The organism is Stenotrophomonas sp. 80084_Sma, assembly GCF_056481995.1.
The window spans coordinates 3158073-3271947 of the sequence record NZ_CM151177.1; the positions used below are offsets into that span (position 1 = coordinate 3158073).

General features: G+C 66.7%; 107 protein-coding genes and 2 tRNA genes (2 of these 109 only partly in view). 53 read left to right on the top strand and 56 right to left on the bottom strand.

All coding sequences use genetic code 11. The annotated features are described in order from the left end of the window. Window positions 1-680, top strand: partial view of a dihydrolipoyl dehydrogenase gene (gene lpdA / locus ACZK3W_RS14655; protein WP_008264626.1) — the end only. Its footprint begins 757 nt before the window's first position; 680 of the gene's 1437 nt are visible here — the last part of the coding sequence; its start codon lies beyond the left edge, outside the window; it ends in the stop codon at window positions 678-680. Window positions 681-829: 149 nt separating this feature from the next. On the opposite strand, the gene ACZK3W_RS14660 is transcribed toward lpdA, so the two are convergent. From ACZK3W_RS14660 to ACZK3W_RS14710, 11 genes are all read right to left on the bottom strand, one after another. Then, window positions 830-1078, bottom strand: coding sequence for a hypothetical protein (locus tag ACZK3W_RS14660; protein WP_125892138.1), 249 nt, complete (start codon window positions 1076-1078; stop codon window positions 830-832). Further along, window positions 1075-1287, bottom strand: coding sequence for a hypothetical protein (locus tag ACZK3W_RS14665; RefSeq protein ID WP_010486834.1), 213 nt, complete (start codon window positions 1285-1287; stop codon window positions 1075-1077). The genes ACZK3W_RS14660 and ACZK3W_RS14665 overlap by 4 nt, the downstream gene beginning before the upstream one ends. Window positions 1288-1454: 167 nt before the next feature. Continuing rightward, complete coding sequence (locus ACZK3W_RS14670; RefSeq protein ID WP_478450082.1) at window positions 1455-3044, bottom strand: alkaline phosphatase D family protein; 1590 nt, start codon at window positions 3042-3044, stop codon at window positions 1455-1457. Beyond that, window positions 3044-5287 carry a TonB-dependent receptor family protein gene (locus tag ACZK3W_RS14675; protein ID WP_478450084.1) on the bottom strand — a complete coding sequence of 748 codons (2244 nt, stop codon included), beginning with the start codon at window positions 5285-5287 and terminating at the stop codon, window positions 3044-3046. The genes ACZK3W_RS14670 and ACZK3W_RS14675 overlap by 1 nt, the downstream gene beginning before the upstream one ends. Window positions 5288-5460: 173 nt before the next feature. Further along, entirely contained in the window at window positions 5461-6891 is a 1431-nt protein-coding gene (locus ACZK3W_RS14680; protein ID WP_010486827.1) for a replicative DNA helicase, read from the bottom strand. Between the two features lie 212 nt (window positions 6892-7103). Next, the gene (locus ACZK3W_RS14685; protein WP_197617120.1) at window positions 7104-7664 is read right to left on the bottom strand and encodes an NADPH-dependent FMN reductase; all 561 of its coding nucleotides are present in this window, start codon (window positions 7662-7664) and stop codon (window positions 7104-7106) included. A 66-nt stretch (window positions 7665-7730) separates the two neighbouring features. Then, the gene (asnB, locus tag ACZK3W_RS14690; protein ID WP_032129635.1) at window positions 7731-9674 is read right to left on the bottom strand and encodes an asparagine synthase (glutamine-hydrolyzing); all 1944 of its coding nucleotides are present in this window, start codon (window positions 9672-9674) and stop codon (window positions 7731-7733) included. Window positions 9675-9677: 3 nt separating this feature from the next. Then, entirely contained in the window at window positions 9678-11957 is a 2280-nt protein-coding gene (locus ACZK3W_RS14695; protein ID WP_197617122.1) for a thiamine pyrophosphate-dependent enzyme, read from the bottom strand. A gap of 78 nt (window positions 11958-12035) precedes the next feature. Then, entirely contained in the window at window positions 12036-12692 is a 657-nt protein-coding gene (locus ACZK3W_RS14700) for a glutathione S-transferase family protein (RefSeq protein WP_197617124.1), read from the bottom strand. A 175-nt stretch (window positions 12693-12867) separates the two neighbouring features. Beyond that, window positions 12868-13410 carry a GNAT family N-acetyltransferase gene (locus ACZK3W_RS14705; protein WP_049398752.1) on the bottom strand — a complete coding sequence of 181 codons (543 nt, stop codon included), beginning with the start codon at window positions 13408-13410 and terminating at the stop codon, window positions 12868-12870. A gap of 126 nt (window positions 13411-13536) precedes the next feature. After that, the gene (locus tag ACZK3W_RS14710; protein WP_049398785.1) at window positions 13537-14382 is read right to left on the bottom strand and encodes a glycine zipper 2TM domain-containing protein; all 846 of its coding nucleotides are present in this window, start codon (window positions 14380-14382) and stop codon (window positions 13537-13539) included. Window positions 14383-14545: 163 nt separating this feature from the next. Between ACZK3W_RS14710 and ACZK3W_RS14715 the strand changes: the two genes are divergently transcribed. Both ACZK3W_RS14715 and ACZK3W_RS14720 read left to right on the top strand, forming a co-directional pair. Then, window positions 14546-14761 carry a DUF6116 family protein gene (locus ACZK3W_RS14715; RefSeq protein ID WP_049398753.1) on the top strand — a complete coding sequence of 72 codons (216 nt, stop codon included), beginning with the start codon at window positions 14546-14548 and terminating at the stop codon, window positions 14759-14761. Further along, window positions 14758-15537, top strand: coding sequence for a TatD family hydrolase (locus tag ACZK3W_RS14720; protein ID WP_049420901.1), 780 nt, complete (start codon window positions 14758-14760; stop codon window positions 15535-15537). Before ACZK3W_RS14715 ends, ACZK3W_RS14720 begins: the two co-directional genes overlap by 4 nt. A 72-nt stretch (window positions 15538-15609) precedes the next feature. On the opposite strand, the gene ACZK3W_RS14725 is transcribed toward ACZK3W_RS14720, so the two are convergent. Further along, complete coding sequence (locus ACZK3W_RS14725; protein ID WP_134952129.1) at window positions 15610-16437, bottom strand: tRNA threonylcarbamoyladenosine dehydratase; 828 nt, start codon at window positions 16435-16437, stop codon at window positions 15610-15612. Between the two features lie 80 nt (window positions 16438-16517). Here ACZK3W_RS14725 and ACZK3W_RS14730 point away from each other — a divergent pair, with 80 nt between their 5' ends. After that, complete coding sequence (locus tag ACZK3W_RS14730) at window positions 16518-16952, top strand: cytochrome c (protein ID WP_049398757.1); 435 nt, start codon at window positions 16518-16520, stop codon at window positions 16950-16952. A 136-nt stretch (window positions 16953-17088) separates the two neighbouring features. Then, window positions 17089-17583 (top strand): glycine zipper 2TM domain-containing protein, encoded by a 495-nt coding sequence (locus ACZK3W_RS14735; RefSeq protein ID WP_010486804.1) that lies wholly within the window; start codon window positions 17089-17091, stop codon window positions 17581-17583. Between the two features lie 71 nt (window positions 17584-17654). Here the strand turns inward: ACZK3W_RS14735 and ACZK3W_RS14740 are convergent, their stop codons facing one another. Beyond that, window positions 17655-17864 carry a cold-shock protein gene (locus ACZK3W_RS14740; RefSeq protein WP_005410290.1) on the bottom strand — a complete coding sequence of 70 codons (210 nt, stop codon included), beginning with the start codon at window positions 17862-17864 and terminating at the stop codon, window positions 17655-17657. 236 nt (window positions 17865-18100) lie between these two features. Here ACZK3W_RS14740 and ACZK3W_RS14745 point away from each other — a divergent pair, with 236 nt between their 5' ends. The 3 genes from ACZK3W_RS14745 to arsC all read left to right on the top strand — a co-directional run bounded on the left by ACZK3W_RS14745 (window position 18101) and on the right by arsC (window position 20201). Then, window positions 18101-18586, top strand: a complete 486-nt coding sequence (locus ACZK3W_RS14745; RefSeq protein WP_049398758.1) for a DUF456 domain-containing protein — start codon at window positions 18101-18103, stop codon at window positions 18584-18586. 119 nt (window positions 18587-18705) lie between these two features. After that, window positions 18706-19860, top strand: a complete 1155-nt coding sequence (locus ACZK3W_RS14750) for a phospholipase A (RefSeq protein WP_049434855.1) — start codon at window positions 18706-18708, stop codon at window positions 19858-19860. Continuing rightward, on the top strand, window positions 19860-20201 hold the full coding sequence (arsC, locus tag ACZK3W_RS14755) for an arsenate reductase (glutaredoxin) (protein ID WP_197615970.1): 342 nt from the start codon (window positions 19860-19862) through the stop codon (window positions 20199-20201). Before ACZK3W_RS14750 ends, arsC begins: the two co-directional genes overlap by 1 nt. Before the next feature lie 71 nt (window positions 20202-20272). Here the strand turns inward: arsC and ACZK3W_RS14760 are convergent, their stop codons facing one another. From ACZK3W_RS14760 to ACZK3W_RS14775, 4 genes are all read right to left on the bottom strand, one after another. Continuing rightward, entirely contained in the window at window positions 20273-20908 is a 636-nt protein-coding gene (locus ACZK3W_RS14760) for a glutathione S-transferase N-terminal domain-containing protein (RefSeq protein WP_197615971.1), read from the bottom strand. A gap of 58 nt (window positions 20909-20966) precedes the next feature. Continuing rightward, the gene (locus tag ACZK3W_RS14765) at window positions 20967-21302 is read right to left on the bottom strand and encodes a hypothetical protein (RefSeq protein ID WP_197615972.1); all 336 of its coding nucleotides are present in this window, start codon (window positions 21300-21302) and stop codon (window positions 20967-20969) included. A gap of 76 nt (window positions 21303-21378) precedes the next feature. Beyond that, window positions 21379-21774 carry a hypothetical protein gene (locus tag ACZK3W_RS14770; RefSeq protein ID WP_197615973.1) on the bottom strand — a complete coding sequence of 132 codons (396 nt, stop codon included), beginning with the start codon at window positions 21772-21774 and terminating at the stop codon, window positions 21379-21381. Window positions 21775-21893: 119 nt separating this feature from the next. Continuing rightward, window positions 21894-23411, bottom strand: a complete 1518-nt coding sequence (locus ACZK3W_RS14775; protein WP_006377486.1) for a fumarate hydratase — start codon at window positions 23409-23411, stop codon at window positions 21894-21896. Between the two features lie 147 nt (window positions 23412-23558). Between ACZK3W_RS14775 and ACZK3W_RS14780 the strand changes: the two genes are divergently transcribed. From ACZK3W_RS14780 to ACZK3W_RS14800, 5 genes are all read left to right on the top strand, one after another. After that, window positions 23559-24455 carry an RNA polymerase sigma-70 factor gene (locus tag ACZK3W_RS14780; protein WP_197615974.1) on the top strand — a complete coding sequence of 299 codons (897 nt, stop codon included), beginning with the start codon at window positions 23559-23561 and terminating at the stop codon, window positions 24453-24455. A 36-nt stretch (window positions 24456-24491) separates the two neighbouring features. Then, window positions 24492-24941, top strand: a complete 450-nt coding sequence (locus ACZK3W_RS14785; protein ID WP_012511595.1) for a carboxymuconolactone decarboxylase family protein — start codon at window positions 24492-24494, stop codon at window positions 24939-24941. Window positions 24942-25007: 66 nt separating this feature from the next. After that, window positions 25008-25829, top strand: coding sequence for a hypothetical protein (locus tag ACZK3W_RS14790; protein ID WP_197615975.1), 822 nt, complete (start codon window positions 25008-25010; stop codon window positions 25827-25829). A gap of 96 nt (window positions 25830-25925) precedes the next feature. Beyond that, window positions 25926-27797 (top strand): ABC transporter ATP-binding protein, encoded by a 1872-nt coding sequence (locus ACZK3W_RS14795; RefSeq protein ID WP_197615976.1) that lies wholly within the window; start codon window positions 25926-25928, stop codon window positions 27795-27797. A gap of 79 nt (window positions 27798-27876) precedes the next feature. Then, a complete protein-coding gene (locus ACZK3W_RS14800; protein ID WP_046984352.1) occupies window positions 27877-28656 on the top strand; it encodes a ferredoxin--NADP reductase in 780 nt (259 codons plus the stop codon). Window positions 28657-28734: 78 nt separating this feature from the next. Here ACZK3W_RS14800 and ACZK3W_RS14805 read toward each other — a convergent pair whose 3' ends face one another. Next, complete coding sequence (locus ACZK3W_RS14805; RefSeq protein WP_121505091.1) at window positions 28735-29214, bottom strand: glutathione peroxidase; 480 nt, start codon at window positions 29212-29214, stop codon at window positions 28735-28737. 130 nt (window positions 29215-29344) lie between these two features. Here ACZK3W_RS14805 and ACZK3W_RS14810 point away from each other — a divergent pair, with 130 nt between their 5' ends. Then, the gene (locus tag ACZK3W_RS14810; protein ID WP_180846706.1) at window positions 29345-31513 is read left to right on the top strand and encodes a M3 family metallopeptidase; all 2169 of its coding nucleotides are present in this window, start codon (window positions 29345-29347) and stop codon (window positions 31511-31513) included. A 91-nt stretch (window positions 31514-31604) separates the two neighbouring features. Here ACZK3W_RS14810 and cfa read toward each other — a convergent pair whose 3' ends face one another. From cfa to ACZK3W_RS14825, 3 genes are read right to left on the bottom strand one after another with little or no spacing between them, the layout of a single operon-like run. Beyond that, window positions 31605-32720, bottom strand: a complete 1116-nt coding sequence (gene cfa, locus ACZK3W_RS14815; protein WP_197615977.1) for a cyclopropane fatty acyl phospholipid synthase — start codon at window positions 32718-32720, stop codon at window positions 31605-31607. Between the two features lie 19 nt (window positions 32721-32739). Further along, window positions 32740-33621: a DUF3298 and DUF4163 domain-containing protein gene (locus ACZK3W_RS14820; RefSeq protein ID WP_049421528.1), complete on the bottom strand. Its 882-nt coding sequence runs from the start codon at window positions 33619-33621 to the stop codon at window positions 32740-32742. Window positions 33622-33658: 37 nt separating this feature from the next. Continuing rightward, entirely contained in the window at window positions 33659-33961 is a 303-nt protein-coding gene (locus ACZK3W_RS14825) for an N-acetyltransferase (protein ID WP_197615978.1), read from the bottom strand. 185 nt (window positions 33962-34146) lie between these two features. On the opposite strand from ACZK3W_RS14825, the gene ACZK3W_RS14830 reads away from it, so the two are divergent. After that, the gene (locus ACZK3W_RS14830) at window positions 34147-34332 is read left to right on the top strand and encodes a hypothetical protein (protein WP_049421514.1); all 186 of its coding nucleotides are present in this window, start codon (window positions 34147-34149) and stop codon (window positions 34330-34332) included. Between the two features lie 43 nt (window positions 34333-34375). Here ACZK3W_RS14830 and ACZK3W_RS14835 read toward each other — a convergent pair whose 3' ends face one another. Beyond that, on the bottom strand, window positions 34376-35002 hold the full coding sequence (locus ACZK3W_RS14835) for a rhomboid family intramembrane serine protease (protein WP_010486760.1): 627 nt from the start codon (window positions 35000-35002) through the stop codon (window positions 34376-34378). 7 nt (window positions 35003-35009) lie between these two features. Then, a complete protein-coding gene (locus ACZK3W_RS14840) occupies window positions 35010-36575 on the bottom strand; it encodes a POT-type proton-dependent oligopeptide transporter (protein WP_032129657.1) in 1566 nt (521 codons plus the stop codon). A 163-nt stretch (window positions 36576-36738) separates the two neighbouring features. On the opposite strand from ACZK3W_RS14840, the gene ACZK3W_RS14845 reads away from it, so the two are divergent. Next, a complete protein-coding gene (locus tag ACZK3W_RS14845) occupies window positions 36739-37587 on the top strand; it encodes an endonuclease/exonuclease/phosphatase family protein (protein WP_197615979.1) in 849 nt (282 codons plus the stop codon). 132 nt (window positions 37588-37719) lie between these two features. Here ACZK3W_RS14845 and ACZK3W_RS14850 read toward each other — a convergent pair whose 3' ends face one another. Then, window positions 37720-38331 carry a Fe-Mn family superoxide dismutase gene (locus ACZK3W_RS14850; protein ID WP_197615980.1) on the bottom strand — a complete coding sequence of 204 codons (612 nt, stop codon included), beginning with the start codon at window positions 38329-38331 and terminating at the stop codon, window positions 37720-37722. A gap of 219 nt (window positions 38332-38550) precedes the next feature. Between ACZK3W_RS14850 and ACZK3W_RS14855 the strand changes: the two genes are divergently transcribed. Next, the gene (locus tag ACZK3W_RS14855; protein ID WP_197615981.1) at window positions 38551-39003 is read left to right on the top strand and encodes a ribonuclease domain-containing protein; all 453 of its coding nucleotides are present in this window, start codon (window positions 38551-38553) and stop codon (window positions 39001-39003) included. Further along, complete coding sequence (locus ACZK3W_RS14860) at window positions 39003-39416, top strand: barstar family protein (protein WP_032129660.1); 414 nt, start codon at window positions 39003-39005, stop codon at window positions 39414-39416. Before ACZK3W_RS14855 ends, ACZK3W_RS14860 begins: the two co-directional genes overlap by 1 nt. A gap of 524 nt (window positions 39417-39940) precedes the next feature. On the opposite strand, the gene ACZK3W_RS14865 is transcribed toward ACZK3W_RS14860, so the two are convergent. Further along, window positions 39941-41713 (bottom strand): hypothetical protein, encoded by a 1773-nt coding sequence (locus tag ACZK3W_RS14865; protein ID WP_197615982.1) that lies wholly within the window; start codon window positions 41711-41713, stop codon window positions 39941-39943. A 10-nt stretch (window positions 41714-41723) separates the two neighbouring features. Next, the gene (locus ACZK3W_RS14870; protein ID WP_032129662.1) at window positions 41724-42323 is read right to left on the bottom strand and encodes an NfuA family Fe-S biogenesis protein; all 600 of its coding nucleotides are present in this window, start codon (window positions 42321-42323) and stop codon (window positions 41724-41726) included. 90 nt (window positions 42324-42413) lie between these two features. Here ACZK3W_RS14870 and ACZK3W_RS14875 point away from each other — a divergent pair, with 90 nt between their 5' ends. From ACZK3W_RS14875 to zupT, 3 genes are all read left to right on the top strand, one after another. Continuing rightward, window positions 42414-42764, top strand: a complete 351-nt coding sequence (locus ACZK3W_RS14875) for a 4a-hydroxytetrahydrobiopterin dehydratase (protein ID WP_006456031.1) — start codon at window positions 42414-42416, stop codon at window positions 42762-42764. After that, entirely contained in the window at window positions 42761-43177 is a 417-nt protein-coding gene (locus ACZK3W_RS14880; protein ID WP_032129663.1) for an energy transducer TonB, read from the top strand. Before ACZK3W_RS14875 ends, ACZK3W_RS14880 begins: the two co-directional genes overlap by 4 nt. A 98-nt stretch (window positions 43178-43275) precedes the next feature. Then, window positions 43276-44085 carry a zinc transporter ZupT gene (gene zupT, locus ACZK3W_RS14885; RefSeq protein ID WP_006456115.1) on the top strand — a complete coding sequence of 270 codons (810 nt, stop codon included), beginning with the start codon at window positions 43276-43278 and terminating at the stop codon, window positions 44083-44085. A 126-nt stretch (window positions 44086-44211) separates the two neighbouring features. Here zupT and ACZK3W_RS14890 read toward each other — a convergent pair whose 3' ends face one another. Continuing rightward, window positions 44212-45186: an RluA family pseudouridine synthase gene (locus tag ACZK3W_RS14890; protein ID WP_049401092.1), complete on the bottom strand. Its 975-nt coding sequence runs from the start codon at window positions 45184-45186 to the stop codon at window positions 44212-44214. 407 nt (window positions 45187-45593) lie between these two features. Here ACZK3W_RS14890 and rne point away from each other — a divergent pair, with 407 nt between their 5' ends. Next, a complete protein-coding gene (gene rne / locus ACZK3W_RS14895; protein ID WP_197631847.1) occupies window positions 45594-48839 on the top strand; it encodes a ribonuclease E in 3246 nt (1081 codons plus the stop codon). 285 nt (window positions 48840-49124) lie between these two features. Here rne and ACZK3W_RS14900 read toward each other — a convergent pair whose 3' ends face one another. From ACZK3W_RS14900 to ACZK3W_RS14945, 10 genes are all read right to left on the bottom strand, one after another. Next, window positions 49125-50012, bottom strand: coding sequence for an endonuclease/exonuclease/phosphatase family protein (locus tag ACZK3W_RS14900; RefSeq protein WP_197615984.1), 888 nt, complete (start codon window positions 50010-50012; stop codon window positions 49125-49127). 2 nt (window positions 50013-50014) lie between these two features. Beyond that, window positions 50015-53182 carry a discoidin domain-containing protein gene (locus ACZK3W_RS14905; protein ID WP_197615985.1) on the bottom strand — a complete coding sequence of 1056 codons (3168 nt, stop codon included), beginning with the start codon at window positions 53180-53182 and terminating at the stop codon, window positions 50015-50017. Continuing rightward, entirely contained in the window at window positions 53179-54015 is an 837-nt protein-coding gene (locus ACZK3W_RS14910) for a carbohydrate ABC transporter permease (protein WP_006378064.1), read from the bottom strand. The genes ACZK3W_RS14905 and ACZK3W_RS14910 overlap by 4 nt, the downstream gene beginning before the upstream one ends. Continuing rightward, complete coding sequence (locus tag ACZK3W_RS14915; RefSeq protein ID WP_032129770.1) at window positions 54012-54893, bottom strand: carbohydrate ABC transporter permease; 882 nt, start codon at window positions 54891-54893, stop codon at window positions 54012-54014. The genes ACZK3W_RS14910 and ACZK3W_RS14915 overlap by 4 nt, the downstream gene beginning before the upstream one ends. Further along, window positions 54890-56230, bottom strand: a complete 1341-nt coding sequence (locus ACZK3W_RS14920; RefSeq protein ID WP_032129771.1) for a sugar ABC transporter substrate-binding protein — start codon at window positions 56228-56230, stop codon at window positions 54890-54892. The genes ACZK3W_RS14915 and ACZK3W_RS14920 overlap by 4 nt, the downstream gene beginning before the upstream one ends. Window positions 56231-56234: 4 nt before the next feature. Then, window positions 56235-57839 carry a glucoamylase family protein gene (locus ACZK3W_RS14925; RefSeq protein WP_032129772.1) on the bottom strand — a complete coding sequence of 535 codons (1605 nt, stop codon included), beginning with the start codon at window positions 57837-57839 and terminating at the stop codon, window positions 56235-56237. Between the two features lie 249 nt (window positions 57840-58088). Next, the gene (locus ACZK3W_RS14930; RefSeq protein WP_197615986.1) at window positions 58089-61169 is read right to left on the bottom strand and encodes a TonB-dependent receptor domain-containing protein; all 3081 of its coding nucleotides are present in this window, start codon (window positions 61167-61169) and stop codon (window positions 58089-58091) included. A 76-nt stretch (window positions 61170-61245) separates the two neighbouring features. Then, on the bottom strand, window positions 61246-62283 hold the full coding sequence (locus ACZK3W_RS14935; protein ID WP_032129774.1) for a LacI family DNA-binding transcriptional regulator: 1038 nt from the start codon (window positions 62281-62283) through the stop codon (window positions 61246-61248). A gap of 149 nt (window positions 62284-62432) precedes the next feature. After that, window positions 62433-62708, bottom strand: coding sequence for a BolA family protein (locus tag ACZK3W_RS14940; protein ID WP_434060509.1), 276 nt, complete (start codon window positions 62706-62708; stop codon window positions 62433-62435). Further along, window positions 62705-63004, bottom strand: coding sequence for a YciI family protein (locus ACZK3W_RS14945; protein WP_032129789.1), 300 nt, complete (start codon window positions 63002-63004; stop codon window positions 62705-62707). Before ACZK3W_RS14945 ends, ACZK3W_RS14940 begins: the two co-directional genes overlap by 4 nt. Window positions 63005-63379: 375 nt before the next feature. On the opposite strand from ACZK3W_RS14945, the gene ACZK3W_RS14950 reads away from it, so the two are divergent. The 3 genes from ACZK3W_RS14950 to ACZK3W_RS14960 are packed head-to-tail and all read left to right on the top strand — an operon-like array spanning window position 63380 to window position 66801. Beyond that, the gene (locus ACZK3W_RS14950; RefSeq protein ID WP_006456456.1) at window positions 63380-64285 is read left to right on the top strand and encodes a segregation and condensation protein A; all 906 of its coding nucleotides are present in this window, start codon (window positions 63380-63382) and stop codon (window positions 64283-64285) included. A gap of 13 nt (window positions 64286-64298) precedes the next feature. Further along, window positions 64299-65174 (top strand): SMC-Scp complex subunit ScpB, encoded by an 876-nt coding sequence (gene scpB, locus ACZK3W_RS14955; protein WP_134951545.1) that lies wholly within the window; start codon window positions 64299-64301, stop codon window positions 65172-65174. Further along, window positions 65167-66801: a pseudouridine synthase gene (locus ACZK3W_RS14960; protein WP_197615987.1), complete on the top strand. Its 1635-nt coding sequence runs from the start codon at window positions 65167-65169 to the stop codon at window positions 66799-66801. Before scpB ends, ACZK3W_RS14960 begins: the two co-directional genes overlap by 8 nt. Before the next feature lie 116 nt (window positions 66802-66917). On the opposite strand, the gene ACZK3W_RS14965 is transcribed toward ACZK3W_RS14960, so the two are convergent. Next, entirely contained in the window at window positions 66918-67706 is a 789-nt protein-coding gene (locus ACZK3W_RS14965; protein WP_197615988.1) for a helix-turn-helix domain-containing protein, read from the bottom strand. A gap of 90 nt (window positions 67707-67796) precedes the next feature. Here ACZK3W_RS14965 and ACZK3W_RS14970 point away from each other — a divergent pair, with 90 nt between their 5' ends. After that, window positions 67797-68945: an MFS transporter gene (locus tag ACZK3W_RS14970; RefSeq protein WP_197615989.1), complete on the top strand. Its 1149-nt coding sequence runs from the start codon at window positions 67797-67799 to the stop codon at window positions 68943-68945. A gap of 84 nt (window positions 68946-69029) precedes the next feature. On the opposite strand, the gene ACZK3W_RS14975 is transcribed toward ACZK3W_RS14970, so the two are convergent. Next, window positions 69030-69437, bottom strand: a complete 408-nt coding sequence (locus ACZK3W_RS14975) for a hypothetical protein (RefSeq protein ID WP_049401113.1) — start codon at window positions 69435-69437, stop codon at window positions 69030-69032. Between the two features lie 352 nt (window positions 69438-69789). Here ACZK3W_RS14975 and ACZK3W_RS14980 point away from each other — a divergent pair, with 352 nt between their 5' ends. Beyond that, window positions 69790-70083, top strand: coding sequence for a hypothetical protein (locus ACZK3W_RS14980; protein WP_121505078.1), 294 nt, complete (start codon window positions 69790-69792; stop codon window positions 70081-70083). Here ACZK3W_RS14980 and ACZK3W_RS14985 read toward each other — a convergent pair. The 3 genes from ACZK3W_RS14985 to ACZK3W_RS14995 form a co-directional block, all read right to left on the bottom strand. Then, window positions 70070-70504 carry a hypothetical protein gene (locus ACZK3W_RS14985; RefSeq protein WP_071229733.1) on the bottom strand — a complete coding sequence of 145 codons (435 nt, stop codon included), beginning with the start codon at window positions 70502-70504 and terminating at the stop codon, window positions 70070-70072. The two genes, ACZK3W_RS14980 and ACZK3W_RS14985, sit on opposite strands and share 14 nt — an antisense overlap. 103 nt (window positions 70505-70607) lie before the next feature. After that, a complete protein-coding gene (locus ACZK3W_RS14990) occupies window positions 70608-71414 on the bottom strand; it encodes an amidohydrolase (protein ID WP_125894435.1) in 807 nt (268 codons plus the stop codon). A gap of 14 nt (window positions 71415-71428) precedes the next feature. Continuing rightward, window positions 71429-72577, bottom strand: a complete 1149-nt coding sequence (locus ACZK3W_RS14995; protein ID WP_197615990.1) for a pyridoxal phosphate-dependent aminotransferase — start codon at window positions 72575-72577, stop codon at window positions 71429-71431. 187 nt (window positions 72578-72764) lie between these two features. Between ACZK3W_RS14995 and ccmA the strand changes: the two genes are divergently transcribed. The 11 genes from ccmA (at window position 72765) to ACZK3W_RS15050 (ending at window position 81122) form a co-directional block, all read left to right on the top strand. Continuing rightward, window positions 72765-73394: a heme ABC exporter ATP-binding protein CcmA gene (ccmA, locus tag ACZK3W_RS15000; protein WP_032129784.1), complete on the top strand. Its 630-nt coding sequence runs from the start codon at window positions 72765-72767 to the stop codon at window positions 73392-73394. Then, window positions 73391-74086 carry a heme exporter protein CcmB gene (ccmB, locus tag ACZK3W_RS15005; RefSeq protein ID WP_006456616.1) on the top strand — a complete coding sequence of 232 codons (696 nt, stop codon included), beginning with the start codon at window positions 73391-73393 and terminating at the stop codon, window positions 74084-74086. Before ccmA ends, ccmB begins: the two co-directional genes overlap by 4 nt. 43 nt (window positions 74087-74129) lie before the next feature. Then, window positions 74130-74900 (top strand): heme ABC transporter permease CcmC, encoded by a 771-nt coding sequence (ccmC, locus tag ACZK3W_RS15010; RefSeq protein ID WP_049460760.1) that lies wholly within the window; start codon window positions 74130-74132, stop codon window positions 74898-74900. After that, window positions 74897-75085, top strand: a complete 189-nt coding sequence (locus ACZK3W_RS15015) for a heme exporter protein CcmD (protein WP_032129786.1) — start codon at window positions 74897-74899, stop codon at window positions 75083-75085. Before ccmC ends, ACZK3W_RS15015 begins: the two co-directional genes overlap by 4 nt. After that, a complete protein-coding gene (gene ccmE / locus ACZK3W_RS15020) occupies window positions 75082-75543 on the top strand; it encodes a cytochrome c maturation protein CcmE (RefSeq protein ID WP_100440627.1) in 462 nt (153 codons plus the stop codon). Before ACZK3W_RS15015 ends, ccmE begins: the two co-directional genes overlap by 4 nt. After that, on the top strand, window positions 75544-77463 hold the full coding sequence (locus ACZK3W_RS15025; protein ID WP_121505074.1) for a heme lyase CcmF/NrfE family subunit: 1920 nt from the start codon (window positions 75544-75546) through the stop codon (window positions 77461-77463). An 8-nt stretch (window positions 77464-77471) separates the two neighbouring features. Then, complete coding sequence (locus ACZK3W_RS15030; protein WP_197615991.1) at window positions 77472-78089, top strand: DsbE family thiol:disulfide interchange protein; 618 nt, start codon at window positions 77472-77474, stop codon at window positions 78087-78089. Between the two features lie 4 nt (window positions 78090-78093). After that, window positions 78094-78543, top strand: a complete 450-nt coding sequence (locus ACZK3W_RS15035) for a cytochrome c-type biogenesis protein (protein WP_121505072.1) — start codon at window positions 78094-78096, stop codon at window positions 78541-78543. Then, entirely contained in the window at window positions 78537-79526 is a 990-nt protein-coding gene (locus ACZK3W_RS15040) for a c-type cytochrome biogenesis protein CcmI/CycH (protein ID WP_197615992.1), read from the top strand. Before ACZK3W_RS15035 ends, ACZK3W_RS15040 begins: the two co-directional genes overlap by 7 nt. Window positions 79527-79664: 138 nt before the next feature. Continuing rightward, window positions 79665-80777 (top strand): homoserine O-acetyltransferase MetX, encoded by a 1113-nt coding sequence (metX, locus tag ACZK3W_RS15045; RefSeq protein WP_197615993.1) that lies wholly within the window; start codon window positions 79665-79667, stop codon window positions 80775-80777. Beyond that, window positions 80778-81122, top strand: a complete 345-nt coding sequence (locus ACZK3W_RS15050; protein ID WP_197615994.1) for a DUF1294 domain-containing protein — start codon at window positions 80778-80780, stop codon at window positions 81120-81122. A 91-nt stretch (window positions 81123-81213) separates the two neighbouring features. On the opposite strand, the gene cydC is transcribed toward ACZK3W_RS15050, so the two are convergent. Both cydC and cydD read right to left on the bottom strand, forming a co-directional pair. Next, entirely contained in the window at window positions 81214-82887 is a 1674-nt protein-coding gene (gene cydC, locus ACZK3W_RS15055; protein WP_132810503.1) for a thiol reductant ABC exporter subunit CydC, read from the bottom strand. Further along, on the bottom strand, window positions 82884-84629 hold the full coding sequence (gene cydD, locus ACZK3W_RS15060; RefSeq protein WP_125894450.1) for a thiol reductant ABC exporter subunit CydD: 1746 nt from the start codon (window positions 84627-84629) through the stop codon (window positions 82884-82886). The genes cydC and cydD overlap by 4 nt, the downstream gene beginning before the upstream one ends. A 228-nt stretch (window positions 84630-84857) precedes the next feature. Between cydD and ACZK3W_RS15065 the strand changes: the two genes are divergently transcribed. The 10 genes from ACZK3W_RS15065 to pgaD all read left to right on the top strand — a co-directional run bounded on the left by ACZK3W_RS15065 (window position 84858) and on the right by pgaD (window position 95541). Then, window positions 84858-86441 (top strand): cytochrome ubiquinol oxidase subunit I, encoded by a 1584-nt coding sequence (locus ACZK3W_RS15065; protein WP_032129413.1) that lies wholly within the window; start codon window positions 84858-84860, stop codon window positions 86439-86441. 15 nt (window positions 86442-86456) lie between these two features. Then, entirely contained in the window at window positions 86457-87611 is a 1155-nt protein-coding gene (gene cydB / locus ACZK3W_RS15070; protein ID WP_049401140.1) for a cytochrome d ubiquinol oxidase subunit II, read from the top strand. Between the two features lie 54 nt (window positions 87612-87665). Next, entirely contained in the window at window positions 87666-87779 is a 114-nt protein-coding gene (cydX, locus tag ACZK3W_RS15075; protein ID WP_032129411.1) for a cytochrome bd-I oxidase subunit CydX, read from the top strand. A 56-nt stretch (window positions 87780-87835) separates the two neighbouring features. Further along, a tRNA-Pro gene (locus tag ACZK3W_RS15080) sits at window positions 87836-87912 on the top strand. 140 nt (window positions 87913-88052) lie between these two features. Next, a tRNA-Pro gene (locus tag ACZK3W_RS15085) sits at window positions 88053-88129 on the top strand. Window positions 88130-88351: 222 nt separating this feature from the next. Next, complete coding sequence (locus ACZK3W_RS15090) at window positions 88352-89557, top strand: CynX/NimT family MFS transporter (RefSeq protein ID WP_032129410.1); 1206 nt, start codon at window positions 88352-88354, stop codon at window positions 89555-89557. 343 nt (window positions 89558-89900) lie between these two features. Beyond that, on the top strand, window positions 89901-91928 hold the full coding sequence (pgaA, locus tag ACZK3W_RS15095; protein WP_197616052.1) for a poly-beta-1,6 N-acetyl-D-glucosamine export porin PgaA: 2028 nt from the start codon (window positions 89901-89903) through the stop codon (window positions 91926-91928). A 1-nt stretch (window position 91929) separates the two neighbouring features. Continuing rightward, window positions 91930-93816 (top strand): poly-beta-1,6-N-acetyl-D-glucosamine N-deacetylase PgaB, encoded by a 1887-nt coding sequence (gene pgaB / locus ACZK3W_RS15100; protein ID WP_032129408.1) that lies wholly within the window; start codon window positions 91930-91932, stop codon window positions 93814-93816. Window position 93817: 1 nt separating this feature from the next. Then, window positions 93818-95074, top strand: coding sequence for a poly-beta-1,6-N-acetyl-D-glucosamine synthase (pgaC, locus tag ACZK3W_RS15105; protein ID WP_197616053.1), 1257 nt, complete (start codon window positions 93818-93820; stop codon window positions 95072-95074). Continuing rightward, complete coding sequence (gene pgaD, locus ACZK3W_RS15110) at window positions 95071-95541, top strand: poly-beta-1,6-N-acetyl-D-glucosamine biosynthesis protein PgaD (protein ID WP_197616054.1); 471 nt, start codon at window positions 95071-95073, stop codon at window positions 95539-95541. Before pgaC ends, pgaD begins: the two co-directional genes overlap by 4 nt. Before the next feature lie 136 nt (window positions 95542-95677). On the opposite strand, the gene ACZK3W_RS15115 is transcribed toward pgaD, so the two are convergent. The 11 genes from ACZK3W_RS15115 to ACZK3W_RS15165 form a co-directional block, all read right to left on the bottom strand. Continuing rightward, window positions 95678-96949, bottom strand: a complete 1272-nt coding sequence (locus tag ACZK3W_RS15115) for a glutamate-5-semialdehyde dehydrogenase (protein ID WP_049423951.1) — start codon at window positions 96947-96949, stop codon at window positions 95678-95680. Next, window positions 96946-98103, bottom strand: coding sequence for a glutamate 5-kinase (proB, locus tag ACZK3W_RS15120; protein WP_049401148.1), 1158 nt, complete (start codon window positions 98101-98103; stop codon window positions 96946-96948). The genes ACZK3W_RS15115 and proB overlap by 4 nt, the downstream gene beginning before the upstream one ends. Before the next feature lie 11 nt (window positions 98104-98114). Next, the gene (locus tag ACZK3W_RS15125) at window positions 98115-98378 is read right to left on the bottom strand and encodes a YciI family protein (RefSeq protein WP_032129404.1); all 264 of its coding nucleotides are present in this window, start codon (window positions 98376-98378) and stop codon (window positions 98115-98117) included. After that, on the bottom strand, window positions 98378-99673 hold the full coding sequence (gene argH / locus ACZK3W_RS15130) for an argininosuccinate lyase (protein WP_197616055.1): 1296 nt from the start codon (window positions 99671-99673) through the stop codon (window positions 98378-98380). The genes ACZK3W_RS15125 and argH overlap by 1 nt, the downstream gene beginning before the upstream one ends. Window positions 99674-99693: 20 nt before the next feature. After that, window positions 99694-100647, bottom strand: coding sequence for an N-acetyl-gamma-glutamyl-phosphate reductase (argC, locus tag ACZK3W_RS15135; protein WP_032129402.1), 954 nt, complete (start codon window positions 100645-100647; stop codon window positions 99694-99696). Beyond that, on the bottom strand, window positions 100644-101246 hold the full coding sequence (locus tag ACZK3W_RS15140) for a GNAT family N-acetyltransferase (protein ID WP_197616056.1): 603 nt from the start codon (window positions 101244-101246) through the stop codon (window positions 100644-100646). The genes argC and ACZK3W_RS15140 overlap by 4 nt, the downstream gene beginning before the upstream one ends. A gap of 3 nt (window positions 101247-101249) precedes the next feature. After that, window positions 101250-102578, bottom strand: coding sequence for an acetylglutamate kinase (locus tag ACZK3W_RS15145; RefSeq protein ID WP_049423943.1), 1329 nt, complete (start codon window positions 102576-102578; stop codon window positions 101250-101252). 75 nt (window positions 102579-102653) lie between these two features. Next, window positions 102654-103742, bottom strand: coding sequence for an acetylornithine deacetylase (locus ACZK3W_RS15150; RefSeq protein WP_197616057.1), 1089 nt, complete (start codon window positions 103740-103742; stop codon window positions 102654-102656). Between the two features lie 152 nt (window positions 103743-103894). After that, window positions 103895-105091, bottom strand: coding sequence for an argininosuccinate synthase (locus tag ACZK3W_RS15155; RefSeq protein ID WP_049401153.1), 1197 nt, complete (start codon window positions 105089-105091; stop codon window positions 103895-103897). Between the two features lie 119 nt (window positions 105092-105210). Continuing rightward, window positions 105211-106221, bottom strand: coding sequence for an N-acetylornithine carbamoyltransferase (locus tag ACZK3W_RS15160; protein ID WP_032129398.1), 1011 nt, complete (start codon window positions 106219-106221; stop codon window positions 105211-105213). A 318-nt stretch (window positions 106222-106539) separates the two neighbouring features. After that, window positions 106540-107109: a glycine zipper 2TM domain-containing protein gene (locus tag ACZK3W_RS15165; protein WP_032129397.1), complete on the bottom strand. Its 570-nt coding sequence runs from the start codon at window positions 107107-107109 to the stop codon at window positions 106540-106542. A 188-nt stretch (window positions 107110-107297) separates the two neighbouring features. On the opposite strand from ACZK3W_RS15165, the gene cysS reads away from it, so the two are divergent. Genes cysS through ACZK3W_RS15180 form a run of 3 tightly spaced genes read left to right on the top strand, consistent with a single transcriptional unit; the run spans window position 107298 to window position 110424 of the window. Beyond that, the gene (gene cysS / locus ACZK3W_RS15170) at window positions 107298-108674 is read left to right on the top strand and encodes a cysteine--tRNA ligase (protein WP_032129396.1); all 1377 of its coding nucleotides are present in this window, start codon (window positions 107298-107300) and stop codon (window positions 108672-108674) included. Between the two features lie 53 nt (window positions 108675-108727). Next, a complete protein-coding gene (locus ACZK3W_RS15175) occupies window positions 108728-109180 on the top strand; it encodes a SufE family protein (protein WP_049423936.1) in 453 nt (150 codons plus the stop codon). Further along, window positions 109177-110424 carry an MFS transporter gene (locus tag ACZK3W_RS15180; protein ID WP_032129395.1) on the top strand — a complete coding sequence of 416 codons (1248 nt, stop codon included), beginning with the start codon at window positions 109177-109179 and terminating at the stop codon, window positions 110422-110424. Before ACZK3W_RS15175 ends, ACZK3W_RS15180 begins: the two co-directional genes overlap by 4 nt. Window positions 110425-110952: 528 nt before the next feature. Here the strand turns inward: ACZK3W_RS15180 and dksA are convergent. Further along, a complete protein-coding gene (gene dksA, locus ACZK3W_RS15185) occupies window positions 110953-112182 on the bottom strand; it encodes an RNA polymerase-binding protein DksA (protein ID WP_071229711.1) in 1230 nt (409 codons plus the stop codon). 272 nt (window positions 112183-112454) lie between these two features. Here dksA and yidD point away from each other — a divergent pair, with 272 nt between their 5' ends. Both yidD and ACZK3W_RS15195 read left to right on the top strand, forming a co-directional pair. Next, on the top strand, window positions 112455-112709 hold the full coding sequence (gene yidD / locus ACZK3W_RS15190; RefSeq protein ID WP_014037867.1) for a membrane protein insertion efficiency factor YidD: 255 nt from the start codon (window positions 112455-112457) through the stop codon (window positions 112707-112709). A 1-nt stretch (window position 112710) separates the two neighbouring features. After that, window positions 112711-113875, top strand: partial view of a dihydroorotase gene (locus ACZK3W_RS15195; RefSeq protein ID WP_010486624.1) — the 5' portion only. 182 nt of this gene lie beyond the right edge of the window; 1165 of the gene's 1347 nt are visible here — the first part of the coding sequence; its start codon is at window positions 112711-112713; its stop codon lies off the right edge, out of view.

Here is a 113875-nt window from a genome sequence, read left to right on the forward strand (position 1 = left end):
AGGGCAAGAAGAAGGAAGTCGTTGTCACCTACACCGACAGCGAAGGCGAAAAGACCCTGACCGTGGACAAGCTGCTGGTGGCCGTTGGCCGTCGCGCCGCCACCAAGGGCCTGCTGGCCGAAGGCACCGGCGTCAAGATCAACGAGCGCGGCCAGATCGAAGTCGACGCGCACTGCCACACCGGCGTCAACGGCGTGTGGGCGGTCGGCGACTGCGTGCGTGGCCCGATGCTGGCGCACAAGGGCTTCGAGGAAGGCATCGCGGTGGCTGAGCTGATCGCCGGCCTGCCGGGCCACGTCAACTTCGACACCATCCCGTGGGTCATCTACACCGAGCCGGAACTGGCCTGGGTCGGCAAGACCGAAGCCCAGCTGAAGGCCGAAGGCATTCCGTACAAGGCCGGCAGCTTCCCGTTCGCCGCCAACGGCCGTGCCGTGGCGATGATCGAGCCGGCCGGCTTCGTGAAGATCCTGGCCCATGCTGAAACCGATCGCATCCTCGGCATGCACCTGGTCGGCGCCAACGTCTCCGAGCTGGTGCACGAAGGTGTGCTGACCATGGAGTTCAGCGGCTCGGCCGATGACCTGGCCCGCATCTGCCACGCTCACCCGTCGCTGTCGGAAGTGATCCACGACGCCGCGATGGCGGTCAGCAAGCGCGCCATCCACAAGGCGAACTGATCTGCATCCGGGTAGGTGCCGACCGTTGGTCGGCACGCGCCTGCAGACAAAAAACCCCGCCTCGGCGGGGTTTTTTGTTGGCGTTGATGATGTAGAACCGAGCCCACGCTCGGCTATCCCGGGAAAAGCAGCCGAGTATCGGCTCGGCACTACACCTTTCCAGCCGGCTTCTTCGGCGGATCGTCACAGATGCGGTGCTGGACCACGGTTTCACCGACCTTCCATTCCTTCGCGACCCTGCAGCGCTCCTTGGCTTTCTGCACAGAGACCGCGGCAGCATTCGCCTCGTCAGCCGCAGCAGTCTGCTGGCGTTCCAGCCACACCGACGGTGGCGCTGGAGGTGTGGCCAGTGCCGGCCCCGCGAGCAATGCCAGCGCCACCAGCAGCACCGTCCTCATGCAGCCACCGCTCGGCCACCGAGCAGGCGCGCCGGCAGCATGAACAGCGCGCGCAGGAACGCGAACAGGGCCGAGAACGTGATGCCGACCAGGCGGAACGGCAGGCTCAGCAGCCACACGAACGGCCAGGCGATCAGGGCGAGGATCGCCAGCGGCCAGCACAGCACGAACAGCAGGCACCACACACCGAGCGCGAACAGGGTCTTCATCACGGTCTCCTTGGGGCGGCACCCTGCCGCCTGCGGACACCTTGGCGCCCCGCCCCACCGCCGGCAAACGGTTTGCGACAAAACCGGGCTGGGGGCGATGAAACCGGTGGTGGGGAAACCGGAGATTGATCAGGTTGCCGGCCAGCGGCCGGCACTACCGCAGGGATTTACACCGGGACCGCGCCCGGACGGCCGTGGGTCACCTGGAAACGCGCCGCGGTGCGCACCGCAGCGTCCGCACGCAGCACACTGTCGGCGAAGCGCAGTTCCGCATCCACGGTCTGCCGGTTCAGCTGCAGCTTCCACCAGCCACGGCGGTCACCGTCGAAATAGCGGATATGCGGGTTCTGCGGAATCGACGGCCCGTAGTACGGGCCATAGGGCGTGTCGTCGCCGCCACTGCTGATCGCCGGAGCGATGAATTCGGTGGCTACGACCGGCGCACTGGCCGCGTCGAAATCCAGCTTCAGGTCGTTGACGAAGGTGGAATGCCAGTCGCCGCCCAGCACGATGGCATTGCCCTGCCCGCCTGCCTGCATCGCCTGCAGCAGCCGGTTACGTGCGGCGGGATAGCCATCCCAGGCGTCATTCCAGAAGCGCTCGCGTGGCGTGCCACCGTCCAGCCGCAGCTGCGCCATCAGCAACTGCTGCACCACCACGTTCCGGCGCGTGCCCTGCGCGGCCGCCATCGACTGCGCGAACCACGCCTCCTGGCCCGTGCCGAGCATGCTCATGCGCGGGTCCAGTGCAGCATCACAGCGTGGCGACTCGCCCACACCACAGGGATTGGCCGGGCGGAACTGGCGGCAATCAAGCAGGGTCAGCTGTGCCAGATCGCCGTAGCGCAGGCGCCGATGCACGCGCAGGCCGCCGTTGCCCGCAGGTGTGCTGCGCATCGGCAGATGCTCGTAGAACGCGCGGTAGGCGGCGGCGCGGCGGATGATGAAGTCCTCCGTTGATACGCCGGGTTTCTCCGGGTGGATGCCGGAGTAATCATTCTGTACTTCATGGTCATCCCAGATCACCGCGAACGCGTGTGCAGCATGCGCGGCCTGCAGATCCGGATCGAGCTTGTACAGCGCGTACTGGTCACGGTAGCGCTCCAGGCTGACGGTCTCGCCACTGAAGCGTTGCGCATCCAGCGCACGACCACGCGCGTTCTGCAGTGGGCTGTATTCGTACAGGTAGTCCCCGGCATGCAGCACCAGGTCGACATCGCTCTGCGCGATATCGCGCAGGACCGGGTAGTAGCCGCTGTTCCAGGCCTGGCAGGTGCACAGGGCCAACCGAAGCTGCTGCAGTTGCGTGTCCAACGGCGGCGCGGTGCGGAAGTGGCCGACCGCGCTTTCCTCATCGCCGTCGCAGGCGAAACGGTAGTAGTAGTCGCGGCCTGGGCGCAGGCCGTTGACCTCCACGTGCACCGAATGCGCCAGCTCGGGCACCGCGGCCGCAGTCCCCCGCTGCACCAGCCGGCGCATGCCCGGGTCCTCGGCCACGAACCAGCGCACCGGCACCGCCCGCGACGGCATGCCGCCGCCATTGAGCGGGTCCGGTGCCAGCCGCGTCCACAATACGGCCCCCTGTGGATCCGGATCACCGGCGCCGACACCGAGGGTGAACGGATCGCGCCCCAGCCGCGGCCGTGGGCCGGCCGTGGCCAGCCCCGGCATCGCCGCCAGCGCGATCGCCGCCCCCGTGCCCTGCCACGCCATGCGCAGCAGGCGACGACGGCTTTCCGGATCGACAGGCCCGCGCATCAGAAGCGCACGGTAGCGGTGGCCATCACCTGGCGCGGCGCGCCGACCTGCATGGTCGCCAGGCTGCGGGTCGGGTCAGCGGCGTAGGTACCGTTGGTGTTGATCGAGGACAGGTAGCGCTTGTCGGTCAGGTTGGTCAGGTTCAGCGCTACGGTCAGGTTCTGCGCCGGGCCGAGCTTGCCGAAGTCATAGGCCGCCGAGGCGTTGACCAGCCAGTAGCTCGGCACCGACACATCGTTGGTATAGGTCACGTAGCGCTTGCCGACATGGTTGGCGGCCAGGCGCAGGTCCCACGGGCCCGGGGTCCACGCCAGGGTGCTGGCGAACATCCATTCCGGGGTGTCGACGGTCGTCTTGCCGCGGGTCGGCACCACGCCGTTGTTCACGTAGTCGTTGTCGTAGGTGCTGTCATTCCAGGACAGCGCATTGGACCACGTCAGGTCCTGCATCGGCTTCAGCTGCAGGGTCGCCTCGGCGCCGCGGCTGGTCACCGAACCGACGTTGGAGAACAGTGCCGGGCAACCGAGGATGCCCACGCACTGCGCGATGGCCAGCAGGCGGTTGTCGAACTTGACGTCGTACACCGCCACCGAGGCTTCATAGCCGCGGCCGTAGCCACGCCAACCCAGCTCGATGGTGCGCGACTGTTCCGGCTTCAGGTTCTTCGCGCTGGCATCGAAGGCGGCCTGCGGCACATTGAACGGGCTACCCACGCCCAGCGCATAGGCGGCGACGTTTTTGGCGAACGAACCGAAGATCTCGTTGCCTTCGTTGAGCTTGAAGTTGAAGCCGGCCTGCGGCAGCAGGCCCTTCTTCGAGGTCAGGCTGCTGTTGTTGGCATAGCTGCCCAGCGGCGTGCGCACGCTGGTACGGGTGTGCGGCGACTTCGCGCCGATGTCGATGGTCAGGCGATCATCGAACAGGCGGAAGCGGTCCTGCACGTAGAACTGGCGGGTGATGGTGGTGTAGCGCTGGTGCCACACGCGCTGGTCCGGGTTGCGCAGGAAGAAGTCGTCGGTGATCGGGCCGTCGATGTAGTAGAAGTTGCGCTGCACGCTGTGGCCGTTGTCCTCGTACCAGAGGCCGGCTTCCAGTTCGTGGCCACCGACGTTCCAGGTGAACGCCGAGGTCACGCCGGTACGGTCGATCGCGTACTCGGTGGTGCGGATCGAGATCGGAATCTCGCGGCTGGTGCCCGGGTTCGACGGATTGGACGGGCTGAACCAGTGGCCCTGGCCACGGTTGCTGTGGTTGTAGACGTTGACCTTCAAGCGCATCGACTCGTTCAGGCCGAAATCGCCGGCAATGCTGGACAGGTCATCGTTGCGCAGGCCGTGGCCGGAGTAGTACGCATCCCACGGGCTGTTGACGCCGCCGCTGAACTTGCCGCGTGCGGCGGCGACGGCGCGATCCCAGTCCGGCGCGTAGTTGTCCCAGTCCCAGCCGAGGCGATCGATCATTTCCAGCGACAGATCCTGGTAATCGGCCTCGACGCGGCGCGAGGCGTTGAACAGCGCGGTGATCTTGCTGTCCGTTCCGAAGTTGTAGGTGGCCTTGCCGTTGAACTGCTTCAGCTCCTGCGAGCCCTTGCCCTTCCACTTGTCACCTTCCGAATATACGCCGGACAGGTAGGCGGCAAAGCCCTGGTGCTCGCCGGTATCGAGGCGTGCATAGCTGCGGCGTGCGCTGTCACTACCAAAGCTCTGTGCCAGCACGACTCCATACTCGGTGGACGGATCGATCGAGTAGAACTGGAACACGCCGCCGAGGTTGCTGGTGGACGGCGTACCCAGTGCGCCGATGCCGGTGGAGACCTCCGCACCGCCCAGGTTCTCGCTGATCACCGCGCGGCTGATATGCAGGCCGTTGCTGTTGCCATAGGCCATGTTGCCCAGCGGGATGCCATCGAGGGCGTAGCCCAGGCGGTTCTGGTTGAAGCCACGCAGGCTGATGGTGGTGGACCATTCGTAGGCGCCGGTGGCATCGGCCGATTCGAAATGCACGCCGGGCTTGGTCGCAAGCAGCTTCAGCGGATTGGCACCCGGCGGCAGCACCTTCATGTCCTCGGCGGTCACGCGCTGCACCTGGCGCGCTTCACCGCGGCCGATCACCGAGACCGAATCGAGGGTGGTGGCCGACTGTGCGTCGGTGGCGGGGGCGGTTTCAGCGGCAGCCAGCGACGGCAGCGAAGCACAGACCAGCAGGGCCAGCAGATTGCGGCGAAGCGGAGCGTGGGACGGCATGGGGGCGGATTCCTTGGGCACGCTGGACGCCGAAGGGCGGCGTCGAAGGGCAGCAGCGGCGGAATCGTAGAAGCGTCGCGTTACATGTCATTTACACGCCACATACGGACGTTCGGCGTTTCGAATGGTTTGCCGGCCGTGGGGTGGTTGCCGGCCAGCGGCCGGCACTACGGCTATTCGAATGAACCGACCGAGTCGTGGGCCAGGTTGTCGAAGCGGGTGTACTCGCCGAAGAACTTCAGCTTGCACGACCCGGTCGGGCCGCCACGGTGCTTGCCGATGATGATCTCGGCCAGGCCCTTGTCCGGCGAATTTTCCTTGTTGTAGTAATCGTCGCGGTAGATGAAGACGATCATGTCCGCATCCTGCTCGATTGCGCCCGATTCGCGAAGATCGGCCATCACCGGGCGCTTGTCGGTACGCGTTTCCAGCGAGCGGTTGAGCTGCGACAGCGCGATCACCGGCACGTGCAGTTCCTTGGCCAGGCCCTTCAGCGAACGCGAGATCTCCGAGATTTCGGTCGCGCGGTTTTCGCTGTTGCCCGGCACGCTCATCAGCTGCAGGTAGTCGATCACCACCAGGCCCAGATCATGCTCGCGCTTGAGGCGGCGGCACTTGGAACGCAGCACTTCCGGCGACACGCCAGGCGTGTCGTCGATGAAGATCTTGGTTTCCTTCAGCATCTTGATCGCGCTGGTGACACGGCTCCAGTCCTCGTCTTCCAGCTGGCCGGTACGCAGGCGCTGTGCGTTGATGCGGCCGTTGGAGGAAATCAGGCGCATCGCCAGCTGCGATGCCGACATTTCCATCGAGAACACCGCCACGCCCTTCTTCGACTTGATCGCCGCGTACTCGGCGATGTTCAGTGCGAAGGTGGTCTTGCCCATGGCCGGGCGCGCGGCAAGGATGATCAGGTCGGTCGGCTGCAGGCCGGAGGTCATCGCATCGAAATCGTTGTAGCCGGTCGGCAGGCCGGTGATGTTGCCGCCGTTCTCGAAGCGGCTGCGCAGCTCTTCGAAGGCATCCTTCAATGCACCGGGCATCGCCACGAAATCGGTACGGCCGCGTGCGCCCTGTTCGGCGATGGCGAACACGCTCTTTTCCGCCGAGGCCAGCAGCTCGCTGCTCTCGCGTCCCTCGGGCTGGAAACCGTCGTTGACGATGTCGGTACCCACCTGGATCAGCTGCCGCAGCACCGCCTTGTCACGCACGATCTCGGCGTAGGCCACGATGTTGGCCGCCGACGGCGTGGTACTGGCCAGTTCGATCAGGTAGGCACCATCGCCCACCAGTTCCATCTTGCCCTGCGATTCGAACCACTCACCCAGGGTCACCGCATCGAACGGCCGCTCGCGCTCGGACAGCTCACGGATCGCGCGATAGATCATCTGGTGGTCGCGGCGGTAGAAATCGCCTTCGGTCAGCTGGTCATTGACCCGGTCATAGGCCTCAGGGGCCAGCATCAGGCCACCCAGCACCGCCTGCTCGGCTTCCACCGAATGGGGCGGTACCCGCAACTGGTCGATGCGCGACTCGTCGCGATCGCGATCGAAGCCATCACCGCGCTCTCTGCGGTTGGAACGGAAGCCGGGGCGAGCGGACATGCTGCGGTGTTTCCTGCGAAAGTGGGCCGGACGAGTGTAGGCATGCGCCGACCCCGGCGGCCATGGACAATCCTGTGGATAAGCCGTGGAGAAACGGGGGATATCCGCCGGTGCCTGGCCAGACTGGCGTGGGGGCGTCGCACTGCCTGCGACGGGCGCCATTGCGGCACCCGAGCGGACATTATCGCAGATGGGGCTGGCAACCGCTGGCGTCAATCGCCCTTGACGTGAACCGCGATCAGCGCCAGGAACCGGTCCACGTAGCCCTGCAGGAATTTCTGCGTGCCTTCATTGTGGACCGTGCCATCGGCATCGATCAGGCCGTCCTTGAAATGAATGAACGCCTCGGGCTGGCCGAGCACGTGCATGTCCAGGAAGGCCAGGCTGTTGCGCAGGTGCTGCTGGGCCACGGCGGTGCCGATCTGGCCGATGGAGGCGCCGATCACCGCCGCCGGTTTGCCGGCAAACGCGCTGTCACCGTAGGGGCGCGAGCCGATATCGATGGCGTTCTTCAGCACGCCCGGCACCGACCGGTTGTATTCCGGGGTCACGAACAGCACCGCATCGGCGGCACGGACCTGGTCCTTCAGCCGGGTACCCTGCGCCGGATAGTGGCCATCGAAGTCCTGGTCGTACAGCGGCAGATCACCGATCTGCACGTACTGGAAGCGCGCACGGTCGCCGGCAATCTTCTCCAGCGCATGGGCCAGTTTGCGGTTGCAGGAATCCTTGCGCAGGCTGCCGATGAACACGGCGATGGTGGGGACGGACATCGGGACATACTCCTCACGGTGCGGGAGGCCCAGCCTAGTCGCCGGGCCCTTGCATGCCGGTGAAGATCAGCCGCCGGTCACGCCCGCGCGCACCTGCCGCCAATGCGCCTGCCAGGCCTGGAACATCAGCACGTTCCACAGATGGGTATGCCACTTGCGTTGGCCGCCGAGGAACTGCTGCCACAGCGGCTGTACCGCGGCCGCCGACAGCACGCCCTCCTGCTCCAGCCGCGCGGGCTGCAGCAGGTCTTCGGCCCACGGCCGCAGGTCGCCCTTCAGCCAGTCACTGACCGGCGCGCCGAAGCCACGCTTGGGCCGGTGCACCATCGACTGCGGCACATAACGGCCCAGCACGCGCTTGAGCAGCACCTTGCTGGTGGTTTCACTGCGCTTGAAGCCCAGCGGCAGCGACCAGGCGAACTCGGCCACGCGAGAATCCAACAACGGTGCGCGGGCTTCCAGGCTGACCGCCATCGAGGTGCGGTCGACCTTGCACAGCAGGTCATCCGGCAGGTAGGTCACGTAATCGGCCAGCATCATCGCATCGGCCGGTGTGCCGGCACCGTGCAACGGGTCGGCCAGGTCGTAGAAGCTGCCCGCGGCCTGCGCCCCGGGCACTGCCGCCGCCGGGTCGCGCCAGCGCGAGATGCGGTTGCGGTACACGTCACCGATGCCACGCGCACCGGACTCGGCCAGCAGCGCGGCCAGGCCGCCGGTACGCGAGGCCTCGCCCTGCTGCTGGGAGCGCGCGCCCATCCAGCGCCGCAGCGGCCCCGGCACACGGCCCAGCATCTGCCAGTTGCGCAGCGCGCGTACATAGCGGGTATAGCCGAAGAACAGCTCGTCGCCACCATCGCCGGACAGCGCCACGGTCACGCCCTGCCGCGCCAGGCGGGCGACCAGCGCGGTCGGCACCTGCGAGGCATCGGCGAAGGGTTCGTCGAACATCGCCGGCAACTGCGGCACCACCGCCAACGCATCGGCACCGCTGACGTAGAGTTCAGTGTGGTCGCAGCCCAGATGCGCGGCCAGTTCCTTGGCCAGCGGCGCCTCGTCGTGGCCCGAACCGGTGAACCCGATACTGAAGCTGTGCACCGGCTGGCCACTTTGTGCCTGCATCAGCGCGGCCACCAGCGACGAATCGGTGCCGCCGGACAGGAACACGCCCACCGGCACGTCGGCCACCATGCGTAGCGCCACCGCGTCACGCAGCAGCCCGTCCAGCTGCTCCTCGGCTTCCTCGATGCGGCCCTGGAACGGCGCAGCCAGCGCCGCCTGCATGCGCGCACGCGCATCCCAGTACGGGCGCTGCGCCTGTTCCGGCCGGTGCGCTGCCGCACCCGCCGCCACGGCTTCCGCATCCAGGCGCAGCACGCGGCCCGGCATCAATTTGTAGCAGCGCTGGTGGATGCTGTGCGGCGCCGGAATGTAATCCAGCCGCAGCAGCAGCGTCAGGGCGTCACGGTCGATGTCGTTGTCGAAGGCCGGGTGTTGCCACAGCGCCTTCAGTTCCGAACCGAACACCAGCGTGTCGCCGGCCCAGCCGTAGTACAGCGGCTTCTTGCCGACACGGTCGCGGGCCAGCCACAGGCACTGCTCCTGGCGGTCCCACAGCGCAATGGCGAACATGCCGTTGCAGCGCTGCAGGGTGTCTTCCATGCCCCATTGCAGAATCGCTGCCAGCAGCACCTCGGTGTCGGAGTGGCCACGGAAAACATGCCCCAGCGGCTCCAGTTCGGCACGAAGGGCGGCGAAGTTGTAGACCTCGCCGTTGTAAGCCATCACGTAGCGACCATCGGACGAGGCCATCGGCTGGTGGCCCAGCGGCGACAGGTCGAGAATGCTCAGCCGACGGTGCGCCAGCGCGATGCCGGCCCCGGCATCGACCCAGCTGCCGCCATCATCCGGCCCGCGGTGGTGCAGCGCCTCGCCCATGGCCAGGACCTGCGCCTGCAGCACCTCGGCCGACGCCACCGGCGCCGGCAACAACATTCCCGCCAATCCACACATGCATCAAGGTTCCTGCGCCAGTTCAAGGGCGGCGCCAATCACCGCATTGTCGCTTGGAAGCCCGAACATTGCTGCCCCCGCCAGCGGCGTATAGGTATCGGCACCGCAGACCCGGCGCAATGGCAGGTGGCCGAAACCGGCCTCGACCAGGGCGGTGACCACGCCCTCGCCCACCCCGCCACTGTGGCGGCCCTCATCCAGAACCAGCACGCGCCGGGCGCTGGCGGCTTGCGCGGCGATGAAACCGGCATCCAGCGGCACCAGCCAGCGCAGGTCGACCACCCGCACCTGCCAGCCCAACTGCTGCTCGATCGCCCGCGCCGCGCGCAGCGCCATCGGCACGCCGTTGCCATAGGTGTAGACCACCAGGTCGCCTGCCTCCGGCGCATAGACCCGGCCCTCGCCCGGTACCAGCGCCTGGCCCTGGGCGGGGTAGTCGAACAGCCACTGGCCATCGCCCGGCGCATGCAGGTCCTTGCTCATGTACAGCGCGATCGGCTCCAGGAACACCGCCACCCGCCCGTCCACCCGCGCCAGCGCGACCAACGTGCGCAGCATCATCACCGCATCATCGCCGCGCGACGGGCAACCGACCACCAGGCCGGGAATGTCGCGCAGCGCGGTGATCGAATTGTCGTTGTGGAAGTGGCCACCGAAGCCTTTCTGGTAGCCCAGCCCGGCCACCCGAACCAGCATCGGGTTGCGGTATTGGTCATTGGAGAAGAACTGCAGCGAGCACGCTTCGCCGCGCACCTGGTCGATGGCGTTGTGCAGATAGGCCAGGTACTGGATCTCCGGAATCGGCAGCATGCCCATGTTGGCCAGGCCCTGCGCCATGCCCAGGATCATGGTCTCGTCCAGCAGGGTGTTGAACACCCGGCGTGGGCCGAAGCGGCGCAGCAGATCCTTGGTGACGGTATAGACACCGCCCTTCTGCGCAACGTCCTCGCCGAACAGCAGGCTCTGCGGATACTTCGCCAGCAGTTCCTGCAGCCCATGGTTGATCTGGATGGCGAGGTGCCGAGGTGCCTGCCGCTCGGGCAGGGCCTCCGCACCGCCATACAGCGCTTCGCGCGCATCGGCGGGCACCTCGCGCCGCGCCTCGGCCTGCACCGCCGCCGGCGTGTACGGTGCCAGCGGCGCCATCACCTCCTGTAGCGACTGCAGCGTCGGGCGGCCTTCGGCATCCGCCGCCGCGGCCATGCAGCGCGCGCGCATCGTTTCGTAGGCGACCTCGATGGTGGCCGCATCCATCCAGCCCGACTCCATCGCGATCTGCGCCGAGCGCAGCAGCGGATCCTGCGCCTCGGCCGCGCACAGCTCCGGCAGCGCGCGCCATTCCACCTCGAAATCGGTGCCGGCGTGGCCCATCAGGCGGGTGGTGCGCAGATGCAGGAAGGTGGGCCGCCGCGTGCGCCGGCAGTGCTCCACCGCCGCCTGCACCTGGGCGTGCCCGGTGGCCAGATCGAGACCATCAGCGAAGAAATAGTCGAGCCCCGGCTGGCGGCTGAAGCGCTCGGCAATCCAGCCTTCCGGCGTCTTCACTGAAATGCCCAGCCCGTTGTCCTCGCAGACGAACAGGATCGGCGCCGGCAGCTTCTGGTAGGCCGACCACATCGCGGTGTTGAACGCGGTCTGCGCGGTGGCATGGTTGGCCGAGGCGTCGCCGAACGAGCACAGCACGATGCTGTCGGCCGGGATCGGCAACGGCTGCCCCAGGCGCTTGCCGCTCTCGATGGCCAGCGCGGTGCCCAACGCTTTCGGCAGGTGCGACGCGATGGTCGAGGTCTGCGGCAGCACCCACAACGGTTTGCTGCCCCACACCTTGTGGCGGCCCCCGCTGGCCGGGTCATCGGCGCTGGCGGCGAAAGACAGTGCGGCATCGCGCAGCGGATCGATGCCCGGCACCTGGCGCGAACGCTCGGCCATGAAGGCACCAGAGCGATAGTGCAGGAAGGCTGGATCGGTATGCCGGCAGGCCCGCGCCAACAGCGCGTTGCCTTCGTGGCCGGAGGAACCGATGGTGTAGAAGACCTTGTTCTGAACGCGCAGCACGCGTGCCATCAGGTCCAGCTGGCGGCTGGCCAGCTGCGAATCGAACAGTTCGCCAAACGCTGCGGCAGTGAGCGTGCTGCCCGGCAGGATCGGCGCATCCGGCGCCGGGCGCGGACGCGGGGTTCCACGCCAACCACGCACCGCATCGAGAAAGTTGACGTCGCACACTTCGGCGCGGTTGAGCACGCGCATGCGTGCGGGAATCGGATCTGGAACCACAGCGAACATCGAACACCCTCCGTGTCGTTGTTGCATTCCGCCCGGCGTTGGCCAGGCGCTACCCTGTGGGGGTCACCCTGGTGAGACTCACGCAGCCTCGAATCGCGAGCGCACTTCGGCAGTCACGGCCGGCATCGGCAGGAAGCGCGGTTGTTCACGCACGCGCTGCAGCCAGCCACGCACTTCCGGGAATGGCTGCAGGCTGATACCGCCCTCTCCCGCCACGTCGGTATAGGCGAACAACGCGATATCGGCGACGCCATATCCGTTGCCGGTGAACCACTGCGCTTCGCGCAGATGTTGCTCCATTACTGCCAGCGCGGTGGCGGCGCGCTCGTGCAGGCGCGGCAGTTCGGCTCGGCGCGGTGAATCAGCGGGGGTCCAGCCACGGATGAAGCGCGCCACCGCCACGCACGGCTCGTGCGTGTACTGCTCGAAGAACATCCAGCTCAACGCCTGCGCGCGCTCCCAGCCATCGGTGGGCAGATACGGCGTGCCCTCGGCCAGCCAGAACAGGATCGCGTTGGATTCGGTCAGCACGCGGCCATCGTCGCGGACGATCAGCGGCACCTTGGCATTCGGATTCAACGCCAGGAATTCGGGGGTGTGGGTCTGGCCATGGGCGCTGTCCACCTCCACCCAGCGGTAGCGGCTGCCGAGCTGCTCCAGCAGCAGGCGCACCTTGTGGCAATTGCCCGAGACCGACATGCCATGCACCGTCAACGGGACGCGCTCTTCCACCATCGCCTGCTCCATCGGATCCGGCCGGCGGCCAGCTGCGTGCAGTCTGGCAAGCGCGCCGATGAATGCCAAGCGCGGGTGCAGCATGGCAACCCGGTAGTGCCGGCCGCTGGCCGGCAATCGCGTTGCGGCAGATTCATGCGATTGCCGGCCAGCGGCCGGCACTACCGGGCAAGGCTCAGCGCGCGCGCTGCCGCCACTGCTCGCGCGACTGGCCCCAGATCTGCATCGGCTTGTCGTTGTACGGCGGCGGCAGTTCCCCCATCCGCAGCAGCGTGCTGCCGAGCTTGCGCGCGACCGCCCGCGAGTTGTCGTTGTTCTCGGCGATGGTGTGGATCACTTCGTCCCAGCCCAGCATGTCGAACGCCCAATCGATTGCTGCGACCGCCGCTTCCGGCGCATAGCCCCGGCCCCAGCTGGCATGACGGATGCCCCAGCCGACCTCGGTACCGGGCCAGTCCTGCGGTTGCCAGGGCCCCATCCGCCCGATCCAGTCACCGCTGGATTTCTCGATCACGCTGAACATCGAGAAGCCAAACAGCTGCCAGGCGCCAGCCAGGCTGCAGAAGCCACGCCAGGCCACCGACGGCGGCTGCACGCCACCGAGGGTGCGCATGGTTTCCTCATCAGCGCAGAATGCCAGATACGGTTCGTAGTCCTCGCGCAGCAGCGGGCGCAGGATCAGCCGTTCGGTTTCGATGCGCAGGTCGAAGATGCTCATGCCGGCTCCATGTCGAAGGAAGCGTCCATGATGGTGGATTCGCGCCCCGCGCGGATGAATTTCGCCGGCTGCAACGAAACGGGCCGGCATAAGCCGGCCCGTCAGGCACTGCATGCTGCGTCTGGATTACTGGCGCGTGCTGGCCGCCGTGGCACCGGCAGCAGCGGTCTGCGTGACCAGCTGGCCGTCGACCACCGGCAGGCGATCGCTGGCCGGCTTGTTGTCCATGCGCACGGTCTTCTCGGCGCCGTCGTAGCGGTAGGTCACGTTGTAGCCCTTCACCACGTCGTTGGTACCCATGGCAATGCGGTTGCCCGGCTTGCTGGCCATGCGCATGGTGCCGGTGGTGCCATCCTCGTTGCGGTAGGTCACGTTGTAGCCGGTGACGCGGCTCGACTCGGAGGTCGCGGTCTCGGTGTGGCACTGGCGCTCGGTGCGGTTGACCACGCGGCCACCCACATGGCGCTTGTCGATCTGGTTGCCGATGAAGCCACCGGCCACCGCGCCGGCCGCAGTGGCGGCCTTCTTGCCATTGCCGCCGCCGACCTGGTTGCCCAGCAGGCCACCCACCACAGCACCGACCACGGTGCCGCCGACGTTGCCGTCACGTTCCGGCAGGCGCTCCTGCACCGTCACGTCCTGGCAGACTTCATGCGGGGTCTGGGTGGTGGAGGTCTCACGCACCGCGTCGGTGCCGATCACGGTGGCATACGCCTTCTGCTTCTCGGTGATCGGGTCGACCTTCAGCACATCGGCATATTCCAGCCCACGCGGTGCGGTCGGGTCGAGAGTGTCACCACGCGCGCCATCGTCGGTGGCGTTGCCATCGACCAGGCGCGATTCACCATTGGGGGTTCCGGCGCTGATGGAATCGGGCGATCTGTCGCCACTCTTCATGAAGGCGGCAGTGGCGATGCCACCGACCAGCAGCGCGCCCGCTGCGACCAGGACAGTTGTAGTTGTGCTTTTCATGACCTGCTCCTTGCGGACCATCCGCAACGTTCTCGAATCAGATTGCAGCATGCGCTGCCTGAACGGAATCTCCACATTTCCTGCTCATTCCCGTAACCCATTCAGCATCGGGAAATGCTGGGCCCGTGGTAGCGTTTGCATATTCCTCAAGAGGACCCCCGCCATGGCCAACCCGATGCTGCTGCCGGTACTGCAATGGGCGCGCCGGCTGCGCTACCCCACCCTGTTCAAGCTCACCGCGGGCCTGTTCGCGCTGACCCTGTTCATCCCGGACCCGATTCCGTTCGTCGATGAGCTGGTGCTCGGCTTCGGCACCCTGCTGCTGGCCAACTGGAAGCGCCGCAACACCACCACGCCTCCGCCGCTGGAGCAGCATTGAGCCTGCTGGTCGACAGCCACTGCCATCTGGACGCCAGCGAGTTCGACCGCGACCGCGCCGCGGTGGTCGAGCGTGCGCAGGCCGCTGGCGTGCACCAGCAGGTGGTGCCGGCGGTGACCGCAGCCAGCTGGCCGAAGCTGCGCGAGGTCTGCCAGCAGGCGCCGGGGCTGTACCCGGCCTACGGCCTGCATCCGATGTTCCTGGCCGAGCACCAGCCTGGGCACCTGCCGCTGCTGCGCGAGTGGATCGAACGCGAACGCCCCTGCGCGATCGGCGAATGTGGTCTGGACTTTTTCGTTGAAGGCCTGGATGCCGAGGCGCAACAGGCATATTTCATCGGTCAGCTGGAACTGGCCCGTGAGTTCGAGCTGCCGGTGATCGTGCATGCACGGCGCGCGGTGGATGCGGTGATCGCCGCGATCCGTCGCGTCGGCGGCCTGCGCGGCGTGGTGCACAGCTTTTCCGGCAGTCCAGAACAGGCAGCGCAACTGCACAGGCAGGGCTTCCTGCTCGGGCTCGGCGGCCCGTTGACCTACGAACGCGCGCAACGCCTGCAGCGGCTGGTGCGCGAGATGCCGCTGGAACAGCTGCTGCTGGAGACCGACGCTCCGGACCAGCCTGACGCCGGCATCCGCGGCCAGCGCAACGAACCGGCACGGCTGGCGATCATCGCCCGCCACGTGGCGGCGCTACGCGGGATGGAGCTGGACGCGGTGGCCCAGGCCACGACGGAGAACGCGCGGCGGCTGTTCGCGCTGCCCGCAATGCAACGGTAGGTGCCGGCCGCTGGCCGGCATCTGCGCTGATTCAATCATTCCGGAGTTGCCGGCCAGCGGCCGGCACTACCATCACGCGTCAGCGTGATCCTCGACCACTTCGGCCTTCACCTTCTTCGGCTCCAGCAGCATTTCAAGCGCCTTGCCGACCGCCGCGAACGCGAACGCACCGGTGATGTGGGTCGCCGCACCCAGGCCCGCGCCGCAGTCCAGCTTCAATGCCGCATCAGCGCCCAGGTTCGGGCGGATGCCACAGACGCTGCCATCGGCCTGCGGGTACTTCACATTCTCCAGCGAATACACCGCCGGCACGCCGAAGTAGCGCTTGGCATTCTTCGGAAAGTTGAACTCGCTGCGCAGCTTCTTGCGGATCAACGCCAGCATGGCGTCGTGCTCGGTGCGCGAGACATCGCGGATGCGCACCAGGGTGGGATCGGTGCGGCCACCGGCGGCCCCCACGGTCAGCAGCGGCAGCTTGCGGCGGCGGCACCAGGCAATCGTCTCGACCTTGACCCGGAAGCTGTCGCAGGCATCGATCACCAGATCAAAGCCACGGTCCAGCAGTTCGGCCATGTTCGACACCGTCAGGAACGCCTGTACGGCATCGACCGCGATGTCCGGGTTGATCGCGCGGCAGCGTTCGGCCATCGCCTCGGCTTTGTTGCGGCCGTAGTTGCCTTCCATCGCCGGCAGTTGCCGGTTGGTGTTGGACACGCAGATGTCATCGGCATCGATCAGGGTCAGGTGACCGACCGCCGAACGGGCCAATGCCTCCACCACCCACGAGCCAACGCCACCCATGCCCACCACCGCCACGCGGCTGCCCTGCAGGCGCTCGAGTGCGCCCACGCCATACAGCCGTTCGATGCCGGCGAAGCGTTGTTTGACCTGTTCGTTCATCCGGCTATTTTAACGTGCAGGCGCCAGCGCCTGCAGCGCGCCGGCATCGAACCCACCGTTGCACGTCCGGAGAGCCCGCCATGAACGCCAGCCCGCCCCGCCGCCCGTCCACCGCCTACCGCTATCTGTTCGTGCTCGGCCTGGGCCTGTTGATCGGCCTGATCGCCACGGTGATGGTCGGCCGCGCCCTGCAGGCCCGCCGCGATCCGTTCCCGGACAGCCTGATGCAGGTGATGCAACGGCAATCACAGCTGCTGCAGCAGGCCCAGCAGCAGAACCGCTGCAGCCTGGCCGACAGCGTGCCGCGGTTGCAGGCGATGCGCCTGCTGTCCAACGACCTGGACCTGGCCTTTCCCGGGCTGAAGGACAGCGCGCAGTTCCAGCAACATGCCAGCCAGCTGCGCGGCAACCTCAACGCCGCTCTGGCTGCGCCGCCCAGCGACTGCACGGCCCTGGCCCGGGTGGTGGAAACGGTGCAGGCCGACTGCCGCGCCTGCCACCAGGACTTCCGCTGAGCCGCATTCATCCTGCAGCCGGACAAGGCCTGCGCGGTTGGCGCCTTGTTCACGTTCAAAAGGGGACGATTCGTCCACCCTGCTGCATGATGCAGTACCACCCCAGACACCCGCCTTCACGGCCAGGAGACGCCCCATGAAGATCCAGCTCATCGCCGCCAGCGCCATCGCTACCCTTGCCCTGGCTGGCTGTGCCACCTCGCCCGGCTACGGCGGTGGTGGTTACAACAACGGCTACAACAATGGCGGCTACGGCAACAATGGTGGCTACAACCAGGGCCGCTGCGCCGACTGCGGCATCGTGACCCGCATCAACACCGTGCAGTCCGGCCGTACCGCGCCCAGCGCGACCGGCGCGATCCTGGGCGGCATCGTCGGCGCCGTGGCCGGCCACGAGATCTCCGACCACACCGGCGGCAGCCGTGGCAACAAGAACATCGCCGCCGCTGCGGGCGCGGTCGGTGGCGCACTGGCCGGCAACCAGATCCAGAAGAACGTGACCAGCGACACCTACGACATCAGCGTGCGCATGGACGATGGCCGCACCATCGTGGTCAACCAGCGCGACCTCGGCGGCATCCGCGAGAACACCTACGTGCGCGTGGTCAACGGCAAGGTCATCCTGCGCTGACCTGCATCGGGCCGATGGCAAAGAAAAGGCCCGCTTGCGCGGGCCTTTTCATTTGACGGTATGCAGCGCGATCAGGTCGGCTGAACGGCGTCGGCCTGCAGGCCCTTCTGGCCCTGCACGACGGTGAAGGTGACCTTCTGGCCTTCCTTCAGGCTCTTGAAGCCCTGGGTCTGGATGGCACGGAAGTGCACGAACACGTCTTCGCCGTTTTCACGGCTGATGAAGCCGAAGCCCTTTGCATCGTTGAACCACTTGACGGTACCGGTCTCGCGATCAGACATCTCACTAACTCCCTGGTGACTCTCTCTTGTTGTAGGAAACGCCTGGTGGGCGGCTGACAAGCAAGGGGGAAGCGAGGTGCATCGATGCAGCGGATCGGGAAGATCTTGCTTCATCAGGCCACGATCCACGGTGACCTTGCCAAGCTCAGCGACTGCAACTTAACCCGCCCAAAACGAAAAAGCAACTGGCAAAATCTTTCACTGTCAACCCCAAAACGACCACCATACGGGACAGCATGGGACTCTCATTCATCTTATATCTGCTAGCGGTCATTTTTGTCCTCGTCGGCATCGCCGGAATCATCCTTCCGGCCCTCCCCGGCATCCCGCTGGTGTTCATCGGACTGCTGCTGGCGGCGTGGGCCGACGGCTTCGCCCACGTCGGCTGGCCGACCCTGGTCGCGCTGGGCGTACTGACCCTGCTCTCGCTGCTGGTGGACGTACTGGCCACAGTGGTGGGTGCGCAGCGGGTCGGTGCCAGCCGCAAGGCGCTGTGGGGCACGTTCGTCGGCAGCATCGTCGGGCTGTTCTTCATGCCGATCGGCCTCTTTGCCGGGCCCCTGATCGGCGCCCTGGCCGGCGAGTACTGGCACACCCGTGAACTGGGCCGCTCGACCAAGGTGGGTCTGGCCACCTGGCTCGGCATCCTGCTCGGCCTGGCGTTGAAGCTGGCGGTGGTGATCGCGATGCTGGGCCTGTTCGCCTTCGCCTGGTTCCTGTAACCCGCACCGTCTTCACGCCGCGCGCACGCGGTGGCCGTGCATAAACCGTGGGGGCTGGCCGCGATGCGGTACAGCCGCCACACTGTGCGATTCCCGTATTCACCGAAGGGCCTGCTGGAATGACCCTCCCCCCGCTGCTTCCCCGCCTTGCGCCGCTGGCGCTGGCCCTGGCCAGTGCCCCATTGGCCGCGCAGGAATTCGTGCCCAGCACCGATACCTCGCCCGCGGCGTGTGCCGCCATCACCACTGACGCGGCGCGCCTGGCCTGCTATGACCGCCTGTTCGCGCATACGCCGCAGGCCACGGCCGCCGCCGATGCCGCTGCCGAGGCGGCCGCGCAGGCCCGTCGCGAAGAACGCCAGACCGCACGCGTGAGCCAAGGCGAAGAGAAACTGCGCGAGCGGGTCAGCGACCTGTTCCGCCCCGCTGCGCCGGACAGCGCGCTGGCCAATGCCGGCCGCGGTTCGCTGTTGGACAGCCGCTGGGAACTGGCCGAGGACTCCAAGCTCGGCCCATTCCAGCTGCGTGCCTACAAGCCGGTGTACCTGCTGCCGGCGTTCTGGACCAGCGACCGCAACACCACGCCGCATTCGCCGAATCCGGCCAACACGGTCACCACGCCGCAGGTGCTGGACAGCGCCGAACTGAAGTTCCAGATCAGCTTCAAGACCAAGATCGCCGAGAACCTGTTCGGCGACAACGGCGACATCTGGGCCGGCTATACCCAGAGCTCGCGCTGGCAGGCCTACAACGGCGAGGATTCGCGCCCGTTCCGCGAAACCAATTACGAGCCGGAAGTGATGATGGTGTTCCGCAACGGCTACTCGATCGGTGGCTGGCGTGGACGCATGACCGGCATCGCGCTGAACCACCAGTCCAACGGCCGTGCCGACCCACTGTCGCGCAGCTGGAACCGGGTGATGCTCAACATCGGCCTGGACCGCGAGAACTGGGCGCTGGTGCTGCGGCCGTGGTACCGCATTCCCGAGACCCGCAGCGACGACAACAATCCGGACATCGAGGACTACATGGGCCGCGGTGATGCGACCCTGACCTGGAACCGCAACGGCCACGAAGTCTCACTGATGGCGCGCCACTCGCTGCGCACCGGCAGCCGTTCGCACGGCGCCCTGCAGCTGGATTACGGCTTCCCGATCAGCAACCTGCTGCGCGGCCATGTGCAGGTCTTCGACGGCTATGGCGAGAGCCTGATCGACTACAACCACAAGGCCACCTACGTGGGCGTGGGCGTGTCCCTGCTGGAGTGGTTCTGATGGACGTGACGATCTGGCACAACCCGGCCTGCAGCAACTCGCGTGGCGCATTGAAGCTGATCCGCGATGCGGGCTTCGATCCGGAGGTGATTGAGTACCTGGGCAACCCACCCGACGTGGCTACGCTGCGCCAGGTACTGGCCGAATCCGGGCTGGACGCGCAGGCGCTGGTGCGCAGCAAGGAAGCACAGTTCACCGAACTGGGACTGGAAGAGGCCGACGATGCCACGCTGCTGGCCGCGATGGCCGCACACCCGCGCCTGATCAACCGCCCCGTGGTGCGCACGCCCAAGGGCACCCGGCTGTGCCGTCCACCGGAAACGGTGCTGGAGATCCTGTAACGGAAAAGGGGACGGAGGGGATCAAGTCGTTTGTGCACAAGCGACTTGATCCCTTCCGTCCCCTTTTCTGGTTACCGCCAGTCGGTGATGCCCTCGCGGCGGTAGACCTCGGCGAATGCAGGGCGCCCCTTCATCGTTGACGCGTGCGCCTTGAGCGCCGGCCAGGTGTCGCTGGGCTTCGGCATGTTGCGCGACCAGCGCATCAGCATCACCAGCATGTAGTCGACCACGCAGGGCGTGGCACCCAGCAGATACGGTCCGTGCGCCTGCAGGTGCGTGGCCACATGCTGCCAGGCCGCCTCAAGGCGCTGACGGGCCATCTCGCGGCTCGCTTCGATGTTTGCCTCGCCCCCCATTTCATGCGGATAGAACCAGGCACGATAGGCCGGCTGCAGCGTATTGGCACACCAGAACATCCAGCGGTAGGCATCGGCGCGCTGCGGCGTACCCAGTGCCGGCAGCAGGTTGGCGTCTGGATGGCGGTCAGCCAGATACAGTGCGATCGCCGCCGCTTCGGTCAGTACCAAGCCATCGATCAGCAGTGTCGGCACCACACCGGCCGGATTCAGCGCCAGGTACTCCGCCGACTTGTGCTCGCGCGCGTCGAAATCCAGCAGCACCAGTTCGTGCTCGATGCCCAGCTCGATCAGCAGCCAGTGCACCACCAGCGCGGCGGTACTGGTTGAACCATACAGCGTGGTGCTCATGCGGAAGATCCTGTGCAGGTGGATCAGCCGATTATGCGCCCACGCGCGCAATCGTTGCTCAGCCGCAGCGGCTCATGCAGGTATCGCGGCCTTCGCTACAGGACATGATCGGCGTGCGTATCGCGCAGTCGTGCGTCTTCAGTTCACAGGAACGGCGCAGCTCGGGGTTGGCAATGTCCTTGCAGCGATTGTCCGGCGCCGGCACCATCTGTTGTTCGCAGCTGAAGTCGTTGCTGCCGATACTGCCCCGCGCCATGCAGCTGCGATAGTCGGCCTGGCACTGCATGCGGCACTGCGAGGAGGCGGAGAAATCCGCACCTTCGTAGGATGAGGTTGTGCTGCAGCCGGCCAGGACCAGCAGGAACACAGCCGCGACGGATCGATGCAGGCGCATGGGCACATCCAGTGCAGGGGTGTGCCGACCCTAGCAGACTACGGTTACTCGTGCAGGCAGCGACGCGCGCCCCCGATCAGTACACGGGAATGCCGGTGTCGGTGCGGGCTTCATTCACGGTGCCGCCGCAGGAGAGCAGGCACTGGGCGTACGGAGCACTGCATGAAGGAAGCGCCGGGGAACCGCAGTAGGTGCCGGCGCCGTTGCCCCCTTCACAGTTGTGCCGCTGCTTGTCGTCGGCGATACCACTGCAACGGCTGATGATCCGGCTCTTCTCGCTTTCGCAGCTGCGCTGATCCGATTCCGCGCGGGCGCGGTTGTGGAAGTCGCACGTCGCCTTCTGGCTCTCGCAGACCGACGCGCAGATCTTCCCCGCTTCGTGGGTTGGCGGTTCGACGAAATAACGTGGCCCGCAGGCACTGCACGCCAGCGCAACGACCAGCAATACGAAAACACGCGACCACTGCAGCACGAAGGACTCCCTTCCAATACGTCAGACAGCGCACGTTAGCAGAGCACACCATCCACGGGCAGGCTGCATGCAACAACGGCGCCACACGGGCGCCGTTGTCTGGACCGGAACGGGAGGAATTACTCCACCACCACCGGAATCTTGCCGATGCGGGCCTGCCATTCGCGCGGGCCGGTCTTGTGCACCGATTCGCCAGTGGAGTCGACCGCCACGGTCACCGGCATGTCCTGCACGGTGAACTCGTAGATCGCTTCCATGCCGAGGTCGGCGAAACCGACCACCTTCGCCGCCTTGATCGCCTTGGACACCAGGTAGGCCGAACCACCGACGGCCATCAGGTAGGCCGACTTGTTGTCACGGATCGCCTCGATGGCCGCCGGGCCGCGCTCGGCCTTGCCGACCATGCCCAGCAGGCCGGTCTGTTCAAGCACCTGACGGGTGAACTTGTCCATGCGGGTCGCCGTGGTCGGACCAGCCGGGCCCACCACTTCGTCGCGCACCGGATCGACCGGGCCGACGTAGTAGATGAAGCGGCCCTTCAGATCGACCGGCAGTTCCTCGCCCTTGTTGAGCATGTCGACCATGCGCTTGTGCGCGGCGTCGCGGCCAGTCAGCAGCTTGCCGTTCAGCAGCAGGGTCTGGCCCGGCTTCCAGCTGGCCACATCTTCCGGCGTGATCGTGTCCAGGTCCACGCGGGTGCCCTTGGACGAATCGTAGGTCAGCTTCGGCCAGTCCTCCAGCGACGGCGGGTCCAGCATCACCGGGCCGCTGCCATCCAGGGTGAAGTGCGCATGGCGGGTGGCCGCGCAGTTCGGGATCATCGCCACCGGCAGGTTGGCCGCATGAGTCGGGTAATCGTTGATCTTGATGTCGAGCACGGTGGTCAGGCCACCCAGGCCCTGCGCGCCAATACCCAGCGCGTTGACCTTCTCGTACAGCTCCAGGCGCAGCTCTTCAATGCGGTTGGACGCACCACGGGCCTGCAGCTCGGTGATGTCGATCGGCTCCATCAGCGCTTCCTTGGCCAGCAGCATCGCCTTCTCGGCGGTGCCGCCGATGCCGATGCCGAGCATGCCCGGCGGGCACCAGCCGGCGCCCATGGTCGGCACGGTCTTCAGCACCCAGTCGACGATGGAATCGGACGGGTTGAGCATGGCGAACTTGGTCTTGGCTTCCGAACCACCACCCTTGGCGGCGACGATGACGTCGACGGTGTTGCCCGGCACCACCTTGACGTTGACCACGCCCGGGGTGTTGTCCTTGGTGTTGATGCGCTTGCCGGCCGGATCAGCCAGCACCGAAGCGCGCAGCTTGTTGTCCGGGTGCATGTAGGCACGGCGCACGCCTTCATTGGCCATGTCTTCCACGCCCATGGTGGCGTCGTCCCAACGCACGTCCATGCCGATTTCCAGGAACACGGTGACGATGCCGGTGTCCTGGCAGATCGGACGGTGGCCTTCGGCGCACATGCGCGAATTGATCAGGATCTGCGCCATCGCTTCCTTCGCGGCCGGCGACTCCTCGCGCTCGTAGGCGGCGGCAAGGTTCTTGATGTAGTCGACCGGGTGGTAGTACGAGATGTACTGCAGCGCGTCGGCGATGGACTGGATGAGGTCTTCCTGCTTGATCGATGTCACGACTTGCTCGCTTGCTGGAGGCTGGCGGGGGTAATCCCCCCATTTTACCCCCTCCCCCGGCCGCAGGGTGGTAGTGCCGGCCGCTGGCCTGCACTATCCACGCACACCTTCTGTCACGCCACGCGCCACTGCGGCGTCCTTGCCCACATGAACGCTGAAACCGCTTTCCAGACCCACCGTCCGCGCCTGATGGCGCTGGCCTACCGCCTGCTCGGCAGTCGCGCGGACGCCGAAGACGTGGTCCAGGATGCCTGGTTGCGCTGGTCCGGCGCCGACCCGGCGGCCGTCCGCGACCCCGAAGCCTGGCTGGTCACCACCACCACCCGGCTCGGCCTGGACCGGCTGCGCGCAGCCAAGCGCGAGCGCGTGCATTACGTCGGCCCGTGGCTGGCCGAGCCACTGGCGGTCACCCTGGAGCCCGACCCAGCGCCCGGCCCCGCCCAGCTGCATGCGTTTGCCGACGATGTCTCGGTGGCTTTCCTGACCCTGCTTGAACAGCTCGGCCCCGAGGAACGCGCCGCCTTCCTGCTGAAGGAAGCCTTCGACCACGATTACCGTGAGATCGCCGACCTGATCGGCCACAGCGAGGCCAACTGCCGGCAGCTGGTGCATCGTGCCCGGCAGCGCCTGCAGGCCGGGCGGCCGCGCTTCAACGCCGACGCCAGCCAGCACCGGCAGCTGCTGGCGCGCTTCATGGACGCTTCCCAGCGTGGCGACAGCGAAGCGATCCAGGCCCTGCTGCACGCCAACGCGCTGCTGGTCTCCGACGGTGGCGGCGTGGTCACCGCAGCGGTGCGCCCGCTGCTGGGCGCCGAACGCATCGGCCGCCTGTTCTGGGCCATCGCGCGCCGCGGCGCGGTGCACCCGGCGCAGTTGGGCTATGTCAACGGCGAGCCGGCGATCCTGCGCTTCCAAGGCGATCGCCTGCACTCGGTCACCACCATCGAGGTGGTCGATGGCCGCATCGCCAACGTGTACAGCGTGTTGAATCCGGAAAAGTTGCCGGACGTTGTCACGCGCGGTGACGGCACGGCGTCCTTGTAATGAAAGGCGGCCATCGTGGCCGCCGTGGAGCCGAAAATGTCCGACCACGCCTCTCCCCGCGTCCCTTATACCCGCCTGGCCGCCGAAGCCTTCAAGGGCCTGCTGGCCACCAGCCAGGCGGTGCATGACAGCTCGATTGATCCGACCCTGATGGAACTGGTGTTCCTGCGCGTGTCGCAGCTCAACGGCTGCGGCTATTGCATGGACATGCATGCCACCACGCTGCGCAAGGGCGGCATCGAGCCGCGCAAGCTCGATACCCTGCCGGCCTGGCACGAAAGCCGTTTCTTCGATGCACGCGAGCGTGCGGCGCTGGGCTGGGCCGAGGCACTGACCCGGCTGACCGACGGTGCACCGTCACAGGCGGCGTTCGATGCACTGGCACCGCACTTCGATGAGAAGGGCATCAGTGACCTGAGCATGGGCATTGCGGTGATCAATGCCTGGAACCGGCTGGGCGCCGGGCTGCTGCCGCCGCTGCCCTGAGCGCTTCGTTGACAGTGCCTGGACCGCCGGGCACTGTACCTGCCCCGCAGGAAGCATCCGAACGTCATGGCCGACGAAGCCCCCGACACGCCCAGCAAGGAGGCGCTGAAGGCGCTGACCCAGTACCGGGAGCGGGACACCGCGCCGCCCGAACTCCTGTCGACGCTTGAACGGCATGGACTGTTGTGGCCCGTCGAACATCCGGGCCATGAGGCCCTCCAGGTGCGGATGTTCGCCGCCTATGCCCGCGCCGACCGCCAGCATGTGGCAGACAACTTCATCCTCGGCGTGCAGGAGAACCGCAGCGACCTGCGCGCCGGGCTGTCGGCGTATGCGTTCATGGTGCACTTCCCCAGGCATCAGGAGCAGCCACACCCCAGCCTCGCCTGTGCGGTCTGCGGCCAGGTCCGCGAAGGCAGATTCGACCCGACCACCTGGGCGCGCGTCCGCCACAACATCGGGGTCGTGCTCGGCGGAAGCGTAAACGCCATCACCTTCCTGTTGGAACAACACAATCTGACGCCCAGACGGGCGCCCGGCGACATGAGCACACTGGTGGCACTGCTGCGGCTGCTGCACCACGAGAGCGACGCCAAGGACACCCCGTCGATCATCGTCAAACGCGTGCGCGCGCTGCCGGGCCTGAAACTGTCCGTCGAGCAGGCGCGTCACCTGCTGGATGCCCTGGGCCATGCCGGGCTGCTGCAGACCCCCGAGCATCCCGGCCTGGCGCAACGCTTCACCCGGGTCGGCCTGGCACCGCGCACGTCGCGCTCTTCGGACTGGAGCTATCCCGTCGATTTCTGGAAAGGCGCCTACGGCATCGACAGCGGGGCCCTGCGCTTCTGGTTCGCTCACCATCCTGCGCTGCTGGCTGCGCTGGACTGAGCGCGCAGGCGGCGCCGACGCGCTGCCCTGCCGGCGCATGGCAGGCATGCGCCCCGTTCATGCCTCCGCCACGCGCAGGGCGCGCACAATACGCACATGCCTGCTACCCCCACCGCTGGCGCTGCCGCCGCGAAGAAACCCAGCCTGCGCCAGCGCTTCAGGGCGATGCGCAACCTGCCACCGTTCCTGCGCATGGTCTGGAAGACCAGCCCCGCGCTCACCCTGGCCAGCCTTGGCCTGCGCCTGATCCGTGCGCTGCTGCCGGTGGCGATGCTCTACGTCGGCAAGCTGATCATCGACAGCGCCCTGAACCTGAGCCAGCACGACGCTGGCTTCCCGCCGCTGGGCGAAGCACTGTCCAGCGGCATACTGAATCCGCTGCTGGGCCTGCTGGCGCTGGAATTCGGCCTGGCCATCGCCTCGGATCTGCTCGGCCGGCTGGTCAGCTACGCCGATGCCCTGCTCTCGGAACTGTTCGCCAACGTCACCAGCATCCGGTTGATGGAACACGCGGCAACGCTGGATCTGGAGGACTTCGAGGACCCGGACCTGCAGGACAAGCTGGACCGTGCGCGACGCCAGACCATGGGCCGGATGAACCTGATGAGCCAGTTGTTCGGCCAGGTGCAGGACGCGATCACCGTGGCCAGCCTCGCCGTCGGCCTGCTGGTCTACGCGCCGTGGTTGATCCTGCTGCTGGCGCTGGCCCTGGTGCCGGCCTTCATCGGCGAATCGCACTTCAACGCGGCCGGCTACAGCCTCAACTTCCAGTGGACGCCGGAGCGCCGCCAGCTCGACTACCTGCGCCAGCTCGGTGCCAGCGTGGAAACGGCCAAGGAAGTGAAGATCTACAACCTGCACCGCTTCCTGGTGGAGCGCTACCGGCGCCTGTCGGTGGCGCTGTTCCAGGCCAACCGCGCCCTGGCCCGGCGCCGCGCGTTCTGGGGCACGCTGCTGGCCGCACTGGGAACGCTGGGCTACTACACCGCCTACGCCTACATCGCCTGGCGCACGGTGCGCGGCGACTTCTCGATCGGCGACCTGACCTTCCTCGCCGGCAGCTTCCTGCGCCTGCGCCAGCTGCTGGAGGGCCTGTTGATCGGGTTCTCGCAGGTGGCCAGCCAGGCGCTGTACCTGGATGACCTGTTCTCGTTCTTCCAGATCCAGCCGGAAATCCACTCGCGCGAAGGTGCAGTGCGCGTGCCGCAGCCGATCCGGCAGGGCTTCGAGTTCGAGAACGTCGGCTTCCGCTACCCGGATGCCGAGCAATGGGCGGTGCGCCACCTTGATTTCCAGCTGCAGGCCGGCGAAGTACTGGCGCTGGTCGGTGAGAACGGCGCCGGCAAGACCACGCTGGTGAAGCTGCTGGCGCGGCTGTACGAACCGGACGAGGGCCGCATCCTGCTCGATGGGCGCGACCTGCGCGACTACGACCTGGACGACCTGCGCGCCAACCTCGGGGTGATCTTCCAGGACTTCGTGCGCTACAACCTCAGCGCCGGCGAGAACATCGGCGTCGGCCAGGTCGAGGCGATGGACGACCAGGCGCGCATCGCCGACGCCGCACGGCGTGGCATGGCCGAGGAAGTGATCGACGACCTGCCCGGCGGCTACGACCAGCTGATCGGCCGCCGCTTCAAACAGGGCGTGGACCTGTCCGGCGGCCAATGGCAGAAGATCGCCATCGCCCGCGCATGGATGCGCAATGCGCAGGTGATGATCCTGGATGAGCCAACGGCGGCGCTGGATGCGCGAAGTGAGTTCGAGGTGTTCCAGCGGTTCAGGGAACTGGCGGATAATCGCACCGCAGTGCTGATTTCCCACCGTTTCTCCTCGGTACGCATGGCCGATCGCATCCTGGTGCTGGCCGATGGCCGGATCGAGGCCAGCGGCACCCATGAAGAGCTGATGGCCCAGGGCGGCCGCTACGCCGAGCTGTTCGAGCTGCAGGCGGCCGGCTACCGCTGAGAACGCCTCTCGTTCCGCCTAATGAGAACCTGTCTCATTTGAGATAGAATCACCCCGACGACTTCCGATAGATACGCCCATGTCCTCCGCTTTTGGCGCCGAAACGGTGCTTGAGGTCCGTCATTGGACCGATGCCTACTTCAGCTTCACCCTCACCCGCGACAGCGGCTTCCGCTTCGAGAACGGCCAGTTCGTGATGATCGGCCTGGAAACAGAGGCGCGGCCGCTGCTGCGTGCGTATTCCATCGCCAGCGCCAACTGGGAAGAGCACCTGGAGTTCTTCAGCATCAAGGTGCAGGACGGCCCGCTGACCTCGCGCCTGCAGCACATCAAGCCGGGTGACAAGGTGCTGGTCGGCAAGAAGCCCACCGGCACCCTGCTGATCAGCGATCTGCACCCCGGCAAGAACCTGTACCTGCTGGGCACCGGCACCGGCATGGCGCCGTGGCTGTCGGTCATCAAGGACCCGGAAACCTACGAGCGCTTCGAGAAGGTGATCCTCTGCCACGGCGTGCGCTACGAGAAGGACCTGGCCTACCGCGATTACTTCGAGAAGGAACTGCGTGAGCATGAATTCCTCGGCGAGATGATCGGCGACAAGCTGCTGTACTACCCGGCCGTCACCCGCGAGCCGTTCGCCAACCAGGGCCGCCTGACCCAGCTGATGGAAAGCGGCGAGATGCAGCGCACCCTCGGCCTGCCGGAGCTGAGCCCGGAGAACGACCGCGCGATGATCTGCGGCAGCCCGCAGATGCTGGCCGACCTGCGCAGCGTGCTCGATGCCCGTGGCTTCCAGGTCTCGCCGCGTATCGGCCAGCCGGGCCACTACGTGTTCGAGCGCGCGTTCGTCGAGAAATAAGCAAAAAGGGGACGGAGGGGGATTAAGTCGTTTGTGCACAAACGACTTAATCCCCTCCGTCCCCTTTTCGGGTTCATCTCACAGCAGCGCTTCGATCTCGCCGCGCAGCTGCTCCGGCCTGGTGGTGGGCGCATGGCGCGACACCACCTGCCCCTGGCGGTCGACCAGGAACTTGCTGAAATTCCACTTGATGCGGGCGCTACCCAGCAGGCCGCGCTTCTCGCGTGACAGCCATGCCCACAACGGATCAGCCCCCTCGCCGTTGACCTCGATCTTCTCCGACAGCGGGAAGCTGACCGGGTAGTCCAGCGAACAGAACTGGCGGATCTGCGCGGCGTCGCCCGGTTCCTGTGCACCGAACTGATTGCATGGGAACCCGATCACCACCAGGCCACGGTCGCGATACTGCTGCCACAGCTGTTCCAGCCCGGTGTACTGCGGGGTGAAGCCACAGCGGCTGGCGACATTGACCAGCAGCAACGGGTGCCCCTGGTACCGGGCCAGGGCCTGCGGCTGGCCGTCGAGGTCACGGAAGCTGAAATCGTAGGCAGTGGTCATGGCAGCGGGCCGTGGGCGGTGAATGCATGGTACCCGCGCCCAGCCCCGGCAACATGCCTTTTGACACAAGTGCGGGCGCCGCCGGCCGGGTTACCCTCGGGCCCTTGTTTGCCTTACCGGAGTTCCTACCTTGACCACTCGCCTTGCCCTTGCCGTGGCCATGTCCCTCGGCCTTGCCCTGCCCGCCTTCTCGGCCGGCGCCGCCACCCCGGCTGCCAGCACCCATGCCCAGCAGGCCAATCCGTTCTTCGCCGAAAGCCCGCTGCCGCTGCATTTCCCGCAGTTCGACAAGATCAAGGACAGCGACTTCGCCCCGGCCTTCGACGCCGGCATGGCGCAGCAGCTGAAGGAAGTGGAGGCGATCGCCAACAACAAGGCCAAGCCGACCTTCGACAACACCATCATCGCCCTGGAAAAGAGCGGTGACATCCTCGACCGTGCGACCACCGTGTTCTTCAGCCTGGTCGGCGCCGATACCAACGACACCCGCAAGAAGCTGCAGGCCGACTACTCGGCGAAGTTCGCCGCGCACAGCGATGCGATCGCGCTGAACGGCAAGCTGTTCGCCCGCATCCAGGCGCTGTATGACACCCGCAGCCAGCTGGGCCTGGACGCCGAAGGCGTGCGTCTGGTCGAGAAGTACTACGACAACTACGTGCGTGCAGGCGCCAAGCTGTCCGACGCCGACAAGGCCAAGCTGAAGGAGATGAACGCCGAGCTGGCCAACCTGGGCACCAAGTTCAGCCAGAACGTGCAGTCGGAAGTGAACGCTTCGGCGATCACCGTTGACGACGTCAAGGAGCTGGACGGCCTGTCCAAGGAGCAGATCGCCGCCGCCGCCGAAGCCGCCAAGGCCCGTGGCCTGGAAGGCAAGTACGTGATCACCCTGCTCAACACCACCGGCCAGCCGCCGCTGACCAACCTGGCCAACCGCGCCCTGCGCCAGAAGATCTACGAAGCCTCGACCACCCGCGGCAGCCGCGGCGGTGAGTTCGACAACACCGCGCTGGTCTCGCGCATCATGCAGCTGCGTGCCGACAAGGCCAAGCTGATGGGCTTCCCGAACTTCGCCGCCTACAACCTGACCAACCAGACCGCCAAGACCCCGGAAGCGGTCAACGCAATGCTCGGCAAGCTGGCTCCGGCCGCCGTGGCCAACGCCAAGCGCGAAGCCGCCGATCTGCAGGCGATGATCGACAAGGAACAGAAGGCCGCGCGCAAGCCGACCTTCCAGCTGGAACCGTGGGACTGGGCCTTCTACAGCGAGAAGGTGCGCCAGGCCAAGTACAACTTCGACGAGTCGCAGCTGAAGCCGTACTTCGAGATGAAGAACGTGCTGGAGAACGGCGTGTTCTACGCCGCCGGCCAGGAATTCGGCCTGACCTTCAAGCAGCGCACCGACCTGCCGGTCTACCACGATGACGTCACCGTCTACGACGTGTTCGACGCTGACGGCAGCCAGCTGGCGATCTTCATCTTCGACCCGTATGCACGCGCCTCCAAGCGCGGCGGTGCGTGGATGAACTCCTACGTCTCGCAGTCCAAGCTGACCGGCTTCAAGCCGGTGGTCGCCAACCATCTGAACATCCCGAAGCCGCCGGCCGGCCAGCCGACCCTGCTGACCTGGGACGAGGTGAACACCACCTTCCACGAGTTCGGCCACGCCCTGCACGGCATGTTCTCCAACGTGAAGTACCCGTACTTCTCGGGCACCTCGGTGCCGCGTGACTTCGTCGAGTTCCCCTCGCAGGTCAACGAAATGTGGTCGGACAACCCGGTCATCCTGAAGAACTACGCCAAGCACTACCAGAATGGTTCGGCGATGCCGCAGGCACTGCTGGACAAGGTGCTGGCAGCGGCCAAGTTCAACCAGGGCTTCGCCACCACCGAGTACCTGGGCGCGGCCATGCTTGATCAGCGCTGGCACCAGATCGGCGCCGACCAGGTGCCGGCCGCCAAGGACGTGATGGCCTTCGAGCGCGCCGCGCTGGAGAAGGACGGCATCTACTACGCGCCGGTTCCGCCGCGCTACAAGACCCCGTACTTCAGCCACATCATGGGCGGCTACTCGGCCGGCTACTACGCCTACATCTGGTCGGAAGTGCTCGACGCCAACACCCAGAAGTGGTTCAAGGACAACGGCGGCCTGAGCCGCAAGAACGGCGACCACTTCCGCGCCACCCTGCTGTCCAAGGGCGGCAGCGTGGACGCGATGCAACTGTTCCGCGATTTCGCCGGCCACGAGCCGCAGATCGAACCGCTGCTGGAAAAGCGTGGCCTGACCGGCGCCGGCAACTGATCGCCCGCGCGGTAGCCTGAAACGAAAACCGCCCGGGAGACCGGGCGGTTTTTTGTTGAAGCATCCACGCATGGCGTGGATCTACTGGCTGTCAGCGTGGCGCCACGTACCCACCCGGCACGCCTTCCGGCGACAGCACCAGCTGCCACAGCTGCGCGTGCCGGCAACGGAAGGTGGCCATCGACCCAGCCAGGTAAAAGCGCCACATGCGCCGGAAGTGCTCGTCGTAGCGCGCATCCAGCCGCGGCCACGCCGCTTCCACGTTGCGCCGCCAGGCCTGCAGGGTCAGGTCGTAATCGGTGCCGAAGTTGTGCCAGTCCTCCAGCACGAAGCGGCCCTCGAACGCCTTGGTGATCTGCACCGCCGATGGCAGCATCGAGTTGGGAAAGATGTAGCGCGCGATCCACGGGTCGGTACGATGCCGCGAGATGTTGGTGCCGATGCTGTGCAGCAGCAGCAGGCCGCGCGGTGACAGGCAACGCCTGGCCACCTCGAAGAAGCTGGCGTAGTTCTTGTCGCCGACGTGCTCGAACATGCCGATCGAGAAGATCGCATCGAACGGCTCGTGCAGTTCGCGGTAGTCCTGCAGGCGGATCTCGATCGGCAGGCCGGCGCACAGTTCGCGGGCGAACTCGGCCTGCTCCTGCGAAATGGTCACGCCGACGCCACTGACACCGTAGCGCTCGGCGGCGAACTTCAGGGCTTCGCCCCAGCCACAGCCGATGTCCAGCACACGCTGCCCCGGGCGCAGGCCCAGCTTGCGGCAGACCAGGTCAAGCTTGGCTTCCTGCGCGGCGTCGAGATCGCCGGCATTGCGCCAGTAGCCACAGCTATAGACCAGGCGCTGGCCCAGCATGGCCTGGTAGAGATCATTGCCGAGGTCGTAGTGGCGGCGGCCCACCTCGTAGCTGCCCTGTCCCGCCTGCAGGTTGAACAGGCGCGCCTTCAGTGCATCGGCCACTTCGCGCCAACCGTGCACCCGTTCGTCCAGGTGCGCCTGCATCAGGTGGACAAGGAATTCATCCAGGACGTTGGCATCCCACCAACCGTCCATGTAGCTCTCGCCGAGGCCAAGCGAGCCGTGCGCCATGACCCGCGCGAAGAAGCGCGGGTCATGAACCTGGATATCCTGTGGCTGGGTACCGCCGATGCGGACCCCGGCTTCCTGCAGCAGGCCGGCGACCCGCTCCTGCAACCCTGTATCCACGCCACCTCCTCGACTGCGGTCAACCGCGTGCGAACAGCTCCACGTAGTCCTTGGCCACGTGCGGCAACAGCACCGCCGCCGGTACATCGGCGGTCTGGGTGCCGTCCGAGTATGGACCCACCTGGTACGGCGGGAAAACAAAGCGCAGCGCGGTGATCTGCCCCTTGTCGTCGGTCAGCGGCTGGAACTGGCTGAAATTGTCGGCCTGCGGGCCGGTGCCGTCGGCAATCATGCGCGATGCGTTGCGCAGCGATTCCTGCAGCTGGGCCGGATCCATGTCCTCACCGCTGAGGCGGGTGGCCACGCGTTCACGCAGCTGGTCGGCGACGAAATCGCTGATCGCCTTCCAGCCCTTGGCATCGGCCACCAGCTTTTCGGCGCTGAGCATCTGCTGATGCTGCGGCAGCCACACGAATCGGGCCACCAGCGGTTCGCCATGGGCGCCACCGGTGTAGCGGCTGCCATCAGCACTGACCACCACCAGCTGCGGGGTTTCCAGCAGCTTCTCGAAGCTCAGCGACAGCTCGTACGGCATGGTCGGCTTGTCATTGCCCAGCCCGTCCAGCGCCTGTTGCAGGTCACTGCGCGCACTCGTCGCATAGCTCTGCAGCGCGCGGGCCAGGCCCGGGTAGCGGTCGATGCCGGCCGGGTAGCTGATACCCACCACTTCGCGTTCGTTGTTCTCGATCACGTCGCGCAGGTCCAGCGGCGCTTCCGTGACCGGCGTTTCGCCTGCGGCGGTGGCTTCGGCGGCGGGCGCCGCGTCGGTCGCCGGTGCCGGCTCGCTTTCACGCTGGCAACCGGCCAGCAACAGCACGCCCACCACGCCGGCCAGCACGCTGCCGTGCAATGGCCGGTTGTTTCCAATCTTCATCGGGATCCCCTGTTCATGTTTGTACATCATCGCCTGCCATGGCTGAAGCTTGGCCCGCTGGCATTCAGCCAACGAGCAGGTCGTGGTATTCCTCATGCCGCTGCAGGAAGGCCTCGGCGTAGGAACACGCCGGCACCACCTTGTACTTCTGCTCACGGGCAAAACGCAGCGCCACACGGGTCAGCTCACCGGCGATGCCTCGGCCGGCAATCGGCTCGGGCACCTCGGTATGCGTGATGACCATGCGCCTGCGTTTGATATGGTAGTCCAGCACCGCCAGCTGTCCGCGCACACGGGCGGTGAAGCGATGGTTGGCCAGGTCGTGTTCGACCTCGTAGGCCAGACCGGGGGGCGTGACCGAAGCCATGGAACTGTCTCCTGCGGCGACTGCGTGGATGGTGCGCAGCCGGGCGCCATGATCGCGTGAAGCCTGAACAGGGGCAAGTCCGTTCCATTCACGTCAGTTTGCGACCCTCAAGCTGGAGCACTGGCGGCCGCTATCGCCTGTGGAGGGGTACGGCCAGGCTGGCACGGCCCTTGCGACAGTTGATCATGCGCACCACCGCGGAGGCTCCGATGCACCCCAGCGATTCCCATTCAGATACCGACCGCGCCCTGCTGGAGGGCCTGCTGCAACTGGCCGTGGAGGGGCAGACCCAGGACCAGGATTTCCAGCGCATCGGCGAAGAAGTGTTCGCCCGCCTGCTGGATACCTACGGTCAGCAGCCCACGCTCTGAAACAGCGGGGGCGGATCGCTGCCGATCCGCCCCGCTCCCGTCATCAACCGCCGCCGAGGCGGAAGGTCGGGTTGGAGAGTTCGCGCAGGAAGTGAGTGAAGATGCTCGGCTGCATGGCCAGCATGAAGATCACGCCGAACGCCGCGCCTGCCAGGTGCGCGCTGTGGTTGATGCGGTCACCGCCGCGCTTGTCCATCCAGATGCTGTAGCCGACGTAGAACGCGGCGTAGACGATGGCCGGCGCCGGGATGAAGAACACCAGGATGATCGACCACGGCTTGATCAAGATGAAGGCGAACAGCACCGCCGACACCGCACCGGACGCACCCAGGCTGAGATAGTTCGGGTTCTTCTGGTTCTTCAGGTAGCTGGGCAGGATCGAGACCAGCAGCGCACCGATGTAGAACGCCGGGTAGGTCAGGTAGCTGCCGGTCAGCTGCACCATCACGCTCTCGATGAATCCCCCGAAGAAGAACAGGGTGATCATGTTGAAGATCAGGTGCGACCAGTCGGCGTGGATGAAGCCATAGGTCACCAGCCGGTCGTACTGGCGGTGACGGTCGATGGCCGGCGGCCACAGGATCAGGCGGTCGGCCAGCTTGCGGTTGTTGAACGCCATCCACGACAGGATGGCGGTGATGGCGATCAACAGCAGATTGACGGGGGTCATGTCAGGCTCAGGCGCTACGGTAGTTGTCGACCATACGATAGCGTTTCGCGTACCAACCGAAGGCCAACGCCGCGACGAAGGCGAAACCGGCGAAGAAGAACATCAGGAACGCCGCCTCGCTCAGGCCCGTACTGGCGATCTTGTGGGTCACCGCATCGTTGCGCACCGCCGCGTTGGACAGCAGCACCCACAGGTTGCCGATGGTTGTGGTCAGGTTCCAGAAGCTCATCACCACGCCCTTCATCGCCTGCGGCGCCTGGCTGTAGGCGAACTCCAGGCCGGTGGCCGAGACCAGCACCTCACCGAAGGTCAGCAGCGCGTACGGTAGCATCTGCCAGAAGATCGACATGGCGTTGCCCCCGTCCATCACCACCTGGATGCCGCCGACCACGATCCAGGCCAGGCCGCTGAAGGCGATGCCGGCGGTCATGCGGCGCAGCGCGGTCGGCTCGAAGCCGAAGCGGCGCAGGGCCGGGTACAGCACCAGGTTGTTGAACGGAATCAGGATCATCACCAGCAGCGGGTTCAGTGCCTGCATCTGCGAGGCGGTGAACCAGCTCGGCATCTGCATCTGCTGGCCCTGCAGGACCCAGGTCGAGGCCTTCTGGTCGAACAGCGAGAAGAACGGCGTGGTCAACGCGAAGATCACCAGCACCCGCAGCACCGAGCGCACGCCTTCGACGGCTTCGGCCGGATGCTGGCCACGGGCGCGATCGAGCTGCAGCCAGGTGCCACCGCCGATACCGGCCAGGATCGATACCAGCGCCAGGCACAGGCAGATGACAATGCCCAACGAGCCAACCAGGCCGAACGAGGCCACTGCCAGCACCAGGCCGAGCACGGCGATCACCAGGCCCGGACGGCCCTGGCCGGCCACGCGCGTGGTCAGTGCGGTACGCACCACGTTGGCGAACGAATGCGGATCCTTCGGCGGCAGCGGCACCAGCACGTAGCGCTTGCGGCCCAGCCAGAACACGAAGGTGGCGATGAACATCAGGATGCCCGGGATGCCGAACGCCCACTGCGGGCCCCAGTTCTTCAGCACCAGCGGGATCAGCAGCGAGGCGAACAGCGAGCCGAAGTTGATGATCCAGTAGAAGGCGTCGAAGACGATCTTGGCCAGGTGCTTGTTGCTCTGGTCGAACTGGTCGCCCATGAACGAGGCCACCAGCGGCTTGATTCCACCGGCACCGAGCGCGATCAGGCCCAGGCCGAGGAAGAAGCCCTCGCGGCTGTTCTCGAACAGCGCCAGGCACAGGTGGCCGGCACAGTAGACCAGGCTGAACCAGAGAATGGTGTGGTACTTGCCGAAGAACCTGTCGGCCAGCCAGCCTCCGAGCAGCGGGAAGAAATACACGCCGATCATGAAGCTGTGCATGATGTCCTTGGCTTCACCGGCACGGCCTTCCGCAGTGATTTCCTGCAGCAGCAGCGAGGTGATCAGGAACTGCACCAGGATGTTGCGCATCCCGTAGAAACTGAACCGCTCGCAGGCCTCATTGCCGATGATGTACGGGATCTGGCGCGGCATCTTTCCCTGGCCGGCGATGGGGGCAACTGCGTCGTGGCTCATCCTGTAAGGCAATCCTGCAAAGCGAAAGGCGCAAGATTACCGGAAGCAGGGCTTGCGAAGCACGCTGCAGGGCTGCATGACAACGGTGCCAATCCATGGCAGGCAGCGACACTCCGTGCCGGAAGTCACGGCACCTGCACGACAAAAGCGTAAACTTATCGTTATGCGCCCCCTCGCCCCCGCCCGTCTCCTGCTCAGTTGCCTGGTGCTGCTGATGGCGTTGCAGGCACAGGCGCGGCCGCAGGCAACGGCCACCGCCGCCAGCGAGAGCGAGCCCCGGCAACTCACCGTGGCCGCACTGGAACTGCCCAGCCGCGATGACGCGCAATGGAAGTTGCGCCGTGAGCAGGTCGCACAGTTGCTGACCGACCTGCAGCCGGACGTGATCTCGGTGCAGCAGGTGCTGCAGCAGCAGGGCCGCAATCCGGCCTGCTGGCTGGCCAGCCGGCTGCGCTACAGCTGCGACTTCGTTACCGCCGATCCGCCCAGCCAGCCGTTGCGGCATGGCAACGCGATGCTGACCCGGCTGCCGGTCAGCGAGGATGGCGTGACCCTGCTGCACCCACCCGGCACCTTCAGCGCCGCCGGCATGATGCGGCTGAAGTTGGGCGAGGCACTGGTCAACATCTATGTGGCACGGCTGCGCCCGGACCCGGACGAGGCCACCGCCCGCCAGCATCAGACCAGCGACCTGATGACCTGGATCGGCGCCACCGCCGAGGGCATGCCCAGCCTGATCGCCGGCGATTTCTCCGCCAACACTGTGGAACTGGTGCGCAGCACGCCCGGCTTCCAGCCGGCCCGGCGCAATCCCGGCGGCCGCGCCGAGGCGCCTGCGGCCAGTGGCGGTGGCAGCAGTGGCCATGGCCTGGATGTGCTGTTCCAGGTCAAGCACTTCGGCGGCATCCGCCAGCAGCCGATCCTGTTGCCAGCCGACGGCGACCTGCCCGGCCTGCGCCTGGGCGTGATGGCTACGCTGCGGCTGCAGGGTGATACGGCCACGGCCGAATAGGTAGTGCCGGCCGCTGGCCGGCTCCTCGGGTACCACACGATTGCCGGCCAGCGGCCGGCACTACCGAATGACTCCTGCAACAGAAAAGGCCGGGGTCTCCCCCGGCCTTTTCAGTTCATCCCGTTACCGCGATCAGGCGATCGCTTCCTGGTAACGGCGCTCGACTTCGTTCCAGTCGATGACGTTGAAGAACGCGCCGATGTATTCCGGACGACGGTTCTGGTACTTCAGGTAGTACGCGTGTTCCCACACGTCCAGGCCGAGGATGGGGGTGTTGCCTTCCATCAGCGGGCTGTCCTGGTTGCCGGTGCTCTCGACCACGACCTTCTTGTCCGGGGTCACGCTCAGCCACGCCCAGCCGCTGCCGAAACGGGTCAGCGCCGCCTTGGTGAAGGCGTCCTTGAACTTGTCGAAGCCGCCCAGGTCCTTGTCGATGGCCTTGGCCACGTCGCCCACCGGGTTGCCGCCAGCATTCGGAGCCATCACGGTCCAGAACAGCGAGTGGTTGGCATGGCCGCCACCGTTGTTGCGCACCGGACCCTGCAGGTTCTCCGGCAGCGACTTGAGCTTCTTCACCAGTTCTTCGACCGGCAGGTCAGCGTACTCGGTGCCTTCCAGCGCCGCGTTGACGTTGTTGATGTAGGTCTGGTGATGCTTGGTGTGATGGATTTCCATCGTCGCCGCATCGATATGCGGTTCCAGCGCGTCGTAGTCGTAGGACAGCTTGGGCAGGGTATAGGCCATGATGCATCTCCTGATTGCGAGGGCACCCGACGGTGTCGGGCGTTGCGCGGTGAATGATGGGGACAGACCGCCAGATTACCAAGGGGGATGTAAAGGAAATTGCGTCCTGCCAGTGAGCACGACGGCAATTGTTACGCGGCAGTGACGCGACGCCGTCCTCATGCACCGTGCAGCGCACAGGCGCTACAGTGCCCGCACCACCCTCGCCCGTCCCTGCCCATGCGCAACCCCCGGCTGCTGATCACCGCCATCGCCCTGCTGCTGCTCGGCCTGGTCGCCAACCATTTCATGCAGCGCCCGCCGGCGCCGCAGTTCGCGCCGGACCTGCAGGGTGCGCCTGCCGCGCGCGCGCCGGCCACGGCCGCAAGCGGTAACGACAACGGCCTGCCCGCGTTCCTGCCCGCCGAAGCCCGGCAGACCATCGCCCTGATCCAGCGTGGCGGCCCGTTCCCGCACCGCCAGGACGGCAGCACATTCGGCAACCGCGAACAGCAGCTGCCGCAGCGCCCGCGCGGCTACTACCGCGAATACACCGTCGACACCCCCGGTGCGCGCACCCGTGGCGCTCGCCGCATCGTCACCGGCGGCGATCCACCGGAGGCGTGGTACTACACCGACGACCACTACGAATCGTTCCGCAGCTTCACCGTACCGGCCCAGGGAGCGCAGTGATGAGCCACGATGATTTCGGCCTCGGCCTGCATGACATCAACAATGCAGGCGTTTACGCCATCGACAGCGACGACATCGGCGCACTGGCCGCGGCGATGCGCGATGCCGGGCTGAAGGTGATCCGCATCGACCTGGAAGGCGTGGCCGACAAGCGCACCCTGCTGGCCCGGCTGGCCGCGCAACTGGATTTCCCTGCCGGCTTCGGCGGCAACTGGGATGCGCTGTCGGACAACCTGCGCGACCTGCAGTGGCTGCCGGCCAACGGCTACGCGCTGTTCCTGGCCGACGTGGACACGTTGCGCGCCTCCACGCAGAAGGATTTCGACACGTTGCTGGACGTAATGGACGAAGCCAGCCGCGACTGGGTTGGCCGAGACGTGCCGTTCTGGGTGTTTCTGTCGCAGAGCGCGTGAGGTCATCGCCCAGGTAGAGGCCGGCCCTGGTCGGCACACGTGCTCCGGTAGATGCCGACCTTGGTCGGCGCTTCTGTGCCAACCAAGGTTGGCACCTACCAAAGTGCGAGCCGGCCAGCAGGTTGGCGGAGACGTGCCGTTCTGGGTGTTTCTGTCGCAGAGCGCGTGAGGTCACCACCCAGGTAGAGGCCGCCCCTGGTCGGCGCACGTGCATCCGGTAGATGCCGACCTTGGTCGGCGCTTCTGTGCCAACCAAGGTTGGCACCTACCAAAGCGCGGGCCGGCCAGTGGGTTGGCGGAGACCTGCCGTTCTGGATGTTTCTGTCGCAGAGCGCGTGAGGTCACCGCCCAGGTAGAGGCCGACCCTGGTCGGCGCTTCTGTGCCAACCAAGGTTGGCACCTACCAAAGCGCGCCAGCATGGCCGTCACATCCCGCGATGGGTCCATCGAAAAGCCCCCTTGTTGTTCAAGGGGGCGCGCCAACGGCGCGGGGATAAGGAAACATGCGTGGACAACGGGAGCCGTTAGCGGCTCCCGTTGTCTTCCTGCAGCTCTTTCTTGAACGGGATGTCCGGCGGCGGTCGTGCCACCGCTGGCTGGTCCTGCATGTTCGGATTGGTCAGTCCGCAGCCACCGCCGGCCTGCAGAATCGAGATCACGCAGGAGATCTTCGTACTGGTACCTGGCAACGGAATCTCCATAGCCTTGACGCCCTTGCGCACCCATTCGGCCAGCAGCGATTCCTGCGGCACCCAGTACTTGTCGAACGAAGTGGGCGTGTAGTCGTACGGCGGTCGCTTCAGCCAGGTGCCCGATTGCGCGATGCGTTCCTTGCTCCAGCCGTCGTTGGCGCCACCTGGCGCACCGCGCTCGGCACGCCCCTCGCCTTCCTGGCCCGGCACGCGGACGCTGCCATCGGCATTGAACAGGCCACTGCCCTTGCCGCTGGTACTGGCCTGGCGGGCGCCCTTGTCGGCGCCGTCCTGGTTGCGGCTCGATGCACCCCAGTCATCGCCCCTGGCGGGCGTGGCCCAGTTGCCCGGATTGGGGGCCGGGCGCGCTCCAGCCTGGGCCGGGGTCGTGCTGGATGCAGCAGGCCGCGCAGTGTTGCTGCTCGCTTGCGTCGCGCTTCCATTGGCCGCCGGCGCGGGCGTTGCCGCGGGTGCATTGCCACTGGAAGACGAAGGGGCTGCCACCGGTGCCGAGGCTACTTCGCGCTCGCGCACCTGTACGTCACGACCCGCCGGCGCATGCACTGCCGGTTCGCGACCGGCGACGGTCGCCATCCGCACCTGCGGATCAACCACCGCCTGCACTTCTCGCTCGCGCACCTGTACGTCGCGCTGCGGCACGCGCACCTGCACATCGGCCGTGCGCAGTGGCTGCGACACCGCCGGTGCATCGACCGTACTGACTTCGCGCTCCTGCACCGGGATGTCACGCAGCTGCGGCGTCCGCACCGCGATCTGCGGCGCACGCATCGCGGTTGGGGTTGGCGGCGCCTGCACCGGCTGCACGCTGCGCTCGCGCACCGTGGGTGTGGTGTCACGCGGCACGATGCTGACCTCGGTGCGCGGCACGCTGACCGGCGGCACCACGAAATCCGTGCTGGCCTGCGCCACTTCGGTGGCCTGCACCGGCGACGGTGGCGGGGCCGCAAGCGGGGCCGGCTCGGCTTCGGCCGGCGGCGACGGCGCGCTGGCTGTCGGTGCTGGAGCCGGTGCAGGTGCAGGCGCAGGCGCCGACGCGGCCGCAGGACGCGGCTCAGGTGCAGTCGCGGCCCCTGCTGCCTGGCCGGCGGCAACCTGGCCGGCCGGTGCAGCCGCAGCCGCCTCGGCACCCGGCTGATCGCCTCCGCCCTCCTGGGAGGCGCGGCCGACGAATTCCACCTGCACACGCTCGCCTTCGGCGCCCTCTGCTTCCGGTGCCGTGGTGCGGATCACCGCAACCCACAGCAGCAGCATGAAGAACAGCAGGTGCAGCAGCGCGCTGGCCAACGCCGAGGTCCAGCGCATCCAGCGCTGATCGCGCGGCGCAGCGTCCCAGTCCTGCCAGAACAACCGGCGCAGCGCCTGCCACGGCGACAGCCGGGGTGATTGGCCCGGCGGCCCAGGCAGCGGGCGCGGCAGCAATACCGCAATCACTTCGCGGGCGTGGAACGGCCGCGGCAGCGGGCCCAGCGAGCGCAGCCACAGCGCCCAGCCATAGGGCAGGCGCGTGGACTTCTCGAGGACGGCGCGTGGCTGCTGGCGGGCCAGCAGCAGTTCGATGAGTTGCTCGGCCCGGGTCAGAGGCACGCGTCAGCGGTCAGGCGACGTTGCCGCGCGGGATATACGGCGCGTGGCCGCTGTCATGGTCGGTCGCGTCGCGCACGGCGGTCACGCCCGGCACGCGGCCCATCAGGGTCTTCTCGATGCCCTGCTTGAGCGTCACGTCGGCCATGCCACAGCCCTGGCAGCCACCACCGAAGCGAAGCAGCACCACGCCGTCGGACGAGACTTCCTGCACGGCCACCTTGCCGCCATGCGAGGCCAGCTGCGGATTGACTTCGTTTTCCACCACCCAGTGCACGCGCTCGACCAGCGAAGCGGCATCGCCGGGGGCCTCGCCCTTGATGCGCGGCGCCTTGATGGTCAACTGCTGGGTACCGGCGGTGCCGGCGACGATGTCGATCTCGGCGCCATCGAGCCAGCCGACGCTGCTCGCATCGACGTAGAGGGTGAAGCCATCGCAGTCCACCGCCCACTCGTCACCGAGCAGGTCGGTCGGTTCGGCGAACTCCAGCCGGGCATCGGCGCGCGGGGTGCCGGGCTCGACCGCACTCAAGCGCACGCCCATGCCGGGCACGCCCTCGCGTTCGATCAGCTTGCGGAAATGGGTCTGGGCAGTGTCGGAGATCTGGATCATCAGGCTATTCTAGCCAAGTAAGCGTCAACCGCTCATTCGGTTTATACACCGTCCGGCGCATTGTTCAGTCAACACGAGGTGGAGATTCCCATGGCCGACCTGATTCCACTGGCCCAGGCCCGTTGCGTGCCGCGCAAAGGCAGCGATCACAAGCTTGGCGAAGCCCGCCTGGCCGAACTGCTGCCGCAGATTCCCGGCTGGGAGCTGAGCGAGGGCGGCCAGGCCCTGTCGCGCACCTTCCGCTTCAAGGATTACTACGCCACCATGGCCTTCGTGAACGCGCTGGCCTGGATCGCCCATCGCGAGGACCACCATCCGGACCTGGGCGTGCACTACGATCGCGCGGTCGTGCGCTTCTCCACCCACGATGTGGGCGGCCTGAGCGAGAACGACTTCATCTGTGCGGCGAAGACTTCGGCCCTGACGGAGCAACTGCCATGAACGTACGTTTGCTGAGCCTGTCCCTGATCGCTGCGACCGGCCTGGCCGGCTGTGGCGCGTCCGAACCAGCGGCACCGCCACCGCCGCCGCCCACCGAAGTGGCTGCGGTGAAGACACCGCCGCCGCAGTACCCGCTTGAGCTGGCCTGCATGGGTGTGGGCGGCACCAGCACCTTCAAGGTGACCATCGGCACCGACGGCAAGCCGAGCGAAGTGGCTCTGCTGACCGGCGCCGGCAACCCCCAGCTGGACGAGCTGGCCAGGACCGCCGTACAGGGCTGGCAGTTCAATGCCGCCACCCGCAACGGCCAGCCCGTGCCGGCCACGATCCAGGTGCCGGTGAGCTTCAACCCGCCGCAGCCGAAGCCGGACCAGTGCTTCGCCATCGAAGAACGCCTGCGCCGCGGCGGCTGATCGCGCGCGCCCCGACGAGGCCAGCCGACGCCCGCCTCGCCCTCCCCGCCCCGGGTTCATCCGGGGCGGTTGTCTGTTGACCAGGACCGCGTCGGTACATGCTGCAGATTCCCCCCGAAAATGTCTGGATCGCACTGGCGGTCACCCTCGCGGCCGGCCTGGCCACCGCCATCGGCAGCCTGCTGGTGCTGTTCTCGCGCCGCCCCAACCCGCGCCTGCTGGCCTTCGGCCTGGCCTTCGCCGGCGGTGCGATGGTCTATGTGTCGCTGTCGGAGATCCTCAACAAGTCCATTGCCTCGTTCGCACTGGCCTATGGCGAGCGCACCGGCTTCACCTACGGCACTCTGGCCTTCCTGCTGGGCGTGATCGTGATCGTGCTGATCGACCACTTCATCCCCAACCCGCATGACAGCCTGGACAAGCAGGACCCGGCGTTCCGCGAGAACAGCCGCGAGTACCTGAAGCGGGTTGCCCTGCTGACCTCGATCGCGATCACCGCGCACAACTTCCCGGAAGGGTTGGCAACCTTCTTTGCCACGCTGGAGAGTCCGTCGGTCGGCATGCCGCTGGCCTTCGCCATCGCCATCCACAACATCCCCGAGGGCATTGCGATTGCGGTGCCGGTGTACTTCGCCACCCAGAACAAGTTCTACGCGTTCAGCGCCAGCCTGCTGTCGGGCCTGGCCGAACCGGTAGGCGCGGCGCTGGGCTACTGGCTACTGTCCGGATCACTGTCGCACGCCACCTTCGGCTGGGTGTTCGGGCTGATCGCCGGCGTGATGGTGTTCCTGGCGCTGGATGAACTGCTGCCGGCGGCCAAGCGCTATGCCAAGGGCCACGAAACGGTGTACGGGCTGGTGGCAGGCATGGGCACGCTGGCGATCAGCCTGGTGCTGTTCAAGTGGTGAGGGGTTTGCGACCCGCCCCGTAGAGTCGAGCCATGCTCGACTGCTCTTCGGCCGGGGCGCGCGAAAAGCCAGTCGAGCATGGCTCGACTCTACAACGGGAGCGCCGGGCACGGCCCGGCGCCAGCTTCAGCGCAACCGGTCCAGCGCCTCGACCAGCTCATCGGCCAGCGGTGCGTTCAGCACGTACGGGCTCTTGCCGTCGTCCAGCGCGAACTCCAGCGAGGCCGCGTGCAGGAACAGACGCTTCAGCCCGATCTGCTCACGAAGCCGCTTGTTGACCGCAGGATCGCCGTATTTGTCGTCACCGGCCACCGGATGCCCCAGATGCTGGGCATGCACGCGGATCTGGTGGGTACGGCCGGTCTCGATGCGGACTTCGCAGTAGGAATGACCACCGCGACGCTCCAGCACACGGAAGTGGCTGATCGATTCCTTGCCGATCGCATTGACCTGCACATGGCGCTCGCCGCCCTGGCGCAGGCCCACGTGCAGCGGCGCATCGACCGTCATCACGCCGTCGGGCATGCGCCCGGCCAGCAGGGTCAGGTAGCGCTTGCGGATGCCGGCGCCGTGATCTTCACGCAGCAGCGCCTGCAGTTCGCTCAGCGCCGAGCGCTTCTTGGCCACGATCAGCAGGCCCGAGGTGTCGCGATCCAACCGGTGGACCAGCTCCAGGGTCTGGCCTGGGCGCAGGGCGCGCAGGGTCTCGATGGCACCGAAACTGATGCCGCTGCCGCCATGGCTGGCCACGCCGGTCGGCTTGTTCAGGGCCAGCAGGCGGGCATCCTCGAAGACGATGGCCTGCTCCAGGCGGCGCATGAACGCCTCCGGCGGACCGGCCTTGTCTCCCTCTTCGGTGAGACGGACCGGCGGCACACGCACCTCATCACCCGCCTCGAGCTTGCGTTCGGCCTTGGCGCGGCCACCATTCACCCGTACCTGGCCGCTGCGCACCAGCTTGTAGACCAGGCTGCGCGGGGCACCCTTCAGCTGGCCGAGCAGGAAGTTGTCCAGGCGCTGGCCGGCACGGTCGGCGGGAACGGTGATCATGCGCACGGAAGGCTTGTCGCCAGCGGGTTTGGTGGGGTCTTGGGCAGTCATCAGGCTGTTTATTCTGTTACACTCGGGGGGCGAGATAAGGGATTGATTTCGTTGGAAGTTACTCAGGGCCAGAAGCCCAGCTTCCGACGAATCCGGCACAGTGCGCGACCACCGCCCGCGGGGCGGCCATGTTAGCGGCTCACCGGCCTTCCCGGCCATCGCCGGATGCCTGACACGCAACCGTGCTGAACATGTCCCGCGTGGCGCTCCAGCCTGGCTGACAGCTGCCTGCGGCCTGTAACACCCCAAAACCCATAAGAGTGAAGCGCTCCCGCGGCCTGCCGTGGTGTCGTAGCGCTGGAAACCCAAGCCGCCCTCCCCGCGCTTGCGCGAATGGGCGGCGAACCGTGTCCAGAGGCGAAACCCCATGGCGTTCCGCGCGGTAGCCGCTTGCGAGGAACGCAACAATGAAGCGAATGCTGATCAACGCTACGCAGGCTGAAGAGCTGCGTGTTGCCATCGTGGATGGCCAGTCGTTGTATGACATCGACATCGAGCAGCCGTCGAAGGAACAGAAGAAGTCCAACATCTACAAGGGCCGGATCTTCCGCATCGAGCCCTCGCTGGAAGCGGCCTTCGTTGAATACGGTGGCGGCCGCCATGGCTTCCTGCCGCTGAAGGAAATCTCCCGCGATTACTTCCAGGCCGGTGTCGACCACAACAAGGCCGGCATCCGCGAACTGCTGAAGGAAGGCCAGGAGATCGTTGTCCAGGTCGACAAGGAAGAGCGTGGCAACAAGGGCGCCGCCCTGACCACGTTCATCTCGCTGGCCGGCCGCTACATGGTGCTGATGCCGAACTCGCCCAGCGCCGGCGGTGTCTCCCGTCGCATCGAGGGCGAAGACCGGGCCGCCCTGAAGGACGCCCTGGACAAGCTGAACATCCCCGACGACATGGGCGTGATCATCCGCACCGCCGGCGTCGGCCGCGATGCCGAAGAGCTGCAGTGGGATCTGGATTACCTGCTGAACGTCTGGCGCGCCATCGCCGAAGCCGCGCTGAGCAAGCCGGCCCCGTTCCTGATCTACCAGGAATCGCGCCTGATCGTGCGCGCCCTGCGTGACTACCTGCGCGCCGACATCGGCGAGATCCTGGTGGACACCGAGGAGATGTACGAGCACGCCCGCGAGTTCATGCAGCAGGTGATGCCGCAGACCCTGCGCAAGCTCAAGCATTACAAGGACGACATCCCGCTGTTCAACCGCTTCCAGATCGAATCGCAGATCGAAGGCGCCTACGAGCGCAACGTGCGCCTGCCGTCAGGCGGCTCGATCGTGGTCGACCAGACCGAAGCGCTGACCGCCGTCGACGTGAACTCCTCGCGCGCCACCAAGGGCAGCGACATCGAGGACACCGCCTTCCAGACCAACCTGGAAGCGGCCGAGGAAGTGGCCCGCCAGCTGCGCCTGCGTGACCTGGGCGGCCTGGTGGTGATCGACTTCATCGACATGGCCTCCAACAAGCACCAGCGCGAAGTCGAGAACCGCCTCGCCAACGCGCTGAAGTACGACCGTGCGCGCGTGCAGGTCGGCCGCATCTCGCGCTTCGGCCTGTTGGAAATGAGCCGCCAGCGCCTGCGCCCGAGCCTGGGCGAGTCCAGCCAGATCGTCTGCCCGCGTTGCGACGGCCACGGCCGCATGCGCAGCGTTGAGTCGCTGTCGCTGTCGATCATCCGCGTCGCCGAAGAGCATGCGATGAAGGAGAACACCGGGCAGGTGCTGGTGCAGGCCCCGGTGGAGATCGCCAACTACCTGTTGAACGAAAAGCGCAGCGCCCTGCGTGAGATCGAGCAGCGCCACGAGGCGCCGATCGTGATCGTCGCCGACGAGCAGCTGCACACCCCGCACTACACCGTCACCCGCCTGCGTGAGAACGAGCTGGGTGAAGAGAGCAACAAGCCCAGCTACCAGCGCGGCACCCCGCGCAAGCTGCCGGTGCACGCGCTGACCAAGGGTCAGCTGAACATCCCGCCGCCGGCGGTGACCCAGGTCAAGCACACCTCCCCCGCTCCGGTGCGCGAGGAAGTGGAGCCGGCCGCAGCGGCACCGGCCCCGGTCGTGGCAGCGCCGGTTGCAGCGGCCCCGAGCGGCGGCGTGATCGGTTGGCTCAAGCGCGTGTTCGGTGGCGAACCGGCGCCGGCACCGGCACCGGCGGCTCCGGTCGCCCGCCAGCAGCAGGACGGCGGCCGCAAGGACCGCAACAAGGATCGCAACAAGGACCGCAAGGACCGTCGCGACGACAACCGTGGCAACGGCGGCAACGGCAACGCGCAGCAGCAGAAGGACGGCGGCAACCGCAAGGAGCGCGGTGAGCAGCGCAGCAAGGACGGCCGCAACGGTAACAACGGCAATGCCCAGCAGCAGCCGCAGCAGGGCAAGCAGAAGGAGCCGCAGCAGAAGGATGGCCAGCAGCAGCCGCAGCAGCAGAACAAGCCGCGCAACGAGCAGCAGGGCCAGAACCCGCAGCAGCCGAAGCTGAAGCAGCCGAAGCAGCCGCGCCCGCAGCAGGACGGTGACAAGCCGGCCGAGAAGCCGCAGCGCAACGCCACCGAAGCACCGGCCGAAGCCGTGACCGCGGCTGCAGCCGTGGCCGCCACGGCGGTCGTCGCCAATGCGGTGACCGCGCAGGAAGCAACCGCGCCGGTTGCTCCGGTGGCCGCCGCTCCAGCGGAAGCCGCAGCACCGGTCGACACGACTGCCAACACCGCCAGCGAGGCCGAGGTGGTTGCGGTTGCCGGTGAAGAGGCTGCAACCGACGCCAATGGCGAGCAGACCGGCGAAGGCGCGACCCGCCGTCGTCGCGGCCGTCGCGGTGGCCGTCGCCGTCGTCGCGGTGGCGCCGAAAATGCCGCCGGCAGCGACGCCCTGGGCGATGACCAGGATGATGGTGACGACGGTGATGACGCCGACGGCGCCGAGCCGAGCGTCGACAGCACTGCCGGCACTGCGCCGGTCGCTGCTGCGCAGCCGGCCCGTTCGCAGCCGGAGTTCGACTTCGATGACGAAGCCGAACCGGCCGCTGCCGACGCCGCAAAGCCGGTCCGTGCTGCCGCCGCTGTTGCCGCCGCACCGGTTGCCGTGGTGAGCAGCGCTGTGGTCGAAGCCGCCGCCCCGGTCGTGGCTGAAGTGCAGGCCCCGGTCGAAGCTGCTGCGAAGGCTGAAGCGGTGTCCTCGCCGGTGCAGACCAGCATGCTCGATGCCATCGACGCCGCGACCCCGGCCCAGCCGGTAGCCGCTGCCGCGCCGGTGACCGAAGCAAAGCCGGTCGCAGTTGAAGCCGCCCCGGTGGTTGAAGCCGCTCCGGTGATCGAAGCGAAGCCGGCGGCGGTCGAGGCTGCGCCGGTCGCTGAAGCCAAGCCAGAGATCGTTGAAGCCGCTGCGGCAGTTGAAGCCAAGCCGGTGACCGTTGAGGCCGCGCCGGTGATTGAAGCCACGCCGGTCGTCGAGCCCGTCGTGGCCGCCGAACAGCCGGTCGCTCCGGTGGCGGTGGAAGCCGCGCCGATCGAGGCCGCTGCCCCGGTCGCCGAAGCGGTGGTGACGCCGTCGATCGACCCGGTCGCCGATGGCCATGCCGACGCTGCGGCCCAGGCCGCAGAAGCCAAGACCGATGAAGAAGACGAAGAGGCCGCCAAGCGCACGCCGCCGGCGAACTGATCGCTCCTTGATCGCGTGAAAACCAAACGGCGGGGATCAATGATCCCCGCCGTTTTTGTGTGTGCGTTTGGCGCTGGCTTCGCTTTGGTAGAAGCCAACCTTGGTTGGCGCCGTTGATTGAGCGAACGCGGACACGTCCGTGCCAACCAAGGTTGGCACCCACCAGGGCACACCCCGCGCACGGTCACTGCTTTGGTAGAGGCCAACCTTGGTTGGCGCCGTTGATTCAGTGCACGCGGACACGTTCGTGCCAACCAAGGTTGGCACCTGCCGGAGCCTGCTCCGTCAGGGCTTCGGTGCGAACTGCAACCGGGTCCACACGCCGTAGTGGTCCGAGGCCCAGCGTCCGCTGTCATCGGGCTGGTCGAACAGCAGCTTCGCCTCGCGCGCGACCATCTCGTCCTGCTGGAAGAAGATGTGGTCGATCCGCGACGGCGCCTGGTAATAGTGGCGGTTGAGCGTACTGACCCCGGACAGGTCGGTATTGACGTGCACGCTGCCGTAGCTGTCGCCGTAGTGGCTGCGCAGCTCGCTCAGGTCGCCGGCATCCACCAGCGCATTGAAGTCGCCCGCGATCACCACCGGCGCACCGGCCGACGTCGTGGTGATGAAGCGCAGCAGGTCCTCGACCTGGGTGCGACGGGTGCGCTGCCCACTCTCATCGCTGCGCTCGTTCAGATGCGTGGCGTAGACGTTCACCGGCGTACCGTCGACGTCGATGCGCAGGTGAGCCACGGTGCGGTAGTCGTCCAGCGGCAACAGCAGGTGATCGTTCCGGGCCAGCACCGGGCGCCGGGTCAGCAGCGCATTGCCATAGCGCTTCGGTGCCCCGACCGGATCGGTGGAAACGAACAGATACGTGTAGCCGAGCTGGCTGGCCAGCCACTGCGCCTGGTTGCGCAGGGTACGGCGCTGGATCACCTCCTGCAGGGCAATCGCATCGGGCTGCAGGCGCTTGAGTTCGGCAACGATGCTGCGCCGGCGGCTCGGCCAGTCCTCGCGATCATGATGCAGGTTGAAGGTGACCATGCTCATGCCCGCTGCGCTGGCAACGTCGGGCGCCGCGTTCGCGGCAGCCGGCTCGGCCGCCATCATCACGCCCGGCACTGCCAATGCAATTGCCAGCCCCAGGGCACGCACCGACGTGCGCACCCCTGCCCCCTGTTGCTTCATCGTTACTGCCCCTTGCGTTCGGCTCGGCGAACTGCGCTCGGTACGTCGATCTCAACCCGCGCCGGCAGCTGGTGCACGTGCAGTTCCTTGTTGACCCACTCGGCTGCTTCGCCGTTGATACTCGCCTCGCCCGGATCACCGGCGTATGGCCACGGCAACACCACGCCTCCCACCGGTGGCACCAGGCCCGGCTGCACCTCCAGCACCAGCTGCTTGTCGCTGCGCTGCAGGCGGTAGTTGAGCTGGCCCTGCGGCGTACGCAGGCCTTGCACGGCGATGCCCTCGCCCTGCAGCCACGCGGTCGGTACGCCGGCGGCCAGCACCAGTGACTCGTCCATGTCGCGGTTGTAGGCGAACATGTCCAAGGCCGAGCGCACGAAGTCCGAGGCCACCCAGGCATGCGGCAGGTCACCGACGAAGAACGGCCTGCGCGGCGTGCGCGAAACTACTTCGGCCCACTGGTTCCAGGCCTGCGGTGCGCGGTCCTTGAAGAAGAACTCGGTGGCCTGCCAGGCGCGATCGCGCCAGCCCAGGCGCACGAACGCGGCCACGTTGCGCCACTCGTACGGGGTGTAGTCCTTCCACTCGCGCTTGCCGTCGCGACGGGCAACGAACTCGTTCCAGTAGCGTTCGAAGGTCGCCTCCAGCGCCTGCTGCGGCAACCTGCCCTGTTCGCCGCCCGGGGCCAGTGCGATGGTCGTCGACGTCGCGTCGAAGTCACCCAGCTCGGCCGAGCCCGGCAGGTAGTCGATGTTGTGCTGCTGCATCGCGGACAGCAGCGAGGCCTGCAGATCATCCCGGAACTGGTCGCGCGACTCGGCGATCTGCATCGCCTCGACCTTGCCCAGCTGGGTCGCCAGCAGGGCCGCGTCCTTGTAGCCGCGCAGCGCCCAGAAGTTGTCCCAGTACGAGTGCATCGGCTTGGCCGAATAGCCTTCGTGGCTGATCGAGGCCGGCATCATGCCGTAGAAGGCCGGGTTGCGTGCGCGGTTCTCCTCGGTGCGCTCGCTGGCGCGCAGCTGCTCCATGTAGCCGTAGGCGCCCTGCACATGCGGCCACATCAGCTCGGTGAAAGTGCTGTCGCCGGTGTAGCGCCCGTACTCGGCGATGCTGTAGATCAACTCGCCATGGCTGTCGTTCTCCGGCACCGGGTCGCTGCCGCGGGCATCGACGCAGCACGGCACCTTGCCGTTCTCGAACTGATACGGCGCATACCAGTTGATGTAGTCGCGCACCGCATCACTGCGGCCCATGCGCAGCAGGCCCTCGGAAATCATCGCGCCATCGCGGATCCAGCTGCGCGCATACGAACGCGTGCCCGGCTGCAGGCGTGGGCCGACGCGCGAGATCAGCATGTGCGCGACCGCGGTGCGCAGGGTATCCACCAGCGCCTGGCCCGCAGCCGGCACCTGCAGCGAGACCACGCCCAGCTTCTTGCGCCACTGCACGGCCACCTGCGCCTGCGCCTTGGCCACGTCCAGCGCCTGCGGTGCCCAGCCACCGGTCTGTGGCAGCACCACCGCCACTTCACGGCTCTGGCCGGGCTCCAGCTTGATCGTGTACATCAGCGCACCCGACGCCATGCCGGTGCTGTCCTTCACCGCTGTGGTCGCCGGGTACGTGCCGCTTTCCAGATGCATCGCATCAAGCTTGCCGTCGAACGTACTGGCAAAGCGCGCGTCCGGCACCTGCAGCGGGTAGATGCGCGGCTCACCGTTGACCCGCACCAGCTGCTCACCCACGTCCAGTGCATCGATGCGGCTGAAACCACCGACGGTGTTGAGGAACTGGGTGGGCGGGTTGACCTGCCACGGGCGGATCGCCAGCGCCAGGGTGTACTCGTGCGCGACCTTGTCCGGATTGCTCAGGCGGTAGCGGCCGATCAGCTGCGCGCGCTCCGGCGTTCCCTGCACGAAGCTGGTCACTGCCAGGCCGACCTTCTCATGCACCCAGTCGACGTTGGCGATCGGCAGGTAGTGATCCTGCAGCGACTGGGTGATGGCCACCTTCGACCAGTCCAGCAGCTTGCCATCGAGGCGGATGAACGGCTCGATGCTGAAGCTGCCCTTGGCCGGCTCCAGTGCGCCATCCTCACTGATCAATGCCTGTTCCTGGCCACCATCGAGGCCGAGCAGGGTCCAGTACGGCTGCTCGCCCACATAGGCACGAGGCAGCGAGCCGCGTGGCAGGTCGGCAGCGACCGAGGACAGGAATGCGTTCGGGGTGGAAGCAAAGGCCAGCGGCTTGAGCGCGATGTCGCGGATGCCGTAGCGCCAGTTCGGGCCGTCCTGCAGATCGAAGCGCACGTAGCGCGCATCGGTGTCCGGCAGCGCAAGCCAGTCGCGGCCACCGGCACCACTGGTGACTTCGCGCACGGTGCGCCAGTCGCGGCCATCCTCTGAGGTGCGCACGGTGTAGCGGCGGGCTTCCAGGTTCGGCAGCCAGTCGATCACCGCACCACCGATCTCGCGGCTCTTGTGCAGGTCCAGGCTGATGGTCTGCTGCTTGACGCCACCGCTGATCCAGAACGTATCGCTCTTGCCGTCGATCATGCGGTCCTGCAGCGCGGTGGCGGTATCGGCGATCACCGACGACACCAGCGCCGAGTCATCCTGGGCTGGCAGGCCCCGCAGGGTCAGCTTGTCGAAGCACACCGTGCCGCGGCCGCCGACCTTGCTGTAGATCGTGAACTCGACCGCAGCGCTGCGTGCCATCTCCTTCTCGGGAGACGGCCCCCACGCCTTGTCGATCTGGCGACGGCGATACTCGACCGGCGTCCACGCCTTGGGGAAACTGTAGCCGGGACGATTGACCCACCAGACGTTGTCGCCGCTGGCATCGATCAGCTTGAACTGCAGGTCGTTGCCCGGTGAATCACCGCGCAGCTGGAAACCGAAACGGTAATTGACCGGGTAGTCGATGTTCAGCGCGCGGCGGATGCCGACGTAACCGGAGACATCGTGGAAGTCATAGTCCAGGCACAGCGCGCGGCCACCACCGGCGCCGCTGACCGGCCGCAGCGAACCGCTGACCTGGTCGGACAGCACCAGCTTCCAGGCTGCGATGTCGTCGAAGTCGTCCAGCACCTTCGGTGCCGGCAGCGCCGGTGGTGCGGCGATCGCCAGGGAGGTCCACAACAGGCCCAGTCCAACGGCGATCGCTCGCTTCATCCTTTGACGCTCCCTAGCAACAGACCTTGGATGTAGTACCGCTGCAGCACCAGGAACAGCGCCAGCACCGGAACCACGGTGACCACCGCGCCGGCCATCATCATTTCCACGTCCATGATGTGCTCGCGCGAGAGGGTGGCCAGCGCCACCGGCAAAGTGTAGTGCTCCTGGTCGGTCAACACGATCAACGGCCACATGAAATCGTTCCATGCACCCATGAAGGTGAAGATCGCCAGGGTCACCAGCACCGGCTTGAGCATCGGCAGCACGATCTGGAAGAAGATCCGAAGCTCCCCTGCCCCGTCGATGCGGGCCGCTTCCAGCAGTTCGTCCGGAATGGAACGCGCGTACTGGCGCACCAGGAAGATGCCGAACACGCTGGCCAGCGCCGGCACGATCACGCCGCCGAAGCTGTTGACCAGACCGAGCTGCTTCATCAGCAGGAACAGCGGCAGCATCGCCACCTGGGCCGGAATCACCAGCGCCGCCATCAGCACCTGGAACAGGCGCTCGCGGCCGACGAAGTTCAGCTTGGCGAAGGCATAGCCGGCCATGGTGTTGAGCAGCAGCGAACCCAGGGTGATGCCGACCGACACCAGCAGGCTGTTGGCGAAGTTGCCGCCCATGCCGGTGCGCGCGAACAACTCATGGTAGTTGCGCGTGGTGATGCTGGACGGCAGCAGCGGCGGCGGGAAATGGGTCGCCTCGCCCTGTGGCATGAACGAAACCGAGAGCATCCACAGCAGCGGTGCCAGGCTGACCAGGGCCAGCACCAGCAACGCACCATTGATCAACCACGGGTACCAGCGCGACTGGCCGATTTCACGACTCATACCAACTGCCTCTTGCGGCCGAAACGCAGCATCACGGTGGTCACCGCCAGGATGATCAGGAACAGCAGGAACGCCACCGCGGAGGCGCGTCCCAGGTTCCACCACTTGAAGCCTTCCTCGAACATGAAATACAGCACGCTGACGGTGCTCTGCAGTGGGTCGCCGCGGGTCATCACATACGGTTCGGCGAACAGCTGGAAGTAGCCGGACACGGTGATCACGCCGACCACCAGCAGCACCGGGCCGAGCATCGGCAGGGTGATGTGCAGGAACTGCTTCCAGCGCGAGGCACCGTCGATGCGGGCGGCCTCGTACAGGTCATGCGGGATGGCCTGCAGGCCGGCCAGGAAGATCACCATGTTGTAGCCGAAGTTCTTCCACACTGCGAACAGCATGATGGTCGGCATCGCCCAGTTGGGATCACCCAGCCAGTCGATCGGGCTGATGCCCAGGTGGCCCAGGCCGTAGTTCACCAGACCGTAGCTGGTATGGAACAGGTAGCGCCAGATCACCGCCACTGCCACCAGTGTGGTCACCACCGGCGCGAACAGCGCGGTGCGGAACAGCGCCTTGAAACGCGCGGCAGGTGCATTCAGCAGCATCGCTGCGCCCAGCGACACGCCGATCGACAACGGCACGCCGATCAACACGAAGTAGGTGGTGTTCCACAGCGACTTCCAGAACATCGGCGTCTGCAGCAGATCGATGTAGTTGCCGAGGCCGACGAAGCGCAGGTTGCTGCTGTCGGCCAAGGCATACAGGTCGAAATCGGTCACGCTCAGCGCCAGCGCCGAGGCGACCGGCAGGCCGAAGAACATGCCCAGCACGATCAGCGAGGGACCGGCGAAAACCCAGCCGGCAAGCGAGGTACGTTTCATTGCGCGCTCCCGGCGGCCACGGCACTGCTCGATTGCGGCGACGGCACGCGCTGCTGCAGGCGTTGTTGTTCATGCATCCAGCGACGCTTGGCCAGCACCTTGTCCACGCGCTGGTCCAGCTCTTCCACGGCCTTGTCCTGCGCCAGGCCACCACGCACCACCTTCTCGGTGACGATGCGCATTTCCTGCACGATGCGCTCCCACTCAAGCACCTTCGGCGTCGGCTTGACCCGCTCCAGCTGGTCACGGAACGCAGCGGCCAGCGGATCGTTGGCCAGCGACGGCGCGTTCCAGGTACTGCGGCGCGGCGGCAGGTCGCCGATGATCGAATGGAAGCGCGCCTGGATTTCGGGTCGCGACAGGAACTCGATCAGCTTCCACGACGCCTCCTTCTGCTGCGATTTGCGGAAGATCACCAGGCTGGTACCACCGGCAATACCGGCGCCCGGGCCGTCCGGACCCGGCAGCGCGGCCGTACCCCACTGCCCTTCCAGTTCCTTCGGCTGCAGCTTCTTGAACTCGCGGATGTTCCACGGGCCGGAAATGTAGAACACGTTGAAGCCACGGAAGAACTCATCCCAGACGTTGGAGATCTGCGTCTCGGACATCTTCGGCGCCCAGCCCTGCTCGAACATGTTGGCGTAGAAGGCCAGCGTGCGACGGAAGCCCGGGCTGGCGAAATTGCCGCGGGTGTCGTCGTCGCGCAGCAACGGATCAGGCTGCTGCAGTGCCAGCGAAAGCTGCTGCTCGAACTCGTTGATCGGCATCAGCACCGCATAGCGGTTCGGGCCCTGCATGCGCTTGATCGCCGCCATCTGCTCGTCCCACTCCTGCCAGGTGCGCGGCGGGTGGTCGTAGCCGGCCTTGGCCAGCAGGTCCTTGCGGTAGTAAATCAGGCGGGTATCGACATACCACGGCACGCCTACCAGTTCGCCGTGGATCACATTGGTATCCCAGATGCCCTGGAAATAGTCCTTCGGGTCGACCACGGACGAACGCTGCACGAACGGCTGCAGCGGCGTCAGCGCGTCCAGTTCGGCGAACTCCGGCACCCAGGTGTTGCCCAGCTGGCACACGTCCGGCAGGCCGTCCGCGGCGAACGCAGTCAGCAGCTTCTCGTGCGCGGCGGTCCACGGAATGTTCTGCACATCCACCTTGATGCCCGGATTCTCGGCCTCGAATTCATGGATCAGCTCGCTGACCACCTCGGCTTCGCGGCCCATCGCCCAGAAGCGCACGGTGGTGGTGCCCGGTTCGGTACGGGCGCAGCCGGCCACGGCCAACACGGCCAGGGCAGGCAGCGCCCAGCGGCGCAGGCGGTCGATCCAGTTCGGCATCGGGTTACTTGCCCTGGCCTGTATTGCGGTTGGCATTGTTCTTCTGTTCCTGCGCGGCAGCCGCGCGTGATTCGGCGATACCCACCGCGCGTGCCGCCGCGGCCTTTTCGTCTTTCTGCAGTTCCAGCGGCTGGAACGAACCTTCCGGTGCCAGCCAGCCACCGCTGAACCCGGCCCGTTCCAGGCCCTTGCGGATGTACGGGTTCTTCTTCATCACTTCCCAGACGAAGTCATCGCGGTAGTTGGCGATCATGGTCAGGATCGGGCCTTGGTCGATGGCGATGTAATCGCTGGCGACCCAGCCGCGATCCGGCACCAGGCGACCGGTCTTGATCGGGATGTCGTAGTTGAAGCTGGGGTTGAACGAATCCAGGAAACCGTAGCTGGAATAGATGTAGTCGCCGTAGCGCTTGTGCATTTCCAGCGTGGCCGGGATCACCTGCTCGGGCGCGAACACCACCGAGGCGATCGCGGCGGTCGGGGCGATGGTGCCGTCATCGAAGTTCTCGCGCAGGCCGGCGCCGCGCGAGGAGTAGTGGCGGAACTGGCGCTGCTCGCCGCGGTACTCCTGGGTGGTGTTCTGCGGGCCGTCGCTGGCGGTGAGGCCCCATACGTTCTCGCCATAGTCCTTCCACTGCATCGGGTTGGCGATGGCGTACTCGCGCTGGGCCAGCGCAGCCGAGCGGCTGTTGAGGAAGTAGGTGCTGCCGCGCTCGCGCATGTACGCGTCCTGGATATCGCGGAAGTCGATCCAGACATGGCTGTACTGGTGGCCGAACAGCGGGCCGAAGGACAGGTATTCCTGGCCCTGGTAGACGCCCCAGTCGTTGTCGTAGGTGCGCGTCCACACTGTCCACGCATCCGGGCTGACCGGGTGCGTCGGCGACCCCAGGGCGAGGATGTAGACCATCATCGCCTCGTTGTAGCCCATCCAGTCGTGGTCGATGAAGCCGCTCTCCGGGAACCAGCCCATCGAGATCAGCGGCGCACGCTGCTGCAGCCACGGCCAGTCGACCTTCTTGTACAACGTGTCGGCGATCTGGCGGATCTCCTTCTCGCGCGGATCGTCACCGTCGTAGTACGACTGCGCGAACAGCACGCCCATCATCAACAGCGCGGTATCCACCGAGGACAGTTCAACCCAGCTGTCGTAGCGACGCCCTTCCTGCATGTCCAGGAAGTGGTAGTAGAAGCCCTTGTAGCCGGCCTTGCCGGTGCGCTGCGGCCCCATCGGCACGTCGCGGAAGAACTTCAGCGTGGTCAGGGTGCGGTCGATCGCCTGGTTGCGGCTGACCCAGCCGTTCTCGATGCCGATCGGATAGGCGGTCAGCGCGAAGCCAACCGAGGCGATGCTGGCGAACGGCCGCGACGGATAGCGGTCCGGGGTCAGGCCGTTGATCTCGTTGGTGGTATCCCAGAAGAACTGGAAGGTACGGCGCTCGATGTCATCGAACAGCGGCGGCAGCACCGGCTTCATCGGCCGCGGCGGTGCGTCGGCCTCGATCAGGATCACCGGCGGCCGCGGCTTGGCAGGTTCCTGCTGGGCCGGCTGGCAGGCGGCCACGGCCAGGCTCAACGCTGCGGCGGACAACAGATGGCGTGCCTGCATGGCGCGATTTCTCCGGTGGTCTGATCGATGGGAAAGCATACCGTCCAATGATCTGAAATCGTTTACAAGATGCGTTCTGAAAAAACCACGAAAAACGTGGTTTGACACCGCGATCATTGCCCATGCCGCTGCCGCCTGGCCGGCAGCGGCATGGGCAATGGACCGGCACGGGGCCGGCCATTGCCTTTTTTCTTCCTGCCGATGCCGCCGGCGGAGCGGCGGCATCGGATCGTGCATCTACATCCGGGCTTAGAAGCGGAAGCCCACCTCAGCCTTGACCTGGCGCGGCGTACCGATGATGTCGCCGGTCTCGTTGTAGCTGACCAGCAGCTTGCCGTCGCTCTTCACGTAGTTCAGCTTGGAGAAGTTGTCGAAGTTGAGCACGTTGATGATGTCGATACGGGCATACAGCTCGGTATCGCCGGCCAGCTTGAAGGTCTTGGTCGCCTGCAGATCCAGCGAGCGGTAGCCGAAGATCTTGCCGCCGAGCAGGAAGTGGCCGTTGCCCGACGGTGTGCCTGCAGCCGGGGTCGGCATGCAGTTCGAATTGCCGGCCTGGGCGATGCAGGACCAGTCGTTGCCCGGGGTCGGCGTGGCCAGGGTCAGCTTGCCACCGAAGGTGATGCCCCAGAAGCCGTCATACGAGCCGGTGACCACCAGGCGGTGGCGCGGCGCGCCGTTGGACTTGATGGTCGGGTATTCACCGATGGTGCCGCGATCGAACGAATAGTGCTCGTTGATGTTGCGGTTGTGGCGGGCATTGGTCCAGGTGTAGGCGATCGAGGTGCCCCAGCCGCTTTCCTTGCTGTACGGCTTCTGCGCCGACAGCAGGATCTGGGTGGAGCGGGTCTTGATGCCCTGCTGGCCGATGATCAGGCTGCCGAAGCCCGGGATGCTGCAGCCCCACGGCTGACCGTAGGTCGGCTCGTCAGCGCCGCACAGCAGCTGGTTGTCGAAGAAATTGCCGTTGTTGAAGCGGTTGCCCAGCGTGTAGGCGAAGCCGTCGTAGGTCAGCGTGCGTGAAATCGTGGCATCGGTCAGCCACTCGCCAATCTGGTTGCTCATGCCGAGGCTGAACTGGTCGGAGTACGGCACCTTCATGTTGTTGTTCAGCAGATCGACTTCCATGCCTTCATTGCTGGTGGAACCCAGCAGTGCCTGCACGTTCTCGATGCCGTTCATCAGGTTCGGGTTCCAGTCAAAGCACGGGGTCTGTCCGTACATGCAGCTGCCGGTGGCCGGGTTGCGGAAGAACACGGTCGGCTGCGGCAATGCCAGCTTGGTGGTTTCCAGTGCCAGGTTGTCGAACAGGTCGCGATCATAGGACCGGCCGGCGCCACCATGGAACACGTGCTGCTCATCGGCGTTGACGTCATACGAGAAGCCCAGGCGCGGCTGCCAGGCATTCTTGAAATTCTTGCGATTGTGACCGGTGCTGATGTAGTCGTTGACGTTCAAACCACTGAGCGCCAATGTCTGCGCATAGGTCTGGCCCGGAGGCGCATGCCTGTCCTGCGAGAACAATGCGTTCACAACCTCCGGCGGGGTCACGAAATCGGTATAGACCGGGTTCTTTTCGTAGTCCCAGCGCAGGCCGATGTTCAGCTGCAGGTGGTCATTGACCTGCCAGTCGTCCTGGATGAACAAGCCGATCTGCTTGACCTTGGCGCGCACCTCGGACTGCACGCCGGTGACACCAGTACTGGCCTTGGTGAACTGCGCCTTGTAAGGGGTGCCGGAGGAGAAGGCAGGGTTGTCGATGGTGTAGAAGAACTGCGGATTGATCTGCGCGGCATCGGACGCGTACAGATCGATCTGCTTGTACTTGGCGCCCATCTTGATGGTGTGGTCGCCGGCCCACTGGAGGCCGTCCAGGGTCAGGTTATCCTCGATCGCCCAGCCCTTCTGGCCCTTCACCTGAGAGGCGAACGCATCGGCTGCGCCGATCTGGACGAGGGTCTTTTCCTGCGGGGTGTTCCGGTTCTTGTCACCAAAGTCCGGCGCGGTGTAGACGATACCGTTGCCGTAGGTCAGCGGCAGCGGATTGTTGAACGCCTCCTCATGGGTGACCATCAACTCGTTGTAGAAACGCTCACCGCTGTGGTTCCAGCGCAGCGCGTAACGGCGGTCGGTGTTGTCCACCACCTTGCCGTGCACCTTGGCGGTCTGGTCACTGAACTGCTGCTGGGTTTCGTCGCGATCCTGGAAGGTCAGCTCGATACGATCGTTGTCGGTCGGCTCGAAGTCGATCTTGGCGAAGATCAGGTCCTGCTGGAACGGCTGGCTGGCCGGGCCGAGACCTGCGAGACCATCGGCGGGCAGATTGGCGGCCGCCGAGCTCACTGCACCGTCCGGCGCGATGGTCACCGGCAGATCGAAGCGCTTGGCTTCATAGGTGACGAAGAAATGGGCCTTGTCCTTGATGATCGGGCCACCCAGCGCGAAGCCGTATTCCTTCTCGGCCGAGTCTTCCTTGCTCTTGCCCGGCTGGCGTTCGGCCGGGGTCATCGCACGCATGCTTTCGTTGGTATAACGGTAGAAGGTCTCACCCTTGAACTCGTTGGTACCCGACTTGGTTGCAGCGGTGATCGCGGCGCTGGACACCTGGCCGTACTCGGCCTTGTAGTTGCCGCTGATAACCTTGTATTCACCGATGGCCAGCTGCGGGAACGGGTTGCCCGCGCTGCCGGACTGGCCGGAAATGCCGCCGCCCTTCACGTAGCTCTTCTGGCCCACACCATCGATGTAGACGTTGGTGCCGTCGGAGTTGGTGGCACCGCCACGCAGCGAGGTGTTGCCCTTGGCATCGCGGGTGAAGATCATGCCTGGCACCGCGTCGGCGAATTCCAGGAAGTTGCGCGAGACCTGCGGCGTGGTCTGGATCTGCTGCAGGCTGACGGTCTTGCCGACTTCGGACGTGCGCACTTCCTGCAGCAGGGTCGGTGCGACAACGTTGACGGTGTCCAGGTTGGTGGCCGCGGTCGAACCCGGGGTGCTGCTGGCGGCACCGGCGAAGTTCAGGGTAGCAGTCGAGGCCACAGTGACGGTGACCTTCTGCGACTGGCCGTTGGCGACCACGTCATAGGTGCCCGGGTCCAGGCCCATCAGCGAGTAGCTGCCATCGGCACGGACGGTGCCGCGACGGACGGTGCCTGTGGCCAGGTTGGTGGCGGTCACTTCGGCGCCGGCCTGGGCGCCGGAAACCTGGCCGCGCAGGCTGGCATTGGCCGACTGCGCCATGACGTTCGGAGCGGCGGCCAGCATCAGGCAGCTGACCAGTGCGGTGCTCAGCAGCCGGCGCGCCGGCGTGCGGAAGGTGGTGTGCATCATCAACTCAATCTCCGGGTGGCGGTAACCGCTCGCGCGGTCCCTGCGATCAATCAAAAAAGAAGGAACGCCTCTGGCTTCAATGGCCCGATGGCGGAGTGGTGGAATCGCGAACTATCAAGCGGGGAACCAGGGTCTGCTTGTCCCCTGTCCCGTCCGTGGAGGTGCCGTCCATCAACTGCAGCAGGCGCGTCATGGCCCGGTCGCCGAGCTCGGCGATGCTGACCTGCATGGTGGTCAGCGACGGGTGGACGAAACGCGCCAGTGGAATGTCATCGAAACCCGCCAGGGCGACATCGGTCGGAACACGGACACCGGCCTGCGTGAATGCATACAGGCATCCCAGGGCCATCATGTCGTTGGCGGCGAACACGGCATCAGGCAGCGCTCCGGCTGCCAGCAACTCCTGACCGGCGCGATGGCCGGAAGCTTCGTCGAAATCACCGGGCAGCTCGATGCCCTCGGCGCCACCGCCAAAAGCCGCCAGCGCGTCACGGAAGCCGCGCAGGCGCTCGCGCGCGTCGAAGTTGAGATCCGGGCCAGAAATGAAAGCGATGCGACGGTGGCCGGCGTCAAGCAGATGGCGGGTCATCGCCATCGCACCGGCATGGTCGTCGATGCTCAGCACCGGGTGGTCCTGCCCGGGCAGATAGGTGTTGATCAACACCGTCGGCAACGACTGCGGCAGGTTGTCGGTCAGGAAACCGGGGCTCTCGGCATAGGGCGAGAGCACCAGCAGGCCGTCGACGCGGCCGCGCATGGCGCGCAGGGCCGCGCCCTGCTGCTCCTGGTCACCGTGGTAGCTGGACACCAGCAGGTGCTGGCGACGGCTACGGGCGACATTGTCGATGCCACGCATCAGTTCGGAGAAGAATTCGCCGTACAGGTCAGGCAGTACCACGCCCACCGTATTGGTGCGGCGGCTGCTCAGGCTGCGGGCGGCGGCGTGCGGGGTGTAACGCAGCCGTGCGGCCACCTCCAGCACAAGCTGGCGGACCGGTTCGGCGACATTTTCATGCCCGTTGAGCGCGCGGGAAACCGTGGCCACGGAGACCCGGGCTTCGCGAGCGACGTCTTTGATTGTGATAGCTGCCTTGTTCACGAAGCCGCCCTCCACGGCTTGGACCTACCAGCATTGGCGCGGAATGTAAGCGTTTCCATCTGGGCTTGTAAACAGTCCGTTAGGCGAATGTCCCGAAATGGACATGGAAATCTGTCTGCAGCGAGCCCCCGCAGGGACCCGCCAGGACAGCGTGGGACAAGGGCTCAGCCCTGTTCTGACGGGGTCTGCGCGCGGATGGACAACGCGTGGATATCGGTCTCCATCATCGTCCCCAGCGCGGCGTACACCGCGCGATGCCGGGCCAGCGGGCCCAGTCCGGCGAAGCGTTCACTGACCACATGTACGTTGAAATGGCCGCGGCCATCGCGCGCACCGGCATGGCCGGCGTGGCGATGGCTGTCGTCCTCGATCTCGAGCACGCTTGGCGCCAGCGCATGCTGCAGCGCATCACGCATTCGCGAGATCCGTTCCGCGTTCACGGCAACACCTTCCGGAACGGTCGCACCTGCACGCGGGTGTAGACGCCGGCGGCCACGTACGGGTCGGCGTCGGCCCAGGCCTGGGCCTGCAGCAGCGACTCGAACTGCGCGATCACCACCGAGCCGCTGAAACCGGCCGGACCGGGGTCTTCACTGTCCACCGCCGGGCAGGGGCCGGCCAGCAGCAGGCGTCCCTCGTCGCGCAGCGCGTGCAACCGCGCCAGGTGTTCCGGCCGCGCCTGCAGCCGCTGCGCCAGCACATCCTGGCCGTCATACCCTTCGATCACATACCACACCGGCATTTCCTCGCTTGCGTTGTCGGGTCCGCAGATTCTAGCCAATGCGGCCCCTGCCCCGGCCCGGCTGGACACTGGCGCAACAAAGGCTTACCCTAGACTCCATTGCACGTGGCTGGATGCAGCAGCCCGTCGGTTTTTGCGGCCAACGCAGCCCCCGACGACCGTCCCGCTGCTTCAAACCGGACCACCTGGCCGGGCCACGTAGACGACCTCCCCGTAGTTCCGTCGCTGCCGTTTCCTGCGGCGCGTCCTGCTGTTTGATATGTGTGGAATCGCGCCGATCCCGGCGTGTCTGGTGCCCTGGGGCTCCGTGGCGTTGGCCCGGCGAACCCGGTGCCGCGACTGGTCCGTTGCAATCCTGATGTCCATTAGATGACTTCCGAACTCGCGCTCGACGCGAACCCGCCAACCCGGCCGCCCGCCCCCCAGCAGCAGGAAATGCCGCTGGCCGTGGTGCATGGGCAACCGGTCCTGCAGATTCCGCAGGACCTGTACATTCCGCCGGACGCGCTGGAAGTCATCCTGGATGCCTTCGAAGGCCCGCTGGACCTGCTGCTGTACCTGATCCGCCGCCAGAACCTGGATGTCCTGGACATTCCCGTCGCCGAGATCACCCGGCAGTATGTGGAATACATCACCGTGATGCGCGAGCTGCGCTTCGAGCTGGCCGCCGAGTACCTGGTGATGGCCGCGATCCTGGCCGAGGTGAAGTCGCGCATGCTGCTGCCGCGCCCGGTCAGCGAGGAAGGCGATGAAGCCGACCCGCGCGCCGAGCTGGTGCGCCGGCTGCAGGAGTACGAACGCTTCAAGCAGGCCGCCGAGGACATCGACGCCCTGCCCCGCCAGGACCGCGACACCAGCCTGGCCCATGCCTTCATGCCCGAACGCGCTACGGTGAAACTGCCGCCGCCGGTGGATCTGAAGGAGATGCTGCTGGCGCTGCACGACGTGCTCAAGCGCGCCGAGCTGTTCAGCGGCCATGCCATCAAGCGTGAGGCACTGAGCGTGCGGCAACGCATGGGCGAAGTGCTGGGACGCCTGGAAGATGGCAAGTTCTATCGTTTTGAAGGCTTGTTCACGGCCGAAGAAGGCAAGCTGGGCGTGCTGGTCACGTTCCTGGCGGTGCTGGAACTGGCCAAGGAACAGCTGCTGGACATCGTCCAGGAAGAACCGCTGGCGCCGATCTACGTGAAATCGCTGGCCGCCGGCAACACCAACGCCCCGCTGCAGTTCAGCAGCGAGTTCGACGACAACGACGCCGCCAATGCAGACGAGTGAGCGCTGACTGCCGATGGATCAATTGCTGATCAACCGCATTGTCGAAGGTGCGCTGCTGGCCTCCAGCCAGCCGCTCACCCTGGCCCAGCTGAAGGACCTGTTCCCGGAAGAGGAACCGGCACCGCCGGGAAGCATCGAACGCGCACTGGAACGCCTGCGCGAAGCCTGCGAAGGCCGGGGCGTGGAACTGGTCGAGGTCGCCTCCGGCTTCCGCTACCAGGTCACCGGCGAAGTGCATGGCTGGATCAGCCGGCTGTGGACCGAGCGCAAGACCCGCTACACCCGTGCCACCCTGGAAACCCTGGCGCTGATCGCCTACCGGCAACCGATCACCCGCGGCGAGATCGAACAGGTGCGCGGCGTGGCGGTCAGCAGCAACATCATCCAGGCGCTGGAAGAACGCGAATGGATCCGCGTGGTCGGCCACCGCGACGTACCCGGCAAGCCGGCGCTGTTCGGCACCACCAAGGGCTTTCTGGATTATTTCGGCCTGAAGCGATTGGATGAGCTGCCGCCATTGTCGGAACTGAAGGACCTGGGCGAGCTGGAACCCCAGCTGTCCCTGGACCGCGATGCACCGGCAGCGGCAAGCGCCGACGGTCCTGACCTCTCGGCCGGCGACGAAGGCGCTGCCGCGAACGATGATGCCGGCCTGGCCGGCAGTGACACCCCCGATTCCGCCGACGCAGCCCCTGCGCCGGCTTCCGATGAGCAAGCACCTTCGCCCCTCGATGATGGGCACCCCGATTCCGCGCCGGGCGAGCGCGCGGTGCCAGTGAACGAACGCGAAGACAACGCCGTCGCGATGACGACCGTGGCTGTTGACCAAGCCGATTCCGAACCAGAGGCCGACCTCGAAACCGTCGGCCGGAGCAAAACTGATGAGTGACACCCCTCGCAAGCTGTCGTTGAACAAGCTCTCGCTCAAGCGTGAAGCCACCTCCGAACAGTTCAAGTTGGAAGAACGCCTGCACAAGGTGCTGGCACAGGCCGGCCTTGGCTCGCGCCGCGCGCTGGAACAGCGCATCGCCGAAGGCCTGGTCAAGGTCAACGGTGAAGTCGCGCAGACCGGCATGTCGGTCAAGAGCGGCGACAAGATCGAGCTGGATGGCCGTGGCTTCGTCGCCACCGCCCTGGCCGAGCCATCGCGCGTGCTGGTCTACAACAAGCCGGAAGGCGAAGTGACCACCCGCGATGATCCGGAAGGCCGCCCGACCGTGTTCGAATCGCTGCCGCCGCTGAAGGGCGCGCGCTGGATCGCGATCGGCCGCCTCGACATCAACACCACCGGCCTGCTGCTGGCCACCACCGACGGTGAACTGGCCAACGCCATGATGCACCCGTCGTTCGAGGTCGAGCGCGAATACGTGGTGCGCGTGCGCGCGCCGGAAGGCGAGGAAAAGGTCTCCGACGCCATCGTCGACCGCCTCACCCGTGGCGTCGCGCTGGAAGACGGTCCGGCCAAGTTCGACGAGATCGAACGCATCGGCGGCACCGACTCGCACGACTGGTTCCGCGTCGTGGTGAAGGAAGGCCGCAACCGCGAAGTGCGTCGCCTGTGGGAGTCGCAGGGCTGCCAGGTCAGCCGCCTGAAGCGCACCCGCTACGGCAAGGTGAGCCTGCCGCGCGAACTGGCCCGCGGCCATTCGGTGGAACTGGGCACCGCCCAGGTGGAAGCCCTGCGTGCGCAGCTGAAGCTGGAAGAAGGCGCACCGTCGGCACTGACCCTGCAGCCGGTGATCGGCCAGCGCCGTGCCGCCAAGACCACCGTGCGCGTGCGCGAAGGTGGCCGCGGCAACGCCTACGTCAACGGTCACAACACCGCTGACGAAGGCCGCGAGCTGCGTCGTTTCGACAACGTCCGCGAAGATCGCGGCCGTGGTCGCGGCGGCAAGGGCGGCGGCTTCAAAGGCGGCCTGACGGTCAGCGGCGAAGCGGCGGCCAAGCAGTCGCAGAAGCCGTTCAAGCAGCGTGCCCAGAAGAACGACCGTTCGCTGCCGGAAGGCAATCCGGCCGCGTTCCGCACCTGGTACGTGCCGGATGGCGTGAGCACCGGCCCGAGCGGACATCGCAATGCCGGTCCGGGCGCACGTGGCCCGGGTGCCCGTGGTCCGGGCGCAGGCGGCCAGGGCCGTCCGTACGGCAAGCCGAAGGGTCCGGGTGCTGGCGCCGGTGGCGGCTTCGGCGGTGAAGGCCGTGGCGGCGCAGGCGGCCAAGGTCGTCCGGCCGGCGCGGGCAACCGCTCGCAGGGCCAGGGCAACAAGCACCCGTACGGCCATCCGGGCAATGCCCCGAGCTTCCCGTCCGACCACGCCACCCCGGGCTTCAACCCGTATGGCAGCCCGAAGCCGGCGCAGGGCGCCCGTCCGGGCGGTCGCGGTCCGGGCGGTGGCAACAACCGTGGCCCGGGCGGTAACCGTGGTCCCGGTGGTCCGGGTGGCAACCGAGGCCCGGGCGGCCCCGGTGGCAACCGCGGTCCGGGCGGCCCGCGCCGCAGCGGCCCGCGCGGCGGCTGATCAGCGATCCGACTGAAATGAAAAACCCCAGCTCCGGCCGGGGTTTTTCTTTAAAAAGGGGACGGAGGGGATTAAGTCGTTTTTGCCACGGCGTGTGTCGAAGGGGCGAAAGCGACTTAATCCCCTCCGTCCCTTTTTGCGTGGCGCTGGAACGCGGCGGGTGTGGTGCCGGTCATGCTGCGGAAGAAGGCGATGAACGGGCTCTCGGCGGAGAAGCCGGTGTCCTGCGCCACATGCGCGACGCGATGGCCGAGCAGCAGCAGCTCCATGGCCCGCATCAGGCGCCATTGCTGGCGCCAGGCCTGGTAGCTCATGCCGGTATCACGCTGCATTAGCCGGCCAACGGTACGCACGCTCAGGTCCGCACGCGCGGCCAATTCGCCCAGTTCGGGCGGCAACTGTTCGGCCAGCGGCAGACAACGTGCGATCCGCGGATCACGCGGCAGAGGCAGGTCCATCGGCGCCACCGGTGCAGCGACGATTTCCAGCACGCACAACGCCAGTTGATGGTGTGCGCGCGGCGACTGCCAGTCATGGTCGAACGGTGCCTGCGCGATCGGCTCCAGCAAGGCCTGCAGCAGCGGACCTACGCCGATGATGGCCGGCTGGCGGGGCAGCTGGGCCGACAGGGTGGCGTCGAAGTACAACGAACGGTAGTCGACCGCCTGGCGCATCTGCGCGCGATGGCGCAGCCCACCCGGAATCCACGCTGCGCGCGCGGGCGGCAGCAGGCTGACGCGATCACCATAGGTCAGGCGCGTACAGCCCTGCCGGGTGTACAGCAGCTGCGCGCGCGCATGCTGGTGCCAACCCGAGTCGTGATCCGCCAATGAGGCCGCGATACCCAGCACCGGAGCGCCCCAGGCATCGGCGTCGAAGTGTGCATCCGGCTGCAACCAGGCCATGTCTTATTTCATGTATTCGATGACAGGATATACAGAGTGCGCCATTGCGGACGCGACCACAATGCGCGGCCCTGTTCCTGGAGCGCCCGCATGTCGCGCCGCCTGTTGCTGCTCACCATTGCACTGCTGATGTTTCCGCAGTTGGCACAGACCCTGTACAGCCCGGCCCTGGCCGATCTGGCCGAACGCTTCGCCCTGCCGCCGAGTGCCGCCAGCCAGGCCATGAGCCTGTACCTGTTCGGCTTCGCTGCAGGCGTGCTGCTGTGGGGGCGTCTGGCCGATCGTATCGGTCGTCGCCCTGCCCTTCTCTGTGGCCTCGGCGTTTTCGCAGCGGGCGCATTGGGCGGGCTGGTGGCTGGCAGCTTCGGCCACGTGCTGCTGGCCCAGGCGTTGGCCGCAGTCGGCGCCGCCGCCGCTTCGGTGGTGACCCAGACCGTGCTGCGCGACCATCTGCAGGGGCCAGCGTTGGCCCAGGCATTCTCCTGGATCGGCATGGCCCTGGCCCTGAGCCCGGCCATCGGTCTTGCACTGGGCACGCTGCTGGTCGCCGCCAATGGCTATCTCGGCGTACAGTCCGGCCTGCTGCTGATAGCTGTCCTGCTGGCAGTCGCATGCCTGGCTGGCCTGCGCGAAAGCCGCCCTGCACATATCCCGCACACGCCCATGCTGCCGCTGCTGCGGGAACTGCTGCACGATCGCTGGATCTGGTCACACGCGTTGCTGGTGATGGCCTTCAACGTGGCGATGTACAGCTGGTATGCACTCGGCCCCTTCCTGTTTGCGCGCCTGCACTGGCCAGCCACCTGGTTCGGCGCCAGCGGCGCGGTGCTGGCATTGGGCTCGGCACTGGGCGCGTGGGGCAATGGCCGCCTGCTGCGTGCAGGCGTTGCCGCAACCACGCGCATCCGCATCGCCGCAGGCCTGGTTCTGACGGGAGGCCTGCTGGCCGCGCTGCTGCATGATCACCCTGCCCTGGTCGCGGCGATGGTGCCGGTGGTGACTGGCTTCGGCCTTGCCATTCCCAATGTGCTCGGCCAGGCCCTGCGCGGCTATCCACACTGTCTCGGCAGCGCAGGCGCGCTGTTCGGCCTGCTTTACTACCTGTTGATCGGCGCGGCAATGGCGTTGGTCGGTGCAGTGCAGCTGCTGGCACCGACCCTCATCGTGTGTGGCCTGCTGGCCTTGTGGCTGCAGCGGGATCGGTCAGTCGACGGCGGAAGGCCTGGCTGCCGATCGTAACGATGAAAGACTCGCTCCTGCTGCCACGCGGGCAGCAGTGGCCCCGAGGTCCCTGCCCCGGGGCCTGGATCAGAGAACAGCGGGTTACTGCACGTTGATCACTTCGTCCATCGGCGCGAGGAAGTTGCCAGGACTGTTGCGCGACGCCGAGATCACATAGGTCCCGGGTGTTGCGATGGTCGCGGTGCAATGGCGGATGGGCGTGGTGTTGCCACCGTCGTAATTGTCATTGGTACGGCACAGGAACTGACCATTGGCATAGACCGAGAAATTACTCGTTCCATCCACCTGGCCGCCGCCTGTGATGTAGATTTCCGACGGCGAGCCAGCCACACGCGGCAGGGTGCCGATCTCGAATCTGGCCGTCACCGGATGCGGCAACAGGCTAGGACACGGCACAACGAGTCCGTTGTCAGACAGGCAGACCTCGGCGTGGGCGATGGCGGGCGTGGCGATGAGGGCCACGAGCAGCACGGACGTTCTGAACTCCATTCCAGCGTCTCCAATGATCCCAGCAGAATCGCTGGGACGTCCCTGTTAGGCATTGCGGGGTTACTGCAGGGTCAAGGAAACGTAAATGCATGAGCGCCCACAGCATCGGATGGCCGCAGGATCCCTTGTGGGCGGCGCGTTTCACGCCTCCACTGCCGTTGGAACCCATCCCTGACCGATGACCTCATGTCGATGCAGGATGCTCACCGTCGCGCGGCACTTTTCCGGCGCGGATCGACGCTCACACCGCATGCTAGGAATTGCTGCAAACACAAGGCATTGTGCGCCACGCCCGGAATTCACATCAGGGCGCTGGCTATCGTGCGCGCTCTCCCACACCAGGCAGATGCCCATGATCACCATTACCGCCGAACAGGCACGCGCCAACGCCGATGCCGCCAAGCGCCCGATCGAACAGTTCTACCGCGACCTCGACAACTCGATCCAGATCGGCTCGGAGAATGGCCGCCGCTATCTCGTGTTCGGCTTCAGCCAGGTGATGGCCAGCGAGCAGCTTGTCGAAGATGTGACCGCACAACTGCTCAAGAATGGTTTCGATGTCGAACGGTTGTTGAGCGATTCCGAACAGCACTACATCCGCATCAGCTGGGGATCTGCCGAGCCGTCGCGCCTCAGCGCCGGCTGAGGGTGAACGCGGTGCCGTCCACGCCCAGGTCCCAGCCCTTGCCGGTACCGGACAGGGCCAGCGAGATGTCGCCCTTGGTCATCACCTGCGCGTTGCTGGACTTCACCGCACCGGCATGCGCGCCGACCGAGGCGTAAGTACCCAGCAGTTCGTTGACGCTGACCGCGCCGGTGAAGCTGCCACGCCCGTTGGTGATCTTCGACTTGCCCACGGTCAGGCCGCCGCCCTTCATCTGGATGCGCACCGGCATGCTGGCGCCGTTGCTGCAGGTGACCGTGCCATTGCCGGAGGCGGTCTTGTAGATCAGCGACCAGCCGGACAGGTTGTAGCGCAGCTGGCAATCGAGGTTGCCGGCGGCGTGCGCGGCCGGGGCCAGCGATGCGGCGGACAGGGCCAGCAGCAGGGCGAAGGACGTGTTCATGGCAGGACTTCCAGTTCGGTCGGACTGGCGGCGAATCTAGCAGCGCGCGCGTGCACGTTGAATGCAGGCGCGCGTGCTGGTGCGGCGGCGTTCAGGCCATCGCTCAGGCCTGCTCGTCCAGGTGGAAGGCATCGGCATCAAGCATCGCCGGAAAGCGCGCACGGTGTGCGGCCAGCGCCTCGGCCGAGATGGTGGTGGTGACCACCTGTTCGCGCTCGCGGATTTCCACCTGTGGCTGGCCGAGGAAGTCGATCACCGCGCTGTCACCGGCGTAATGCAGCTGGTTGCCATCGACGCCGACACGGTTCACCGCGGCAACGAAGCACAGATTCTCGATCGCACGTGCACGCAGCAGTGTCTTCCACGCATAGGCACGTGCCGACGGCCAGTTGGCGACGAATATCTGCAGGTCGAAATCCAGCTGCTGTGGACGTTCAACGTTGTAGCGGTTGCGGCAGAACACCGGGAAACGCAGGTCGTAGCAGACCTGCGGATTGATCCGCCAGCCCTTCCATTCCACGCTCAGGCGCTCGCGACCGGCCGCATAGCGCTCGTGCTCGCCGCCATAGCGGAACAAGTGGCGCTTGTCGTAGTACTGCAGCTCGCCGTCGGGCGTGGCGAACAGCAGGCGGTTGTAGACGCCCTCGCCCTCGCGCAGCTGCACGCTGCCGATGACCGCCGCGTTCAAGGCCTTGGCCTGCTCGCGCACCCAGGCCACGGTCGGGCCGTCCATGCCTTCGGCCTGGGCGATGGCGTCGTTGGAGAAGCCACTGGTGAAGGTCTCCGGCAGGATCACCAGATCGGTGGTGCCGGCCAGCGGTGCCAGCAGCGCGCCGTAGTACTCACGGTTGCCCGCCGGGTCATGCCAGCGGGTGTCGCCCTGGACGAGGGAAATGCGCAGGTCCTGCATGTTCACGCCTCCGCTCAGAGCAGGCGCAGGCGTTCGATCGCCGCGTCCATCGTTGCTTCATTCTTGGCGAAGCACAGGCGCACCAGGCGCTGGCCGGCCGGCGGGTTCTCGTAGAACGGCGACAGCGGAATGGCAGTGACGCCCTTCTCGATGGTCAGCCACTTCACGAACTCATGGTCCGGCAGGTCGCTGATGGCCGAGTAGTCGACCAGCTGGAAGTAACCGCCCGGCACCGGCAGCGCCTTCAGCCGGGTGCTGGCCAGCTGTTCGCGGAAACGATCGCGCTTGGCCTGGTAGAACGCACCCAGCTCCAGGTGGTGTTCGGGCTCATCGCGGATCATCGCGGCGAAGCCGTACTGCGCCGGGCCGAAGCTGGTGAAGGTGTTGTACTGGTGCACCTTGCGGAACTCGGCGGTCAGCGCCGGCGGGGCGATCGCATAGCCGATCTTCCAGCCAGTGCAGTGGTAGGTCTTGCCGAAACTGGAGATGACGAACGCGCGCTCGCGCAGTTCCGGGTAGCGCAGCGCCGACTCGTGGCGGCGACCGTCATAGATGATGTGTTCGTACACCTCATCGGAGATCAGGTAGATCTGCGTGCCGCGCAGCAGCTCGGCCAGCGCCTGCATGTCCTGCGCCGACAGCATCGCACCGGACGGATTGTGCGGGGTGTTGACGATCAGCATGCGGGTACGCGGGGTGATCGCCGCACGCACGCGGTCCCAGTCGACGGCGAAGGTCTGCGGATCCAGCGACACATGCACGGCCCTGGCGCCGGCCAGATCGATCGCCGGTTCATAGCAGTCATACGCCGGGTCGAGCACGATCACTTCCTCGCCCGCACGCACCACGGCATGGATGGCGTTGAAGATGGCCTCGGTGCCGCCGCTGGTGACGGTGATTTCGCTGTCCGCGTCGACCTGCGCGCCGTAGCAGTCCAGCGCCTTCTGCGCGATGGCCTGGCGCAGCGGCGCCACACCGGTCATCGGCGGGTACTGGTTCAGCCCGGCGGCCATCGCCTTTGCAGTCTCGTCGATCAGACGCTGCGGTGCGGAAAAGTCCGGGAACCCCTGACCGAGGTTGACTGCGCCGTGTTCGGCGGCGAGCTGGGACATCACGGTGAAGATCGTGGTACCGACCTTGGGCAGCTTGGTGGTGGGTTGCATCGGCCTGGGGATATGGGGAGACAGACCCCTGAGTTTACGCAATCCCTGCTTCGGTAGTGCCGGCCGCTGGCCGGCAACCCCAGGCAATCTGCGACGCTGGGTCGCACCTGCCGGCCAGCGGCCGGTACTACCCTGTGAATTCACCGCTACAATTGCCGCCGCACTCCGGCATGAAGACCTTTGCCCCTTGAACACCCCTGCATTGCTGGCCGCCAGCGGCCTGAGCTTTTCCCGCAATGACGAGCCGGTGTTCGGCCCGCTGGACTTCCATGTGGACGCCGGCGAAGCCCTGCTGGTTCAGGGCGGCAATGGCGCCGGCAAGACCACCCTGCTGCGCGTGCTGGCGGGCCTGGCCCGGCCTGGCGCCGGGCAGGTGCAGATCGATGGCAGGCCGGCCGGCAATGCCGAGCGCGCGCGTTACGTCGCCTACCTCAGCCACCTGCCCGCATTGAAGCCCGATCTGGACACGCTGGAGAACCTGCATTTCCTGTGTGGCCTGCACGGCCGTCGCGCACGGCAGATGCCGGGCAACGCGCTGGCCATCGTCGGCCTGGCCGGTTATGAGGACACTCTCGTTCGGCATCTGTCCGCCGGACAGAAGCGGCGGCTGGCACTGGCACGCATCTGGCTGTCACCGGCGCCGTTGTGGCTGCTCGACGAACCCTATGCCAACCTCGACCTGGAGGGCATCACCCTGGTCAACCGGATGATTTCCGCGCATCTGCGTGCCGGCGGCGCTGCACTGGTCACCACCCACGGCGCCTATGCCGCACCGCCGGTGCGTACCCGCCAGCTCGACCTCGGCGGTACCGCATGATCGCGCCAGGCACCGAACCGGGCCTCTGGCAGACCGCGGGCGCCCTGCTCAAGCGCGACCTGCGCCTGCTCTGGCGCCGCCGCGGCGATGCGCTGCAGCCGCTGCTGTTCGCGGTACTGGTGGTGGTGCTGTTCGCGCTCGCCCAGGGCCGCGAACCGCAACTACTGGCCGCCACCGCCGGCGCGGTGCTGTGGCTGGCCGTGCTGCTGGCCGGCCAGCTGTCACTGGATTCACTGTTCCGCTCCGATGCCGAAGACGGCTCGCTGGAGCAATGGCTGCTGGCGCCGGTGCCGCTGGCCTGGCTGGTGCTGGTGCGCGTGCTGCTGCACTGGGCCACCACTGCGCTGCCGCTGATCGTGGTCAGCCCGTTGCTGGCCGAAATGCTGCATCTGCCGCATGACCAGCTGCCGATGTTGCTGGCATCGTTGCTGCTGGGAACACCGTTGCTGAGCCTGATCGGTGGCGTGGTCGCTGCACTGACCGTAGGCATCCGGCGCTCTGGTATTCTCGTGGCGTTGCTGTCGTTGCCGCTGTACGTGCCGGTGCTGGTGTTCGGTGCAGGCAGCCTGGCAGCGGCGGGACGCGGACAGGATCCGGTCGGTGCGCTGCTGATGCTGGGCGCCGGCCTGCTGGTCGCGCTGGTGCTGGCGCCGTTGGCCACCGCCGCTGCAATACGTATTTCTCTGAGTTGACCGAGCTGAGAGCCAATCCACCCCTGCTGGATAGCCGCCACGCATGAATCCGATTGTCCGCTGGTTCCACCAACTCGGTTCGCCCCCCACGTTCGACCGATTCGCTGCCCGCTGGTCGCGGGTGTTCTACCTCGCGGCGGTGCCGGTGCTGCTGGTCGGCATGTGGCAGGCGCTGCTGGTGGTGCCGCCGGAAGCCAAGCAGCTGGACAGCTTCCGCATCCTCTACATCCACGTGCCCAGCGCCTGGATGAGCCTGTTCGTGTTCGCGCTGATGGCGCTGTATGCCGCCATCGCCCTGATCTGGCGGATCAAGGTCTGCGAGATCCTGGCCATGGCCTGCGCACCGATGGGTGCCGGTTTCACCCTGATCACCCTGCTCACCGGCAGCATCTGGGGCAAGGGTACCTGGGGCACCTGGTGGGACTGGGACCCGCGCATGACCAGTGAGCTGGTGCTGCTGTTCCTGTACCTGGGCGTGATCGGCCTGTATCACGCCATCGAGGACCGCCGCAGCGCCGCACGCGCAGCCGGCCTGCTGGCCATCGTCGGAGTCAGCCTGCTGCCGGTGATCCGCTATTCGGTGGACTGGTGGGGCGGCCTGCACCAGCGCCAGTCGATCAACGTGTTCGGTGAATCGGCGATCAGCAGCGCGATGATCGCGCCACTGTGGTGGATGGTGATCGGCACCAAGTTCTGGTTCGCTGGTTCGGTGCTGGCCAAGGCCCGCGCCGACAATCTCGACCGCGAGGCCGGCAAGGCCTGGGTCGGTGGTCGCGTCGATGCCGCACGTGCGGCCGGGGAGGCCCAATCATGACCCACCTGCCCTATGTGATCGGCGCCTACGCCGTGTTCGTGCTGGTACTCGGCGCCGATGCCATCGGTTCGTGGCTGCGCCTGCGCGTGGCACGCCGGTTGGCGCTGGCACGCCAGCAGCGGCAGCAGACCCGCGCCGTCAAACAGGACGCTGCGGCGCCGCTGTCGACGGAGCTGGAACGATGACGCCGGTACAACGTCGCCGCCTGGTCTGGGTACTGCTGGCCCTGCTCGCCTCCGGGCTGGCCACCGCGCTGGTGGCGATGGCGCTGGAACGCAACATCGCCTACCTGTACACGCCTTCGGAAGTGCTGCGCGGCGATGTCGATGCGCAGTCGCGGTTCCGCCTGGGCGGCATGGTGGTGAAGGGCTCCTTCAACCGCCCGGTCGGTTCGCTGGAAGCACGTTTTGAAGTGACCGACGGCGATGCCCAGCTGGCGGTGACCACGTCGCGGATCCTGCCGGACATGTTCGCCGAAGGCACGGCGGTGGTTGCCAGCGGCCGCATGCAGGACGGCACCTTCGTCGCCGACGAGGTGCTGGCCAAGCACGATGAAAAATACGTGCCGAAGGAAGTGGCCGACAAGATGGGCGACGCCCATCGCAAGCACGACGTGCCGGTGACGGCACCCGAGGTGCGCTGAGTGCTGCCCGAACTGGGTCAGATCCTGCTGCTGTGCGCGTTGCTGGCCTCGCTGCTGCAGGCCGGCCTGCCGCTGGTCGGCGCGCAGCGCAACAACAACGCGTGGATGGCGGTGGCACGACCTGCCGCGTTCGCGCAGCTGCTGCTGGTCGCCGGCGCCTTCGCGGTGCTCACCGCTGCGTTCGTGCAGCAGGACTTCTCGGTGCGCTACGTGGCCGAGAACTCCAATTCGCTGCTGCCGATGATCTACCGCTACTCGGCGGTGTGGGGTGCGCACGAGGGCTCACTGCTGATGTGGGCGCTGGTGCTGGCGCTGTGGACCGGCGCAGTGGCGCTGTTCTCGCGGCACCTGCCGGCACCGGTGCAGGCGCGTGTACTGGCGGTGATGGGCATCGTCAGCGTCGGATTCCTCGCCTTCCTGATCTTCACCTCCAACCCGTTCCTGCGCCTGAATCCGGCCCCGCTGGAAGGCCGTGATCTCAACCCGCTGCTGCAGGACCCGGGCCTGATCATCCATCCGCCGATGCTGTACATCGGTTACGTGGGCTTTGCTGTGCCGTTCGCGTTCGCGGTGGCGGCACTGCTGGAAGGCCGCGTCGACGCGCGCTGGCTACGCTGGACGCGGCCGTGGACCAACATCGCCTGGGGCTTCCTGACCCTGGGCATCGCGCTGGGCAGCTGGTGGGCGTATTACGAGCTGGGCTGGGGCGGCTGGTGGTTCTGGGACCCGGTGGAAAATGCCAGCTTCATGCCGTGGCTGGTCGGTGCGGCACTGATCCATTCGCAGGCGGTCACTGAGAAGCGCGGCACCTTCGGCAGCTGGACTCTGCTGCTGGCGATCGCGGCCTTCGCGCTGTCGCTGCTCGGCACCTTCCTGGTGCGCTCCGGTGTGCTGACCAGCGTGCATTCGTTCGCCGCCGATCCCTCGCGCGGCCTGTTCATCCTGGTGTTCCTGTCGGTGCTGGTCGGCGGCAGCCTGCTGCTTTACGCGTTGCGTGCCAGCCAGCTGAGCGTGGACGCCGACGATCCGCGCCGTGGCTTCACCGCCACCTCGCGCGAGACCCTGCTGCTGGCCAACAACCTGCTGCTGGCCACCGCCTGCGCGATGGTGCTGCTCGGCACGCTGTACCCGCTGCTGGCCGATGCGCTGTCGCTGGGCAAGATCTCGGTCGGCCCGCCCTACTTCGGCAGCCTGTTCCTGCTGCTGATGGCGCCGATGATTCTGCTGCTGCCGTTCGGCCCGCTGGTGAAGTGGCAGCGCGACCAGCCCTCGCGCGCGTTCGCGCTGCTGGCACCCTGGCTGGGGCTGGCGGTGCTGCTGGGTGCGCTGGCCTGGTGGCAGGCGCCGCAGAACGGCTGGAAGGCCGGTCTCGGTGTCGCTGCCGCGGTCTGGGTCGGCTTCGGTACCGCACGTTTCGTCTGGCAGCGACTGCGCGGCAATGGCCGCTTCACCGCCGAAATGCTCGGCATGATCGTCGCCCATGCCGGCATCGCCGTGTTCCTGGCCGGTGCGCTGCTGGTGGAAGCCCTGAACGTACAGCGTGAAGTGGCGCTGGCACCGGGCCAACAGGTGGTGGTCGGCCGCCACGAGGTGCGCTTCGAGGGCGTGGACCATCGTGAAGGACCGAACTTCATCGCCGACCGCGGCCACCTGCGCGTGTTCCGCAACGGCCGCGAGCTGGCCCTGCTGCATCCGGAAAAGCGCCAGTACGCCAGCGGCGGCCAGGTGATGACCGAGGCCGGCATCGATGCACGCCTCGATGGTGATGTCTACGTGGCATTGGGCGAGCCGCTGGGCAACAATGCATGGGCGGTCCGGGTGCACATCAAGCCGTTCGTGCGCTGGATCTGGCTGGGCGCGCTGTTGATGGCCCTGGGCGGATTCATCACCGCCGCCGACCGCCGCTTCCGTCGTCCGTAGGAGTTTCCATGTCCGAGTCCCCCGCCCCGCGCCCCTCCCGCCCGCTGCCGCCGGTAGCCATCGTGATCGGCGTGCTGTTCTTCTTCGGCCTGCTCGGGCTGATGATCTACGGGGTGATGAAATCGGGTGACCCGCAGCGCGACGTGCTGCCATCGGCGCTGATCGACAAGCCGGCGCCGGCGTTCGCGCTGCCGGTGCTGCACGACCCGGAAATGATCGTGCACAGCGACGATCTGCGCGGCGCGCCTTACCTGTTGAACGTGTGGGGCAGCTGGTGCGCGGCCTGCCGCGAGGAACACCCGGTGCTGACCCGTTTCGCCGAGAGCAAGCGCGTGCGCGTGATCGGCTACAACTGGAAGGATGAACCGACCGATGCCCTGCATTGGCTGGAACAGCTGGGCAACCCGTTCATGGTCGTGCTCAGCGACGTGGAAGGCCGCACCGCGATCGACTGGGGCGTGACCGCCGCACCGGAGACCTTCCTGGTCGATGGCAGCGGCGTCGTGCGCTGGAAGTACAGCGGTGCGATGACCCAGCGCGTGGTCGACGAGAAGCTGATCCCGGCACTGGAGAAGATCGAGAAGGCCCAGGGCAATGCCGGCAACACCCTGCATACGGCGCCCTGAACCGATGCGCTGGCTGCTGGCGCTGCTGCTCCTGATGCTGCCGTTGGCCGCGCTGGCCCAGCAGCCGCTGCACGACCCGCAGCCGCTGCAGTTCCGCGATGGCGCCGAGGAACGCCGCTTCCACGACCTGGCCGCGCAGCTGCGCTGCGTGCAGTGCCAGAACCAGTCGTTGGCCGACTCGAACGCGCAGATCGCGCAGGACCTGCGCCGCGAGGTGCTGCAGCTGATGCAGCAGGGCCGCGACGACGCACAGATCAAGCAGTTCCTGGTCGCGCGCTACGGTGAGTTCGTGCTCTATCAACCGCCTCTACAGCCGGGCACCTGGCTGCTGTGGGGCGGTCCGCTGCTGGTGCTGGGCGCCGGCGCGCTGGTGGTACTGGGCATCGTCCGCCGCCGTGGCCGCACGGTTGCTGCCGCCCCCGCCAGCAAGACCGATGAAGGAGACGGATGGTGAGCCATTGGCTGCCGATGCTGGCTGGACTGGTGGCCGCACTGATGGCGGCGCTGGTGCTGTGGCCGCTGCGCCACCACGGTCGCCGCGGTTTCGTGGTGGGCGTGCTCGCGCTGGGCGTGGCCGGTGCCTGCCTGTATCTGCTGGTTGGTGATCCGCGTGCAGCACAGGTACAACCGACCCCGTCGGTAGCCACCCTGCGCGATGGTGTGCAGGCCCTGCAGGATGCACTGAAGCGAGACCCGCAGCGAGCCGATGGCTGGGCGTTGCTGGGCCGGTCGCAGGCCGAGCTGGGCAACGCCGCCGCCGCAGCGGATGCCTTCGCACGTGCTGCCGCTCTCGCCCCGGAAGACCCCGGCGTGCTGGTGGAAGCGGCGCAGGCACGTGCGCAGGCCGATGCCGGCAAGCAGTTCGATGACACCGCGATGGCCTGGTTGCAGCAGGCTCGTGCGCTGGCGCCCGATGCAGAGCGCGCCAGCTGGCTACTGGGCATCGCCCTGCGCCAACGCGGAAAGAACGCCGAGGCTGCCGACGTCTGGAGCGGCCTGCTGCCACGGCTTGAGCCCGGCGCCGCGCAGGCGCTGCAGGCGCAGATCGCCATCGCCCGCGAAGCCGCCGGCCAGGCGCCCGATGCTGCCGCTGCGACGCCACCGGCGCTGCTGCAGGTGCGCGTGCAACTGCCTGCGCTGAACAACGCCGAGTGGCCCGCCAGCACCCAGGTATTCGTGCTGGCCCGCGCCGTGGGTGGACCGCCGATGCCGGTGGCCGCACGCAAGCTGCCTCTGGCCGGTTTCCCGGCCACGGTCGGGCTGGGCGACGCAGACAGCCCGATGCCGACCGCACCGTTGTCCGCGCATCGCGAAGTGGAAGTGCTGGCACGCATCTCGCGCAGCGGCAGTGCCAACCGCGGCGAGGACGATCTGCAGAGCGTGCCGGTGAAGGTGAGCCTGCCGCATGAAGGCGTGGTGGAGCTGCGGTTCCCGTAGTGCCGGCCGCTGGCGGGCAACCACGCGGGCGCATCCAGATTCATGAGGTTGCCGGCCAGCGGGCGGCACTACCGGGTGCATCGCCGATGGAAACCAGCGTGTCGCCAGCTCCACATGCGGCCCCGCTAGAATGACTGCATGACCGAATTCATCCCGCCCAGCACCCGCTTCCACGCCCTGCCCTCGCCGTTCCCGTTCAAGCGCGGTGGCGCCCTGCACGGCGCACGCGTGGCCTACGAAACCTGGGGAACGCTGGCCGCCAACGCCAGCAACGCGATCCTGATCGTGACCGGCCTGTCGCCGGACGCGCATGCAGCGGCCAACGAGGCCAACCCGGCACCGGGCTGGTGGGAAGGCATGGTCGGCCCCGGCAAGCCGATCGATACCGACCGCTGGTTCGTGGTCTGCGTGAATTCGCTGGGCAGCTGCAAGGGCTCGACCGGTCCCGCCTCGCTCAACCCGGCCACGGGCCAACCGTATCGCCTCGACTTCCCCGAGCTGTCGATCGAAGACGGCGCACGCGCCGCGATCGAAGTCGTGCGTGCACTGGGCATCGAACAGCTGGCCTGCGTGGTCGGCAATTCAATGGGCGGCATGACCGCACTCGCGGTACTGATGCTGCACCCGGGCATTGCGCGCAGCCACGTCAACATTTCCGGCAGTGCGCAGGCACTGCCGTTCTCGATCGCGATCCGTTCACTGCAGCGCGAGGCGATCCGCCTTGATCCACGCTGGAATGGCGGCCACTACGACGATGCCGAGTATCCCGAGTCCGGCATGCGCATGGCGCGCAAGCTGGGCGTGATCACCTACCGTTCGGCACTGGAATGGGATGGGCGCTTCGGCCGCGTGCGGCTGGATTCGGACCAGGCCGACGACGATCCGTTCGGCCTCGAATTCCAGGTGGAAAGCTATCTGGAAGGCCATGCACGGCGCTTCGTGCGCTTCTTCGATCCGAACTGCTATCTGTACCTGAGCCGTTCGATGGACTGGTTCGACCTGGCCGAATACGCCGACGGTGATGTGCTGGCCGGGCTGGCGAAGATCCGGGTGGAGAAGGCGCTGGCGATCGGCGCCAACACCGACATCCTGTTCCCGGTGCAGCAGCAGCAACAGGTCGCCGACGGCCTGCGCGCAGGCGGTGCCGATGCGCGCTTCATCGGCCTGGAGTCGCCGCAGGGCCATGACGCCTTCCTCGTCGATTTCGAGCGTTTCGGCCCGGCCGTGCGCGGCTTCCTCGACGCGCTGTAAGTGGCATGGCGGCGTAACCTCGCGCTGGCCGCATTCGGTGCGTTGATCGCACTGACGGTCAGCGGCGTGCTGCCGCTGTGGCTGGGCGGTTGGTGCCTGCTCGCCAGCGCAGTGTCGTTCGGCCTGTACGGCCACGACAAGCGCGCGGCGCAGCGAAAGCAGTGGCGGATTCCCGAGCGCACACTGCAGTTGCTGGCTTTTGCCGGCGGTTGGCCGGGCGGGCTGCTGGGCCAGGCGCTGTTCCGCCACAAGCATCGCAAAGCCGGATTCCAGTGGGTGTTCTGGCTGTGCGTGCTGGCCAACGTGGCCTCGATCGCGGTGATGCTGCGCGAGTTCTCGCGGTAACCGTTCAAATGGGTAGTGCCGGCCGCTGGCCGGCAATTCCGTATCCATATCAAGCGCCATGAGGTTGCCGGCCAGCGGCCGGCACTACCATTCACGCTTCGCGCACCAGAACCCCATCACGCAACCGGTACTGCGCATCCACCACGCCGTCGGGCAGGTCGTCGTGGGTGATCATCAGCAGGCTGCGCCCGTCCAGCAACCCGGAGAGGTCCTGCAGCAACGCACGTGCGGTATCCACGTCCAGGCCTTCGGTCGGTTCGTCCAGCAGCAGAATCGGCGCATTGCGCAGCAGCGCGCGCGCCAGCGCCAGGCGTCGTGCCTGGCCGGCCGACATCGTCGCGCCGTTCTCGCCCACCCAGGTCTGCAGGCCACCGTTGCGCTCGGCCCACTCGCCCAGACGCACGCGACGCAGTACCGCCCACAACGCTGCGTCACTGGCATCGGGATCACCCAATCGCAGGTTCTCGGCCACGCTGCCGGCAAACACCGGCGCGTTCTGCGGCAGCCACGCCAGTTGCCGGTGCCAGTCGGCCTGGGCGAAATCACGCAGGTCGCGGCCCCCGTAGGTCAACCGACCCTGTTGCGGATCCCATAGCCGCAGCAGCAGGCTCGACAGGGTGGTCTTGCCACTGCCGCTGTCGCCGCGAATCGCGATCCGCTCGCCCGGCGCCAGGGTCAGCTGCAGGCCGGACAACACCGGCCGCGCCGCACCGGGCCACTGGAAGTGCACGTCATCCCAATGCACGCGCGCGGCCTGCGGCACCGCCTGCGGCGCCTGCGGGTCCTCCACCGTCGGCGGTTGCTCGACGATGGCCTGCAGGCGATCGGCGGCGATGCGCCCGGACTGCAGCGACTGCCAGGCCAGGCCCATGCCGGCCCACAGTTCGATCAGTGCCACGGTGAGGAACACCAGACCCGCCGCCATTTCCGGCGCGATGCGCTGCTGTTCGGCCGCATGCAGGGCCAACGCCAGCATCGCCACCAGGCCCAGCCCGGCGACCAGGCCATGCAGGGTCGAGGCCGCGATCAGGCGCCAGCGCCGACGACGATCCCGCGAAGCCAGCTGCTTGGCCGCCACGCGCACCTTCAACTGCCACGCTGCATCGGCATGCAACGCGGCCAGATCACCCGCGCCCTCCAGTCCTTCGAAGGCTGCGGTACGCAGGGCAGCACGATGCGCGGCACGGTCGGCTTCCTCATCGTCGCGACCGCGCACGCCCAGCCACGGCACACCGAAGGCGATCAGCAGCGCCAGCACCGCCAGCAGTACCGCCGCAGACGGCAGGATCACAGCGGCCGAGGCGATCGCCACCAGTGACAGCGCACCCAGCGCCACCAGCGGCCCGATCGCACGCACCAGCAGGCCATCCACCTCATTGATGTCACCCAGCAGGCGTGCCAGCAGTTCGCCGGTACGCGTGGCCCCCAGCCGCGCCGGTGCCAGTGGCAGCGCGCGGCGGAAGAACCACACGCGCAGATCGCGGGCGATGCGCAGCGTGGCATCGTGGCCGACCAGCTTCTCGAAGTAGCGCGACACGATGCGCGCCATGGTCAGGCCGCGGATGCCGGCCGACGGCGAAAAGAAGTTGAAGCCCTGCGCCAGCCCGGCCGCACCGGCCAGCGCAGCGGCGGTCAGGAAGCCACCGGACAGGCCCAGCAGGGCGGTGCCGGCCAGCATCGTGATCCACAGCAGCAGCACGGTCAGCAGCAGGCGCGGGCGATGGCGCAGGAACACCGCGCGCAGCGAATCAGGCGAACGGCTCATGCGCGCACCGCCTGTGCCGGCTCGACCAGGCGGCCTTCCGGCAACAGCAGGCAGCGGTCGGCCCAGGCGATCACCGCAGGGCTGTGGGTGGCGACCACCACGCTGCGGCCGCGTGCATAGGCGGCCAGGCTGCGCAGCAACGCCGCTTCGGTATCGGCATCGAGGAACGCGGTGGGTTCATCAAGCAGCAGCACCTGCGGGTCGCGCAGCAGCAGGCGGGCCAGGCCGATGCGGCGTGCTTCACCACCGGACAGGCCGAAACCACGCTCGCCGATCACGGTATCCAGCCCCTGCGGCAGGCGTTGCGCGAACTGCAGTACCTGCGAGGCCTCGGCGACCGCGCGCAGGCGTGCATCGCTGGCACCGGGATCAGCCAGCCGCAGGTTGTCGGCGATGCTGCCGTGGAACAGGTACGGCCGCTGGCTGGCGTACGCCACCTGCACGCCGGGCCGCAGCTGCAGCTTGCCGGCACGCGGCGGCAACCACCCCGCCAGCGCTTCCAGCAACGTGCTCTTGCCGGACCCGCTGGGACCGACCAGTGCCAGGCGCTGGCCCGGTTCCAGCAGCACGTCCAGATCCTGCAGCACATCATGCGGCGCACCCAGCGGGCGCAGCACCAGACCCTGCGCCTGCAGCGGCGGCAAGGCAGCCTCGGCCGGTTCCACCGCCAACGGTGCAACCTCGCTTTCGATCAAGCCCTGCTCCCCGGGCAGCGACTGCAGCAGGCGCTCCACCTCGGCGGCGGCAGCCAGTGCGTTGGCACGATCGTGGTAGTGCGCGGCCAGACGCCGTAGCGGCGCGTAGAACTCCGGCGCCAGCAGCAGGCAGAACAGCCCAGCGCCCAGCGTCGGCACTGCTGCATGCAGCGTCATCAGGCCCAGATAACTCAGGCCCAGGTACAGCGCAACCATCGCCACGCTCACCGAGGCGAAGAATTCCAGCACCGTGGACGACAGGAAGGCGATGCGCAGCACCTTCATCGTACGCACGCGCACGCCTTCGGCGGCGGCCGCGATGCCGTCCAGTTCGGCCTCGCCGCGGCCATACAGGCGCAGCAGGCCCAGACCCTTGATGCGGTCGGCGAAGTGGCCGCTCATCCGCGCCAGCTCGCCCAGCTGCGCACGGCCGGCGGCTTCAGCGCCCCAGCCCACCAGCATCATGAAGAACGGCACCAGCGGTGCGGTGAACAGCAGGATCAGCGCCACCACCCAATCCACCCAGGCCACTGCGGCCAGGATCAGCAGCGGCACCACCACCACTTCGGTGCGCACCGGCAGGAAGCCGCTGTAATAGCTCTCGATCGCATCACCGTGATGCAGCATCAGTTCGCCCAGCTCGCCGGTGCGGCGCTGGCGCAGCCACAGCGGCCCATGCCCAAGCAGGCGCGCGAACACACGCTCGCGCAGCGCCAACCGCGCGGCATCGGCCACATCACCGGCAGCCGCCTGGGTGGCGCTGCCCAGCAGCGTGCGCAGCACCAGGATCACCGCCAGCCCAGCGAGCACCGGCAGGCCCGACGCCAGCGGTGCGCGCTCCACCAGCACCTGCTGCACCAGCCAGGCGATGGCAGCGGCCTGGCCGATCAGCAGCGCCCCGGACAGGCTGATGCACAGCGCCGCCAGCCGCTGGCGACCTCGAGCGGAGCGCGCAAGATCGGCCAGCCAGGCGGTGCGGGCACGCCGCTGGCGGGTCGTTTCGGCTTCCGGGGAAAGGCCGTCAGGGGTCGTTTCGGCAGCGCTCAAGGGGTCTTCACGGGTAACAGGGGAGACACGGCATTGTAGGCGCAGGCAACAGCCTCCCCCTGCGGCCGGCGGTCGCAGTCTTCATCGGGTTGGCATACGATCCTCCTGAATACCCATTCATACATTGATCTGGATCAAGGCTGTTTGAAGTAGTCGGTCACATCATTCACCCCGTAGACCACCCTTCCCGCCACCTGCAACGGCACTATCCAACGAGGTAGCCAGGCCATGATTGATCAGACAGTCGTAGAACTGTCGCGGCTGCAATTCGCTCTGACCGCGATGTACCACTTCCTATTCGTCCCGCTCACGCTTGGCCTGTCCTTCATGGTGGCCATCATGGAGAGCGTGTACGTGATGACCCGCAAGCAGGTCTGGCGGCAGATGACCCTGTTCTGGGGCACCCTGTTCGGCATCAACTTCGCCATCGGCGTGGCCACCGGCCTGGTGATGGAGTTCCAGTTCGGCATGAACTGGTCGTACTACAGCCACTACGTGGGCGACATCTTCGGTGCGCCGCTGGCCATCGAAGGCCTGATGGCGTTCTTCCTGGAAGCGACCTTCATCGGCCTGTTCTTCTTCGGCTGGAAGCGCCTGAGCCCGGTCAAGCACCTCACTGTGACTTGGCTGATGGCGCTGGGCACCAACCTGTCGGCGGTGTGGATCCTGATCGCCAACGGCTGGATGCAGAACCCGACCGGTGCGGTGTTCAACCCGGAAACGATGCGCATGGAAGTGGTCGACTTCGCTGCGGTTCTGCTGAACCCGGTGGCCCAGGCCAAGTTCGTGCACACCGTCAGTGCCGGCTACGTGACCGGTGCGATCTTCGTGATGTCGATCAGCGCCCTGTACCTGCTGCGCAACAAGCATCGGGACATGGCCCGCCGTTCGTTCGCGGTGGCCGCAGCCTTCGGCCTGCTGTCCTCGCTGTCGGTGGTGGTGCTGGGTGACGAGAGTGGTTACGCCGCCAGCGAACACCAGAAGATGAAGCTGGCCGCGATCGAAGCAATGTGGGAAACCGAGCGTGCACCGGCCGACTTCACCGCCTTCGGCATTCCCAACCAGGACACCCACCAGAACGACTACGCGGTGAAGATTCCGTACCTGATGGGCCTGATCGCCACCCGTTCGCTGGACCAGCCGATCCCGGGCATCCTGGAACTGGTGGAGCGTGCCGAGCACCGCATCCGCGGCGGCCAGATCGCCTATGGCGCACTGGAACGCGTGAAGAAGAACCGGAACGACCTCGAAGCACGCGAGATGTTCGATCGCCACTGGCAGGATCTCGGCCACGGCCTGCTGCTGAAGCGCTACCGCGAAGACATCCTCAACGCGACGCCGGAGGAAATCTCCAAGGCCGCGATGGATACCGTCCCGCGCGTGGCCCCGCTGTTCTGGACCTTCCGCATCATGGCGGGCCTGGGCTTCTACCTGATCGCCTTCTTCGCACTGGCGTTCTACTTCTCGTGCCGCAACAACTTCCAGGACAAGCGCTGGTTCCTGAAGCTGGCCGTGTGGTCGCTGCCGGCACCGTGGATCGCGATCGAGTGCGGTTGGTTCGTCGCCGAGTACGGCCGCCAGCCGTGGGCGGTGGATGGTGTGCTGCCCACCTTCTACGCGGCATCGGGCCTGGCACTGCATGAAATCCTGACCACGCTGGCGGTGTTCACCAGCTTGTACACGGTGCTGCTGATCATCGAGATCAAGCTGATGCTGAAGGCGGTCCGCAAGGGTCCGGACGACATCCTGCCCTCGCTGCAGGCCGATATCCGCCCCGCTTCCCCCAATGCAGTCGCCCCCGGCCAGGCCTGAGGCAGGAGAATCCAGATGGAATTCATTGCACTTGATTACACCACGCTCCGCGTGATCTGGTGGCTGCTGCTCGGCATCCTGCTGATCGGCTGGGCCGTGATGGATGGTTTCGATCTTGGTGTCGGCACGCTGCTGCCGTTCGTGGCCAAGACCGATGAAGAACGCCGGCTGGTGATCAACACCGTCGGCCCGGTGTGGGAAGGCAACCAGGTCTGGCTGGTGCTGGGTGGTGGCGCGATCTTCGCCGCATGGCCGCCGCTGTATGCGGTCAGCTTCTCCGGCTTCTACCTGGCGGTGTTTGCGATGCTGTTCGGGCTGATCCTGCGCCCGGTCGGCTTCAAGTACCGCAGCAAGCTGCCGTCCAAGCGCTGGCGCGACAACTGGGACCGCGTGCTGTTCATCGGCGGCCTGCTGCCGGGCCTGATTGCCGGCGTCGCCGTGGGCAACGTGCTGCTGGGTGTGCCGTTCCACTTCGATGACACCCTGCGCGTGACCTACACCGGTTCGTTCTTCGGCCTGCTCACCCCGTTCGCGCTCATCGCCGGCCTGATCAGCGTGGCCATGCTGGTTTCGCATGGTGCGGCCATGCTGGTGATCAAGACCGACGGCCCGGTGGCCGAACGAGCCGCACGTTACGGCAGCGTCGCCGCCATCATCAGCTTCGTGCTGTTCGCTGTCGCCGGTGCCTGGGTGGCCTTCGGCCTGCCGGGTTACCAGATCACCTCGCAGGTGGTCACCGATGGCCCGACCAATCCGCTGCTGAAGACCGCCGAACTGGGCACGGCCGCCGGTGGCTGGCTGCGCAACTACAGCTCCATGCCGGCGACGCTGGTGTTCCCGGTGCTGGGCCTGCTGGGCGCACTGGCCAGCGCGGTACTGCTGCGCGCACGTCGTGGTGGCCTGGCCTTCATCGCCTCGGGCGCCTCGATCGCCGGCATCATCCTGACCGTCGGCTTTGCGATCTTCCCGTTCCTGCTGCCGTCCTCCAGCCAGCCCACCTCCAGCCTGACTGTCTGGGACAGCTCGTCCAGCCATCTGACGCTGTGGGTCATGCTGCTGGCCACGGCCATCTTCCTGCCGATCATCATCGCTTACACCACCTGGGTGTACCGCGTACTGAAGGGCAAGACGACGGTCGAGGAAATGGGCGACAACCCCAACGCTTACTGATTGCCGGTGTGCCGGCCCACGGTCGGCACATCCCTTGAACATAGGAGATTGACCATGTGGTATTTCGCCTGGATTCTCGGTGCCGGACTGGCCTCGGTCGTGGCCATCCTCAACGGGATGTGGTTCGAAGCGCGCGAAAGCGCCCGCACCGACAACGACGTGCATTGAAACTGTAAAAAAGGGTTGCCGACAGGGCCTTCACACGGTATCTTAGGCGGCTCCTTCGGGGTGTAGCTCAGTCTGGTAGAGCGCTACGTTCGGGACGTAGAGGTCGCAGGTTCGAATCCTGTCTCCCCGACCACTCAAGTGGTCGCATTGAAGCCTGGTGAAGTCGTCCAGGCTTTTTTGTTCCCTGAAGTGGCACTGCTTCGGCAGTGTGAAGAAAACAGCATTCACCCCTTGCCGCCATCGGGGTGAATCGCTAGAATAGGCGGCTCCCTTCGGGGTGTAGCTCAGTCTGGTAGAGCGCTACGTTCGGGACGTAGAGGTCGCAGGTTCGAATCCTGTCTCCCCGACCACTTCGGTGGTCACCAAGAAGCCTGGAAGACATCACTGTCCTCCGGGTTTTTTTGTATCAAGCGCCAGGCCGCCCGCGTGACGGGACCTTGCCGCGCAGCGCACGTACAATGGCCGCGCTGCCGGCCCTCCTGCAGCCCCCACCCCCACCTGCCGCTTCGGCGTAGACCGATGCCGGCGCTGCATGCCGTTGCTGCGGCGTGCGACACCTGCAAGGACCACCGATGAGTTCCTCCCCTTCCGATTCGCCGTCGCTGCTGCACGGCCGTGTCCTCGCGTTTGCCGCGATCCTGCTGGCAGCGGTCAACCTGCGCACTGCGGTCACCTCGATCACCCCGCTGCTGGACGTGCTCGGCCAGCAGTTCGGCTTCGGCACCACCATGACCGGCGTGCTGGGCATGCTGCCGACTGCCTCGTTCGCGCTGTTCGGCGTGGCCACGCCGGCATTGGCGCGGCGCCTGGGCCTGGAACGCACCACGCTGCTGGCGATGGTGATGGCGATGGCCGGCCTGCTGCTGCGTTCCAGCGCCGGCAACGTCGGCACGCTGCTGCTCGGTTCGGTGGTTGCACTGGCCGGCATGGGCATCGGCAACGTGGTGGTGCCGCCGCTGGTGAAGCGCTATTTCGCCAACAAGGTTGGCACCATGAGCACGCTGTACATCAGCGTGCTGCAGCTGGGCACGATGCTGCCGGCGCTGCTGGCAGTGCCGGTGGCGAATGCTGCGGGCTGGCGCGTGTCGCTGGGCATGTGGGCGCTGCTGGCGCTGGCCGCCGCCCTGCCGTGGCTGCTGCTGGCCAGGCGCGCACCGAAGCCGCAGGCCGACGCCACCGATCCCACCGCACAGCCGCACGGCAAGGTCTGGCGCACGTCGCTGGGCTGGAGCATGACGCTCATGTTCGGCATGACCTCGCTGATGACCTATTCGATGTTCACCTGGCTGCCGCGCATCGTGGTCGAGGCCGGTGGCACGCCCGCGTTCGGCGGCGTGATGGTCGCCGTGTTCTCGGCACTGGGCCTGCTGCCGTCGCTGGTCATTCCGTCGATGGCGGTGCGCCTGCAGAACCCGTTCCCGCTGGTGCTGATCGGTTTCTTCTCGTTCGTGATCGCCTTCACCGGCCTGCTTGTGGCCCCGATGAAGGCGCCGCTGCTGTGGGCCTGCCTGCTCGGCGTCGGTCCGTCCACCTTCCCGCTGGCGCTGACCCTGATCAACCTGCGCACCCGCACCCCCACCGGCTCGGCCGCGCTGTCCGGGTTCATGCAGGGCGTGGGCTACAGCTTCAGCTGCCTGGGGCCGTTCCTGGTCGGCTGGCTGCACACCGTCAGCGACGGCTGGACGATCCCATTCAGCTTCCTGTTCGGCTGCGCCACCCTGATGCTGTGCGCCTCCTGGGTGGCCTGCAAGCCGCGCAAGCTGGAAGACCTCTGGTAAGCCACGTGGGGCCTCGCAACCGGCCCCACCTACCGCTCGTCAGCCCGTCTGCGCATTTTGACGCCGGGCTGACAATTCCGGGCGGATAGTGCCCACGAATGCCCATCCTTGCCGCGTGCCGGCATCGGGCATGGGGGCGGCAGCGCCGCCCAGGCCACCACTCGGTGTGCGGGGGACTCTCGTTTCAGACAAGACATTGCAGGTCGCTGTCCTGGTTTCGCCCATCCCTGCTGGATGGGAGTTCGCGAGGGGAGTGACGCAGGCCACGGCCATCCCAAAATCTGGCATGTGATGTGCGTCACATTTTTCAGGTTGTCTGGTTCGGAAGCCAAGGGGGTCCCCAATGGTTGTCCACCGCCGGCTGGCGCTCTGCGTCGGCCTTGCCTGTACCGCCCTGGCCTGGGCCAGCAGCGCTGCCCCGCCTGACCGCGAGGCGGCCCTGGCCGAGATCGGCCGCTACCGCGACCAGGCCCGTTGGCTGGATGCGCTCGGCGCGATCGAGCGCGCCAGCCAGCAGCAGCCCAACGACGACCTGCTGTTCAAGCTGCGCGTCCTGACCCTGGGCGACATCGGCAATGCCTGGCGCGCCTGGGAGCTGTACCAGCAGCGCCCGCAACTGTTCGACGCTGCTCAGAAGCAACGCATCGAAGGCGACTACCTGGCCAAGCTGGTGGTCTGGAGCCTGGCCTACAGCAGCAGCGAAGACAGCCGGCTGGAAGAAGCCGAATCGACCCTGGCGCGCATGCAGCGCTATCTGGGCAGCGAAGGCACCCCACCTGTGCAGGCGCCATTGCGCATCCGCATGGACCGGCTGATCCTGCTCAACCGGCTGGGCCGCCATGCGCAGGTGCGAGAGGAAGCCCGCGCACTGCAGGCTGAAGGCCATGCCCTGCCCGACTATGTTCTGCCTGCGGTCGGCGATTCGCTGATGGGCACGCTGCATCCGGAAGAAGCCATTCCGGTGCTGCAGGCGGCCGTCGCAGGCGATCCGACGCGCGACGCCTCGCATTCGGAACTGGCTTACGCCTACCTGGAAAGCGAGCAGCAGGAAAAGGCCGTCGACCTGCTGCAGGCGTGGCGCGACAAGGAACCTGCCTGGCGCTGGAGCAACGGCAAGTCGCCGTATCCAAACTGGTCGCGCTACGAAGCCGACCTCAACCTGGCGATGGTGCGCGCCTACAGCGGTGACCTGCCCACCGCGCAGCGCGATCTGGAATCGATGGTCGACATCGCACCGGGCAACGGCGGCCTGCAGAGCGCGCTGGGCAGCGTGTACATGATGCGCGGCTGGCCACGCAGGGCGCTGCAACGGCAACAGATGGCGCATGCGCTGGACCCGCGCGACATCGAGCCACGGCTGGGCATGCAGGAAGCCTACGTCGCCCTGCAGCGCGATGACCTGGCGCGACCGCTGCACGACGATCTGGTCGCGCGCTACCCCACCCAGCCCGCCGTCGAACGCATGGACCAGGCCTGGCGCGCGCACCGCGGTTGGCAGCTGAAGGCATGGACCGACATCGGACGCAGTTCCGGCGGTGGTGGCACCTCGCCACTGGGCAACGACGACCGCCGCTATGGCATGGAAGTCCAGACACCCGTACTCGACGATCGCTGGCGGCTGTTCGCCTTCGCCGACCGGCGCTCGGTCGATTTCCAGGACCAGCGCATCGACCCGCTGTGGCTGGGCGCGGGCGTACGCTACCGATTCGGCCGTCTGGATGCGGAAGCTGCAGTGCTGCGCGCCAACGACCACATCGGTGATACCGGCCTGCGCGTCGGCGCGGGCTGGCAGTTCAACGACCACTGGCATGCCGGACTGACCGCCGCACGCAATGATCCGGATGCATCAATGCAGGCGCGCGTGGCCGGCATCACTGCCGACAGCGTCAGCGCGCAGGTCGACTACCGGCGCAGCGAACGCACGCACTGGATGTTCGGCGCCAGCCGCTTCCGCTACGACGATGGCAACCATCGCGAACTGTTCAGCACCCGCGTCGAGCAGCGGCTGCTGACACGCCCACGGTGGCTGATCGATGGCCTGGGCAGTGCATACACCAGTCGCGGCAGCCGCGATGATGCTCCCTACTTCAACCCGAAGCGTGATCGCATGGTCGAGATCGGCCTGCGCATCGACCAGCAGCTGTGGCGCCACTACGAACGCCACTTCCGCCACCGGCTGACCGTCTCGCTGGGCGATTACTGGCAGGACGGCTTCGGCAGTGCACTGGTGCCATCGGTGTCATACATGCACGAGTGGCAGCTGGGCCAGGGCCGCGTGTTCGAGTATGGCGTGCGCTGGTCGCGGCCGGTCTACGACGGCCATCGCGAACGCCATATCGGCTTCGAAGCCGCACTGCGCTGGGGAGACTGACATGACCCGCATCCTGCGCCTGATCGTGCTCCTGCTGCTGTCGGCTGCGCCGCCGGCCTTCGCGCAGCAGGCCCTGCATCTCGATGCGATCGACAACGGCCTGCTGATCCTCAGCTACCACGACATCCGCGACCAGGTCGCAGCCAAGGGGGATGCCGATACCTATGCGGTGAGCACGCAGAACTTCGCCGCCCATCTGGACTGGCTGGGGGCACACGGTTACCACCCGGTGTCCCTGTCGCAGGTGATCGACGCCTCCCGGGGACGCGCCACGCTGCCACCGAAACCGGTACTGCTGACCTTCGATGACGGCCTGCGCAGCGTCTACGACAAGGCCTTCCCGTTGCTGCAGGCTTACCGCTATCCGGCGCTGGTGGCGGTGATCACCGACTATGTGGACATGGCACCTGGCCGCACCATCGACTATGGCTACCGGCCGTTCGGCCGCGACGACTTCATCACCTGGGCACAGCTGAAGCAGATGCACGACAGCGGCCTGATCGAAGTGGCCAGCCATACCGACGACCTGCACCACGGGGTGCTCGCCAACCCACAGGGGAACTCCACCCCGGCTGTCGTGACCCGCGTTTACAACCCCGCCACGCGCAGCTATGAGAGCGAGGCGCAGTACGCGCAACGCCTGCGCGCCGATCTCTCGCGCAGCGTGCAGCGCATCGAGCAGCATCTGGGCGTGCGCCCGCGCGCCATCGTCTGGCCATACGCGGCCTACAACCAGTTGAGCAACGACATCGCCGAGCAGCTGGGCATGCCGGTGTCCTTCGATCTGGAGGGCCGCAGCACGCCGGTGGCCAGCGACCTGCATGGCCTGGCGCGCTTCCTGGTCAGCGACAACCCGACCGTGGAGGGGCTGGCCTACGAGCTGCGCCGCGACGTCGCGCTCGATGGCATCCGTGCCCTGCAGATCGACCTGGATGATGTCTACGACCCCGAGCCCGCACAGCAGGCGCGCAATCTGGATGCACTGATCGAGCGGGTCAAGCGCATCGCACCGACGCACGTCTACCTGCAGGCGTTCGCCGATCCGGACGGCAACAACACCGCCGATGCACTGTACTTCCCCAACCGCCACATGCCGATGCGCGCGGACCTGTTCAGTCGCGTCGCCTGGCAGCTGAAATCGCGTGCGGGGGTGAAGGTCTACGCATGGCTGCCGGTACTCGGCTTCGAGCTGCCCGACCCGGTGCAGCGCAAGGCGCTGGCGATCCGCAACGGCGATGCCGATGGCATGTACCGGCTGGACTTCACCAATCCCCAGGCGCGCCAGGTCATGCTCGACCTCTACGAGGATCTGGCGGTCAACTCCTACTTCGAGGGCCTGCTGTTCCATGACGATGGGTACCTGCGCGATACCGAGCTGCCCACGCTGGCGGCCGGCGATGGGGGCAGCGCACGCACGCAGGCGTTGATCGACTTCACCCTGGCGCTGCGCAACAGCGCGCAGCGCTGGCGGCCGAAGCTGGCCACGGTGCGCAACCTGTACGCGGAGCCGGTGCTGCGCCCGCAGAGCGAAGCCTGGTTCGCGCAGCGCCTGGACCTGTTCAACAAGGCCTACGACCAGACCGCACTGATGGCGATGCCGTGGATGGAAGGCAGCAAGCATCCGGAACGCTGGCTCGACCAGCTGCTGGCCGCGGTGCGTGCACATGACCCACAGCTGCAGCACACCCTGTTCGAACTGCAGACCGTCGATTGGCGCAGCGGGCAACCGATTCCTGCCGAGCGCCTGCGCGCGCAGATCCGCCAGCTGCAGGCGCAGGGCGTGCACCACTTCGCCTGGTACCCGGACGACTTCATCGCCGACCAGCCCTCCACCCGCGATGCCCGCGCGGCAATGTCCGCCGGCAACTTCCCGTACCCGGAGAAGTGACATGGACATGCATCCGTTGCTGCAGGTCCTGTTCCAGTTCGCCTTCTACTACCCGATGGTGATGGCATTCTTCTGGATGTCGGGTGGCCTGTATTACTACTTCCGGCGCGAACGCCATTCGCGCCCACGCAACGACCCGCCTCTGATGGTCGATCCACCGTTCGCGAGCCTGCTGATTCCCTGCCACAACGAGTCGGCAAACCTCGACGACACACTCGGCGCGGCGCTGGCACAGCGCTACCCGGCCGACTATGAGGTGATCGCCATCGACGACGGCAGCAGCGACGACACGGGTGCGCGGCTGGACGCCCTGGCGGCAAAACACCCACGGCTGCGCGTGCTGCACCTGGACCGCAACCTCGGCAAGGCCAATGCGCTGCGCATGGGGGCGCTCGCCGCACGCTCGGAATACCTGGTGTGCATCGACGGCGACGCGATGCTGGAAGAACACGCGCTGCACTGGATGATCTGGCACCTGGTCTGCGGCAACCGGGTCGGCGCGGTCACCGGCAACCCGCGCATCCGCAACCGCTCCACCCTGCTCGGACGCCTGCAGGTGGCCGAGTTCTCCTCGATCATCGGCATGATCAAGCGCGCGCAGCGGGTGTACGGGCGCATCTTCACCATCTCCGGCGTGATCGCCGGCTTCCGCCGCACCGCCCTGCACCAGGTCGGCTGGTGGTCCGATGACATGGTGACCGAAGACATCGACATCAGCTGGCGCCTGCAGCGCGCGCACTGGGACATCCGCTACGAACCCAACGCACTATGCTTCATCCTGATGCCAGAAACCCTGAAGGGACTGTGGCGGCAGCGGCTGCGCTGGGCCCAGGGCGGCGTGGAGGTGATGCTGCGCCACGCCCGCTCGCTGCTGCACTGGAAGGAGCGGCGCATGTGGGGCGTACTGCTGGAGTACGTGCTCAGCGTGATCTGGGCCTACACCATGTTGTTCATCGTGGTGCTGTGGGCGCTGGGCAAGTTCATCGAACTGCCCCCGCAACTGCATATCGCCAGCCTGCTGCCGGAGTGGCATGGCGTGATCCTGGCCCTGGTCTGCCTGCTGCAGTTCGCCAGCAGCCTGATCATCGACCGTCGTTACGAAACACAGATTGGACGCAACTACTTCTGGGTCATCTGGTACCCGATGGCGTACTGGTTGATCAGCCTTTCCACCACCCTGGTGGCGTTGCCGAAAACCCTGCTGCGCCGTCGCAGCAAGCGCGCCACCTGGACCAGTCCCGATCGGGGGATCCGATGAACGCACAACGCCCGTCCAACCGCTTCGACTCGCGGATGATCCGCAAGCCGCATCGCCAACCACGCTTCCAACGCACCGCCTGGGGCTTCGTCACCCTCGCGTTCTGGGGGTTCTACTTCTACCTGTGGGCCCCACTGGTCACCCTGGTGTCGTGGCTGGTCGGCGGCCAGCTGGCCTGGCAGCAGCTGTACGAACGGCAAAGCCAGTTCGACCCCTATGTGCTGGTGGCGTTGCCGCTGATGCTGCTGTGCGCCAGCGTACTGCTGATCGGCTGGGCCGAGTACAACCGCGCGCGCTTCCGCGGCCACGAACGGCGCCTGCCGCGGCCGCTGGCCAGCCTCAACGAAGTGGCCGCCGACCTGGGCGCCAGCACCGGGCTGGCCGAGCGCCTGCTGGGCTGCAAGGCCGCCACGCTGCACATGGACGATCACGCGCGGCCGATCGGCATCCGCCGCGAGGTGCTGTAACTCGATTGCCCTGGGTGCCGACCCTGGTCGGCACTTGCTTGGTAGATGCCGACCTTGGTCGGCGTTCTCTCTGGTGGGTGCCGACCTTGGTCGGCACCGGGGGCTACCGCGAAGAGCATCCACGCATGGCGTGGATCTACTTGCGGGTCTGCCCTTCCCCGCGCACGACAAATCGTTCGACGGTGAGTGCCTCCAGCCCCATCGGGCCGTACGCGTGCAGGCGCGTGGTGGAGATGCCGATCTCGCTGCCCAGGCCCAGCTGGCCGCCGTCGGAGAAACGCGAGGACGCATTGACCATCACCACCGCCGAGCGCAGCGCAGTGACGAAGCGCTCGGCGTTGCCCGCGTCTTCGGTGGCGATCACTTCAGTATGGTCGGAGGTGTAGGCACGGATGTGCGCAATGGCAGCGTCGAGATCGTCAACCACGCGTACCGCCAGCACCAGATCAAGGAACTCGGCGGCATAGTCGTCTTCAGTGGCCAACATGCTGCCCGGCAGCAGCGGCTGCGCCTGCGCATCGGCGCGCAGCTGCACGCCGCGCTCGCCGAGCGCCTGCGCCACGCGCGGCAGGAACGCTTCGGCCACCTCGCGGTGCACCAGCAGCGTTTCCAGAGAGTTGCAGGCTGCAGGGCGGCTGCACTTGCCATCCACCAGCAGGTCAATGGCCTTGCCGAGGTCGGCGCTGGCATCCACGAACAGATGGCACACGCCCTTGTAATGCTTGATCACCGGCACCCGCGCATGCTCGGCGACGAAGCGGATCAGGCCTTCGCCGCCACGCGGAATGGCCAGGTCGATCAGCTCATGCAACTGCAGCAGTCCCAGCATCGCTTCGCGGCGCAGGTCGGTCAGCACGGTCACCGCAGCCGGCGGTACGCCGTTGGCCTTCAATGCGCCGGACAGCGCCTGGGCGATGGCGGTGTTGGAGTGGATCGCCTCGGAACCGCCGCGCAGGATCACGCCATTGCCGGCCTTCAGGCACAGCGCGGCCGCTTCGGCGGTCACGTTCGGGCGGGCTTCGTAGATCATCGCGATCACGCCCAGCGGCACGCGCACCTTCTGCACCCGGATGCCGTTTGGACGCACATCGTCGCGGGTGATCTGGCCGACCGGATCGGGCAGCGCGGCGACCTCACGCACGGCTTCGGCCATCGCGAACAGGCGTGCCGGGTCCAGCGCCAGGCGGTCGAGCATGGCACTGCCAACGCCCTTATCGCGCGCGGCAGCAAGGTCACGCGCATTGCCGGCCAGGATCAGCCCGGCATTCACTTCCAGTGCCTGCGCCATTGCCAGCAGCAGCGTGCGGCGCGCCGCACTGTCGAGGCCGGCAACGATCTGGGCCGCGTCACGGCAGGCACGCGCCTGCGCTTCGATTTCGCTCATCGGGGTGTCCTTCAAACCGGTCATGGCAGCACCAGATCGTCGCGATGGACGACACTGCCACCGTAGTTGTAGCCCAGCACGGCCTCGATGTCGCGCGAATGGCGACCGGCGATCCGGCGCACATCATCGGCGGCGTACTGGCTGACACCGCGGGCGATGCAGACACGGCCCTGTGGTGCATTCCAGCACACCTGCACCATATCGCCACGCCGGAACGCGCCCTCCGCACCGGTGATGCCACCGGGCAGCAGCGAGGCGCCCTTCTCACGCATGGCCTGTGCCGCACCGGCATCGATCACGATCGCGCCTTCGGTCAGCGGTGCATGCCGCAGCCAGTGCTTGCGGGCCGCCTCGCGGCTGCGCGCGGCGTGGATGCGGGTGCCGAACAGGCGGTCCTGCGCCAGTGCACGCACCACGTCGCTGCTGCGGCCGTTGAAAAGGTAGGTCTCGATGCCGAGACGACCCGCCTTGGCCGCCGCCTCAAGCTTGGTCCGCATGCCGCCGGTACCGGCGCGCGACCCTGCGCCGCCGGCCATCGCCAACACCTCGTCACTCAGTTCCGGCACGTCGTGCAGTGGCCGCGCATCGGCCACGGTGCGCGGATCCGCGCTGTACAGGCCGTCGATGTCGGTGGCAATGAACAGTGCATCGGCATCGACCAGCGCGGCCACGGTAGCGGCCAGGTTGTCGTTGTCGCCGAGCTTGAGTTCGTCCACCGACACGGTGTCGTTCTCGTTGACCACCGGCAACGCGCCGAGCCGCAGCAACTCATTGAGCGTGGCGCGTGCGTTGAGGTAGCGGCGGCGGTTGCGCAGGTCGTCGTGGGTCAGCAGCACCTGCGCCACGGGGCGCTCGAAGAAGCGCTGCCAGAGCCCGATCAGCTGGGCCTGACCGAGCGCGGCCAGGGCCTGCCGCGCCGCCATCGCCGCACCGGGTTCATCGGCCCGCGGCAGGATCGCGCGCCCCGCCGCAACCGCACCGGAGGAGACGATCACCACCTCACGCCCGGCCAGTACATTGGCCGACACGAACTGTGCCAGGCCCAGCGCGTGGCGAGGTGACAGGCCGCCGCCATCGGCAGCCAGCAGGCTGCTACCGACTTTCAGCACCGCACGCCGCCACGGCGGCAGCGCTTGTTCGGGGAACGGCGAGGCGACGTGGGCAGCGTGCTGGATCATCGGTCAGGCTCTCAGCGGGTGTTCCATTCGTGCACGGTCAGCGCGGAGGCCTGCATCGTCACCAGCGGATCGGTGGCGACGATGGCCTGCGCCTGCGCCAGGCTGTCCACGTTGCACAGCACATAGGCGCCACCGCTGCCATCGGCAAAACCGCCGGTCAGCTGCAGCTTGCCCTGTGCCTGCAACGCATCGAGAAAGTCACGGTGCGGCTGCACGGCGGCGGCGTTGAAATCGGGCCGGCGCATGGCCAGCACCAGGTAGACGGTGCCGGCCATCAGGACAGCGCCTGCCAGCGCGCGTGCAGTTCGTCCAGGCGCAGGTCGGCGGCCGAACCCGGCGATACGCGTGCGGCCAGGCTGCCTTCCGGGGTACGCCCCTGCCCTGCGCTGTCGGCACCGGCAGCAGCAGCCTTGTAGGCCTCGCGGAACGGCACACCGGCCACGGCCGCTTCCACCGCCACATCGGTGGCGTACATGCCCGAGTCGATTGCCGCGCGAACCTTGTCGTCGCGCCATTCCAGGTTGGCCAGCAGCGCCGGCAGCAGTTCCAGCGCCGACAGGCCGCGACCGAAGCCGTGGAAGATGGCGCCCTTGGACGACTGCAGGTCGCGGTGATAGCCCGACGGCAGCGACAGCAGCTGCTCGATCTCGGTACGCGCGGCGGCGACGCTGGCGTGGGTCGCGCGCATCAGCTCGATCACGTCCGGATTGCGCTTGTTGGGCATGATCGAACTGCCGGTGGTGTACTGCGCCGGCAGCGCGACGAAGCCGAACTCGGCGCTGGTGAACAGCGACAGGTCCCAGGCAATGCGGCGCAGGTCCAGCGTGGCGCCGCCCAGCGCTTCCAGCGCGGCCAGTTCGAACTTGCCGCGCGACAGCTGCGCGTAGATCGGCGAGATCTGCATGCGGGCGAAACCGAGCGCGGCCGTGGTGTGCTCACGGTCCAGCGGCAGGTTCACACCGTAGCCGGCAGCCGTGCCAAGCGGATTGGCGTCGACCAGCGCATGGGTGTCGCGCGCGCGGATGGCGTTGTCGATGAAGGCCTCGGCCCAGCCGGCCCACCACATGCCGGCCGAGGACACCACGGCACGCTGGATGTGGGTGTAGCCGGGGATCGGCAGATCCTTCTCGGCCTGCGCACGGTCCAGCGCGACCTTGGCAACCTCGGCGCTGAGCTGGGCCACACGCTGCAGCTTCTCCTTCAGCCACAGGCGGGTGGCGACCAGGATCTGGTCATTGCGGCTGCGGCCGGTGTGGATCTTGCGGCCGGCATCGCCGAGACGTTCGGTCAGGCGCGCTTCGATCGCCGAGTGACCATCTTCGTACTGCGTGTCCAGCACGAAGCGGCCTTCACGGAAGTCCTGCGCCAGCACGTCGAGCTCGCGCAGCAGGCCGGCCAGTTCATCGGCGCTGAGGATGCCGATGTGCTGCAGGCCCTGTGCATGCGCGGTGCTGGCGGCGATGTCGTGCAGGAAGAATTCGCGATCGAGGATCACGTCATCGCCGGCGAGGAAGGTCTGGATCTGGGCGTCGACGGCGACGCCGGGCTTCTGCCAAAGAAGGTCTGCCATGGGGGCTCCGGAATACGTGTTCAGTGCGGGATCGACGTCAGTTCGTCGATGCCCAGCGCGAGGTTGAGGTTCTGCATGGCCTGGGTGGCCGCGCCCTTCAGCAGGTTGTCCAGGGTCGCCACCACCACCACCCGCTTGCCGCCCGGGGCCAGGGTGAAGCCACCGACCTGCGCACCGTGGCGGCCGGCGATGCGGCTGACCCACGGCGCTTCATCCACTACCTCGATCAGCGGTTCGCCCGCATAGGCCTGCTGGAAGCGCTCGACGATCTGTTCGCGGGTCTGCACGCGGTTCAGCCACAGGTTGGCGGTGAGCGTGATGCCGCGGAAATGCGGCGCGACATGCGGCATGAATTCAACCGCCACGCCCAGCTGGACCGACACTTCACGCTCGTGCACGTGGTTGGTCAGCGCATACGGCATCAGGTTGTCGGCGAGCAGTTCGACGTTGTTCTTGTCCGACGGCGTGGTGCCGGCGCCGGAATAGCCGGACACACCGAAGCACTGCGGCGGGCCGGCCAGCAGGTCCAGCAGCGGATGCACCGCCAGCTGCATCGCCGTGGCATAGCAGCCCGGGTTGCTGATGTGCTTCTGGCCGTTGTAGCGGCCTCGGGTCAGCTCCGGCAGGCCGTAGTACCAGCTGTTGTCGAAGCGGTAGTCGGCCGACAGGTCGACGATGACGGTGTCCGGCTTCGCCGCTTCCAGTGCGGCCACGAACGGTGCGGCCAGGCCGTTGGGCAGGGCCAGGATCACCGCGTCCACGCCCTTGGCGGCCACGGCGTCGGCGTCCAGATTCTCGTACTGCAGCTCGCCCTGGAACTCCGGATGGTGGTCGGACAGGCGCTGCCCCGCGCGTTCGCGCGAGGACACGAAAGCCAGCTTCAGCCGCGGGTGTGCGGCCACCAGCTTGATCAGCTCGGCACCGGTATGGCCACGGGCGCCGACGATGCCCAGGGTGAAAGTCGAATCGTTCATGCGTGGCTGTCCAGGCGGTACTGCAGGTGGCGCTTCACGCCCTGCCATTCCGTATCGATGATGGAGAAGATGACGGTGTCGCGCGGCGTGCCGTCGGCGTGCCGCTTGTGGTTGCGCAGCACGCCGTCCTGCTTGGCGCCGAGGCGGGCGATGGCGGTGCGCGAGGTGAAGTTGAACCAGCTGGTTTCCAGCACCAGGCTGATGCAGCCCATGGTTTCGAAGGCGTGCTGCAGCAGCAACAGCTTGGTTTCGGTGTTGACGCCGGTACGCTGCACGCGCGGTGCATACCAGGTGTAACCGAGGCTGAGCTTGGGCACGCCGGCATCCAGGTCGTAGAAGCGGGTGGTCCCCACGATGTCACCTGCCGCATCGAGGATCACGAACGGCAGCACCTTGCCTTCCACCTGCGCCTGCAGCGCGGCCTGCACATAGTGCTCGACCCGCTCCGGCGAAGGCACCTGGGTGTACCAGAGCTGGTCCAGGCCACTGCCCTCCACGGCGGCGCGCAGGCCAGGCACATGCTCGGGCTGCAGCGGCTGCAGTGTCACGTGCTGGCCGCGCAGGGTGGGAATCGTAGTCCAGTGATCGGAATGGTCCATCATTCAGCCCTGCAGGCTCGGTGCGCGCTGGGCGCAGTGGTCGACATAGGTGCTGATCCGGTCGATGCCATCGGCGCCGTACCAGAACACCTTCCAATGGCCCTGCTTGTAGCAGCCATCGGATTCAGCATAGTAGAAGTGATTGATCGGGTTGCCATTGCGCGAACGCCAGAACAGCTGCGGCGTTTCATCCCGCATCACGTTCCACACCGCGCGGCCGAGGCCTTCACCCTGTGCATCATCGAGCACGGCGAACTTGTCCAGGTACACGCCCTCGGCTTCGTCAGTGAGGATCACCGCGGTGCGGTAGTTCTCGCTGACATAGGCGCGCAGCAGCTTGGTCTTCTGGAAATAGTCAGGCACCAGCGTGCGGCCGAAGCTGGATTCGATCAGGCCCTTCAGCCGTGGCAGGTCCAGCTCGTTCCACGCGGTGGCGCGCAGCACCTTCTCGCCCTTGCGCACCAGCGTGCCCGAGCCCTTGTGGGTGAACAGTTCCTTGGCCAGGTCAGCCGGGCGCGTGATGGACACCGACGATTCCAGCGGCAGGCGGTCGAGCAGATCCTTGATCTGTTCGATCTTCACCTTCATGCCACCGTGGATCCACGGCTGCGCGATCAGGTGGTCGTACTCGGTGGACAGGTTGATCGAATCGATCACGCTGCCCTGCTCGTCCAGCAGGCCGCCGGTGCCGGTCAGGAAAATGATCTTGTACGGCTGCAGCTCCTGCACCAGCTCGTTGGCGGCGAAGTCGGCGTTGACGTTAAGGATCTGGCCACCCGCGGTTTCGCCCAGGCTGGTGATGACCGGGATCGAGCCGGCGCGCAGGCTGGCCTCGATCGGCGCCAGGTTGACCTTCTTCACCTCGCCGACCAGGCCGTAGGTGTCCACGCCCAGGTACTCGGCTTCGAACACGCCGCCGGTGATCGAGGTGGCACGCGCGCCGTTCTGCTGCAGGGCTTCGACCAGGCGGAGGTTGGACTGCTGGAACACCCGGCGCACGATCGCCAGTGCCTCCGGCGAGGTCACGCGCAGACCGTTGACGGTCTGCTTTTCGATGCCGGCGGCCGACAGTTCGGCATCCAGCTGCGGGCCGGCGCCGTGCAGCACGATCGGGGTCAGGCCGACTTCCTGCAGGAACGACAGCGAAGAGGTCAGCGCGTCGAGATCGTCGCGCAGCACCGCGCCGCCGACCTTGACCACGGCAAAGCGCTTGGCGTCCAGCTGCGAGAAGCGCTTGAGGTACTGGCTGATCTCCTTCGCGCTGGCCATGCTGGAAAGCAGGCGCACGATGGTCTGGCGGGTCTGGCGGTGGGGCTGGAGGGCAGGAGACATTTCGGTTTCGTCACAGGCGGCGGTCGCCGCGTTGCAGTTCCACCCGGCCAGGGCCGGGCGGCGTTGTAGAGTCGATCAGGCGCCGGCGGCGATGATGCGGTGCACGGCGTCGGTGTAGCGCTGCAGCTGCTCCAGCGTCACGAACTCATCGGCGGTGTGGGCCTGGGCGATGTCACCCGGGCCGAACACCAGCGTGGTGTAGCCGCCGGCCGAGAACAGCGAGGCCTCTGTCCAGAAGTCCACCGCGTTGCCGATCGGCAGTTCCAGCGCATCGGCCACGTCGCGTGCCAGCAGGCGGCGGTTCTCGGCCTCGGCGATGTCACCGGCCGGCAGGCTGGGGCCACGGAAGGTTTCGGTGAACAGTGCGGCTTCCGGTTCGGCAAAACCGGCGAAGGTCGCCAGCAGGCCATCGATGTCCATCGACGGCAGCGGACGGAACCCGAACCGCACTTCGGCGGCCGGTGCAATCATGTTGGCCTTGATGCCACCTTCGACGCGACCGATGTTGAAGCGCAGGCCGGTGAGGCCGCCGAAGCGCGCCGAGGCCAGCGATTCCACATGGTCCAGCGCACGGTTGCCCCAGCGCATGGCCTGATGCAGTGCGCTGGCGGCCGCATCCTGCTTGCCCGAGGCATGCCCGGCGCGACCGGAGAACTGCATCAGCACCGAGCTGATGCCTCGGTGCGCCAGCACCGCTTCGCTCATGGTCGGCTCCGCCACCAGCACCGCTTCATATGGCAGGCCACGGGCCAGGAACGCGGCTATGCAGCGCGGATCGTTGGCTTCTTCGTCGCTGGAGAACAGGAACGCGGCATCGCCATCACTGGCGTTGGCCGCGGCCACCAGTGCAGCGGCGGCGCCCTTGATGTCACACACGCCCAGGCCGACCACACGGTCGTCCAGACGCCGCATCACGTGCGGGTCGGCACTCCAGCGCGGCGAATCCGGCACGGTATCCAGATGCACGTTGAACAGGTACTTCGGCGTACCACGCACGGCGTACAGGCTGACCGCACCGGCGCCATGGTCGATCACCTCGACGTTGAAGCCGGGCAAGTTCGCGCGCAGGTAATCGAAGATGCCACCGGTGGTGATCGCACGCGGCGGGTTGCGGGTGTCGAAGGACACCAGGGCCTGCAGGTGATCGAGCGTCTGTTCAAGCATGTGTCTGAATATCCGTAGGGTTCGAAATCGGTAGTGCCGGCCGCTGGCCGGCTCCGCAATGATCCAGCCGTGCCACGAGCCGGCCAGCGGCCGGCACTACCCTCCATTGACGTTGCGAGGCGCCGGCCAGCGGCCGGCACCCCCGTCACAGGTCAACCGCGATTGACCTGCGCATAGACAGTGGAGCTCATTCCGAACAGCTTGATGAAGCCCTCGGCCTCCTCCACGCCCCAGTCGGCCGACTGCGCGTAGGTGGCGCCCTTGGTGTTGAGCAGGTGCGGCGACTTCACCGCCACTGCATCGACGCGGCCGCCGCGGGTTTCCAGCACCACTTCGCCGTTGACCTTGGCCTGCGAGGACTTCAGGAAGGCCTCGATGTCGGTCTTCAGCGGGTCGTGGTAGAAGCCTTCGTAGACCAGCTCCACCCACTTGCGCGCCACGTCCGGCTTGAAGCGGTTCTGCTGCTTGGTCAGCACGGCATCTTCCAGCGCGCGGTGCGCGGCCAGCAGCGACACCAGGCCCGGGGCCTCGAACACGATGCGACCCTTCAGGCCGATCACGGTGTCGCCGGTGTAGACACCGCGGCCAACGCCGTACGGGGCGAACAGCTTGTTGAGCTGGGCCAGGATCTGGTCGCCCGGCAACGCCTTGCCGTTCAGTTCGACGGCTTCGCCCTCGACGAACTTCAGGGTCACGTTCAGCGCCTGCTCCGGCCACTCGCTGCGCGGTGCGCACCAGCCACGGGCGCCCTCGCCCGGCGCTTCCCAACGGTCGATCTCGCCGCCGGACATGGTCAGGCCCAGCAGGTTCTCGTTGATGGTGTAGGCCTGCTGCTTGGCGCGCACGCCGAAGCCGCGCTCTTCCAGGTACTTCTGCTCGTAGGCGCGGGTCTGGGTGTGTTCCTTCTGGATCTCGCGGATCGGCGCGATGATCTGGTAGTCACCCAGGGCCTTCACCGCCAGGTCGAAGCGGACCTGATCGTTGCCCATGCCGGTGCAGCCGTGGGCGATGATGTTGGTGCCCAGTTCGGCGGCACGCTTCAGCGCGGCATCAACGATCAGGTAGCGGTCCGAGACCAGCAGCGGATACTGGCCCTGATAGCCTTCGCCTGCCCACACGAACGGCTTGACGAAGCCTTCCCAGATGGCCGGGCCACCGTTGACGGTGACATGGCTGGCCACGCCCAGTTCGGCGGCGCGCTTCTCGATGAAATCGCGCTCTTCATCATCCACGCCGCCAGTGTCGGCGAACACGGTGTGCACGTTGTAGCCGCGCTCCTGCAGGTACGGCACGCAGAAGCTGGTATCCAGGCCGCCGGAGAAGGCGAGAACGACGTCTTTGTTGCTCATGGGGATCAGGTCCACTTGGGGGATGGGAATTCGGTAGAGCCGACCGCTGGTCGGCTGAAATGTTGGATGCGTCGCTGCGGGAGCAGCCGACCAACGGTCGGCTCTACCCCTTGTTTGATTCAGCGCCCGGCAACCGCCGCCATGATCGCCTTCTGCACGTGCAGGCGGTTCTCGGCTTCGTTGATGGCGATGCACTGCGGCGAATCCATCACCGCGTCGGTCGCCTTCACGTTGCGGCGCAGCGGCAGGCAGTGGCTGAACACACCGTTGTTGGTCAGCGCCATCTTCCGCTCGTCCACGATGAAGTGCTTGAACTGGTCGCGGATCGGCTTTTCCGGTTCCCAGTTGCCGAAGAACGGCAGCGCGCCCCAGCTCTTGGCGTAGACCACGTCGGCACCGGCGTAGGCGCTGTCGATGTCATGGCTGATCTTCAGCGAGCCGCCGCTCTCGGCCACGTTCTGCTCGGCCCAGCCCATGTAGCGGTCGTCGAGGATGTAGTCGGCGGTCGGGCACAGCAGGGTCACGTCCATGCCCATGCGGGTAGCGATGGTCAGCGCCGAATTGGCGACTGCGGTGTTCAGCGGCTTGGGGTGGTAGGTCCAGGTCAGCACGTACTTCTTGCCGCGCAGGTCCTGGGTGCCGAAGTGCTCCTGCAGGGCCATGATGTGGGCCAGCTCCTGGCACGGGTGGGTGATGGTCTCCATGTTGATGACCGGCACCGGCGAGTACTTGGCGAAGCTGTTGAGGACGATGTCCTGGCGGTCGTAGGCCCAGTCGATGAACTTGGGGAATGCGCGCACAGCGATGATGTCGCAGTAACGGCCCAGCACCTTGGCCACTTCAGCGATGTGCTCTTCGGTATCGCCGTCCATCACCGTGCCGAGGTTGAACTCGATCGGCCACGCATCCTTGCCCGGCTGCAGCACCACCGCGTGGGCACCCAGCTGGAACGCACCCAGTTCAAAGCTGGTGCGGGTGCGCATGGACGGATTGAAGAACACCAGCGCGATCGACTTGCCCTTGAGCTGGTCGCCGAGCTTGTTGCGCTTGAACAACGCGGCCTGGGTCAGCAGCGCGTCGAGCTCGCTGCGGCTCCAGTCCTGGGTGTTCAGGAAGTGCTTGGGGGACATCATCTTTCCTTGCGTAGCGGCGCCGGGTTCGACGCGGTGGAAGGGAAAACAGGAAGCAAAGGTGGTACGAAAAGGTTGCAGTTGCAGCTTTCATGACGCGGAAACGAAAAAACCCAGCCGGCGGGCTGGGTTTTTTTCGGACGAACAGCAAAAAGCTCCGGTTACCCAGCGAGGATGTGGGGTTCCGGTCGACGCGCACGCGAGGTCATGCCCGACGCCTGTCGGGCTGCGCTGCTGTCGTGCTGGAAGTCGGTGAGCTTCATGGTCATCCATCTTTGCATGCGGCCGGGGCCGACGCAAGGGGCCGGGGTCGCAGAATCAGGGATTGCCGGCGGCGCCCTGCTCGGGGCCGACCCAGGGGGTGATCGACACCCGGATCTTGAGCCGGTTGCCGGGATCTTCCGGCAGCCGCGAGCGGTACTTGGTGCCCTTGTAGACGTAGTCCACGTCGTAGGCGATGGGCCGGCGGAATTCACGTCCCACCGGCACGATGCGACAGTCGCGGGTCAGCATCGGACCATTGTTGGCCGGTGCCGGCGCCGGGGCCGGTGACTCGGCGGCGGTGTCCTCGGAGACCTCTTCATCGCTGCGCTTGAACATCGAGCGTACCGAGTCCCAGAAGCGGCTGATCCGGCCCTTGTCCTCGACCGGCTCCTCACCAGTGACATTGACCGGCGCCAGGGTCCGGGTCGAGACCGGCTCGCAGTGTTCTTCGGTACGGGTCGCGCGCAGGGTCTGGAACACGGGTTCGACGTTCAGTACCTGCGCGTAGTCGAACTTCACGTTCTCCACGATCACCACCCGGTTGCGGGGCTCGGCCTCCTGCGCCTGCGCCACGGCGGCCAGCGCCGACAGGCAGGCCAGGGTCAGCAACGCGGTGGATTTCATTGGCGAAGGGAGCAAGGACACGGCAATAGTGTAGGCAGTGGCGAGCGCAAGGGGCTGAACATTACCCGTCCACGCTGCTCCTGCCCACCCCACCCTGGTTGGACCCGGCGTCCACCGGTGGCAGGCGGTGCCCCCAAAGGGGGCCGACACGTTCTAAAATCACAGGCTTGTCCCCCAGCCACAGCCCCATGACCCTGCGCCTGCACAACAACCTGACTCGCCAGCTCGAACCGTTCACCCCGCTCGACCCGGCCTGTCCGACCCTGTATGTGTGCGGCCCGACGGTCTACAACTACGTGCACATCGGCAACGCCCGTGGCCCAGTGGTTTTCGGAGTGCTGGCCGATCTGCTGCGGCGCCGTTTCGGTGGCCTGCGCTACGCGCGCAACATCACCGACGTGGACGACAAGATCAACAACGCCGCGCGTGAGCAGGGCGTGCCGATCAGCACCATCACCGACAGGTTCGCCGCCGCCTACCGTGAAGACATGGCCGCGCTGGGCGTGGTGCCGCCGGACATCGAGCCCGAAGTAACCGCGCACATTCCGCAGATCATCACCATGATCGAGCAGCTGATCGCCAACGGGCATGCCTACGCCGCCGAAGGCCACGTGCTGTTCGCGGTGGCCAGCTTCGAAGGCTATGGCAAGCTCTCGCGCCGCGACCCGGAAGAGATGCTGGCCGGCGCCCGCGTCGACGTGGCCCCGTACAAGCGCGACCCGGGCGATTTCGTGCTGTGGAAGCCGTCCAGCGACGACCTCCCTGGCTGGGAGTCTCCCTGGGGCCGTGGCCGCCCGGGCTGGCATATCGAATGCTCGGCGATGGCCGCCGCCCACCTGGGCGAGACCATCGACATCCATGCCGGCGGCGTCGACCTGCAGTTCCCGCACCACGAGAACGAGCTTGCGCAGAGCGAATGCGCCCACGGCGGCAAGATCTTCGCCCGCTTCTGGCTGCACAACGGCATGCTCAACTTCGGCGGCGCCAAGATGAGCAAGTCGCTGGGCAACATCGAACGCGTGCACGATCTGGTCCGCCAGCACCCGCCGGAAGCGCTGCGCCTGGCCCTGCTGTCGGCCCACTACCGGCAGCCGCTGGACTGGTCCGATGGCCTCATCGAGCAGTCGGTGCGCACCCTGGACCGCCTGTACGGCACGCTGCGCGAGCTGGCGTCGGTCGAGGCGGTCGTGGCGATCCCGGCCACGGTCGAGGCGACTCTTGATGACGACCTGAACACCCCGCAGGCACTGGCCGAAGTGGCCCGCATCGCCGCCGATGCACGCCGGGCCACCGACCCTGCCGAACAGGCGCGCCTGAAGGGCGAACTGCTCGGTGCCGGCCTGGCCCTGGGCCTGCTGCAGGCCGATCCAGCGCAGTGGTTCGGCACCGCGGCCAGCGATGATGGCGAAGATGCCCGCATCCAGGGCCTGATCGACGAGCGTGCCGCCGCCAAGCAGGCACGCGACTTCGCCCGTTCCGACGCCATCCGCGACCAGCTGGCCGCCGAAGGCATCGTGCTGGAAGACACCCCGCAGGGCGTGCGCTGGTCGCGCAAGCGCGGCTGACCCACCCTGCCCCGTGGCCGGTCCGCCGGCCACGCTCCACTGTAGAGACTGTTGTGACCGACTCTCCGTTCCCGCTTGAACCCACCGCCGCCGAGGCCCAGACCGCCATCGCCGAGGAATTCGGCTTCTTCGGCGACTGGTCCGAGCGCTACCAGTATCTGATCGACCTCGGCCGTAAGCTGCCCGCCTTCCCGGACGAATGGAAGACCGAAGAGCACCGCCTGCTCGGCTGCCAGTCGATGGTCTGGATCGTGCCGGAAGGCAATGCGCAGTCGCTGCGCTTCCACGCCATCAGTGATTCGGCCATCGTTTCCGGCCTGATCTTCCTGGCCCTGCGCGTGTACTCCGGGCGCTCGGCGCAGGAGATCCTGGCCACCGAACCGAGCTACATCCAGGACATCGGCCTGGCCCGCCACCTCTCACCCACCCGCAGCAACGGCGTGGCGGCGATGCTGGCCTTCATCCGCGAGACCGCGCAGGCCCAGCTGCAGCGCGACCCGTCGTGAGCGAACCCGCCACGGCCGAAGACACCGCGCTGGGGCTGCTGTCCCGGCCCGGTTTCGCCAAGCTGCTGGCCTACCGCATCTTCGCGATGCTGTCCTACCAGGTGGTCGCGGTCACCGTCGGCTGGCACATCTACGAAGTCACCCGCAATCCGTTCTCGCTGGGCCTGGTTGGCCTGGCCGAGGTGCTGCCGTTCTTCTGCGTCGCACCGTTCGCCGGTTATCTGGTCGACCACCTGCCGCGCCGCCGGCTCGGCATGGTCGCCTGCTCCGGGTTGATCGCCACCGCGCTGGTGTTGACCGGCGTGGCCAAGGGCTGGCTGCCGTTCGAAGGCGTGTGGCCGATCTATGCGGCCATTGCGCTGACCGGCATGGTCCGCGCCTTCCTGTCGCCGATCTACAACGCACTGTTCGCCCGCGTGCTGGCCCGTGACCAGTTCGCACGTGGCGCTGGCCTCGGCGCCGTGGTGTTCCAGGCCGGCATGGTGGCCGGTCCGGCATTGGGCGGCGTGCTGGTCGGCTTCGGCGGCAAGGGCCTGTCCTACGCGGTGGCCACGGGCTTCGCGCTGGTGGCGATGGCCTGCCTGGCCACGCTGAAGGTGGAAGAACCGGTGCATACCGGTCCGGCCGCCCCGATTTTCAAGAGCATCGCTGAAGGCGCGCGCTTCGTGGTCGGCAACCGGATCATGGTCGGGGCGATGGCCCTGGACATGTTCTCGGTGCTGCTGGGCGGCGTGGTGGCGATGCTGCCGGCGTTCCTGCACGAGATCCTGCACCACGGTCCGGAAGGCCTGGGCATCCTGCGCGCAATGCCGGCGCTGGGCTCGGTCTGCGTTGGCCTGTGGCTGGCACGCCACCCGCTGCACCGCAATGCCGGCCGCGTGCTGCTGTTCGCGGTGGCCGGCTTCGGCCTGTGCGTGATCAGCTTCGGGCTGTCGCAGCACTTCTGGCTGTCCGCGCTGATCCTGCTGTTCTATGGGGCCTTCGACGGCGTGTCGGTGGTGATCCGCTCGACCATCCTGCAGCTGGCCACGCCGGAAGAGATGCGCGGACGGGTGTCGTCGATCAACGGCATCTTCATCAGTTCGTCCAACGAACTGGGCGCGTTCTATGCCGGCACGATGGCAAAGCTGCTCGGCCTGGTGCCGGCAGTGGTGCTGGGTGGGTTCGCGGTGCTGAGCGTGGCCGGGATCACGGCGTGGAAGAACCCGACGTTGCGGAAACTGAATCTTCGCGACCTGCAATAGAGCGGATTTCCGCGCGCCCACGCGCCGGTAGCACCGGGCCATGCCCGGCGGGCTCTTTCCGTGACCGCTGTGGGGTGTCACTTTTCTTTTCGCGCGAAAAGAAAAGTAACCAAAAGAAACGCGCCGCCATCCGCGAGCCGGCGCTGCGCGCCGGTGCCCTGTGCTCCTCGGTGAATCAGGGGACGGCGCCGAACTCGCTGCGCTCAAACAGCGGCGCCTCTTCGCCCCTGATTCCCCTGCGGTGCTCGGCTCGCTACAAGGCGGACCCAACAGCCGCGAGCGCACGCATGACCGCCCTTGGTAGAGCCAAGCCATGCTTGGCTGCTTTTGCTTTTGCTTTTGCTTTTGCTTTTGCTCTTCCTTGCCCTCCGCCTTCGACCCGAGCCGGGCATGGGCTAGGCTTTACAGCAACCGCGCACACAGGCTCCCTCCTATACCCGGAAGGCGCCGTTCTACACAGCCAACCACACCCAACAAAAAAACCCGGCCGAGGCCGGGTTTTTCGCATGACCATACAACGATCAGGAATCAGTCGCCCTGCTGCTTCTGCAGGTGCTCCCAGCGCTCCTGGGCGTCGATGGTGCGTTCGGCGGTGAGGCGCGCTTCCAGGCGCTCCAGGCCGATTTCTTCGCCGGTGTCGACGCAGTAACCGTAGTCGCCGGCTTCCAGGCGCTTCAGGGTGCTGTCGATCTTGCCGATCAGCTTGCGGTAGCGGTCACGGGTACGCAGTTCCAGCGAGTTCTCGGTCTCGCGGGTCGCGCGCTCGGCTTCGTCGCCGATGTCACGCACTTCCTCGCGCAGGTTCTCGATGGTCTGCTTGGACTCTTCCACCAGGTCCGCGCGCCAGTTCTGCAGGCGCTGACGGAAATACTCCTGCTGCAGCGGGCTCATGTATTCCTCTTCCGAGGACGGCTTGTAGCCAGCCGGCAGGATCGGGCGGCCGGTGGCCTCGTCGGTCTTGTACTCGACCACCTTGTACTTGCTGCGCGGGGCCGGTGCCGCCGAGCGGGCGGCGACGGCCACGGCAACCTTGCCGACAGGGCGCGACACGGTCTTCGGGGCGGAATCGGATTTCACGGCGGTTTTGGCAGGCGATTTCGAAACGGGCACGGGATTCTTGGATTGCGGGGCCTTCGAAGCAGCAGGAGCGGCGGCCGGGGCCGGCTTGGGGGCCGGTTGGGCTGCTGCCACTGCCACGGTCTTGGCCGGGACAGGCTTGGCCGGAGCCGGCTTGGGGGCAGGCTTCGGTGCGGACTTCACTACGGGGGCCGGGGTCGGCTTTGCGGCCGGCGCGGCAACATTCTTGGTGACTTTCTTTACAGCGGCAGGCGTGGCCACCGGTTTAGCCGCAGCAACCTTCTTCGCTGCAGGTTTGGCGACCGGCTTGGCCGCAGCCTTCTTCACCACCGCCTTCGGCGCCGGCTTGGCTGCTGCCTTCTTCGCCACCGGCTTGGCGGCGGCCTTCTTCACCGGCGCGGCCTTGCTGGCGGCTTTCTTCACCACCGGCGCCTTCTTGCTGGCAGCGGCAGGCTTGGCCTTGGCGGGCGCAGCAGCCTTCTTCGCCACCGGCTTGGTTGCCTTGACCGGCGTTTTCTTTGCGGTGGCCTTCCTGGCCGCCGGTTGCGAGGACGCTGCCTTGGTCGCCGGCTTGCTGGCCGGTTTCCTGGCAACGGGCTTTGCCGCCAACTTCTTCACAACAGGCTTGGCGGTTTTCTTGGCGGCCGTTGCGGCCTTCTTTGCAGTTTTTTTAGCAGCCACGAAACGCTCTTCCTTGGATTCCCCGGGGCCCGGGAAAGCGGGCCTTTATAGCCTACCCGACCCGCAGCAGCAACCTCGACCCCCTGCTCCATTCAGTCCTGGAGTCAAGGCGCCCTTGGAGGCAGTCCGACGAACACGGACCGCCTTGCGCGGTACGGAACCTGGCCAGCACCCGAAGGCGCTGGTACCGGTCGCAGGCCATCGGCGACATGCGACCAACGGCCCATCCTGCACAAATGCGGCCTTCATGCCAACTGGCATAAGATGACTGGGTGATCTCGCGCCTGCTCATTGCCCTGCTGCGCTTCTACAAGCGCTTCATCAGCCCCCTGCTGGGGCCACGCTGCCGTTTCGTGCCGAGCTGTTCTGAATACGCGATGGACGCCATCTCGCGGCACGGCCCGCTGCGCGGAAGCTGGCTGGCTGCGCGCCGGCTGGGCCGCTGCCACCCGTTCCATCCCGGCGGCTTCGACCCCGTGCCCGAGTCCCCCAACGCCCCCTCTTGCCGTTGCACAGGAAAACACTGACATGTCCTCCACCCTCATCACCAACGCCCGCATGGTCAACGAAGGCCGCACCTTCGACGGCGACCTGCGCATCGAGAACGGCCGCATCGCGCAGATCGGCAACGGGCTGGCGCCGCGCGACGGCGAGCAGGTGGTGGACGCAGCCGGACGCTGGTTGCTTCCGGGCATGATCGACGACCAGGTGCACTTCCGCGAACCGGGCCTGACCCACAAGGGCGACATCGCCAGCGAATCGGCAGCTGCGGTGGCCGGTGGCCTGACCAGCTTCATGGACATGCCCAACACCAATCCGCCGACACTGGATTCGACCATCCTGGAAGCCAAATACGAGCTCGCGCGCGGCCGCGCCTGGGCCAACTACGGCTTCTACCACGGCGCCAGCAATGACAACCTGGACGCCATCCGTGCGCTGGACCCGAAGAAGGCCCCGGGCGTGAAGGTGTTCATGGGCGCCTCCACCGGCAACATGCTGGTGGACAATCCGGAAACGCTGGACGCGATCTTCCGCGAATGCCCGACCCCGATCATCACGCACTGCGAAGACACGCCGATGATCGATGCCAACCTGAAGGCCTTCCAGGAGAAGTACGGCGATGCGCTGACCCCGGACATGCATCCGGACATCCGCTCGCGCGAGGCCTGCATCAAGTCGACCCGCCTGGCGATGTCGCTGGCGCGTAAGCACGGCACCCGCCTGCATGTGCTGCACATCTCCACCGCCGATGAGCTGGCGCTGTTCGAGAAGGGTCCGCTGATCCGCGCCGACGGCAGCCGCAAGCAGATCACCGCCGAAACCTGCGTGCACTTCCTGCACTTCGCGCGCCCGGACTATGCGACCAAGGGCAACCTGATCAAGTGCAACCCGGCGATCAAGGAAGTGTCCGACCGCGAGGCGATCACCGCCGCGCTGGCCGATGACGTGCTGGACGTGCTGGCCACCGACCATGCGCCGCACACCTGGGAAGAGAAGCAGAAGCCCTACGCGCAGGCGCCGTCGGGCCTGCCGCTGGTGCAGTACGCGCTGGTGGCCGCGCTGGAGCGCGTGCACGAAGGCAAGCTGACCCGCGAACAGGTGGTGCAGAAGTTCGCGCATGCCCCGGCGCAGCTGTTCGACGTCGAGGAGCGCGGCTTCCTGCGCGAGGGCTACTTCGCCGATCTTGTGCTGG

Coding starts and splice junctions, on each gene's coding strand:
- ACZK3W_RS14855 (WP_197615981.1), top strand. CDS start 38,551: ATGCGCAACCCCCGGCTGCTGATCACCGCCATCGCCCTGCTGCTGCTC.
- ACZK3W_RS14805 (WP_121505091.1), bottom strand. CDS start 29,214: ATGACCACTGCCTACGATTTCAGCTTCCGTGACCTCGACGGCCAGCCG.
- ACZK3W_RS14830 (WP_049421514.1), top strand. CDS start 34,147: ATGCGCACCACCGCGGAGGCTCCGATGCACCCCAGCGATTCCCATTCA.
- ACZK3W_RS14920 (WP_032129771.1), bottom strand. CDS start 56,230: ATGCCGAACTGGATCGACCGCCTGCGCCGCTGGGCGCTGCCTGCCCTG.
- ACZK3W_RS15065 (WP_032129413.1), top strand. CDS start 84,858: ATGATTGATCAGACAGTCGTAGAACTGTCGCGGCTGCAATTCGCTCTG.
- ACZK3W_RS14850 (WP_197615980.1), bottom strand. CDS start 38,331: ATGGCCTATACCCTGCCCAAGCTGTCCTACGACTACGACGCGCTGGAA.
- ACZK3W_RS14925 (WP_032129772.1), bottom strand. CDS start 57,839: ATGCAGGCACGCCATCTGTTGTCCGCCGCAGCGTTGAGCCTGGCCGTG.
- ACZK3W_RS14840 (WP_032129657.1), bottom strand. CDS start 36,575: ATGAGCCACGACGCAGTTGCCCCCATCGCCGGCCAGGGAAAGATGCCG.
- cydC (WP_132810503.1), bottom strand. CDS start 82,887: ATGAGCCGTTCGCCTGATTCGCTGCGCGCGGTGTTCCTGCGCCATCGC.
- ACZK3W_RS15160 (WP_032129398.1), bottom strand. CDS start 106,221: ATGTCCCCCAAGCACTTCCTGAACACCCAGGACTGGAGCCGCAGCGAG.
- ACZK3W_RS14900 (WP_197615984.1), bottom strand. CDS start 50,012: ATGAAGCAACAGGGGGCAGGGGTGCGCACGTCGGTGCGTGCCCTGGGG.
- ACZK3W_RS14715 (WP_049398753.1), top strand. CDS start 14,546: ATGGCCAACCCGATGCTGCTGCCGGTACTGCAATGGGCGCGCCGGCTG.
- pgaC (WP_197616053.1), top strand. CDS start 93,818: ATGGACATGCATCCGTTGCTGCAGGTCCTGTTCCAGTTCGCCTTCTAC.
- ACZK3W_RS14880 (WP_032129663.1), top strand. CDS start 42,761: ATGAACGTACGTTTGCTGAGCCTGTCCCTGATCGCTGCGACCGGCCTG.
- ACZK3W_RS14675 (WP_478450084.1), bottom strand. CDS start 5,287: ATGCCGTCCCACGCTCCGCTTCGCCGCAATCTGCTGGCCCTGCTGGTC.
- asnB (WP_032129635.1), bottom strand. CDS start 9,674: ATGTGTGGATTGGCGGGAATGTTGTTGCCGGCGCCGGTGGCGTCGGCC.
- ACZK3W_RS14990 (WP_125894435.1), bottom strand. CDS start 71,414: ATGCAGGACCTGCGCATTTCCCTCGTCCAGGGCGACACCCGCTGGCAT.
- zupT (WP_006456115.1), top strand. CDS start 43,276: ATGCTGCAGATTCCCCCCGAAAATGTCTGGATCGCACTGGCGGTCACC.
- ACZK3W_RS14985 (WP_071229733.1), bottom strand. CDS start 70,504: ATGAACACGTCCTTCGCCCTGCTGCTGGCCCTGTCCGCCGCATCGCTG.
- ACZK3W_RS14965 (WP_197615988.1), bottom strand. CDS start 67,706: ATGGCCTGGTTGCAGCCGGATGCACACTTCGACGCCGATGCCTGGGGC.
- argC (WP_032129402.1), bottom strand. CDS start 100,647: ATGAACGATTCGACTTTCACCCTGGGCATCGTCGGCGCCCGTGGCCAT.
- ACZK3W_RS15165 (WP_032129397.1), bottom strand. CDS start 107,109: ATGAAATCCACCGCGTTGCTGACCCTGGCCTGCCTGTCGGCGCTGGCC.
- ACZK3W_RS14765 (WP_197615972.1), bottom strand. CDS start 21,302: ATGCGCCTGCATCGATCCGTCGCGGCTGTGTTCCTGCTGGTCCTGGCC.
- pgaA (WP_197616052.1), top strand. CDS start 89,901: ATGGTTGTCCACCGCCGGCTGGCGCTCTGCGTCGGCCTTGCCTGTACC.
- cysS (WP_032129396.1), top strand. CDS start 107,298: ATGACCCTGCGCCTGCACAACAACCTGACTCGCCAGCTCGAACCGTTC.
- ACZK3W_RS14860 (WP_032129660.1), top strand. CDS start 39,003: ATGAGCCACGATGATTTCGGCCTCGGCCTGCATGACATCAACAATGCA.
- ACZK3W_RS14665 (WP_010486834.1), bottom strand. CDS start 1,287: ATGAAGACCCTGTTCGCGCTCGGTGTGTGGTGCCTGCTGTTCGTGCTG.
- pgaB (WP_032129408.1), top strand. CDS start 91,930: ATGACCCGCATCCTGCGCCTGATCGTGCTCCTGCTGCTGTCGGCTGCG.
- ACZK3W_RS14735 (WP_010486804.1), top strand. CDS start 17,089: ATGAAGATCCAGCTCATCGCCGCCAGCGCCATCGCTACCCTTGCCCTG.
- pgaD (WP_197616054.1), top strand. CDS start 95,071: ATGAACGCACAACGCCCGTCCAACCGCTTCGACTCGCGGATGATCCGC.
- ACZK3W_RS14870 (WP_032129662.1), bottom strand. CDS start 42,323: ATGATCCAGATCTCCGACACTGCCCAGACCCATTTCCGCAAGCTGATC.
- ACZK3W_RS14670 (WP_478450082.1), bottom strand. CDS start 3,044: ATGCGCGGGCCTGTCGATCCGGAAAGCCGTCGTCGCCTGCTGCGCATG.
- ACZK3W_RS14910 (WP_006378064.1), bottom strand. CDS start 54,015: ATGAGTCGTGAAATCGGCCAGTCGCGCTGGTACCCGTGGTTGATCAAT.
- ACZK3W_RS14820 (WP_049421528.1), bottom strand. CDS start 33,621: ATGTACAAACATGAACAGGGGATCCCGATGAAGATTGGAAACAACCGG.
- cydX (WP_032129411.1), top strand. CDS start 87,666: ATGTGGTATTTCGCCTGGATTCTCGGTGCCGGACTGGCCTCGGTCGTG.
- ACZK3W_RS15090 (WP_032129410.1), top strand. CDS start 88,352: ATGAGTTCCTCCCCTTCCGATTCGCCGTCGCTGCTGCACGGCCGTGTC.
- arsC (WP_197615970.1), top strand. CDS start 19,860: ATGGACGTGACGATCTGGCACAACCCGGCCTGCAGCAACTCGCGTGGC.
- ACZK3W_RS14915 (WP_032129770.1), bottom strand. CDS start 54,893: ATGAAACGTACCTCGCTTGCCGGCTGGGTTTTCGCCGGTCCCTCGCTG.
- ACZK3W_RS15155 (WP_049401153.1), bottom strand. CDS start 105,091: ATGAGCAACAAAGACGTCGTTCTCGCCTTCTCCGGCGGCCTGGATACC.
- ACZK3W_RS14790 (WP_197615975.1), top strand. CDS start 25,008: ATGGCCGACGAAGCCCCCGACACGCCCAGCAAGGAGGCGCTGAAGGCG.
- ACZK3W_RS14975 (WP_049401113.1), bottom strand. CDS start 69,437: ATGGAGTTCAGAACGTCCGTGCTGCTCGTGGCCCTCATCGCCACGCCC.
- ACZK3W_RS14745 (WP_049398758.1), top strand. CDS start 18,101: ATGGGACTCTCATTCATCTTATATCTGCTAGCGGTCATTTTTGTCCTC.
- ACZK3W_RS14695 (WP_197617122.1), bottom strand. CDS start 11,957: ATGTTCGCTGTGGTTCCAGATCCGATTCCCGCACGCATGCGCGTGCTC.
- ACZK3W_RS14760 (WP_197615971.1), bottom strand. CDS start 20,908: ATGAGCACCACGCTGTATGGTTCAACCAGTACCGCCGCGCTGGTGGTG.
- ACZK3W_RS14890 (WP_049401092.1), bottom strand. CDS start 45,186: ATGACTGCCCAAGACCCCACCAAACCCGCTGGCGACAAGCCTTCCGTG.
- ACZK3W_RS14750 (WP_049434855.1), top strand. CDS start 18,706: ATGACCCTCCCCCCGCTGCTTCCCCGCCTTGCGCCGCTGGCGCTGGCC.
- ACZK3W_RS14930 (WP_197615986.1), bottom strand. CDS start 61,169: ATGATGCACACCACCTTCCGCACGCCGGCGCGCCGGCTGCTGAGCACC.
- cydB (WP_049401140.1), top strand. CDS start 86,457: ATGGAATTCATTGCACTTGATTACACCACGCTCCGCGTGATCTGGTGG.
- ACZK3W_RS14780 (WP_197615974.1), top strand. CDS start 23,559: ATGAACGCTGAAACCGCTTTCCAGACCCACCGTCCGCGCCTGATGGCG.
- ACZK3W_RS14660 (WP_125892138.1), bottom strand. CDS start 1,078: ATGAGGACGGTGCTGCTGGTGGCGCTGGCATTGCTCGCGGGGCCGGCA.
- ACZK3W_RS15035 (WP_121505072.1), top strand. CDS start 78,094: ATGCGCTGGCTGCTGGCGCTGCTGCTCCTGATGCTGCCGTTGGCCGCG.
- ACZK3W_RS15145 (WP_049423943.1), bottom strand. CDS start 102,578: ATGTCTCCTGCCCTCCAGCCCCACCGCCAGACCCGCCAGACCATCGTG.
- ACZK3W_RS14710 (WP_049398785.1), bottom strand. CDS start 14,382: ATGAAAAGCACAACTACAACTGTCCTGGTCGCAGCGGGCGCGCTGCTG.
- ACZK3W_RS14875 (WP_006456031.1), top strand. CDS start 42,414: ATGGCCGACCTGATTCCACTGGCCCAGGCCCGTTGCGTGCCGCGCAAA.
- ACZK3W_RS14845 (WP_197615979.1), top strand. CDS start 36,739: ATGCGCCCCCTCGCCCCCGCCCGTCTCCTGCTCAGTTGCCTGGTGCTG.
- ccmE (WP_100440627.1), top strand. CDS start 75,082: ATGACGCCGGTACAACGTCGCCGCCTGGTCTGGGTACTGCTGGCCCTG.
- metX (WP_197615993.1), top strand. CDS start 79,665: ATGACCGAATTCATCCCGCCCAGCACCCGCTTCCACGCCCTGCCCTCG.
- ACZK3W_RS15015 (WP_032129786.1), top strand. CDS start 74,897: ATGACCCACCTGCCCTATGTGATCGGCGCCTACGCCGTGTTCGTGCTG.
- ACZK3W_RS15150 (WP_197616057.1), bottom strand. CDS start 103,742: ATGCTTGAACAGACGCTCGATCACCTGCAGGCCCTGGTGTCCTTCGAC.
- ACZK3W_RS14740 (WP_005410290.1), bottom strand. CDS start 17,864: ATGTCTGATCGCGAGACCGGTACCGTCAAGTGGTTCAACGATGCAAAG.
- ccmB (WP_006456616.1), top strand. CDS start 73,391: ATGATCGCGCCAGGCACCGAACCGGGCCTCTGGCAGACCGCGGGCGCC.
- ACZK3W_RS14725 (WP_134952129.1), bottom strand. CDS start 16,437: ATGAACGAACAGGTCAAACAACGCTTCGCCGGCATCGAACGGCTGTAT.
- ACZK3W_RS14960 (WP_197615987.1), top strand. CDS start 65,167: ATGAGTGACACCCCTCGCAAGCTGTCGTTGAACAAGCTCTCGCTCAAG.
- ACZK3W_RS15115 (WP_049423951.1), bottom strand. CDS start 96,949: ATGACCGGTTTGAAGGACACCCCGATGAGCGAAATCGAAGCGCAGGCG.
- ACZK3W_RS15125 (WP_032129404.1), bottom strand. CDS start 98,378: ATGGCCGGCACCGTCTACCTGGTGCTGGCCATGCGCCGGCCCGATTTC.
- ACZK3W_RS15040 (WP_197615992.1), top strand. CDS start 78,537: ATGGTGAGCCATTGGCTGCCGATGCTGGCTGGACTGGTGGCCGCACTG.
- ACZK3W_RS14825 (WP_197615978.1), bottom strand. CDS start 33,961: ATGGCTTCGGTCACGCCCCCCGGTCTGGCCTACGAGGTCGAACACGAC.
- ccmC (WP_049460760.1), top strand. CDS start 74,130: ATGAATCCGATTGTCCGCTGGTTCCACCAACTCGGTTCGCCCCCCACG.
- proB (WP_049401148.1), bottom strand. CDS start 98,103: ATGATCCAGCACGCTGCCCACGTCGCCTCGCCGTTCCCCGAACAAGCG.
- ACZK3W_RS14785 (WP_012511595.1), top strand. CDS start 24,492: ATGTCCGACCACGCCTCTCCCCGCGTCCCTTATACCCGCCTGGCCGCC.
- ACZK3W_RS14905 (WP_197615985.1), bottom strand. CDS start 53,182: ATGAAGCGAGCGATCGCCGTTGGACTGGGCCTGTTGTGGACCTCCCTG.
- ACZK3W_RS15030 (WP_197615991.1), top strand. CDS start 77,472: ATGTCCGAGTCCCCCGCCCCGCGCCCCTCCCGCCCGCTGCCGCCGGTA.
- ACZK3W_RS14700 (WP_197617124.1), bottom strand. CDS start 12,692: ATGGTGGAAGAGCGCGTCCCGTTGACGGTGCATGGCATGTCGGTCTCG.
- ACZK3W_RS14970 (WP_197615989.1), top strand. CDS start 67,797: ATGTCGCGCCGCCTGTTGCTGCTCACCATTGCACTGCTGATGTTTCCG.
- ACZK3W_RS14950 (WP_006456456.1), top strand. CDS start 63,380: ATGACTTCCGAACTCGCGCTCGACGCGAACCCGCCAACCCGGCCGCCC.
- rne (WP_197631847.1), top strand. CDS start 45,594: ATGAAGCGAATGCTGATCAACGCTACGCAGGCTGAAGAGCTGCGTGTT.
- scpB (WP_134951545.1), top strand. CDS start 64,299: ATGGATCAATTGCTGATCAACCGCATTGTCGAAGGTGCGCTGCTGGCC.
- ACZK3W_RS15140 (WP_197616056.1), bottom strand. CDS start 101,246: ATGGACCATTCCGATCACTGGACTACGATTCCCACCCTGCGCGGCCAG.
- ACZK3W_RS14730 (WP_049398757.1), top strand. CDS start 16,518: ATGAACGCCAGCCCGCCCCGCCGCCCGTCCACCGCCTACCGCTATCTG.
- ACZK3W_RS14835 (WP_010486760.1), bottom strand. CDS start 35,002: ATGACCCCCGTCAATCTGCTGTTGATCGCCATCACCGCCATCCTGTCG.
- ACZK3W_RS14705 (WP_049398752.1), bottom strand. CDS start 13,410: ATGAGCATCTTCGACCTGCGCATCGAAACCGAACGGCTGATCCTGCGC.
- ACZK3W_RS14800 (WP_046984352.1), top strand. CDS start 27,877: ATGTCCTCCGCTTTTGGCGCCGAAACGGTGCTTGAGGTCCGTCATTGG.
- ACZK3W_RS14685 (WP_197617120.1), bottom strand. CDS start 7,664: ATGTCCGTCCCCACCATCGCCGTGTTCATCGGCAGCCTGCGCAAGGAT.
- ACZK3W_RS14680 (WP_010486827.1), bottom strand. CDS start 6,891: ATGTCCGCTCGCCCCGGCTTCCGTTCCAACCGCAGAGAGCGCGGTGAT.
- ACZK3W_RS14995 (WP_197615990.1), bottom strand. CDS start 72,577: ATGCAACCCACCACCAAGCTGCCCAAGGTCGGTACCACGATCTTCACC.
- argH (WP_197616055.1), bottom strand. CDS start 99,673: ATGGCAGACCTTCTTTGGCAGAAGCCCGGCGTCGCCGTCGACGCCCAG.
- ACZK3W_RS14980 (WP_121505078.1), top strand. CDS start 69,790: ATGATCACCATTACCGCCGAACAGGCACGCGCCAACGCCGATGCCGCC.
- ACZK3W_RS14795 (WP_197615976.1), top strand. CDS start 25,926: ATGCCTGCTACCCCCACCGCTGGCGCTGCCGCCGCGAAGAAACCCAGC.